At 38.7% G+C, this 115,343-nt stretch carries 87 protein-coding genes (2 of these 87 only partly in view); 38 read left to right on the forward strand and 49 right to left on the reverse strand.

Annotation, left to right across the window (positions count from 1 at the left end; translation table 11 throughout):
- Together BMY50_RS12530 and BMY50_RS12535 are read right to left on the reverse strand one after the other, a co-directional pair.
- A protein-coding gene (locus tag BMY50_RS12530) for a pectinesterase family protein (protein ID WP_093324746.1) crosses the window boundary here: on the reverse strand, window positions 1-807 show its 5' portion. 189 nt of this gene lie to the left of the window's left edge; the window shows 807 of its 996 coding nt (coding positions 1-807); it begins with the start codon at window positions 805-807; the stop codon falls past the left edge of the window.
- A gap of 5 nt (window positions 808-812) precedes the next feature.
- Window positions 813-1,550, reverse strand: a complete 738-nt coding sequence (locus BMY50_RS12535; RefSeq protein WP_093324749.1) for a rhamnogalacturonan acetylesterase — start codon at window positions 1,548-1,550, stop codon at window positions 813-815.
- 229 nt (window positions 1,551-1,779) lie between these two features.
- Between BMY50_RS12535 and BMY50_RS12540 the strand changes: the two genes are divergently transcribed.
- Window positions 1,780-2,808, forward strand: a complete 1,029-nt coding sequence (locus tag BMY50_RS12540; RefSeq protein WP_093324751.1) for a LacI family DNA-binding transcriptional regulator — start codon at window positions 1,780-1,782, stop codon at window positions 2,806-2,808.
- A 1-nt stretch (window position 2,809) separates the two neighbouring features.
- On the opposite strand, the gene BMY50_RS12545 is transcribed toward BMY50_RS12540, so the two are convergent.
- Window positions 2,810-3,781 (reverse strand): sugar phosphate isomerase/epimerase family protein, encoded by a 972-nt coding sequence (locus BMY50_RS12545; protein ID WP_093324754.1) that lies wholly within the window; start codon window positions 3,779-3,781, stop codon window positions 2,810-2,812.
- Between the two features lie 250 nt (window positions 3,782-4,031).
- Between BMY50_RS12545 and BMY50_RS12550 the strand changes: the two genes are divergently transcribed.
- The 3 genes from BMY50_RS12550 to BMY50_RS12560 are packed head-to-tail and all read left to right on the forward strand — an operon-like array spanning window position 4,032 to window position 6,719.
- Complete coding sequence (locus BMY50_RS12550) at window positions 4,032-4,502, forward strand: RidA family protein (RefSeq protein WP_093324757.1); 471 nt, start codon at window positions 4,032-4,034, stop codon at window positions 4,500-4,502.
- Between the two features lie 12 nt (window positions 4,503-4,514).
- Window positions 4,515-5,636: a D-TA family PLP-dependent enzyme gene (locus BMY50_RS12555; protein ID WP_093324760.1), complete on the forward strand. Its 1,122-nt coding sequence runs from the start codon at window positions 4,515-4,517 to the stop codon at window positions 5,634-5,636.
- Window positions 5,637-5,642: 6 nt separating this feature from the next.
- Window positions 5,643-6,719: a dipeptidase gene (locus BMY50_RS12560; protein ID WP_093324763.1), complete on the forward strand. Its 1,077-nt coding sequence runs from the start codon at window positions 5,643-5,645 to the stop codon at window positions 6,717-6,719.
- 9 nt (window positions 6,720-6,728) lie between these two features.
- On the opposite strand, the gene BMY50_RS12565 is transcribed toward BMY50_RS12560, so the two are convergent.
- Entirely contained in the window at window positions 6,729-7,373 is a 645-nt protein-coding gene (locus BMY50_RS12565; RefSeq protein WP_093324766.1) for a hypothetical protein, read from the reverse strand.
- 181 nt (window positions 7,374-7,554) lie between these two features.
- On the opposite strand from BMY50_RS12565, the gene BMY50_RS12570 reads away from it, so the two are divergent.
- Complete coding sequence (locus tag BMY50_RS12570; RefSeq protein WP_093324769.1) at window positions 7,555-7,797, forward strand: hypothetical protein; 243 nt, start codon at window positions 7,555-7,557, stop codon at window positions 7,795-7,797.
- A gap of 93 nt (window positions 7,798-7,890) precedes the next feature.
- On the opposite strand, the gene BMY50_RS12575 is transcribed toward BMY50_RS12570, so the two are convergent.
- Complete coding sequence (locus BMY50_RS12575) at window positions 7,891-8,757, reverse strand: lysophospholipid acyltransferase family protein (RefSeq protein WP_093324772.1); 867 nt, start codon at window positions 8,755-8,757, stop codon at window positions 7,891-7,893.
- A 158-nt stretch (window positions 8,758-8,915) separates the two neighbouring features.
- Between BMY50_RS12575 and BMY50_RS12580 the strand changes: the two genes are divergently transcribed.
- From BMY50_RS12580 to BMY50_RS12590, 3 genes are all read left to right on the forward strand, one after another.
- Complete coding sequence (locus BMY50_RS12580) at window positions 8,916-9,377, forward strand: DinB family protein (protein ID WP_093324775.1); 462 nt, start codon at window positions 8,916-8,918, stop codon at window positions 9,375-9,377.
- A 37-nt stretch (window positions 9,378-9,414) separates the two neighbouring features.
- Window positions 9,415-10,329 (forward strand): helix-turn-helix domain-containing protein, encoded by a 915-nt coding sequence (locus BMY50_RS12585; protein ID WP_093324778.1) that lies wholly within the window; start codon window positions 9,415-9,417, stop codon window positions 10,327-10,329.
- Between the two features lie 164 nt (window positions 10,330-10,493).
- Window positions 10,494-11,495, forward strand: coding sequence for an aldo/keto reductase (locus BMY50_RS12590; RefSeq protein WP_093325799.1), 1,002 nt, complete (start codon window positions 10,494-10,496; stop codon window positions 11,493-11,495).
- 272 nt (window positions 11,496-11,767) lie between these two features.
- Here BMY50_RS12590 and BMY50_RS12595 read toward each other — a convergent pair whose 3' ends face one another.
- From BMY50_RS12595 to BMY50_RS12690, 20 genes are all read right to left on the reverse strand, one after another.
- Complete coding sequence (locus tag BMY50_RS12595) at window positions 11,768-15,979, reverse strand: two-component regulator propeller domain-containing protein (protein ID WP_093324780.1); 4,212 nt, start codon at window positions 15,977-15,979, stop codon at window positions 11,768-11,770.
- A gap of 68 nt (window positions 15,980-16,047) precedes the next feature.
- Window positions 16,048-17,580, reverse strand: a complete 1,533-nt coding sequence (locus tag BMY50_RS12600; protein WP_093324782.1) for a DUF4955 domain-containing protein — start codon at window positions 17,578-17,580, stop codon at window positions 16,048-16,050.
- A 22-nt stretch (window positions 17,581-17,602) separates the two neighbouring features.
- Window positions 17,603-20,185, reverse strand: coding sequence for a glycoside hydrolase family 88 protein (locus tag BMY50_RS28670; protein ID WP_317040843.1), 2,583 nt, complete (start codon window positions 20,183-20,185; stop codon window positions 17,603-17,605).
- Window positions 20,186-20,313: 128 nt separating this feature from the next.
- Complete coding sequence (locus BMY50_RS12610; protein ID WP_093324787.1) at window positions 20,314-22,203, reverse strand: alpha-L-fucosidase; 1,890 nt, start codon at window positions 22,201-22,203, stop codon at window positions 20,314-20,316.
- 223 nt (window positions 22,204-22,426) lie between these two features.
- Entirely contained in the window at window positions 22,427-23,611 is a 1,185-nt protein-coding gene (locus BMY50_RS12615) for an alginate lyase family protein (RefSeq protein WP_093324790.1), read from the reverse strand.
- Window positions 23,608-25,761: a glycoside hydrolase family 31 protein gene (locus BMY50_RS12620; RefSeq protein ID WP_093324792.1), complete on the reverse strand. Its 2,154-nt coding sequence runs from the start codon at window positions 25,759-25,761 to the stop codon at window positions 23,608-23,610. The genes BMY50_RS12615 and BMY50_RS12620 overlap by 4 nt, the downstream gene beginning before the upstream one ends.
- Before the next feature lie 79 nt (window positions 25,762-25,840).
- Window positions 25,841-28,411: a glycoside hydrolase family 95 protein gene (locus tag BMY50_RS12625; RefSeq protein ID WP_093324795.1), complete on the reverse strand. Its 2,571-nt coding sequence runs from the start codon at window positions 28,409-28,411 to the stop codon at window positions 25,841-25,843.
- Between the two features lie 199 nt (window positions 28,412-28,610).
- Complete coding sequence (locus BMY50_RS12630) at window positions 28,611-31,079, reverse strand: glycoside hydrolase family 2 protein (RefSeq protein ID WP_093324798.1); 2,469 nt, start codon at window positions 31,077-31,079, stop codon at window positions 28,611-28,613.
- Window positions 31,080-31,234: 155 nt separating this feature from the next.
- Entirely contained in the window at window positions 31,235-32,689 is a 1,455-nt protein-coding gene (locus tag BMY50_RS12635) for an alpha-L-fucosidase (RefSeq protein ID WP_093324802.1), read from the reverse strand.
- 28 nt (window positions 32,690-32,717) lie between these two features.
- Window positions 32,718-33,263 (reverse strand): RagB/SusD family nutrient uptake outer membrane protein, encoded by a 546-nt coding sequence (locus tag BMY50_RS12640; RefSeq protein ID WP_093324804.1) that lies wholly within the window; start codon window positions 33,261-33,263, stop codon window positions 32,718-32,720.
- On the reverse strand, window positions 33,191-33,571 hold the full coding sequence (locus BMY50_RS12645; protein ID WP_093324806.1) for a carboxypeptidase-like regulatory domain-containing protein: 381 nt from the start codon (window positions 33,569-33,571) through the stop codon (window positions 33,191-33,193). Before BMY50_RS12645 ends, BMY50_RS12640 begins: the two co-directional genes overlap by 73 nt.
- 320 nt (window positions 33,572-33,891) lie before the next feature.
- Entirely contained in the window at window positions 33,892-36,273 is a 2,382-nt protein-coding gene (locus BMY50_RS12650; protein ID WP_093324809.1) for a mechanosensitive ion channel family protein, read from the reverse strand.
- Between the two features lie 398 nt (window positions 36,274-36,671).
- Complete coding sequence (locus BMY50_RS12655) at window positions 36,672-37,397, reverse strand: fasciclin domain-containing protein (protein WP_162276582.1); 726 nt, start codon at window positions 37,395-37,397, stop codon at window positions 36,672-36,674.
- 123 nt (window positions 37,398-37,520) lie between these two features.
- Complete coding sequence (locus BMY50_RS12660) at window positions 37,521-38,972, reverse strand: RagB/SusD family nutrient uptake outer membrane protein (RefSeq protein WP_162276583.1); 1,452 nt, start codon at window positions 38,970-38,972, stop codon at window positions 37,521-37,523.
- Between the two features lie 4 nt (window positions 38,973-38,976).
- Window positions 38,977-42,057 (reverse strand): SusC/RagA family TonB-linked outer membrane protein, encoded by a 3,081-nt coding sequence (locus tag BMY50_RS12665; protein WP_093324816.1) that lies wholly within the window; start codon window positions 42,055-42,057, stop codon window positions 38,977-38,979.
- Between the two features lie 365 nt (window positions 42,058-42,422).
- Window positions 42,423-44,420 (reverse strand): FAD-dependent oxidoreductase, encoded by a 1,998-nt coding sequence (locus tag BMY50_RS12670; RefSeq protein WP_093324818.1) that lies wholly within the window; start codon window positions 44,418-44,420, stop codon window positions 42,423-42,425.
- 20 nt (window positions 44,421-44,440) lie between these two features.
- Complete coding sequence (locus BMY50_RS12675; RefSeq protein WP_093324821.1) at window positions 44,441-45,901, reverse strand: RagB/SusD family nutrient uptake outer membrane protein; 1,461 nt, start codon at window positions 45,899-45,901, stop codon at window positions 44,441-44,443.
- A gap of 260 nt (window positions 45,902-46,161) precedes the next feature.
- Window positions 46,162-49,446: a TonB-dependent receptor gene (locus BMY50_RS12680; RefSeq protein ID WP_093324824.1), complete on the reverse strand. Its 3,285-nt coding sequence runs from the start codon at window positions 49,444-49,446 to the stop codon at window positions 46,162-46,164.
- A gap of 86 nt (window positions 49,447-49,532) precedes the next feature.
- Complete coding sequence (locus BMY50_RS12685) at window positions 49,533-50,684, reverse strand: FecR family protein (protein WP_093324826.1); 1,152 nt, start codon at window positions 50,682-50,684, stop codon at window positions 49,533-49,535.
- Window positions 50,685-50,723: 39 nt separating this feature from the next.
- Window positions 50,724-51,266 (reverse strand): RNA polymerase sigma factor, encoded by a 543-nt coding sequence (locus BMY50_RS12690; RefSeq protein ID WP_093324831.1) that lies wholly within the window; start codon window positions 51,264-51,266, stop codon window positions 50,724-50,726.
- A 366-nt stretch (window positions 51,267-51,632) separates the two neighbouring features.
- On the opposite strand from BMY50_RS12690, the gene BMY50_RS12695 reads away from it, so the two are divergent.
- The 11 genes from BMY50_RS12695 (at window position 51,633) to BMY50_RS12745 (ending at window position 67,809) form a co-directional block, all read left to right on the forward strand.
- A complete protein-coding gene (locus tag BMY50_RS12695) occupies window positions 51,633-54,701 on the forward strand; it encodes a SusC/RagA family TonB-linked outer membrane protein (protein WP_093324834.1) in 3,069 nt (1,022 codons plus the stop codon).
- Between the two features lie 5 nt (window positions 54,702-54,706).
- Complete coding sequence (locus BMY50_RS12700) at window positions 54,707-56,185, forward strand: RagB/SusD family nutrient uptake outer membrane protein (protein WP_093324837.1); 1,479 nt, start codon at window positions 54,707-54,709, stop codon at window positions 56,183-56,185.
- Window positions 56,186-56,208: 23 nt separating this feature from the next.
- The gene (locus BMY50_RS12705) at window positions 56,209-57,465 is read left to right on the forward strand and encodes an NRAMP family divalent metal transporter (RefSeq protein WP_093324840.1); all 1,257 of its coding nucleotides are present in this window, start codon (window positions 56,209-56,211) and stop codon (window positions 57,463-57,465) included.
- 16 nt (window positions 57,466-57,481) lie between these two features.
- Complete coding sequence (locus tag BMY50_RS12710; protein WP_093324841.1) at window positions 57,482-58,498, forward strand: NAD-dependent epimerase/dehydratase family protein; 1,017 nt, start codon at window positions 57,482-57,484, stop codon at window positions 58,496-58,498.
- A gap of 26 nt (window positions 58,499-58,524) precedes the next feature.
- Window positions 58,525-59,607: a dihydrodipicolinate synthase family protein gene (locus tag BMY50_RS12715; RefSeq protein WP_238383750.1), complete on the forward strand. Its 1,083-nt coding sequence runs from the start codon at window positions 58,525-58,527 to the stop codon at window positions 59,605-59,607.
- On the forward strand, window positions 59,594-60,889 hold the full coding sequence (locus BMY50_RS12720) for a mandelate racemase/muconate lactonizing enzyme family protein (RefSeq protein WP_093324844.1): 1,296 nt from the start codon (window positions 59,594-59,596) through the stop codon (window positions 60,887-60,889). Before BMY50_RS12715 ends, BMY50_RS12720 begins: the two co-directional genes overlap by 14 nt.
- Before the next feature lie 33 nt (window positions 60,890-60,922).
- Window positions 60,923-62,299, forward strand: coding sequence for a mandelate racemase/muconate lactonizing enzyme family protein (locus BMY50_RS12725; RefSeq protein WP_093324847.1), 1,377 nt, complete (start codon window positions 60,923-60,925; stop codon window positions 62,297-62,299).
- A 40-nt stretch (window positions 62,300-62,339) separates the two neighbouring features.
- Window positions 62,340-63,719 carry a Gfo/Idh/MocA family protein gene (locus BMY50_RS12730; protein ID WP_093324850.1) on the forward strand — a complete coding sequence of 460 codons (1,380 nt, stop codon included), beginning with the start codon at window positions 62,340-62,342 and terminating at the stop codon, window positions 63,717-63,719.
- A 74-nt stretch (window positions 63,720-63,793) separates the two neighbouring features.
- Window positions 63,794-64,564: an SGNH/GDSL hydrolase family protein gene (locus BMY50_RS12735; protein WP_093324852.1), complete on the forward strand. Its 771-nt coding sequence runs from the start codon at window positions 63,794-63,796 to the stop codon at window positions 64,562-64,564.
- Between the two features lie 3 nt (window positions 64,565-64,567).
- Window positions 64,568-66,094, forward strand: coding sequence for a PQQ-dependent sugar dehydrogenase (locus BMY50_RS12740; RefSeq protein ID WP_093324855.1), 1,527 nt, complete (start codon window positions 64,568-64,570; stop codon window positions 66,092-66,094).
- Between the two features lie 8 nt (window positions 66,095-66,102).
- Window positions 66,103-67,809 (forward strand): GMC oxidoreductase, encoded by a 1,707-nt coding sequence (locus BMY50_RS12745; RefSeq protein WP_093324858.1) that lies wholly within the window; start codon window positions 66,103-66,105, stop codon window positions 67,807-67,809.
- A 5-nt stretch (window positions 67,810-67,814) separates the two neighbouring features.
- Here the strand turns inward: BMY50_RS12745 and nagA are convergent, their stop codons facing one another.
- From nagA to BMY50_RS12785, 8 genes are all read right to left on the reverse strand, one after another.
- Window positions 67,815-69,017: an N-acetylglucosamine-6-phosphate deacetylase gene (gene nagA, locus BMY50_RS12750; RefSeq protein ID WP_093324861.1), complete on the reverse strand. Its 1,203-nt coding sequence runs from the start codon at window positions 69,015-69,017 to the stop codon at window positions 67,815-67,817.
- A 29-nt stretch (window positions 69,018-69,046) separates the two neighbouring features.
- Entirely contained in the window at window positions 69,047-70,360 is a 1,314-nt protein-coding gene (locus tag BMY50_RS12755) for a sugar MFS transporter (protein WP_093324864.1), read from the reverse strand.
- A 6-nt stretch (window positions 70,361-70,366) separates the two neighbouring features.
- Window positions 70,367-71,725 carry a Gfo/Idh/MocA family protein gene (locus BMY50_RS12760; protein ID WP_093324867.1) on the reverse strand — a complete coding sequence of 453 codons (1,359 nt, stop codon included), beginning with the start codon at window positions 71,723-71,725 and terminating at the stop codon, window positions 70,367-70,369.
- A gap of 28 nt (window positions 71,726-71,753) precedes the next feature.
- Entirely contained in the window at window positions 71,754-73,268 is a 1,515-nt protein-coding gene (locus BMY50_RS12765) for a RagB/SusD family nutrient uptake outer membrane protein (protein WP_162276584.1), read from the reverse strand.
- A gap of 33 nt (window positions 73,269-73,301) precedes the next feature.
- Window positions 73,302-76,418, reverse strand: a complete 3,117-nt coding sequence (locus tag BMY50_RS12770) for a SusC/RagA family TonB-linked outer membrane protein (RefSeq protein ID WP_093324872.1) — start codon at window positions 76,416-76,418, stop codon at window positions 73,302-73,304.
- 57 nt (window positions 76,419-76,475) lie between these two features.
- Complete coding sequence (locus tag BMY50_RS12775; protein ID WP_139202252.1) at window positions 76,476-77,678, reverse strand: dienelactone hydrolase family protein; 1,203 nt, start codon at window positions 77,676-77,678, stop codon at window positions 76,476-76,478.
- 38 nt (window positions 77,679-77,716) lie between these two features.
- Window positions 77,717-78,733, reverse strand: a complete 1,017-nt coding sequence (locus BMY50_RS12780) for a Gfo/Idh/MocA family protein (RefSeq protein ID WP_093325805.1) — start codon at window positions 78,731-78,733, stop codon at window positions 77,717-77,719.
- Between the two features lie 181 nt (window positions 78,734-78,914).
- Window positions 78,915-79,973, reverse strand: a complete 1,059-nt coding sequence (locus BMY50_RS12785; protein ID WP_093324875.1) for a LacI family DNA-binding transcriptional regulator — start codon at window positions 79,971-79,973, stop codon at window positions 78,915-78,917.
- A 201-nt stretch (window positions 79,974-80,174) separates the two neighbouring features.
- Between BMY50_RS12785 and BMY50_RS12790 the strand changes: the two genes are divergently transcribed.
- The 7 genes from BMY50_RS12790 (at window position 80,175) to BMY50_RS12820 (ending at window position 88,621) form a co-directional block, all read left to right on the forward strand.
- A complete protein-coding gene (locus BMY50_RS12790) occupies window positions 80,175-81,086 on the forward strand; it encodes a PfkB family carbohydrate kinase (protein WP_093324877.1) in 912 nt (303 codons plus the stop codon).
- Complete coding sequence (locus tag BMY50_RS12795; protein ID WP_093324880.1) at window positions 81,083-81,601, forward strand: C40 family peptidase; 519 nt, start codon at window positions 81,083-81,085, stop codon at window positions 81,599-81,601. Before BMY50_RS12790 ends, BMY50_RS12795 begins: the two co-directional genes overlap by 4 nt.
- A gap of 123 nt (window positions 81,602-81,724) precedes the next feature.
- A complete protein-coding gene (locus BMY50_RS12800) occupies window positions 81,725-82,324 on the forward strand; it encodes a TetR/AcrR family transcriptional regulator (RefSeq protein WP_093324882.1) in 600 nt (199 codons plus the stop codon).
- 123 nt (window positions 82,325-82,447) lie between these two features.
- Window positions 82,448-83,662: an efflux RND transporter periplasmic adaptor subunit gene (locus BMY50_RS12805; protein WP_093324884.1), complete on the forward strand. Its 1,215-nt coding sequence runs from the start codon at window positions 82,448-82,450 to the stop codon at window positions 83,660-83,662.
- Window positions 83,663-83,666: 4 nt separating this feature from the next.
- Window positions 83,667-86,873 carry an efflux RND transporter permease subunit gene (locus BMY50_RS12810; RefSeq protein WP_093324886.1) on the forward strand — a complete coding sequence of 1,069 codons (3,207 nt, stop codon included), beginning with the start codon at window positions 83,667-83,669 and terminating at the stop codon, window positions 86,871-86,873.
- A gap of 34 nt (window positions 86,874-86,907) precedes the next feature.
- The gene (locus BMY50_RS12815; protein ID WP_093324888.1) at window positions 86,908-88,326 is read left to right on the forward strand and encodes an efflux transporter outer membrane subunit; all 1,419 of its coding nucleotides are present in this window, start codon (window positions 86,908-86,910) and stop codon (window positions 88,324-88,326) included.
- Window positions 88,327-88,363: 37 nt separating this feature from the next.
- Window positions 88,364-88,621: a 4a-hydroxytetrahydrobiopterin dehydratase gene (locus BMY50_RS12820; protein ID WP_238383751.1), complete on the forward strand. Its 258-nt coding sequence runs from the start codon at window positions 88,364-88,366 to the stop codon at window positions 88,619-88,621.
- A gap of 73 nt (window positions 88,622-88,694) precedes the next feature.
- On the opposite strand, the gene BMY50_RS12825 is transcribed toward BMY50_RS12820, so the two are convergent.
- Window positions 88,695-90,350: an ArnT family glycosyltransferase gene (locus BMY50_RS12825; protein ID WP_093324890.1), complete on the reverse strand. Its 1,656-nt coding sequence runs from the start codon at window positions 90,348-90,350 to the stop codon at window positions 88,695-88,697.
- A 4-nt stretch (window positions 90,351-90,354) separates the two neighbouring features.
- The gene (locus BMY50_RS12830) at window positions 90,355-90,741 is read right to left on the reverse strand and encodes a GtrA family protein (RefSeq protein ID WP_093324892.1); all 387 of its coding nucleotides are present in this window, start codon (window positions 90,739-90,741) and stop codon (window positions 90,355-90,357) included.
- A gap of 181 nt (window positions 90,742-90,922) precedes the next feature.
- On the opposite strand from BMY50_RS12830, the gene BMY50_RS12835 reads away from it, so the two are divergent.
- A complete protein-coding gene (locus tag BMY50_RS12835; RefSeq protein WP_093325812.1) occupies window positions 90,923-91,426 on the forward strand; it encodes a GNAT family N-acetyltransferase in 504 nt (167 codons plus the stop codon).
- A gap of 202 nt (window positions 91,427-91,628) precedes the next feature.
- On the opposite strand, the gene BMY50_RS12840 is transcribed toward BMY50_RS12835, so the two are convergent.
- From BMY50_RS12840 to BMY50_RS12850, 3 genes are all read right to left on the reverse strand, one after another.
- A complete protein-coding gene (locus BMY50_RS12840; RefSeq protein WP_238383752.1) occupies window positions 91,629-91,982 on the reverse strand; it encodes a cupin domain-containing protein in 354 nt (117 codons plus the stop codon).
- A 106-nt stretch (window positions 91,983-92,088) separates the two neighbouring features.
- Window positions 92,089-93,507, reverse strand: a complete 1,419-nt coding sequence (locus BMY50_RS12845) for a glycoside hydrolase family 125 protein (RefSeq protein ID WP_093324895.1) — start codon at window positions 93,505-93,507, stop codon at window positions 92,089-92,091.
- 139 nt (window positions 93,508-93,646) lie between these two features.
- On the reverse strand, window positions 93,647-94,540 hold the full coding sequence (locus BMY50_RS12850) for a LysR family transcriptional regulator (protein WP_093324898.1): 894 nt from the start codon (window positions 94,538-94,540) through the stop codon (window positions 93,647-93,649).
- A 97-nt stretch (window positions 94,541-94,637) separates the two neighbouring features.
- Here BMY50_RS12850 and BMY50_RS12855 point away from each other — a divergent pair, with 97 nt between their 5' ends.
- On the forward strand, window positions 94,638-95,363 hold the full coding sequence (locus tag BMY50_RS12855) for a class I SAM-dependent methyltransferase (protein WP_238383753.1): 726 nt from the start codon (window positions 94,638-94,640) through the stop codon (window positions 95,361-95,363).
- Between the two features lie 3 nt (window positions 95,364-95,366).
- Here the strand turns inward: BMY50_RS12855 and BMY50_RS12860 are convergent, their stop codons facing one another.
- Window positions 95,367-95,627 carry a hypothetical protein gene (locus tag BMY50_RS12860; RefSeq protein WP_238383754.1) on the reverse strand — a complete coding sequence of 87 codons (261 nt, stop codon included), beginning with the start codon at window positions 95,625-95,627 and terminating at the stop codon, window positions 95,367-95,369.
- Window positions 95,628-95,912: 285 nt separating this feature from the next.
- On the opposite strand from BMY50_RS12860, the gene BMY50_RS12865 reads away from it, so the two are divergent.
- Window positions 95,913-96,425, forward strand: a complete 513-nt coding sequence (locus tag BMY50_RS12865; protein ID WP_093325824.1) for a YMGG-like glycine zipper-containing protein — start codon at window positions 95,913-95,915, stop codon at window positions 96,423-96,425.
- A gap of 138 nt (window positions 96,426-96,563) precedes the next feature.
- Here BMY50_RS12865 and BMY50_RS12870 read toward each other — a convergent pair whose 3' ends face one another.
- From BMY50_RS12870 to BMY50_RS12885, 4 genes are all read right to left on the reverse strand, one after another.
- Window positions 96,564-97,211, reverse strand: a complete 648-nt coding sequence (locus tag BMY50_RS12870; RefSeq protein ID WP_377533653.1) for an ATP-dependent Clp protease proteolytic subunit — start codon at window positions 97,209-97,211, stop codon at window positions 96,564-96,566.
- A 120-nt stretch (window positions 97,212-97,331) separates the two neighbouring features.
- On the reverse strand, window positions 97,332-97,601 hold the full coding sequence (locus BMY50_RS12875) for a hypothetical protein (protein ID WP_093324905.1): 270 nt from the start codon (window positions 97,599-97,601) through the stop codon (window positions 97,332-97,334).
- Window positions 97,582-98,127: an RNA polymerase sigma factor gene (locus BMY50_RS12880; protein ID WP_093324908.1), complete on the reverse strand. Its 546-nt coding sequence runs from the start codon at window positions 98,125-98,127 to the stop codon at window positions 97,582-97,584. Before BMY50_RS12880 ends, BMY50_RS12875 begins: the two co-directional genes overlap by 20 nt.
- A gap of 283 nt (window positions 98,128-98,410) precedes the next feature.
- Entirely contained in the window at window positions 98,411-100,285 is a 1,875-nt protein-coding gene (locus BMY50_RS12885; protein WP_093324912.1) for a CocE/NonD family hydrolase, read from the reverse strand.
- 468 nt (window positions 100,286-100,753) lie between these two features.
- On the opposite strand from BMY50_RS12885, the gene BMY50_RS12890 reads away from it, so the two are divergent.
- The 8 genes from BMY50_RS12890 (at window position 100,754) to BMY50_RS12925 (ending at window position 110,102) form a co-directional block, all read left to right on the forward strand.
- On the forward strand, window positions 100,754-101,158 hold the full coding sequence (locus tag BMY50_RS12890) for an HYC_CC_PP family protein (protein WP_202907828.1): 405 nt from the start codon (window positions 100,754-100,756) through the stop codon (window positions 101,156-101,158).
- A gap of 204 nt (window positions 101,159-101,362) precedes the next feature.
- Window positions 101,363-102,655, forward strand: a complete 1,293-nt coding sequence (locus BMY50_RS28605; RefSeq protein WP_093324916.1) for an efflux RND transporter permease subunit — start codon at window positions 101,363-101,365, stop codon at window positions 102,653-102,655.
- A 1-nt stretch (window position 102,656) separates the two neighbouring features.
- Window positions 102,657-104,591 carry an efflux RND transporter permease subunit gene (locus tag BMY50_RS28610; RefSeq protein WP_093324920.1) on the forward strand — a complete coding sequence of 645 codons (1,935 nt, stop codon included), beginning with the start codon at window positions 102,657-102,659 and terminating at the stop codon, window positions 104,589-104,591.
- Entirely contained in the window at window positions 104,575-105,855 is a 1,281-nt protein-coding gene (locus BMY50_RS12905; protein ID WP_238383755.1) for a TolC family protein, read from the forward strand. The genes BMY50_RS28610 and BMY50_RS12905 overlap by 17 nt, the downstream gene beginning before the upstream one ends.
- The gene (locus BMY50_RS12910; RefSeq protein ID WP_093324926.1) at window positions 105,833-107,047 is read left to right on the forward strand and encodes an efflux RND transporter periplasmic adaptor subunit; all 1,215 of its coding nucleotides are present in this window, start codon (window positions 105,833-105,835) and stop codon (window positions 107,045-107,047) included. The genes BMY50_RS12905 and BMY50_RS12910 overlap by 23 nt, the downstream gene beginning before the upstream one ends.
- Window positions 107,040-108,239 carry an efflux RND transporter periplasmic adaptor subunit gene (locus BMY50_RS12915; protein WP_093324928.1) on the forward strand — a complete coding sequence of 400 codons (1,200 nt, stop codon included), beginning with the start codon at window positions 107,040-107,042 and terminating at the stop codon, window positions 108,237-108,239. Before BMY50_RS12910 ends, BMY50_RS12915 begins: the two co-directional genes overlap by 8 nt.
- A gap of 114 nt (window positions 108,240-108,353) precedes the next feature.
- On the forward strand, window positions 108,354-108,914 hold the full coding sequence (locus BMY50_RS12920; RefSeq protein WP_093324930.1) for a DUF3347 domain-containing protein: 561 nt from the start codon (window positions 108,354-108,356) through the stop codon (window positions 108,912-108,914).
- 381 nt (window positions 108,915-109,295) lie between these two features.
- A complete protein-coding gene (locus tag BMY50_RS12925; RefSeq protein WP_093324933.1) occupies window positions 109,296-110,102 on the forward strand; it encodes a penicillin-binding transpeptidase domain-containing protein in 807 nt (268 codons plus the stop codon).
- A 644-nt stretch (window positions 110,103-110,746) separates the two neighbouring features.
- On the opposite strand, the gene BMY50_RS12930 is transcribed toward BMY50_RS12925, so the two are convergent.
- Window positions 110,747-111,568 (reverse strand): glutaminyl-peptide cyclotransferase, encoded by an 822-nt coding sequence (locus BMY50_RS12930; RefSeq protein ID WP_093324935.1) that lies wholly within the window; start codon window positions 111,566-111,568, stop codon window positions 110,747-110,749.
- Between the two features lie 244 nt (window positions 111,569-111,812).
- Between BMY50_RS12930 and thiD the strand changes: the two genes are divergently transcribed.
- Complete coding sequence (thiD, locus tag BMY50_RS12935; RefSeq protein WP_093324937.1) at window positions 111,813-112,646, forward strand: bifunctional hydroxymethylpyrimidine kinase/phosphomethylpyrimidine kinase; 834 nt, start codon at window positions 111,813-111,815, stop codon at window positions 112,644-112,646.
- A gap of 3 nt (window positions 112,647-112,649) precedes the next feature.
- Here the strand turns inward: thiD and BMY50_RS12940 are convergent, their stop codons facing one another.
- The 5 genes from BMY50_RS12940 to BMY50_RS12960 all read right to left on the reverse strand — a co-directional run.
- Entirely contained in the window at window positions 112,650-113,075 is a 426-nt protein-coding gene (locus BMY50_RS12940) for a hypothetical protein (RefSeq protein ID WP_093324939.1), read from the reverse strand.
- Window positions 113,076-113,077: 2 nt separating this feature from the next.
- Entirely contained in the window at window positions 113,078-113,476 is a 399-nt protein-coding gene (locus BMY50_RS12945) for a hypothetical protein (RefSeq protein WP_093324941.1), read from the reverse strand.
- 173 nt (window positions 113,477-113,649) lie between these two features.
- Complete coding sequence (locus tag BMY50_RS12950) at window positions 113,650-114,363, reverse strand: superoxide dismutase (RefSeq protein WP_093324944.1); 714 nt, start codon at window positions 114,361-114,363, stop codon at window positions 113,650-113,652.
- A 31-nt stretch (window positions 114,364-114,394) separates the two neighbouring features.
- Window positions 114,395-114,889: a c-type cytochrome gene (locus BMY50_RS12955; RefSeq protein ID WP_093324947.1), complete on the reverse strand. Its 495-nt coding sequence runs from the start codon at window positions 114,887-114,889 to the stop codon at window positions 114,395-114,397.
- A gap of 31 nt (window positions 114,890-114,920) precedes the next feature.
- Window positions 114,921-115,343, reverse strand: partial view of an SCO family protein gene (locus BMY50_RS12960; RefSeq protein ID WP_093324950.1) — the 3' portion only. 180 nt of this gene lie beyond the right edge of the window; the window shows 423 of its 603 coding nt (coding positions 181-603); its start codon lies off the right edge, out of view; its stop codon occupies window positions 114,921-114,923.

The following is a 115,343-nucleotide window of genomic DNA, read 5'->3' on the forward strand; positions in this document are numbered from 1 at the left end:
CCAGCCCTGCGGAATGATGTGATCACCCATATCACAATTTATGTAGACTACCTGGGCATAAGGCCGCCATGGCCTACCTAATGCTACCGATGCTTCGGAACTCTCCCCTGTTAGTTTACAATCAATAAACACATAACCATATTTTTTATGTTCGGGTGTTGAAGCGGCAGTCACGTACCCACCTTGCCCTTTACTATGTAATTCACAATTGACAAAAAGGGCTGTTGCCGCACCAAAAATAAAATCGACAGTCCCTTCGATATAACAGTTTTCGTAATATTGTAAGCTCTCCTTGCTTTTGTCGTCTTGGGGGCCTTTTGTGTATAAGGTGTCTTGAAAGCCTAAAAATCGACAGTTTTTGAAAGCCACTCGATTTCCCGTTATATTAACAGCAACAGCTTGTCCAACTGGTCCGGCCGAGTTAGCAAACGTTAGATTTTCAGCGGTAACATGATCAGCCTCTACAAAAAACGACGAAGAGCCCGTGGTGCCATAATTATTACCTGTTTCAGGATTGGTTTTGCTGGCGAAGTTATCATAGGTCAGAATCGTTTTATTTGCGTCCTCTCCTATCAGTTTGACATGTTTTTCTGAAGATTTTAACCTGAGCTGCTCTTTATACACGCCCGGCTTAATAAAGATGGTGAGGATTGAAGACTCACTATCCTTAACTGCCTCCAGGGCCTTTTGAACAGAAGTATATTTACCAGAGCCATCCTGCGCAACAATAATAGTGTCTCTATCGGCAGCTTTTAAACATGTCGCCCAAATTGTAAATAAACAAACATTTAAAAAGATACTTCTCATAAATTTCAGTTCAAATCTTCCGCTAGCGTTAACTTCAATTCTTTTAATCCTTGTACTGCAAGATCTGCTACGGCTCGCGCGCCTTCTACATTTAAATGTGTATTATCTTCAACGCCCTCTGGATAGTTCTTATCCCCTGGCGCTAAATGAAGAAAAAGGCCTATTGATTCCCGCTCACCCATCCTTTCCAGAAGCTCTTTTGTTTTTGATGTTAGATCAATTAAAGGCACCTGCAAGCTGTCGGCCACAACTCTCATTGCTTCGGGATAGCCCTTATGTGTGTCTACTAATGTGCCCTTCTCAAAATGTCGGCGAACAATCGGTGTCAATAATACAGGTGTAACATGATGCGCTCTTGCCTTCGTAATAAACATAGTCAAGTTAGCTTTATATGCAGACAATGACGTGCCGACGGCGGGTTTATCCACTTTTTCATCATTATGTCCAAATTGAATAAAAAGATAGTCGCCCGCATTCCAATGCTCGTAAATTTCCTTCCACCGCCCTTCATCAATAAAAGATCGTGTGCTTCGCCCATTTTTCGCCCTATTCTCTACGGTAATATTTTTCTTAAAAAGAGTAGCAAAAGGCACTCCCCAACCTGTTTCCGGAAATTTATTCTTTTCTTTTATGGCCATGGTGGAATCCCCCATCATCCATACAGTTTTTTGTTTAAATCGAGGAGCAAAAGCCATTAGCGATACTGCAGCTGTTAATGCAAGGAATGTTGGTTTCTTAAACATTGGATAGTTTTCTAGCAAGTTTACATATTTAGTTATTACGTCTATTAAGATCAAACGATAAAATTAACGCAATCGATACCGGTATCGATTGCGTCATCACTAATAATTAAACCCTTATCAAAAGTGCTTAGCTATAGCAGCTTAGCGGTAAAATATTGAAATGACAGTGATTGTAATTGGATATGAGGGCAATTTTACATAAGTTTGGTATTTAAAAAACTAGCTAACTGTGTTCAAACCCATAACGATAAAAGATATTGCGCTAGCCCTAGATCTTTCTGCCTCAACTGTTTCCAGAGCGCTCAGCGACAGCTACGAGATTAATCCTGAAACAAAGAAGAGAGTACTAGAATATGCGGAGAAAAACAACTATAAAAGAAACCCAATTGCGCTGAGCTTAAAACAACGGAAAAGCTATTCTATTGGTGTTATAGTCTGCGAAGTGGCCAATAGCTTTTTTTCGCAAGCAATTGATGGTATAGAATCTATCGCTTATAAAAATGGCTATAATATTGTTATTAGTCAAAGCCATGATTCTTCTGATCAGGAAATTATGAATATCCAGCATCTTGCTAACAGGTCAGTAGACGGTATACTTATTTCACTTTCGGCAGAAACCACGAATTTCGATCATATTCAAAAATTACATGGTGCAGGCTTACCAATTGTTTTCTTCGACAGGATATATGATGGCTTAGCCACACATAAAGTCTCTTCCGACAACAAAAAAGGCGCTAAAATGGCCACTCAACACCTTATCAATAAAGGTTATCGAAAAATTGCACATTTAGCAAATGCACCCCATCTTTCTATCACAAAAGAACGCCTTGCAGGGTATCAGGAAGCCTTAACGGAAAATGGATTTAAGGTAGATCCTTCAAACATCACCTATTGCCATCATGGTGGCAGCAGCCAAAAAGAAGTAGATACTGCCGTTCAATATTTTCTATCTATGAAAGATAAACCTGATGCCATTTTCGTTGCTAGTGACCGTTTGAGCATCGGCTGTTTAACTGCTCTTAAAAAATTTAGCGGGAACAATTATGATCCCGCAATCGCTGGTTTTTCAAACAGCGACGTGTTAGATTTATTTAAATCCGACTTCTCGAGCATTCGCCAGCCGGCCTTCGAGATGGGCAGGGTAGCCACAGATCTGCTTATCCAATTAATTGAAAGCAAATATCCTGTGCATGAATATCAATCAGTTGTTTTGGGTACCGAATTAATCGAGCGAATTAAATCGAAACCTAGAAATTAAACTATATCAGATTTCCTTTTATATAATTAAAACTACTTCTTATGCTTTCATAATGATTACTCATATATATACCATCCTGCTCAACAAAGAAATGTTTTAATCCAGCCTCATCCGCTTTTTTAAAGATTGCTTTGTAATCTACACTTCCTGTGCCCACTTCAGCAAATTTGATATCCTTTAATATATCCATTGAGGGTAATGAGTCTTTCCCTTGTCCTACAATAACTTCCGGCTTTGATTTGTCAATATCTTTTACATGCCACATTTCAAATCGCTTAGGATACTTACTAAATAATTCCAGTGGATGCGCTCCTGACTTTATTGCCCAGAACATATCTAATTCGAAGGCTACCAGTTCGGGATCCGTATTGGATAATAATACATCATAGCCTGTTTTTTTGTCCTCACCATAACCTCTAAATTCCCAGAAATGATTGTGATAGCCAATTTTCAAGCCGACACTTTTACAATATTCGCCCCCTTTATTTAATTGCTCGGCCATGAACTCAAAATCAGCTAGGGTGAGCTTATCAATTAACGTCATTGGGGGTACAGGAACGATCAAATAACGCTGACCAAGATTTACAGCAATCTCCGCTTGTTGCTTTAACTCATCATCTTGCCCCTTCCCCATGGTCAAGAAATTATTTAACTGATAGTGACCACTGTATGTCTTGAGATTATTCTCAGCTAAAAGATTTTTTAGTTCTGCAGTAGTTAATCCCCAATATTTACCCGAGTTTTTTTCCGTTCCGTAATCATAAAAAGTTTCGACATGCCCATAACCTATATTGGCAATTTTCATGATCGTTTGCTTTGCATTTGCCGCCAGTTCGTCGCGCATCGTATATAACTGTATGCCGATTTTCTCTTCTTGCGCACGTTTTGAACAAGCGGCTAATAAATTACTGCCAGCCACTATTGAAGCCAAGGCAATGCTCGACTGCTTGATGAATTTTCTTCTTGGTACCATATAGAATAAATAATGAAATATAATTAGCTCGTCTAATTTACACTTATTTGTTGTAACATCAAGTTTTATTGTTGTTAGTATCGACATGTGAGACAGGCAGTAAGACCTTAATCGTTATTGGTATCAGGATACAAGACACAAGAATCAAGACCGCTATTCATCACTCAAAACTCATCATTCATCACTTTCTGCATTTTGACATGTAGAAACAATATCCTACATTTATCTTCTGACTAAAAACAAAAAGAACATGATTACAATTGATGCTGATAAAAATTTTGAAGCGCTAGGCTTAAATTTACCCCCTGCTCCCGCTCCTTTAGGTGTATACAAACCATACCTGATTGATGGTAAATACTTATACTTATCCGGCCATGGTCCTGTTCAGGATGATAAGAGTTTAATTATAGGGAGAATTGGCGAAACGATTAATATGGATCAAGGCAAACTCGCTGCTCAGCAAGTAGGGTTAACCATGCTTTCTACCATTAAAACCAATCTGGGTAGTTTAAACAAGATAAAACGGGTAATTAAAGTTTTGGGAATGGTAAATTGCACAAGCAACTTCGAAAAGCATCCTTATATTATTAATGGCTGCAGCGAGCTTTTTGCTAAAGTATGGGGTGAAGAGAATGGCATTGGGGTGCGTAGTGCTGTTGGAATGGGTAGTTTGCCTGATAACATCCCGGTAGAAGTTGAAGCGCTGTTTGAATTAGTATAAAATTCCTCATAAATGCCATACTCTAATCAACAAGATTGGTTCGTTATAAAAGACATCGATCAAATTACCAGCCCTTCTCTGGTTATTTATCCAGATCGTGTGACAGAAAATATTCAACGGTTAATTAAGATGTCGGACGCTGTCGAACGGTTACAACCTCATATTAAAACCTGTAAATCACCAGCCGCCATAAGGTTACTGCAAGCAGCAGGCATCTCGAAATTTAAGTGTGCCACCATCGCGGAAGCGGAATTATTGGGTATTTGTGAAGCGGCTGATGTTTTACTCGCCTACCAGCCGGTTGGACCTAATATTTTACGTTTCGTAAAACTGATGCTAACATTCCCGAAGACTAGTTTTTCTTGTTTGGTAGACAATTTGGAAATTGCTCTTTTGTTAAGCAAAATAGCACAAGAAAACAAGCTGATAATCGCTGTTTATATTGACATTAATGTAGGAATGAATAGAACAGGTATTTTACCTGAACACGCCTATACGTTGATAAGCAATTGTCTTGCTCTGCCTAATTTAAAACTGACGGGTTTACATTGTTATGATGGCCATATCCACGACAGCTCACTGGATGAAAGAAGAAGAAAATGTGAATCCTATACCGCGAAAATTGATCAGCTAAAAGCCTGGGCAGATCAACGGTATTCAAAAAATCTTTCCGTTATTGCTGGCGGCACGCCTACATTCCCAATACACATCAACAACAAAGATGTTGTATGTAGCCCAGGAACCTTTATTTTTTGGGACAAGGGTTATCAGGAGTTATTTGCGGAGCAAGATTTTCTACCTGCTGCACTGGTGGTTACCCGTATCATCTCGATCATAGACGATAACAAACTTTGCCTAGATTTGGGTCATAAATCCATTGCCTCAGAAAACGAATTAACACGAAGGGCCTTTTTTCTAAATGCTCCTGATGCCAGCGTTATTTCCCATAGCGAAGAACACCTCGTAATAGAAATTGCAGATGGCCACTCTTTTGCTTTGGGAGACGTTATTTATGCCTTACCCTACCATATTTGCCCAACCGTAGCACTTTACGATAAGGCCTTTACAATCATTGATAATCACACAGATGGTGCCTGGAACATTACTGCCAGGCAACGAAAATTAACTATTTAATAAAATATGTTCTTAATAGATGCACACCTCGATTTAAGCATGAATGCGCTGGAATGGAACCGTGATTTAACGCGTCCGATCGCTGAGATAAATCGCCGGGAAGAAGGGTTAACGGACAAACCAGATCGCTCCAAGGGGGTCGTTTCTTTACCTGAACTGCGCAAAGGTAATATAGGTCTCGTGGTAGCTACGCAAATTGCACGTTACGTTGCTCCTAACAACCCATTGCCTGGATGGCATTCACCAGAGCAGGCCTGGGCACAGACACAAGGACAACTGGCTTGGTATAAAGCGATGGAAGAGAGAGGAGAGATGATTCAAATTACAGATCTTCCCTCCTTAGAAGCACATATTCAATTATGGATGGATGATACCATTTCCTCCGACGCTAAACCTATCGGTTATATTTTAAGTTTAGAAGGAGCTGACTCACTGGTTAATGTTGAACATCTAGATATAGCTTGGCAAAATGGTCTTCGTGCTGTTGGGCCAGCACACTATGGCCCTGGCCGTTATGCCCAAGGAACGGATGCAACTGGATTTATGGGAACGGAGGGCCGTCGCCTTTTAAAGGAAATGGAAAGATTAAACATCATTTTAGATACCACACACCTGTGCGACGATAGTTTTTGGGAAGCTCTTGACCATTTCAATGGCCCTTTATGGGCAAGCCATAACAACTGCAGAGCGTTGGTAAACCATAACAGGCAATTTAGTGATGAGCAGATCAAAGTGCTTATTGAGAGAGGTGCTGTGATCGGTGGCGCAATGGATGCCTGGATGATGGTTCCAAATTGGCAGAGAGGCATATCCACCCCGCTAGAGATGCAATGCAACCTCGATGTACTCATCGATCATATGGATCATATCTGTCAACTGGCTGGCAATTGCCTACATATTGGTATTGGCTCTGATTTAGATGGTGCATTTGGTAAAGAACAGTGTCCATATGACTTAAACACAATTAGTGATCTACAGTTGCTCAGTGGTAAGCTTATCGATAGAGGGTATTCTTCAACGGATGTTGCTAATATATTTCACGGAAATTGGCTCCGTTTTTTAAGAAAAGCTTGGAAAAACTAACAGCTATCATTACGTTTGGGTAGGTATGTCAACAGAATCATTGACAACCTGCTCTTTTCTTTGATCTGACAGGTTTTTCCCTAATCTTATTAAACCTAACACAAGCACTATCATTAGAAAGAAATGTAAATTCCCCCAAACATAAGCGAGCATGAGACTATAAAAAAATAATATGATAACATTTTTTCGGCCTTTTAATAAACTTTTACGATAAATGCTATAAAGAGCTAGGGGTATAGCAACAAGCATAAAAACAACTAAGGAGTGATTTAAATAAGCACTAAATAGGTCCCACCTTTTTGATTGAATAATCTTTCCATTCGTTACTTCTAATCCATAAAAGGTCTTCTCGTCGCCTCCTTTAGAAGCATAAGTAATTAAATAGGTGTATTCCTTTAGGTCATTTATGTGTGGACTTGGCAAATAATCTTTATTAACATATTGGTGGCTAACGATTGGCTGGTTTTTTAAGCTTAAGATCAATAGCTTTTCGTTTCCTTCATTGCTATATTTCTGTTTGATCTCTATTACTTTACCTTCTATTTTTTTAAGAAACAAGTTAGGTACTAACACCTTCACAAGGCCGATACATAATACAACGACTATAATCGCTATGCCTATTCTAAACCACCTATTCTCGTTAGAAGCTATCATAAGTAAATAATTGATTACCCCTTTTTACGTATAATTTCTCTTATACGTCTCACTGACTGATAACACTAATATACAAACAATATTAGTGTTTAACTGTTTTTTAATTAGCCTTAAACAAAAAAGGTTCATCAAAATTAATTGATACAAGGCATACAACAATTACGCAATAATACAGATAGATATGGTACACACAGATGAAACTTCCTTCGAGATCAATGTTAGTATCACAGGAAATTCAAGAAGGCTTATAGTAAGTCCTCGGGAAACAACAGATGGCGCGCCTTACTATGTGTGCCTTGAGAATCAGCACCAAATTGCTGAGGTTCGTAGAGAATCTAACGGTACTTGGGTTCAACTTTGGGGCAACTTGGACGACCAAAGTGTAAAAGTTATTGGGCAGGCTATTGAAGATAAGACCCCTTAGCCCTATTTTGCTATCACTTTCAAAAAAGCTTTAATTACTATAAATACTCCTATCAAAAGCATCAAGCATATTGCAGTTAAAATAGCTATTAGATTAGTTAACATATGATTCGGTATACCACCTACGATGTGACCAGAGCCATAACTCGGGCCTATTGTTGATTACTTTTTCCAATTCCTGAAAATATCTTTTCGAAATAAATAAATGTTCTTCTTTGCTTGCATCTACTGTAATAAGCTGAAAATCGTAAACATAATGATTTCTTCTTGTCCTTTCTATATCCAAAAACAGCACTGGACATGCTTTCATGCGAGCGATTCGTTCGCCACCAATCTGGATATATGTTTTCTGATTTAAAAACTCCAGGCTATGTTTTTCTAACGCTGGTCGTTGATCACCAATAATGATAAACAATGCAGGTTTTTCTCTCTTCTCTCTGATTACTTTATGCCATTCATCTTTACAAACCAATTTTAAACCAAATTTCTTCCTTAAACGAAGCATGTTATCGTGGAGAAATTTATTTTTTAAGGGAGCGTAAATAGCTATTATCTCATAATTGCAAACAGCAGGCAGTGTATTGACATATTCCCAATTACCGTAATGCGCCAACATAAGAATGACATCTTTTTTCTTCTCAAACAACTCGTTTAATAATTGTAAGTTTTTGTATTGTACGATACTTCCAATAGATGAATAGCCTAAGTTTGAAGCCATGAAAGGTTCAACGAGCAAATCACAAATATGTCGGTAGTAGCCTCTTATTAGCTGTTGCTCTCTTTTTAAGGAAATGCCTTGAAATGATTGCCTAAGATTAATCGAGATAACCTGTTTTCTATAAGCTTTAACATACGCAACATAAAGGTACAGCATGGTAGCCAGCAGCCTATAAAACGTTACGATAAGCGTAAACCTATAACGTAAAATTCGTAATGAAATTAAATTGATCACAGCAAACATAATAAATACATTTACTGATATGACAACTACTTTCGATGATCCCCCTATTAAATAATTTAATAGGCCCTCTCAATAATTGTTTATGAAAACCAAATTCACTAAGTTTAAATACAAAATTATTTAGTGGGAGAACAATTTAGACAATAAAGAATAAAGGAATGAAAGATCAACACAATACATACATATTCAGACACATCAGAACAGCTATTCTCGCCTTCACGGAAGCATTAACATTAAAGCAACTAAATGAAATACCAACTGGATTTAACAACAATATCATTTGGAATTTGGGACATTTAGTAGCGACCGATCAACGTATCTTATACATAAGATCTGGGCTTCAACCTCCTGTTTCGAGTGAATTTATAGGGAAGTATCAAAAAGGCACTAAACCGGAGTTTTTAATAGAAGAGAAAGAAGCCATAGAAATTAAAAGGCTTTTATTATGGAGCGTAGATCGGTTGGAAGAAGACTATAACAACAAAATATTCGTTAATTATGAGGAATGGACTACTCCATATGGCAACACCATTTCTACATTTGAAGAGGCATTGGCATTTTTACCTTTTCATGAAGGCCTTCATAGAGGCGCTATAATTGCTCTTAAAAGGCACTTATAACGTTACCTCCTTGGATTGAATTTTACAACTCGTAATCATGAACAAAGCAGAGAGCATACAAGATTTTTACAATAGAAATCCAAGGGCAAACCCTTTCGGCCTGTCGGCCAATAATGCCAATGGCTTAGGACATTTCAATGTTTTTACGCGCGAAAATTGCTTTAAGTCGACTCCCTACTCACGGCGCGACTTTTATAAAATATCCTTGATAATAGGAACGGGCAGGTTATACTACGCAGATAAATGGGTAGACATAGACCGGCCTGCTTTGCTATTTTCCAATCCCTCTACACCCTATTCCTGGGAGGCTATAAGTGATAAGCAGGAAGGTTATTTTTGCCTTTTCACAAGCTCTTTTCTACAGTCAGATAACCAGCATTTCTTGCTCCATCAACTCCCTCTCTTTAAAATCGGTGGAGATTTTCTCTTTTTTACAAACGATAGTCAATGCAAAATTATTAGCGACATATTTGAAAAAATGATGGTGGAGATAGCAACATCCTATGCTCACAAATATGAATTGCTTCGCAATTATTTACATTTGATCATCCATGAAGCAATGAAAATGCAACCCGCTGAAACCTATCAACCGCACTCTTCTGCTTCAAGAGTATGCGATTTGTTTCTTGACCTTTTAGAGCGGCAATTCCCAATAGATAACCAGGAAAGGACCCTACAACTCCGAACAGCACAAGATTATGCAAATATTCTAGCTGTTCACGCGAATCATTTGAATCGCTCTATTAAAGAAACTACAGGCAAAACTACCACACAACATATTGCAGAAAGACTTATCAAAGAAGCAAAGGCCCTTTTATTACACTCGGATTGGACAATATCCGAGATTGCCTACAGTTTAGGTTTTTCTTATCCACCTTACTTCAACAATTTTTTCAGAAAACAAACTAAGATGACACCTGGAATTTTTAGAGAGCAATATATACATGTGTGAATTTTATAATAACCCGTTTGATTATTGTAGATAAATCATGGGATCTACACCTTAATTTTGATAAAAATAGAAAGATATGAACCAACATGAAATAAGATCATCGTTAACCACATAGGGGTATGATGTGCTATTCATCAAAGGCTCTATCTGAAAAAAACAAGGAGATGAAATACAGAAATTTAAGCAACACAACAGAAAAGCTATCAGCTGTAGGGTTAGGATGTATGGGCATGAGTTTTGCCTATGGTCCAACGGATGATACAGAGAGCATTGCCACGCTTCATAAAGCACTTGACCTGGGTATTAACTTTTGGGATACAGCAGATATGTATGCCAATGGATTAAATGAAGAGCTTATATCAAAGGTTCTTGTGCCCAATAGAGATAAGATTTTTATCGCAACAAAATTTGGTTTCCGTTTTAAAGACAATATCGCTGGCCCGAGCAATGCTTCAGGAACTTATTTCGATGGATCGCCTGCATGGATAAAAATAGCGATCGAAAACAGTTTAAAAAGGCTAAAAATAGACACAATCGATTTATATTATGCCCATCGGGTTGACCCAAACGTTCCTATCGAGGAAACGGTTGGCGCAATGGCCGAGCTCGTAAAAGAAGGTAAAGTGCGTTATTTAGGATTAAGTGAGGCTTCTGCAAGTTCACTGAGAAAAGCTTACGCAGTGCATCCTATTGCAGCGTTACAGAGTGAATATTCTCTTTTAACGAGAGATGTTGAAGGCGAAATCTTGGAAACTGTAAGATCCTTAAATGTATCGTTAGTTCCCTACTCTCCGCTAGCACGCGGTCTTGTTACGAATACATTAGACGTAAATAGTCTAGCAGACACAGATTTCAGAAAAACATTACCTAGGTACAGCGGAGAGAATCTAGCAAATAATCAATCGTTGGCAGCAGCATTTGCTGCAATAGCCGCTGAAAAGAATGCGACACCTGCCCAACTGGCCTTGGCTTGGGTCTTAGCCCAAGGGGACGATATTATTCCAATCCCTGGTACCAAAAAGAGAAAGTACTTAGAAGAAAATGCCAAGGCAGTAGACGTCGAGCTTTCCCAAATAGATCTCGAAGAAATACAAAAATTAATTAAAAAATATCCAAATACGGGCGCGCGTTATACTGAAGGTGCTTTAAAGCTCGTGAATAACTAATCAATTTGTAGGAGGTGAAATTTCACCTCCTACAAATACGTTATATAAGATTAAATATCAGCTCGTTAAACCAGTCCAAACATCGCTTATACATTTGTTAGTGAACAAATTTAGTGGATGGAGCTAAAATGTTTGTTTCAACAGGTGTTCAGGAGTCCCCTCTGGTCGGTTTTGGGTATCTTTTTGCGAAAACCTCGAGCCAGCGGGCGAGAAGCTTAAATACCTTAACTGACAAGTGATGAAAAAAACACACCTCATTGGCAGTGTTAGTGCTAATTATTATAAATTTCCGGTAAGCTCGTATGTATATACTCCTTAGGTGATACTTTATAAAAGGCTTTGAATGATTTACTGAAGTATTTTGGATCGTTAAATCCAACTCTATAAGCAATTTCACTGATGCTCAGCTCATTACTGCTTTTAAGTAATTGTGAAGCTTTCCTCAATCTAATAAGTTTAATAAACTCAATCAGGTTCAACCCAGTGAGTTGTTTCAGTTTTCTATAAAGTACTGTGCGGCTAACACCAACCTCACGAGCCAAAATGTTTACATTAAATTCTTCATTTGCTAAATTTGTTTCCACAATTTTTATTACCTCATCCAAAAAAGAGTTTGTTTTCACTACTTCCTCGTCTTTCTGTGGCTCCAAAAGATATTCACGGATAAACTTTTCCATAAACCGCTTTCTAGCCTCCAAAATATTCGCTATCTTTAAACATAGCACATCAAAATTAAATGGTTTGGTAATGTAATCATCACTCCCTTTTTCAAGCGCATTTCTCACATAGGGGATAGCAGTACGTGCAGTAAGCAAAAGTACCGGAATGTGATTGGTTTCCCTATTTGATTTTATTTTTTCCAGCAACTCTATCCCATCGCACCGTGGCATCATGACGTCACTAAGTACAATGTCCGGTTGCACGCTTTCAATAATTTCCCACGCTTCTATTCCATCAACCGCCTCCAATACTATGTATTTACTTATTAAACCCTCCAACACAAACTTTCTTAGGTCTGCATTGTCCTCCACTATCAAAATGGTAGGTTTGTTGCCATCAATATGTGGCGTTTCCTGGTTGGCGTCATTCTGCTCATGCGATTTCACTTCGGATACTGTTTCCCGATTGTACGTATACCCTATTGTATCAATAGCTTCCGCTAAAAGATGAGGTTCCTTAACATGAGTATTTCCAAGCGGTAATTCTATGGTAAAACAGGTATTAAAACAATTGGACTCATCCGCTAAATTACTCTTTACAAATATTTTCCCCTGATGTGTTTTAACTAAACTTTCGGATAACGCTAAACCAATACCAGATCCTATATTGTGCTGATCTTCATAATGGTTATTCAATTGATAGAACTGATTAAAAATATTATGTAGATCGTGATCAGGAATACCACATCCGGTATCTTCTATGTTTATATAAAAACTTCCTGCCGGATAATCTAAGGAAGGATCGTTCACTTTAATACTTAGTTTAATTTTACCGCCATCGGGTGTAAACTTAAAGGCATTATATAGTAAATTGGACAATACTTTTTCCATCTGTTCTTCATCAATCCATACCTTTAAATGAACGTTATTTTGCACATCAACGATTAACTCTATATCCTTTTTCTGCGCATAATATTCAAAGTTATCGATAATGGTGGTTAAGTATTGAAGAATACGCACAGACGACACCTGAAGTGTTAAATTTCCACTTTCTTGTTTTCTAAAGTCCAATAACTGGTTAACCAGACTTAATAGCCTGTCTGCATTTTTTTTAGCATTACTTAACAAAGGTTTAAAGTGGTCTTGTACTTCACGCTCATTTAACAAACGCTCAATAGGGCCTAATATTAAGGTCAAAGGTGTTCTAAATTCATGTGAGATATTAGTAAAAAAGTTCAATTTGGCTTCATGTACTTCTTGCTGTTTTTCTAAAGCCAGATGTTCTATTAATAAATCTTGTTTTAGTTTATTTCTAGTTTTAAAAAAACGCACTAACAAATAAGCTATTATAGCACCAAAAATTAGGTATAAACTGTAGGCCCACCAAGTCTTCCACGGTGGAGGAAGGATATGGATTTTTAAAATTGCTGGTTTCCTGCTCCAAATACCATCGTTATTTGCACCTTTTACCATAAAGGTATATGTACCAGGATCTAAATTGGTATAGGTTGCGGAAGGCGTGTTCACATAGTTCCATTCTTCATCGAATCCTTTAAGCAAGTAAGCATATCTATTCTTTTCTGGAAGAATATAGTTTAATGCTGCAAATGCTATGGTAAAAACATGTTGCTTGTAATTAAGTGTAAGTTCTTTTGTTAGCGAAATATCTTTTTCTAATACTTCGCCTTTAGCTGGATATTTTTTTTTATTAAAAAGCTTAAAATCTGTAAAAATCACAGGTGGCTCGTAATTATTTATCCGCATACTATCAGGATTAAATAAGGTGAACCCTAAAGAGCTACCAAAGACGAAACTACCATTTGCCATCTTATGGTGCGCTCCAAAAATAAATTCATCACCCACCAAACCGTCTACACTTGTATAGTTTCGAATAAAACCGGTACGAGGATTAAACTTCGATATCCCAGCATTTGTACTTAACCAAAGGTTATTCGTTTTGTCTTCGATAATCCCAAAAATATTGTTTCCCGGCAAGCCATCGTTTTCGTTATAATGGGTAAAATTTCCCGTACGGTGATCATATTTATTCAAGCCATCTTTATAGGTACCTATCCAAATATTTTTGTTATTGTCTTCATAAATGCTGATAATTAAATTCCCACTAATTGATTGAAGATTTCCAGGTTCCTTTTTAAAGAATTCAAATTTATTGCTGCCCTTCCGTTTTAAATTGAGTCCATTCTGCGTACCAACCCATAAGTTGTTTTGCGAGTCTTCATATATAACACGAATTTGATTACCAGTTATTCCTCCATTTTCTTCGGCATACAAATCAAATGTTTGCGCATTACTGTTACGGCGTTTCACATTTAATCCGCCACCATAGGTTCCTATCCAAAGGTCGCCATTTTTGTCTTCCAATAGCGCGTAAACACTATTGTTCGCAAGCGATCTACTGTCTTTTGGATTGTTCGTTATATGTTCAAATCTGTTTGATCCTTTTCTCAATAGGTCTAATCCACCTTGGTAAGTGCCAACCCATAAATCTCCCTCTCTATCTAGGCAAAGGGATTTCACATTATTATGATTTAAACAGGAAGGGTCATTCTGACGATGTAAAAAGCTTTTAAAAGTCCCATTCCGTATATCAAAATAATTGAGCCCACCTCCCTCAGTTCCTATCCACAAATTACCTTTTTCATCTTCTTCGAAAGAACTAACAACATTATAACTCAAGGCATTGTGCTGAAATTTATGTGTAAAATTTTTAAAATTCGGAATATCAGTGTCAATTATACTTACTCCACCGAAATACGTCCCTATCCAAATAGAACCTCTTTTATCTTGGAAAATTGGTCGCACTGAATTATTGCTAAGACTATGTTCATTGTTATCACTAGCAAGAAAAGTCTGAAATTTACCCTTATCATATAAGCTCAGTCCATTAAAGGTACCTATCCATAAGCGTCCTTTCCTATCTTTTAAAAGGGAGCGAATGTCATTGCTGGGAAGTGCATGAGGAACATTTTCCGTATGTACCATATTTGAGTAAGTACCCGTCTGCTTATTAAGTATAAAGATTCCCTTATGTTTTGTTCCCACCCAAAATGTGTTCTTGCTTATTTCAGCGATGGTGGTAATTCCGTGATTATTAGGTGATACATCCTGAATATCGCTAAAGTAGTGGTTCAAAATCCGCAGCTTACTACTTTGCTTAGGTTGATAAATTGCCTGTATCAGGCCCTCGTCGGTACAAATCCAAAAGTTAAAGTCACTATCTTCATGCAAATACCTAATATTTTTGAAGTTTTGAGTACGCTCGCCGGTTTTAATTTGAAGTGTATTAAATATTAATTCCGCAGTAATCGTTTGCTCTTTTGATTCCTTTATTCGAAATAATCCCTGGTTGGTTGCAATCCATATTTTACCATAATGATCTTCCATGATGGCGTGAACGGCAGGCTCTACCTCAGAGGTTGATGTTTCAAAATTGGCGAGCTGTATACGTTGAAAATTATCAAAAGCTCTATTATATAGATTTAAGCCACTACCGGTTCCAACCCAAAGTCTGTCTTTACTATCTTGAACAATCGATTGGACAAAATTATCACTGAGAGATGTGCTATCGTCTGGTTTATTTCGATAGACTTTAAATTTTTGAGCGTCATATTTATTTAAGCCATCTCTTGTACCTATCCATATTAAACCTTTATAATCTTGATTAATGGCAAATACACTACCTTGCGACAAACCTTCTGTTACGTCCAGGTGAATAAACTTGACGTTATTAGATTGTGCAAAAGTTGAAAATACGATAGCGCTAAATAAAAGAAATAGACAAACCTTACAGCGGTACAACATCATAACGTTTATAATAATTAGGTACCTAAAGGTAAAATAAATATGTCATTAATAAAAGGTCAATTAGATAGCTAATTTAGCTTATCTGCTTGGTTCAGTCTCAATTTCAATTGTGCTTCAAATAATGATTGAGGACTGGCTTGTATTCCTTGGAGCTGATTTATTCCCTCATCTTCAAAAGTAATTTGACGATCAGCTTTAAAGCCCACAAAAACTGGCTTAGCAAAGGTATGGTTCCGCCTTCGATTAACATCCCAAAACTTATAATGAAAATCAAACGTAGATTGATGTTTGAAATTCCAGAAAACCAAATACTTTCCATGATGTGGTAAGCCGGGCAATGGTCCTCCAATGTTTTTAAAAATGCCCCCAGTGGTATTATCGAATAGTGTTGCATAGGGCTGTCCGGAATGACTATCAATATTTTGGTCGGGTTGCATGATACAATTAGTGATTACCGTTCCCACTCCCCCATAACCTGTTCCCGGGCCGTGATGATTCCCTGCTTCAAAACGGCAATTATTTATCAATACGCCGTAACCTCCACGTGCATGAACAGAGCTATGCCCTTTTTTACCTGTGAATACAACATTATCTACACTAACTTTATAACCTGCACGAATGAAAATACCCTCGTTCATATTGTTAAACACACAATTTTTGATCCAACTATCGGTTACATATTCCATAGAAACTCCGCACCAACCGCTGTCGTGAATTGCATTCTTATGATGTTCAAACTGCTCTGGGTATTGATTCCAATTCCCAGAAAACATAATATCTTCTATACCACATTCGCTAATTGCCGTAAATGAATGCAGTTCAAAATCCGCATCTTTTATTCGTATAATATCTAGATGAATTGGATTTTTGAATTTCACGCGTTTCCCTTCAATCTTTTCGATCGTATGTATTTCAGCAATTCTCATCCCTCCTTTTTCCCCAAACAATCTCGTCCATTCATCTGCTAAGGGAAGATCGCCGAAATAATGTCTCGTATATGTTTCACTTTGATGGCTTAATACGACCTGTTTCCCGATTTCTAAACGACTTAAATCATCTACTTCTACCCAAAAACTTTCCCTTAAAGCATCTGCTTTTATTGTAGCGATTTTTTTTTGCCCAGGGGAGATAGGACTGAAATGAAATTGTCTTTTACCTATGCGCATGCTGTCCATCAGGATCTCTGTCCCTCCTTTGCCAGCCCCACTTCCTTTTAATATGATATTGCTACTGGAGATCTCGATACTTTTGCTATTATCACTATCTGGACTAATATTATATCTTCCTTTGGGGAAGAATATCACTCCTCCACCAGCCATTTGAGCGGCGTCTATTGCTTTTTGTATAGCTAAGTCATCGTATTTACCATCGTCGGGCAAAGCGCCATAGTCAAGCACGTTAAAATAACGAATTTCCGAAACATCGGGTAATGGTTTTTCAGAAAAATGATAACCAGCAAAAGAGAAATCAGGTAAAAAAGGAGTTTCTCCTTTTGCCTTTGCCGCTACATAGTCGTTCCAAAGCGGCGCTAGCGTTTGAGCGTAAATATTGCAATTCAGTAGCGCTAATTTTAAACAAAAAAGGCAGATAAAAATCTTCATAAAACATCCTTATTTATAATTGCTATTTATTTGATCGCACTTGGGCTTCGTATAAAGAAGGTATCTCTAATTTTTCCGCGTTATGGCCTTCCCATACTCCGTCAGGCCTTTCTGAAAGTCTGCCCTCGTATTTCCCCCCTTTTAAACCAATGCTATAATTTTTGCCTGCGCCCCAAGGATTTTGTACAGCAGCTCTTTTAACAGTGCTCGCCCAGATTATTTGCGTTACACCAGCCCAACCATGACCGCTACCCCAATTCCCTCTATCTTGCACATTGATTTCTCCATCTGTAGTGATATTGTCGTAGAGTGTACCTACCGCCCAACGATGGTGTGGCCCGATATCAGCATGTGTTCGTTCCGCTTTACAGTTATAAAAAACGTTAGGTCCCAGCACCCGAGCACCTGTAACGTAATCATGCCGTCCCTCCGTAGCAAACAAATTCATAAATAGATTTAGCTGTCCGTTATTATTAAAAGAATATCTTCTACCTCCTGTAATGATGGATTTTGCGTCCAAACAGCTTGAATTTAATACGCTTATTTGTTTCGCCCCACTTTCTAAACTAACTGCAGCATATCCAAAATATTTAGCGGTTATATTGCGGATCCAAGCGTTTTCTATTTTATCGAAACTAACAGCTATCCATCCATGATCTTCATCTTCTTCACCTACATAATCTGATTCAAACAGTATATTTTCAATGCCCACCTCCTTGATTCTTCCATCAAAGCTATAATGATAGATTGCTCCCCCGCCAAATCGTTTATCCATTGCCATTAAAATAGGATTATCGAGAAAAACTTTATTACCTTCTATTTTAGTTATGGTTCTCTCGAATTTCAGGTCATATTCGGCCGCTTTCCATTGCTTCGTACCTTCTCTTGCTACAATTTTATCCATGTGTATAGCGCGGATCCAGGTTTCTGTACCGGGCCTAAGTAAGATAATTTTATCCCCCTCTTTAAACGCCTTCGTAGAAGCGATACTAAACGAATGAGCACCTACAGGTACGTAATCATCTGTAATTTCTTGCTTACTGTCTAATTCTTCTTGCATCACACCCTTTCCTGAAGCGATGATAAGTGATCTTTTTCCCTTACCAGATGCTATGAGCTTAGTGCCTCGATCACCATTCTCTTCTCCTTTCAAAACAATTCCACTGGCGTTGATTTTTATTGTTCCCGGAATGTTATATACCCCCTTTTTTAAAAGTATAGCTCCCCTAAAACCTTTATTATCGGGCCTCATAGCAGACACTTTATCAATAGCCTCCTGGATCTGCTGCGGATCTTTCCCCTCTTTGGAAGGGTATAGTGTAATTTTCACAGAAACATCAGGGATTTCATTTCTACCCTGATGATAACCCACTCGGCTAAAATCTGGTATTGTATTCCCTTTTTCATCGGCAAAATATAATAGCTCTCCTGCCGGACTAAGCTTTACATAACGTGAAGTAACAAACCCGTCATTTAACTTTTTTCTTCTCTGCAATGCCTCCAAAAAATAATAATCTGCATAGCTGAGCGGCTTATCCACTTCCGTTCCAGAAGGTTTGGAACCCGTGCTATGCAATAAGATAAAGCCTTTATTTTCACCTTTTCTGGCCAGATAATGCTGTGATAGACTATTTATTATTTTATCTGCCCGTTGAAGATACAGCTCCTTTTCTTTGCTAAAAGTGCTTAACTCATACAAAGCTGAAGCAATCACCGTTGCAGCAGAAACATCACGCGGTTCATTGGGAATCTCCGGTGCATTGAAATCCCAATAGGGTACTCCATCGGCAGGCATATTGGGATGGTTAAACAGCCACTTTGCTACCCGATCTGCTTGATTCAAATAACGCAGATCACCCGTTTCACGGTAGCACATCGTATAACCATATAGTGCCCATGCTTGTCCGCGCGACCAAGTCGATTCATCTTGATAACCTTGATGAGTGTTCCTCTTCCTTACCGCACCCGTATTAGGATTGTAATCGATTACATGATAGGTACTGTAATCAGCCCGAAAATGGTTCTTCATGGTGGTGTTGGCATGGCTAACAGCTATTTTATAAAAGGAAGAGTCGCCCGTTAGTTTTGTGGCCTCGAATAACAACTCTAGGTTAAGCATATTATCGATAATAACAGGAAAATCCCATTTGTCGCTATTGTGGTCCCATGACCTTATGCAACCAACGGTTGGATTAAACCGAGTAGACAATGTTTTTGCAGCTTGTATAAGAATCTTTCTGTAATTGGTATCACTGCTCAATCGATAACCATTCCCTACACTGCAATAGATCTTAAAGCCCATGTCATGGGTTTTACCATTGTATTGTTCGTCTTGTATCAAAGCCGTATATTTTCTTGCAGCCTGCTCCCAAGTTGAATCTTTTGTGTGCGCATATAAATACCACAGCACACCGGGAAAAAAGCCGCTTGTCCAATCACTTCTTTTTACGGCTATTAGTTTATCGTTCTCATTTAGTGATCTAGGTGATACGAATGATGAATCTATATTACGAACCGCATTTATTTCAGACAACATCAATTTTGACTGAGTCGCTGCAAGTTCCCAAACGTTATCTTCCTGAAAAGTTGACTGTGCGGCGCTCATTTGTATGCACGTAAACAAAATGATACAGATGATTGAAAATATTTTTTTATGGAAGTGAATCTTTTTGTCCTTTCCATTGCGACAGCTATCGCTTTTATTGATGAAAGCTGGGTTCATAAATAAAAAAATTAAGGAGTGATAGGGATTAATTGGATTTCAAATAATTTCATAAGCTCATCGCCTTTTATATCATCCGCTCTCAGGATGATTTCTGTTGATTCTTCGTCTAACGCAACTTCGCCGAGCTCTTCTAATACAAATGGCTTATTTGGTGGATTCTCTTTTGTGAGCGCCTTTATAACCTTATCATTTATTTTAAATGCATAGTTATTGCCTACACCTTCCGCCACGTATTTAATAGATATTTTAAACTTAGTAGGTTTTAGTACACGCACCCGCCATTGTATTTCTTGCTGTGTACTTTTCCAGCCTTCTACATAATATCTATTTGATTTCCCGTCACCATATTTAAATCCGTCCCCTATTAACGTTGCATCAAAAGATAAGAGCCGATTAATATTTGTAGACGACAACAGTCGAACGGAATCGGCCAATACAACGGTATCTTCCATTTCAATTACCACAACCGTATTAACGGGATCTTGCCCATCCAATGGTGTTTCAATACGTACATCTTCTTGCGTAATTCTTTCATTGCGTAAAGATTTTTGTTGTGAGTCATTTAATAAATAAACCTTACGTATGGCATTTTTCAAACCGCCAACGATCAGCCTTCCATCTCTTGGCCATTCGAAAACATGTAAGTAAAGCTTGTTGGCATGCTGTGTGCTCACGCCCCAAGATTGTAGAGACAACGGGGTAGGTTTCGTATCAAAAATACTCTCCTTATTCTTATCCATCCATAAACCAATGCTATCTAATATTTTCGTATCTTTTGGATCAAAGGCACCATCCCCCATGGGGCCAATATTCATAAGAAGATTTCCACCTTTCGAGGCTGCTTTTGCAAGCAATTGAATAAAGAAAGATGCAGGCTTGTGGCTATGATCATATTTTGAATATCCATAAGATTCGTTTGTGGTTGGTATAGCTTCCCAATCACCTTTAACAGGAAAAAATTCTGCAGGCCTGTCAGCCGTATTTTGATAATCGCCAAAATTACCTTGGGCGCTACGTGCCAACCTACCATTCACCACTACATTGGCATCTACTGCTCTGATCGCTTTTAATATGCGTAAATTCTCTGAAAAAGGCAATTTGTGGGGTGTATCGAACCAAAGTATATCGGGATGGTACTTTTTCAGTAGTTCCTGTATTTGCGGTATTGACTTTTCATTTACGTATTTTACCGCTTTAGGAAGCCATTCTGGATGGTCATCATACCAATTGGCTCCTCCTATTAGCTTGTCGCCTCCTGGATTATCATATTCCCAATCATTCCCTGGCGCATCCGGATGTTCCCAATCAAAAGCATGCGAATAATAAAAGCCGAATTTCATATCGTGTTTCCTGCATGCATCTGCAAGCTCCTTCATTGGGTCTCTCTTAAAGGGTGTTTGCTTGATGATATTGAAAGCTGAAAAATCGGTATCATACATTGCAAAACCATCGTGGTGTTTAGCAGTAATAATAAAATAATTCATCCCAGCTTTTTTAGCCGCTAACACCCATTCTTCTGCATCAAACTTGCTTGGATTAAATTGAGCCGCAAGCTTCAAATAGTCTTCGCGACTTATTTTTTCTTTTCGCATCAAATGTTCCGCATATCCACCCACTTCTTTTCCTTTCCACTCCCCACCCGCCAACGAGTATACTCCCCAATGGATAAACATCCCGAACTTGGCTTCCCTCCACCAAACGATACGCTGATCATGCGACTGCATAGAGGTCGTCCACCATCCGTCTTTCGCCTCCCGTATGGCTACCAAATCTCTTTCTTTTGGGTCATTGTACATCTTTGCTCCTTCATCACCGACATCCTGTGCGTACAATCCTGTATTTAGTATCCAAGAAAAACTAAGTAACAGAAGGAGTATGATGTATTTTCTTTTTTTCATCCGTTTAAATTTGTTTATTCACCACTTGTTCGTCTTCAACGGCGTTCATGCTGCCTTCGGCGGTTTTAGTGGCGATGAAGCTTATCAGATTTATGCATACCCCTGTGTGGTTTGCATAAATCATGATGGTTTCATTGTCTGATTTTATAAAATTGGCTAATTATTGAATCATCGACTTGACTGCTGTTCCTAATCAACTACTCAACGTTTTAACTACTCCTACTCAAAACCAAATAATAGGATTTCTAATAGGCAAGTTTCTGATAAGCTCTTCTATTTGCGGCTTGTGATCCAACTTAAGCCACACATCGAACCATTCTTTCTGTTTATATGCACTTGCAGAAAACAATAAGGAAGGTTGTGCAACAGGCCAATTATCCCAATACATCACATCTTTTGGGTAGGGCCAGTTCGCTTTGTTTTCAACATACGGAAACATAAATTCCATTCCTTTTTTAATAGAACGGCCATCAACGAGCTGAAAATTCCATAAATTATCTTCTGGCGTAGAAAGTATTTGACAGAGCATAACCATAGCATCTAAGTTAAACAACGAATAACCGTAGGGCTTTGTACGTTTTAGCTCTCTTGGAAAAGCACCGTCCTTATCCATCTGATTGGGCAACAACACTTCTTTATATCGCTCACGACAAAAATTAAGTAACTTCTCATCCCCTGTGAGTTTAGCAAACGACGCCACTTGCATGGTCCAGCACGTACCATGATTGTTTTCGGCATTCATTTCATCCAGACCATAGGGATGTGTTGTTAACCACTTAAGATAAGAAGAGAACCATCCCTTGATTTGTGTAAATAAGGTTACAGGAAAAGCAACTGAGCTCTTCATTACCAAAATACCTTGGGCAACCTCCATCAAGTGAATGGTATCAATAATGCCAATACCTCTGCCAGTAAATCTTCCCTTAATGGCTTGTGCATACAAGAGATTTGGGTGCATCAGTGTTTGGGGATTTACAAACCAAGCTTCTAAATGTGTTAACGCCTGTTTAATATATTTTTCATCGCTAGTGAGTTTATATGCTGCAGCCAAGGCCCCTATGATCTGACTGAAACGTATCATTGCCCGACGGTGTGCCACGAAATTAGCTGGATTGGTCATGCCATCTTTTTGCACATAAGGTCCATTGGGATTCACTGGATCAGGCCACCAATAATCGCCTTCGGAAAAAAAGTCATGTTTACCCCCGGCACTTCGTGGTGATGTTTCGGCTGTAACCGTAATAGGTTGCTGTTGCATTGCCCATTGAGCTTGTTGTAAAATTTGCTTGCCTAAAATTTGCGCTGCTTGTTTTTCATAGGATATATCCACGGCCAAATCTGTCCAAGAAATACAAAAGATAGCCAACAGTAGGCATACATATGTTATATAGTGATTAAATCTCCTCATGGCCTCGTCATAAATGTGAATGTTACCTTTTCGATCGTATTGGGCTTCCCTTTTTCAGGCGGGGAAATTGTTCCTTCCAGTTTACCATCTTTTCCTTTTGCTACTTTTATGTCCCTAAAACTGTATTGTCCATTCTCATAATTAAAGGTTTCTCCGTCATCATCATATAGTTTATATGATCCCGGTTTTTCTCCATAATATCGAATTTCTATTGGTACCTTCTCTCCCACCTTTGGTGCATGTAAGCGAGCGGGCATTAAGGGCACTATTCCACCATCTTTTACATAAACCGGAATTTTATCTAAACCGGGTGTGACCGTAAGAACCTCACCATCACCAACATATTTACCCGTATAGAAATCGTACCATTTACCTTTAGGTAGGATAACCTGACGAGTGGCCTGCCCGGTGAACAAAGGCGCTACCAATAGATTTTCTCCAGCCATATATTGATCCTTAACTTCTCTGTTCACTGCTTCCACATATGGATTTTTTTCTAAATCAATTGTTTCTACCGCTTTGGATGCATTGACAGAAAATCCATCTTCCAAATTCATTGCCCTGAATGGCGGTGTTCCTTCAAAATGATATTTTGCAAATTCACTGTACCAATAAGGCATCATCCGCATACGTAAAAGTGCTGTCTCTTTTACCTGCTTTTCTACCTCCGGAAACGACCAGGGCTTTGTGCCGCTTGCCCAAGCATTAATCATCGCCATCGGAGAGAATATGTTCGATTGAAAGCGCCTCAACCATTCCTCACCTGTTTTAGAGGCTCTTACTTCTGGTGTCCACAGTACGCCCGCAAAGCCGCTATTGATCAGTGCCGTAATAAAATCTTCGTGTTTATAGTAATCATTATAAATCACATAAGGAAAAGAAACACCACCCGCATTCGAACCACGCACTAAACCGTAGGTTCTGGTATTTGAGCGCCGATACATCTCAGTGCTATAACGCTGTACAAGCAAGCCATAGGTTTGGCGCATTTGCTCGCCCGTGATGCCCGACGGAAATGTAGCAACGTCAGGCCATAAGTATTGATCACCACCATCCACCTCATCAATTTTGTAACCACTTATTCCAATGTCCACTTGATCTTTTTTTAATTGAGAAAATAGAATATCCCGGGCCTGAGCTGTATTCAGATCTGGAACGAGACCAACCCATACCGTGTGTGAACCTGTGAAAGGCGCGATACGTTGGAATATGGATGCGGCTGGTGATACATAAGGATTGGTCCATAGATTCAGTCGTATTCCTTTTTTCAACAAACCTTGCACAAATTCTTCAGGTTTTGGAAAACGCTCTTTATCCCATTCAAAGGTACAAGGGTACGATTTACTTTGCCAACCGGGTTCAAGGCCAACAAAATCGAGGGGATATCCTTTTTCTTCAAAAAGATTTACCTCTTCTTCTACTTCTTGTGCATTGTATAAACGCTGAACCCTTTGTGTAAAACCAAGACCCCAGCGAGGAGGGAGTACCCCACCTCCGTTAAACAGATTAAATCTGCGTACGGCATCGATAGGTTTAGGGCCACCAAAAATATACAGCTCTACTCCTTCTGTCGGCACCAGTATTTCTACCGCATCTGAATAAGGTCTGGAAGTCCACGATTTATCGATATTTCGATCTTTCGCTTCAGGTGGGTTTTTACTATCCTTCCTTGCTGCAGATCCTGCATAAACATCCAAATACCTAGCCGAGTTAATAAAAACGCCATAACCATTTGAGGAAATATAAAAAGGGGTTGGTGCATGCGTTCTACCGTTATCGCTTCCACCGTAATGATCAACATGAAGCCTCATAATTCTCCCTCGCTGATGCACAGTCTGAAAATTTAGACCGAAACCATACAGCTGTTCTTTTTTGTCGAGCGGGAAACGTAGATAGGTTTTCCCGTCAACCAATTTCACCTCTATTTCATTTTCGGATAATGGAAATGTTGTCCTTCCCAATTGTTGAAGAGATTGCTCCCGTGGTTTAGCTCCAGCGGCTGATAGTAAATTATAAGCTTCCGGTGTGCCTACTATGGCTTTCCACACACCGGGTTGGATTTCTGTCCATTGGATTTTTTGGCAAAACCCAAACTGCACTGTTAATATCCCTATAGATAACATTAACAAACAGTATCGTAATTTCATCATTGTTTATGTTTTTTATTGGTTAAACAAGGTTACAAACACCCTTAAACTTTGTTTATATAAACAGCTGTCCGCTCCTCGTTTATAAAGGAACAATCGTATAGCGTTTTCCCTTTTCCGTTTGAAAATCTAACACATAGGTATCTTTAATATTTAATTTTTGTAGAGATGCCGTTCCATTCCGCTTATACAATAATTCCTCCGGCTCTTGTGTGAGGACATTCCCATTATTCCCTTGTGCTGTTTTTGTGGTAATTTCTACCACTTTTACAGGGATAGGTGTTCGAAGCCTACAATTTCCTCCTACATTCGCCTCTATAGTCGCGTTTCGTAGATTCCCCTGATTCCAATCTATATCGACTGTAAAATTCCCGCGTGCTTTAATACCCTTTATGGAGCCAGTTGGCCAGGCATCTGGCAATGCAGGAAGTAATTGAATTTCGCCGGCATGGCTTTGAAGGAGCATTTCGGTCATACCTGCTGTAGCGCCAAAATTGCCATCTATCTGAAAAGGTGGATGTGCATCAAACAGATTCGGATAGGCGCCTCCTCCACTCATTTGCTCCTTTTCAAGTTTAGGGTCTATATACCTTAATGCATCTTTTAGTATTTTGTAGGCATGGTTACCATCTTGCAAGCGCGCCCACCAGTTAGTTTTCCACGCCATAGACCAACCGGTACTCACATCACCTCTATGAATAAGCGATTGCTTTGCGGCCGCAGCTAGTTCAGGTGTGTGTTTAACTGATATTTGATTACCTGGATATAGGCCAAAGAGCTGCGAAATATGTCGATGTTGATCTTTTGGATCATCCCAGTCTTGATACCATTCCTGTAGCTGGCCATATTGACCAATTTGATAAGGATATAGGCGAGCCTTTGCTTTTTCTAACTTCGCCCTGAAGGCACCATCGATATTTAAAATAGTCGAGGTTTTTATACAAGCAGTAAACAATTCCCGGATGATAGCCATATCCATGGTTGTAGCCATACTTAATTGGTATTCCTTTCCTTTTATCTTTACGGTATTTTCAGGCGAGGTAGCCGGGTTTGTAATGAGGTAATTGCTATTTGGATCGTCAATAAGCCAAGACAACATGAACTCGGCGGCACCTTTCATCAAAGGATACGCTTCCTCTTTTAGAAAAACCTGATCACCCGTAAAAAGATAATGTTCCCATAAATGTGAACAGAACCATGCCCCTGCCATGGGCCAAGCCGACCAACGTGGCATTCCCTTCGGGTCCCATTCATAACCTCCTGGGGGTGATGTTTTCGCCCATAGATCCGAATTATGATGTGTAACCCACCCTTTTTGGATATTATAATTTACTTTAGCCGTTATTGCTCCATTAATAGCCAATTCATTCATGAAATCGAACAATGGCTGGTGGCATTCCGATAAATTGGTGTTTTCTGCCAACCAATAATTCATCTCTGTATTGATATTCGTTGTATAATTGCTTCCCCAAGGTGGTTGTACTTTGTCATTCCAAATACCTTGCAAGTTCGCAGGGCGGCTTCCTGGTCTAGAACTGGAAATAAGCAAATAACGGCCAAATTGATAGTACAAAGCTTGAAGTGCATTGTCAGTTTTACCAAAAGCTAACCGGAGCATGCGTTCATTTATAGGAAGTTTTAATGCTTCGACATCGGTACCAAGGTCAATGGAAACGCGTTGAAATAAGGATGTATAATCTTCCACATGCGTCCTTTTAAGATCTTCGTATTGTTGGCTCATCACTTTATTCATCAGTGATGTAGCCTCCATAGCAGGATCTTTGCCCGCTAGACCCGGCGATTTATCAAAGCCATTAAAGCTGGTAGCTTCTGTAAGGAATAAGGTAACTGTGCTTGCATCGGTAACGACCAATTTATCGGCTGAAGCATGTACCTTTCCGCCTGCTGCTTTTACCCTTAAGTGAACTTCAAAATTCATTCCTTCTCCTGTCAAATCTTTATCATATACAATTTGATTAGACTCATAATCGCGGTTAGCAACAAATTTCGGTGCTTTTCCACGGAGCACTAAGTAATTGTCTTCAACTGATTTTGTTTGATATTTTAATTTACTAGTAAGTGAGGCTTTAAAACGAATAGCATGTGGTTTATCAGCGGTAATCTTTATCGCCATTACCTTATCAGGCCAACTGGTAAATGTTTCGCGTGTATAAGTAACTCCTTTATAGGTGTATTTTACTGTGGATGTTGCATTTTGAAGATTTAAATCTCGCTTGTAGTAAGTCGTAGTAGTATCTTGTCGGCCGAAATCAAGCAGTAGGTCTCCTAAGGGCAGGTACCTGGCCGAATAGGGTCCTTGCATTTTTTTCCATAAAGCAGCAGCTTTTTCGTAGTCACCATTGAACATGGCTTTCCTTACTTCGGGAAGCACTTTAGGCCCATTATCGTTATTACCAGGATTTGGAAAGCCTGACCATAAGGTATTGTCATTAAGTTGATAGCGTTCTATATTTATTCCGCCAAATACCATAGCTCCAGTTTTAGCATTCCCTAGTGGTAGTGCTTCCTCCCATATGGAAGCTGGTTTTGTATACCAGAGTGTAAGACGATCGTCCTGCTTCTGACCTCTGACTGTTAAGGCCAGCAAAAGGCAGCATAGGAGCATAAAAAGAGATGTTTTAAATTTATTCATTTTAATTGCTTTTTCTTAGCATTCAATTTTTCTGTATCAATTATTCCTAAGCACGTCACCCCGAGCAACATCGAGGAGTATTATTTACCATCTTGGCCGAGTAATGCTTTGCGATATTTCGACTCCACTATTCAACTACTCATCAACTTAACTATTTAACTAATCAACAACTTAACTACCCAACCATTCAACAACTCAGCTACTCCAACATTACAAAAGCTGTCTTCAATTCGTCTGATTTTGCACTTACTACACATTTATTTCCTGTTAATTTAACCTTAATAATTGCTCTTCCATTGTAGGCTTGCACTTTGCGGGATCCGTCAGAAGTACCTTGATCTGCTATTAATATACCATCGCCTGCTGCCGAGAAATTTACCCAATTCTGCGCATCTAAGCACTTTACCCCTTTAGCATCTAAGAAAGAGACTTGAATAGTTGCCACATCATCTTGCTGATGAATTTTTTCGAAGATCATTTTCTGCGGCTTGCCCCATTTTGCAGTTTGATAAACCTGATTGATTTCATCTGTTAATACTTTCCCCCCAATTTTTGTCATTGCCTTTATTTGATTTGTTCCCTCTTTAAGTTTTACCATCCAACGTAATCCAGCAGCTGGAAAATCCTGACTATTTCTTTTCTTTGTACCATAATTTTCACCGTTGACAATGAGTGTTACTTCCTCTGCATTTGAGTATACTTTTATCATCTTTTCTTCTTCCTTTTCTCCCCATCTAATCGGCCAGGAATGTCCATAGATATGTACCATCGGTGTGTTTGTCCAATATGATTGAAACACATAGTATGCTTCCTTTTTGTTAAGGTTACGTTCTACTACTCCCTTTTGATTCACGTAGGGTACCGGATTATCTGGCCTAACGGGTGTAGAAAAATCTTTAAAAGGCCAATAGGCGGAACCGGTAAGCCAAGGCATTGTTTCTTGTTCCTTTAAATGCCAATCGATCAAATTACAGATGTAGCTCTCGCTCCAGTCACCATCTTTTGAAACCCTCGCGGCACCACCAAATAATGAAGCATCACCCGAGCGTTCATCCGTACCTTTGCCACCGGTCACCTCCGCTAATATCTTATCAGGATTTTCAGCATGCCTTCTTGCATGGCTATCCCCTCCCCATTCTACATGCAAAAAGTGGTTCACCTTTTTCATTTCGTCTTCTGACGATTGTTTATAATCGGTGTACAAGCCCCTGTACCAGCCAGCCCAAATAGAAGGCGAATAGACATCCACGATGTCTTTACAAAAATCACATCTTCTGATAGCCGTTTTTCTCGATGAATCCAGTTGATGAGAAAGATCATTTAATTCCATCATAAAATCCCTGATCTTCTCTTTATCAAAAACAGAGAAATCACCGGGCCAATCATTTTCATTACCTAATCCCCATATAATAATTGCTGGATGATTATAATGCTGCTCAATCATGTTGGTTAACATCCTTCTTGCCTGTTCTTTATAAACATCTCCTCCTATTCCGCCGCGGCACCAGGGGATTTCCTCCCAAACCAATATTCCAAGGCTATCACAGGCATTTAACACCACCCGCGACTGCTGATAATGTCCCAAACGAATGAAGTTAACACCCATTTGTTTCATCATATCCATCTCCTTAAGAATCATGGCATCTGACATCGCCGCTCCTACACCTGCATGATCTTCGTGCCGATGCGTGCCGCGTAACAGTAAGCGCTTGCCGTTTAGTAAAAACGGTCCTTTTTCTTTGAACTCAAAATGGCGAAAGCCAATTTTTGTAGTACTTACATACGGTTCATCGGCGTTATTTAAGGTCAGAACGAGTGTATACAAATCAGGTTTATCAGGACTCCATAATTGAGGTTTTTTAACTAGCAATGCCTCTATATTAATTTCACTGGCCGAAATAGAAGGTGTTTCCTCAAGATTTGCTACTTCCCTTCCCTTTGGATCCAAAAGCTTTACCGACAGCTTTCCTATCTTTTCTGATGTGTGATTTAAAAGTCGTGTTTTTATAGCGATTTTCCCTTCTTTTCCTTTTTCATCTACTTCAGTATGAGCAAAGACCTTGTCGATCGACAAAGCCGGAATATATTGTAAATTAAGGTGACGATAGATTCCACCATAAAGATTAAAATCAGCTAGATCTGAGGGGATCATTTCCAAATCCCTAGAATTGTCCGCACGAATAGAAATAGGCACTTCTCCCTTAAATTGTTCTTTGCAGATGGAAGTCTCCTTAAATGCTTTTACCGCATCCGTAATATCTATTGTCCATTCGTCATACCCGCCCACATGCTCGCCAACTTTTGTGGTATACACATAAACAGCTGTTTTCTGACCAGCTCCTTCAAAATGAAGCAAGGTACGACCCTTATTATAAGGATTCTCAATCGATAAATTTTTACGATACCAACCTGGTCCCTGATAATAGTTCACATCCGGGTCTACCGCATCCGTTGCGTTAAAACAATGAGGAAGATCAACGGTCTCCCATAACGGAACGGATTCTGGATCACCTTTTCCTACCGGCCTAACGGCTTCCCAAATACCACCTAAATCGCTTTTTAAAAATTCCCATTTTTTGTCGATACGGCTAGCCTGTTGCCCCTGCGAGGTGCAAAAAGTTCCTATTAAAAAGAATGTATATAGTAAATAATATTTAAATATAACCATAACGTAACTGTTATTGGCTGATTCACTTTGCAGCTCAACGACTTCAACTATTTAACAAATAACAAATTCAGTATAGATCACCACGTCGTTCCTCCTCGTGATGACGACGCTATGAACACCTCTACAACTATTTCCCTACTCAGCTATTTAACGACTCAATCCAGCGCCCCGCTTTTCATTTGCTTTTTCGGTACTGCATGATTTGCTTCCGCTATTTTTCCTTTCAGTTCGAGCTTAATCACGCTCGCAATCTTATCCGGTGCATTCGCAGGTAACTCAAGTGAAAATCCTTCCTTCGTATTGATCCCTTTCAATTTTTGATCAGTAGCTAAAAGTTTCGCTGAAGAAATTTTATTGGTAATACCGGGAATAGATAGCTTCCCATCGGCTGGCCAATCAAATACTGATAAATAAAGTATGGTATTGTCGCCCGCTGCTTTCATCGTGCATCTACCCCAAGTAAGAGGTGTTAAGGGACTAGCTTTTGTAGTATAAATAGCTTCACTGTTTACCTTCATCCAATCACCAATTTGCTTCAATCTTTCTATGCTTTGCTCGGGGAACGTGCCATCCGGTTTCGGACCTACGTTCAAGAGATAATTGCCTCCTTTAGAAGCGATGTCAATCAGATTTCTTATTAATGTCTCGGTAGATTTCCATTTATTGTCAGACGTACGATAACCCCATGTACCATTCATCGTCATACAAGTCTCCCAATATTTTCCATCTAATTCACTCAAATCCGGTATTTTCTGTTCAGGTGTTTTAGTATCGCCAGGGAAGTTGGGACGTTTTAGCCGATCATTGGTGATGATATCCGGTTGCAATTTCAATTGTGCTTGCAGCTTCATCGCTGCTTGATCCGTCATATTCGTTGGCGTATCCCACCAAAGTACGGCAATGTCGCCATAATTTGTCATAAGCTCCTTTACTTGTGGCACAGAAACGCGATCAATGTATTCATCAAAAGTACTCGTTTCCTGTGCGGGATCCCAGTGCCCCTTATGCGCTAGGGTATATGCATCTATTCGTGCGGAATCAGGATTCGGCCAACCCTCTCGCATCTCCTTTCGTGCTGCCGATCCTCCTGGATTATTCCAATCTTGCGCTTGGGAATAATAAAAACCGAGCTTGATTCCATATTTTCTACAGGCCTCTGCCAATGGTTTTAATAAATCTTTTCCATGAGGAGTAGCATCTACCACATTCCATTTGCTAGCGGCTGATTTAAAAAGCGCAAATCCATCATGATGTTTGGCGGTGATAATAAGATACTTCATACCCGCTTCTTTAGCCATTCGTACCCATTCATCGGGATCATAATTTATCGGATTGAATTCTTTTGCCATATCCTGATATTCAGAAACCGGTATTTTAGATCGGTTCATTATCCATTCTGCTCCCCCTCTTGCTTGCTCATGTCCCTTATAAACACCTGCAAACTGGGCGTAAACACCCCAGTGGATAAACATACCGAAGCGTGCTTCTGTCCACCACTTCATTCGTTCATTATCCTTCTCAGTCCGCTTTTGTGCATGGGCTAGTCCCGTAGAAAGTATGATGCAAATAAGCACCCAATATACCCGTCGTAGTTGCTGAAAGCTTTTCATATATATTGATTAAAATTATTCAACTAAATTAAAATCCTGGTGTTTGCTTATAGCCTTCATTTCCCAGACTTTTTGCAATGTCTACTTCCGACTGCGGCACTGGCCACAAAGTATCTCGCGCTTGAAATAAACGTGATGCACCGTCAGGATCCTGTGTATTATCCATTACTTCTTTAACAATACCCCATCGCTTTAAGTCAAAATACCGTTGGCCTTCTAATGCTAATTCTACTCTCCTTTCCTGCCGTATCAGTCGCTGCATCTCTTCCTGCCCATATCCATCATTTAAACTAAGAGCAGGCATATTTACATCTGCTCTTGATCTTACCTGATTAATCGCATCCACGACAGATTGATCAGGACCTGATACTTCATTTCTTGCTTCCGCATACATTAACAACACATCTGCATATCGTAAAAATACCCAATCCTGATCACTTTGCGTAGCGTAACTGGTAGGCCATTTCGTTTCATTGATATACTTTCTTGGTAAATATCCTCCTAATACATTTTCAAAAACAGGGTCAAAGGCAGAAGAAGCATCTGTTCCACGCCAAACGCCTTCGTAGATAATAGATGCTTTAAGCCTGGGATCCCTATTTGATCAACAGGTACTTCTTGACTAGCCATTCCAATCTGACTAAATATGAGTATGTCGCTCGATGTCGCCTGAACTTGGAACAAGCCATTAACATCGGTAGTAGTACCTTGTCGTTTTCCTTTTACCCGTACACTCACACCGGGTGCAGTTTCCCCATTAGTAGTCGTTACCTTTCCAGATATATGTATGACTTCTTGTGCTAAAACGACGGTAAAAAAACAACTACTGAAACTTAAAAAAAAAGCTATGATATATAGCCCAAAAACAAATTTCCCTTTCATCTTAAAAGTTTATGCGGTTAGCCATTATTAGGTTAATGGGACAAAAATCACAATCCACAGCAAATTTTAAGGGTATTTTTTGGTCTTTCTAGGGGTAGAAAATGGTTTATGGGTTATTCTGACTCTATTTTTAGGTCAATGGATAAATTCAGCCTTTACTTACTGTAATCCTTTATCGCTTTTGTTAATTAGGTATTATCCAACATAACAATAGATAGCACAATTTCTCTTTTAAAAGGTCTTACTTTTCGTATCATCCTACTCTTTGCTGAAAGAGAGGGTCAACATATCACTTATAATAACGTGTTAGTTTTACTGAATTATAAGGTTTCAATATTCATTTCTGCTAATTTTTCAAAAACAGCATCACTTATAGCACTTTTAGGCGTATCGGTGTTGTTCAGATTGCACCAGAAGAATATTTTCGCGCTAGACCATTTACCGTTTACGGGACTAATGATCACACTCGGTGTTTTACGTTTAAATACATGGTCGTTGGCAAGGATAATCTCTTTTATCATCGAGATCACCTCTTCCTTATCAAAAGGTTTTGCGATGGTAATGGTCAAATTAACCCTAATATTATTATTACTCAAGGTCCAATTGATGATATTATTAGAAAGAATATCGCCATTCGGTATAATAATTTCAGCACCATCATCACTTAATAATGTGCTTGATCGGATCCCAATCTCCTTCACTTTTCCTTTTCTATTCCCGAGCTCAACTACATCACCAATACGGATTGTTCTATCAAAAATTAAAATAATGCCTGATACAAAGTTGCTCACAATACCTTGTAGTCCAAGTCCAATTCCAACACCTAAGGCACCTAAAACTACCGTAATTTTATCTATGGGAAGACCAGACGCTGCCACAGCCAACAGAAAACCCGCTATAAGCAGCACCAATCGGGTGATTAATAAGCGAGAGTGTTCTGCATTCGCGTTCTCAATGGTATCATCCCCTGTTTCTCCAAAGAAATAAGCAATGTACTTTTGTAGAAAATTAGCCACCCAGATAATTCCTAAAAAGAGTAAAATCCCTCCAAATGTAAAGGTGAAGCTGCCTATTTTTCTCGCTGTACTAAGAAAAGATCCAACAGCATTACTTAGCAAATCATACACATCAAGATGCGCTGTTAGGAGAATAATCCAAATAAACACGGCTACATAGGTTATAATTTTTGAAAAATCTTTCGCAATAGTTTCCCATTCAAAATGATCAGGATAATTTTTTCGCATCCTGCTGCCCTTAATCTGTAAAAGAAAGGCTTCTATTATCAGCTGTAACAACACAATCAATGAAACAGTATGTAGTAAAGCATATACGCCTGTGGTATAAAATATTTGCATAAGTGTTGTTCGACCGAACAGATTGGCTAATATCGCCAGACCGTTGAATAACATATATAAGGTTCCTGCGATTAATAATATGCTATATTTACCAGCAATAGGTTTTAGTTTCCTTAAGGCAAATACAGCAAAAGCAGTTGAAATTAAATTAATGAACAGTATAAACCAACGCTGCGCATGCGGTGAAATACCAATAAGCCTCACGAACGATAAAGCAACAAATAAGAGAACGAAAACAGCCCATAGGATTAAGGGTTCTCTAGGGATACGTTTAAAGAACAAACCGGTGAGTACCAAGAGTAGTAAAAACTGGGTCAGTTCAATATAAAGTGCCGGCGCATGTAGATCGAAGACAGGCGCCATTGTAAAGATTAAAACAAGTGATGCCAGTATTGGAACAGGGCTAATTAATTTTAAATCCAAATCCTCCAAAATAGTCATTTTACCTTTATTCTTAAGGCTTCTGAAATTGTAAAAAATCCAGATAAAAAAAAGTGTTCCGAAAAAAAGCAGTAAAACTCTGTTACTCCGAGTATTATTAAAATAGTATTGATTGATTTGCTGTTCACTATCGAGCATTTGGTTGAACTCGGGATATTTTAAATCAGTAGCCGACGATCTCTTTTCCCAGAGATATCTTTTTTCCTTCAGAAAGGCTTTAGGGCCAATAGATTTTAGCTGCACATTTGTTTGATATAGCAACTCTTGTACAGACAATGCATTTTCTGCCACATGTGCCCTCAGCTCATTAAGAGTTACCGTTGTACTTTTAATAAGGCTATCAGAGCCCATCCTTTTAATGCGTAAATCTTTCAGTTGGGTGCTAAAAGAATCGCGTAACGCTTTCGTTGTGAAAATTTGCCGTATAATAGAATCTTTCCGCAGCGCTGCGATTTCTTTTTTCATGTCATCCAAGCTTTTATCATAAGATAAAATGACTTCATTATATATATCTTCATTGTCTGTCATTTCATCTAACAACGTGCGAAACATTTGCAAGTTCTGCAAATTAAAGGTACTTACGTTAAGAGATAATCGCTGTTTTAAAAGATTAATGGTTGAATCGTCCGACTTTAACTTGTTATTTATTTCGGGAATCCGTGTAAAGGAAGAAGTTACTGTTGGTACCTTATTTAAAGTCTGATAAACTCGTTCCAATCCTTCCAGATAATCACCCGTAGAAAGCATATTGGTATCGGCCAATAGCGATTGATCGTATCCAGAACGCCCATTTCTTAGTTTAGATTGTGCATTCACCGAAAATGTTAAGTGAATAAACAATAAAAATAAACAAATGCTATAAGCTCCCTGGAAGCCCCTATAAGCTATTTGATTGGCTATATTCATATTTTAAATAGAAGACAATATTACATAACACAAATTTATAATTTATATTATCAACCATTTAAAATATTCAACAGTATAGCGTAGCGTCTTTAATCGCTCAGTAAATGACTTACACTCGCTGATTAAAGATGCTTATCCCTGATTAAGACAGACATGCTTCTACAGCATAAGGTGACATCTTAATCAGGGATTTTATCTTTTGGATTCTATGTAATAAAATCAGTAGTTTTTTTGGTATCATAGTCTCTAACAGCGTTCTATTAGTACCAAAAAACTACTGAAACTTTAAAAAGTTAATGGAACAAAAATCACAATATACAACAATTTTAAGAGCATTTTTTGGTCTTTATAGGTGCAAAAATGATTCAAACAAAAATGCCCCAATAAGTAGAAAAATACTATTTAATAGTTCCATATTCAATAACACGGTCAACCACATGAATAGGACCGTTTGTACTGAGGATACCGGCCGTGCGTGCTTGACTAGCCCTTACTGAATTAAGAAAATCGTTAATTCTAAGTTTAGAGTCCCTGTCATTTCTGACTAAAAGTGTCATTATACTCTCCGGATTACTGGCCTCAGCACCCTTAGGCAGAAATGTATTAACAGTCGTATTAAAATCTGTAAGGTTTTCGAAGGAGTACTCTCCCTCAATGATAAGGTAAGTCAAAAAGTTCCGCACCTGGTCTACACTGTAATCTTCCCATTTCTCTGCCGATCGCAACACTGGTGATCCATCGACATTTAAAATCGGATTTCCCGCGGCATCCCTGCTAATCACTTTGTATCTACCAAAATAACAATCATTGGTAATATCATTATTAGTCTTCCGCAAGACGGCATCATTATGTAGAAACAAAAATGTTCTCCCTGCTTTTGTGTATTCTTCCTCAAGGCCTGCGTAAGCTATTCCTTTGAGCATCCAGAAAAACACGCTATCGGCATATACCGCATCTGAATTTCTCTTTTTCATCCACTCCAATGCATTTATATTAACATGCGGATCGAGTGTTGTGACTTTATGTTCGTGATCTTCTTGCAAGTCTAGTCCAACCAAACTACATGCACTAATTGACAACATACAGGTTGCAATACAAACGAATAAATATTTTCTCTTTTTCATTAGAATAATTATTGATATATTATTGTTTTTTAAAAGCATCAATGAGACCGCTTTGCTAAGTCATCTTAAAAGGCAATTGTGCCACATTTCAAATACTGTTCTCATTTAGCCATTTCACCAAGGTTATCCGGTATAAGGTGGGTTTTGCGTTATTTTCGGATTTCTATTCATCACTTCTCTGGAAATGGGAAATAACATCAACCGCTCGTCGGAAAATCCTGTTTCCTGCAATAGTAAATTTCGCTGCCGCTTTTTAATAATAGGATCCATGATTTTAATTACATTTTTTGTTCGAACTAAGTCAAACCATCTTTTCCCTTCGCCGAAAAGCTCTAATTGACGTTCATTAAGGATAGCGCGTTCTATATCTTCCTGTTCAGGATAATTTTCCATTCTTAGAGCGGTGGTTTTAGCTCTAGTTCTTACTTGATTGATCAGCAGGAAGGCCCCTTGTTTGTCGTTTAATTTATTCAATGCCTCTGCTCTCATTAGCAAAATATCGGCATATCTATATAAAGGCAATTTCGCTTCATTCGCATTATTATTTGGATAAATCGGTCTTCCATCTGCTCCCAATGCATAGAATTTACCTATTTTATCTAAACCTGTACTCGTTTGAAGCAATAGCGTATCGTAAGTATATTGTCTTCTAATATCTGCTTTGTTAGCTTCAAATAATTCGAAAGCGACGCTATCCATTCTATATTGAGATGTATTACTTCCTGAACCTATTTTAGAAATACCATTTGACCCATTCTGTGAAACATTCCAATGTAAGCTCCAAATGTTCTCTTTGATGCTTGTAGTGCCAGGATCAGTAAATAATTTCTTCCAATCCGAAGCGGGCGCAAGTCCATATGTATTTAATGTTATAATTTTATCAGTAGTAGCCACCGCTTCCTGATAATTGCCATTCCACAAATAAACGTCTGTCATTATTGCCAAAACACCGCCTATATTGATTTCCCAAACGGGCTCTATTATCGCTTTATCAATCAGCTCCTCTGCTTTTTTTAAATCCGGAATAATGACCTCATTCATAATTAGACTGGCAGACGTCCGCTCAATAGTTGGATCTTCACCTATATCCTCGTAGGGTTCTAATTTTAAAGGAACGTCTCCCCAGAGTCTAATGGCATAAAAATACATATACGCCCGAATAGCATAAGCTTGAGCCAAATAGTGATTTTTTTGATTTTCGCTTAAGTCGGTAATAGTGGGCAGGTATTTTATTGAACTATTAGCTCGTCCAATAGTCAGGTAAATGTTATCCCAATTCACTAATCCCATAGTCGGCTCTAAAGCATTTAGTGTCACCGTTAGCTGAAATTCTCCTGTCCCGCTATAGGTAAAATTATCTGAGCGTGCCTCGCCCCAATCAATATAGTTTCCATTAAGTGTACGTTGTACTCCATTATAAATGGCAGCATTTGCCAGTTTTGCGTCTTCTGCGCTTTTCCAGAACAGCTCCTTCGTTAAATCAGAAATTGGTTGTTGCTCAAGAAATTTGCTACAGCTTGAACAAAGAGTTAAGAAAAGAAATAAGCAGCTATATATTAAGTGTTTCGTGTTCATAATGTTAAAAGTTGATGTTAATACCAAAACCCATTTCCCTTTTGCGAGGGTAACGTCCATTATCCAATCCCATTTCTAACGCATTATTAAATGCTACTTCCGGATCGTACCAAGAATAGTCGGTCCATGTTAAAAGATTATTACCAAAAAAGTAAATACCGACCTGCTGAAGTTTTATCTTCCGTATCCATTCGGTGGATAAATTATACGTTAATCTCAAATTTCTTAAACGGATAAAAGAGGCGTCTTCCAGAAACATGCTGCTCAATTCACGGGCATTTCCCATGCTATTATTAGCAGGTCTATACCAAGTGGCCACATCTCCCTGTTTCGCCCATGCTCCGTGGATATAACCTGGGTCTGGAGTTGCGTTGGTAGTTGCAATGGTTGCTCCTTGTTGCCTTGCTCTGTTATAAATCATGCCACCGTAGCCTCCATAAAGATTGAAGGATAGCTGAATGTTCTTATATGAAATATTATGAGCAAAACCTGCCGTCCATTTGGGCTGCGCGTTTCCTAAAATCATCCGGTCCGCATCATCTATACTACCATCTCCGTTCAGATCTTTCCAGATTACATCTCCACCGTTCGATGTATTTCCACGAGTAGTTAGCTGTCTTACTTCTCCGGTGTAAGGTGTTCCGTTTAAAGCATATCCAGTAAAATCACCCGTGTTATCGAAGACAGGAGTAAGTTGATCTCCCTTTTCTGACCAAGCGTTAGATTCGTCATACTGATAAATACCTAGGGCCTGCCATCCATAAAAATTACCTAGGCGCCCTCCTTCCTCTACGAGCCAAACACCATCTCCTGGCCCTCTACTAATCGGCACACCATCACTCAATTTTCTTACAGTATTGTTATTAAACGTCATATTGTAGGAAACATCCCATTTCCAGTTCTTATTTTGAACAATTAAGCCATTAATAATAAATTCAAAACCTCTGTTCTGTATGGAGCCGACATTAACTCTAACGGTGTTAAATCCTGTTTCGACAGGTAAAGGTGCATTGTATAATAGGTCGTCGGTTATTTTATTATACCAGTCTGCTACGATAGACATTCGGCCGTCAAAAAAAGACAAATCTGCCCCTAGATTAAATTGTTTTGTAGATTCCCAGCTCAACGTGCTATTTCCAAATGCACTGGAAGGAGCAACTCCAGATATCCCATTATAGAAATTACCTCCTTCATACCTTTGCAAAGCCATGTATTCTGGAATACGATCATTACCTGTTAAACCATAACTAATTCGGATTTTCGCGTCATCTACCCATTTCTTCGTAAACTTCATAAATGACTCATCGGAAAATCTCCATCCCGCTGATATTGAAGGGAAAAAACCCCAACGATTATCAGCTCCGAAGCGAGAAGAGCCGTCATAACGCAGGTTGCTATTAATTAAATATCTTCCTTTATAAGAATAACCTAGTCGTCCAAAGACGGAAGCCGAAGAATTTCGCCATCCATCAGTATAAATTTGATTCTGTAACAACTCCTGTGCGGAATTCATGGTAGTTACTTCTTCCGAAAGAAACATCCTTCCTCCGATGCTTGCCCCTTCATAATATTGCTGATCTGCCATAAATCCTAAAACAGCATTTATTGTATGATCATTAAAGGATTGATCATAGTTAAAATAACTTTGCGTTTGCCAATATGTTCGGAAATTGTTCTGCGCACGCCCTTCATTTTGATCATTGGAATTACTAAGTAATTTTGGCACAAAAGAGTCTTGGCTATTGTAGGTACCACGTGCGTTTAAGTCGACGGTAAATTTTAGCGCATCGAAAATCTGATAAGAAAGATAATTATAAATGCTGGCATCGTAATTAGCATATTCATTTTTTCTTAATAGCGCCTCCGCTAGGGGATTTCTCCTTCCACCAATATTTGGAGCCAGCGTACCATCTGGCATATATACCCTAAATGTTGGTGGCCGTTGAATAGCTTGATTCAACGTGTTCCCTTCATTAATTCTATTTTCCTCACTATAAGAAAGCTGCACGCGGGTGCCCATTGAAAAACGATCATTAGCCCTATAATCCATATTGAATCGTCCTCTAATAATATTTGCCCAGCTATTGATAATGATACCTTGATCACGTAAATAACCTGCACTACCATAATAACTCAGCGCTTTATTTGCTCCACTAACACTTAAGTCGATCTGGTTACGTACAGCTGTTCGAGTAAGCAGGTCTTGCATATCATTGTCGGCATTATAAGAGGGATTTAGCGAGTCGGCTTGAGAACTCCAATTTCCCGTTCGCTTAAAATCAAACAGACGCCTTTCCGCTGCATTTGCTTGTGGAATTTTATTAGCCAACTCACTAAAGCTCTGCAAATACCTGGCGCTGATCTGTGGTTGCCCCTCTTTTCCTTTTTTTGTTGTTATAATAATAACTCCGTTGGCCGATCGTGCACCATATATAGCCGCGGAAGCGGCGTCTCTCAGCACTTCGATAGATGCTATGTCGGCAGGATTAATCCCATCTATATTAACTCCTTGTGCCCCATCAACGATATAAAGAGGTTCTGCTCCGCCTTCAAAAGTAGCGATGCCTCTTATTCTCACAGAACTACCTGCTCCTGGGCGACCAGATTCCTGTGCTATTTGTAATCCAGGAACCTGCCCCTGCATGGCATCGTATACATCCAATGGTTGACGTTCAATAATTGCTTTTTCTGTTACAGAAGAAATTGCTCCAGTTACATCTCTCTTCTTTTGCGTACCATAACCTATAACCACTACCTCATCCATCTGCGATACATCAAATGCTAGTATCACGTCAATTTGTTGACGGTTATTAACAGCTATTTCCTGCGAAGACGTACCAACTTGACTAAATACTAATACAGCATTATCGGCAGCTTCAATCTGATAGTGACCTTGATTATCGGATAGCGCGACTTGCGTGCTACCTTTTACCGAAATAGTTACACCGGGAGCTATATTTCGATCCGACAGGGTTATTTTGCCTGTAATCTTTCTTTTTGTTTGCGCGTGAGTAGGTAGCGATCCCCAGCATAAAAACAATAAAAAAGCCATCAATGGCCATTTTAATGGATAAATAAGTTTCATGTAAATGAGTTTATATGGTTAGCAATAACAGAGGTATCGATATTGTGATATGGATACTTCTATAGGTTTATTGCCTCAAATGTCTCAACTAAATTTGGTAATGGAGGGGAAATATTTGACCAAATGCAGGGTAAAAAATGGTTTTTCTTAGTAAAGACTATTTTTATTTATAAAAAGAGAAAGTTGAATAGATGGCAGTGCCTGAGAACAAACAGAAAAAAGTTCTTACAAATTCACTCTGTCGGGCCAATAATAATTGGTCATATCTAGAACGAAAACTTACCCTGATTAAGACAGACATGCTTCTACAGCATAAGGTGATATCTTAATCAGGGATTTTATCTTTTGGATTCCATGCAATGAAATCAGTTGTTTTTGGGCACAAATAGAACGCTGTTAGCGGCTATAATGCCATTTGCATCTTCATTACTAAGTTCTACATAGCACTTTTTTTCATCGACAATTACAAAATTGCCCAGTTTAAGCCAATCTCCTGAAGTTTGGCCCTCTATTTTAACGGCTGTTAAGTCAATTGCCTTTTTTATTTCTTGTTTCCCATCGTGAATCTTATAAGTAACATGCGTGCTTGATCCGTCCAATTTTGGAAAATAGGTATAGATATCATAATTCCCCCGCTCTATACTGCCTGGTCTAAACTGGGCTGTGCTCAGTTTTTTATTATCCGGTGCGATCAAATAGGCAGATCCATAACCTCCTCTTTGTTCTTCTTGCCAACTACCGGATAGAATGACCTGTTGTTTATTTCTACTATCAATCCATACATCTACTTTTCTACCATCTCCTTTTGGATTATTTTCCCAAAGTGTTTTTATTCCCGCTAAAGGAACGTCTTGTACAGCTGATTTGGAATCAATGGCCAGGCAAGCCGCGAAAGCAGCTGATTGTCCCAATACCATAAAAACAGGTTCCATACGAATAGAACCATAAGCGATATGACTAGCCGATAAACAAACCGGAACTAGCAGATTAGAGACCTCATTTCTTTTAGGAATAATGGAACGATAGGAAATTGGAAATGGAGGAAACCCTCCCACCTCCACATTTCCTTCGTTTTTCACCATACCATTCACCACGAGTCGATCACAATTATGAGAATCCATGGTATATGCCGCATAGCCTACGTCATCTTTTATGACTTCTTTACCTTGACAATGATTTTGTGTCATCACCAGTTCACCGATCATCCGCCGGGCCTCTCTGATATACAGTTGTGGGCTCCAATTTTCATTATCGGTATATTCATCCCTTGGATAACCCCATTTCAACATCTCCTTTCTGACCTTTTCAGGTACGGAAGGATCATGACCCACAAAGTATAATAGTCCTTTTGTATAATCTTCATGCGCTTGAATGATTTCCTTTCGTCGTTTGTAATCGGCTTCTGGATAGTCCCAATTCATGCCAATCATATCTGTTGAGAAGCCATTTCTGTTATTGATATCCGTTTTTCCATTAGGCATCCGACTCCAGATAAACACATCATTCAACCCTTTCCAGGGATATTTTTCCTTCCATCTCTTCAGCAGTTCGTAGCGAGTAGGATCATAATTAGCTGGCTTGTTAATAGGAATACTATTTTCGGGTACATTGCTTAAACAAATTCGGAAATTGTAAGCCTGGACCTTTCGATCACCTGTGCCGTTTGACTGCAACTCTTTAGGACTTATACCCCACAATAATCCACTGTTTTTATTTCCCTTCTCAATATAGGGATCAATATTATCAGGGAATTGATGCCCATCCATTAACTGGATACCATTAATGGTTTCTCCGTAAGTGGCATTATCTTCTCTGCCTACGTGATAAGAAACTCCGGCTTTTGCCATTAAATCGCCCTCATAGGAACAATCGATAAACATTTTAGCATTAATGGAAACCACGTTCTCTAAAGATTTACCAAGGGGAAGCACTTCAATTGCCTTAATAATAGCGTCTTTTTTATTTACCTTACTAAGCGTATGCTCATAAAGAACTTTTACTTGAGCGGCCTGTATATAACTTTGAAAAATACTGTCTGCCACTTTTGGTTCAAAGATCCACTGTTCAAACTTATCATAGTGCTGCCCAATCTTTCTGTAAAAGTCCAACGCTAAACCTTTCACCACATATTTATTCCCAATATCCGTATATCCCAGGCCTCCTGAACTCATTCCACCCAAGCGCTTTCCAGGTTCTACCAGTAGTACGGATTTGCCAGCCTTGGCAGCTGTATAAGCTGCTATTACGCCGGCTGAGGTACCGCCATAGATGCAGATGTCATAATTATTCTTATCCTGTGCCCGCAATTCAACCTTAATTAAAACCAAGACTACTAGACAGAAAAATTTTATATTTTTTATCATTTTTACACAAATTTATTTTATTAATAACCAGGATTTTGGTCGCTCGGGCTCAAGGCATTGTTATTGTCCATCTCCACTTTAGGAATAGGCCATAAAAAATGACTGTCACTTACTGTTTTCCCTTTCGCCGATTGGATAATCGATCGCACGCCATCGCTACCCAAACGTTTTAGATCGTTCCACCGTTTGCCTTCTACCATAAACTCATAAGCCCGTTCTTGCATAACAGCATCACGAAAAGATTGCTGGTTTAATCCTGCCCAATCGACTTGCGGATTAGACGTATTAACGTCAACCCCATAAGCACGCCGCCTAATTTTATTCAAGGCATCGTAAGCTTCTGGAGAGGGCCCTCCTTCTAATTGGTTGGCCGCCTCTGCGTAAATCAACAATACATCGGCATAACGAAGCACCGGCATATCATTAGCACTGGCATCAACAGCTACCGACGCTAAATCTTTAAATTTTCTAAATTGATAAGGTTCATTGGCTGGAAGCTGAACAAGTGCGCCTGTTGATCGATGGATATAGGAATCGTAAAGATTAAATTCTTTTCGTAAATCGTTATCCGACCAATTGGCAATTAAAGGAAAAGTTTCCCGCGCATAAATGGTACGGAAGCCAAAGGGGGCATAGAGTGTGTTTTCTCCGTGTATATATACCAAATATTGAAAACCAAGACCACCCAAAGATGAATATTTAAAGGAAAAAACATCTTCCGTGCTTGTTACCACACCTGCTCCAAAAACTTGCTCGAAATCATTGACAGTAGAAACAGGCACCAATTGATAAACTCCTGCATCCATTACCTCCTTTGCTGTATCTCGTGCCTGCTCCCAATTCTCCATTGTTAGATACACATAAGCTAACAACGTCTTTGCTGTCCATAAACTAGGTCGTCCGGGAATTGATACCGTAGGTGGTAAATCGGTACTTGCAATGGTTAAATCAGAAATAATTAAATTATATACCTCCGCGTCAGTACCTCTAGGCAAATCTGCAGGGTCATTTAGCGACTGTCTTATAGGTACACCACCCCAATTTCTAACTAAATCAAAATAGGCCAAAGCCCTAAGAAACCGAGCTTCCGCCAATAACTGGCTTTTCTTATTATCATCCATACTGATGGGTGGTACTCGTTCCAACACCGTATTCGCCCTTAAAATAGCTTGATAAGCAAACCTCCAAATAGTTTCGGCACGACCGATATTGGCACCATCAAGCCCGTTATACTCACTTACTGGGCCAAACGAACCTCTGCCATTAGCGTAGTCCGAACAGGATTCCGTTAATAACATATAAAAACCTCCGTAATAACCTAATTCCCTAAACGGTGCATAGATAGCATTTACGGCTGTTTCGGCATCTTGGGCTGTTTGATAAAAATTTTCCTCCGATAGCCGATCTTTTGGAACTTCCTCCAAGGTTTTACTGCAAGCAGTAAATAAAATGATCGAAAATATATATATAAGCTTTTTCATCTGTATATAATTTGCTTTGTTAAGGCGATGAAGCTATCATGATTTATTTTTCACTTTTTGTATGTTTTTCAGCAACGTTCAAGAGGACGCTACGCTTAGTTCATTTCACTGTGTGATTGGCAAATCATGATGGTTTCATCTGTATAAATTGTTTTTTAATGGCCATGAAGCTTGCGTGAGCTTTTTATATCTTTTTTAGCGTAATACCTCATGCAGATCATTTTTTAAGTTTAAATAATTTAGGCTAAAGCATTTACAATTCAAAATGTAGCACTTACTCCAATTGTAAAAGTTTTGGCTACAGGATAACTGGTTTGATCAATCCCCAATGTAGTGGCCGAACCACTGGTGCGTGTACTTACTTCGGGATCGTACCAAGAATAATCAGTAATGGTTAGGAGATTTTGGCCGCTCACGTACAATTGCAAGGTTTTAATCTTCGTACTTTTGGCCATAGGAATGCTGTAACCAAGTCGGATATTTTTTAAACGGATAAACGAACCATCTTCTACAAAACGGTCAGATTCTCGAAAACTGGACCCAACACTAATAGCTGGGTAAGGTGCATTGGAATTAGCATTCTCAGGTGTCCATCTATTTAATATGTCCGCAATCTGGTTCTCCCCGAAATTAAAGGAATTTGCTTGATTCGATAAATTAAAATTAAATAGATCTGCACCCTGCACACCTTGGATAAATATATTCAGTGAAAAATTCTTATAGCTCAGATTATTATTAAATCCGAAAATAAAATCCGGGTTAGGGTTACCTAAAATGGTCCGATCCTCATTATTAATTACACCATTTCCATCGAGATCTCGATATTGTATACGTCCCTGTTCATTCAAACCATCTTCCAAAAATCCGTAGAATACACCCACCGGTTGTCCTTCACGAACTAAATTCGGACTGATGCTCAGTGGAATAAGTAATGATGCACCAAAGACATCAGAATGGTTGGCCAACTCAATTACCTTGTTTCGATTGGCTGAAAAATTCACGGAAGCGTCCCATTTAAATACGCCGCGTGAAATATCGGCGCCTAAGTCAAATTCAAAACCGCTGTTTCGAATTCGACCGATATTTTGCATCTGATTTTGGTAACCCGTTGAAGTTGCCTGCGGAACGCTCGCTAATAAATCTCTTGTATTCTTGATATAGTAGTCTGCCGTCAAACGCAAGCGTTCATTAAATAACCCCAAATCAAAACCAATATTGGTCTGCGTAGTGGTTTCCCATTTCAAATCAGGATTGGGACGTGTATTACCTGGTGCAAAACCGGTATTCAAGGCATCACCAAGGATAATATTAAAGCCAGAGAGAACATTTAAGGATCCATATGGCGATATGGCTGTATTCCCCGATTGCCCCCAACTGGCCCTGAGTTTTAAATTAGAGATACTCGCAATATCCTTCAAAAATTCTTCTTCTTTTAGCCGCCAGCCAAAGGCCGCTGAAGGAAAATAACCCCATTGGCTACTCGTTCCAAAACGAGAGGAGCCGTCGGCCCGTATACTCGCTGTTAACAGATATCTGTTTTTATAACTATAGTTTGCTCTAAATAACCCTGAAATCAGCTTCCATTCATTGATAGTTGATTCAGGCGTGCCAATTACCGTTCCGGAAGAAAGATTATTGTTCTGCAATACATCGGAGATAAAGCCACTGGCACCTGATATGTTTGTAGAGGTATTTTCTGACTGATAGGTTACCCCGGCAGTTAAATCAAGCTGATGGACGTCGAAGGACTTCGTATAAGTTAGAATATTTTCATTAAGAAAGTTGGTTCGTGTATCGTATCGTGTTTCTGCATTTCCCGCTGGTGTAGAACGAATAAGCCGCGAAGAATAATAATCTCTTTTTGAATTAGCATAATCAATACCAGCAGATACTTTCAATGTTAAACCTTCGAAAAAAGTATACTGTAAACCAAGGTTTGCTAATACACCGCTACCAGTGGTTTTGTTTAACCGTTCCTTTGCTAAGGCTACGGGATTCTCCGCAGCATTGGAACTAAAGGAATAAGGTACTACATTAGAATAATTTCCGTTTTCATCGTAAACAGGTATTGTTGGAGGAGCAGCTAAAGCAGCAGATACCACGCCCGAACCTCTTGATTGATTATCATTTGTAATAGCATTATTGATGGTGCGACTCAATATTGTGCTCAGATTCACTTTAAACTTGTCTGATACCTGTTGCTCCAGGTTAGAACGTAAAGAACCTCTTTTGTAACCCGAGTTTATTACGATACCATCTTGTCCAAAATAACTTCCTGAAACAGAATAACGCGTTTTATCATTTCCACCGGCAATATTTAAACTATGGTTCTGAATGGGAGCTGTACGAAAAATCGCATCTTGCCAATCAGTTCCTTCACCGAAATCATTGATCTGTTCTTGGGTAAAATAGGCTGGCGCATTGTCATTGCGAGCCCGTTCGTTCGCTATTTCGGCAAACTGTTGGGCATTTAAGAGGTCTATTGTTTTTACCACATTCTGGAATCCCACATAACTGTTGATGGAAACCTGATTCACATCTTTCTTTCCACTTTTGGTAGTGATGATCACTACACCATTCGCTCCGCGCGAACCATATATAGCCGTTGCGGAAGCGTCCTTCAATACTTCCATTGATTCGATATCCGAAGGATCAAGAATAGTGGGACTACCCGATAGCGCAAAACCATCTACAACATAAAGCGGCTCATTACTTCCCAGCAAAGAATTCCCTCCTCTTATACGTACGTTCATGCTTGTACCCGGTGCACCTGACCCTTGTATCACTTGGACGCCAGCACTCCTGCCTGTTAAACTTTGCATGGCATTAGTAGAAGGTAAAGCGGTTATATCTTCCGATTTTACCGAAGAAACAGAACCAGTTAGGTCCCCTTTACGAACCGTTCCATACCCCACCACAACGACTTCATCCAAAGCGGCTTCTTGGGGCATCATACTAACGTTAATCGCTGCCTGCCCCGAAACATTTATTTTCTGACTAGCGTATCCCGTATAAGAAAAAACGATTACTGCATCATGTAGCACCTTTAATTCATAATTCCCTTGATTGTTGGTAGATGTTCCCCTTAATGGAGATCCTTTTACAGTTACTGAAACACCTATTAAGGGCTGCTGCTTTTCATCTACAACTTTTCCCCGCAATGTTTGTTGCACCTGTTGATTTGATAAATTAATGGTTTTCTGTCGCTCTAGCACAATCACCTTATTTCTCCTAATCTCATAGGCAATATTTTTATTCCTTAGCAGATATTCCAAGGCCTCCTCTAGTGAAGCGTCTTTAAAATTTACTGCTACTCGCTCTTTATCATTCAACAGCTCATTACTATAAAATACCGTAAGGCCCGTTTGCTTTTTTATAATACCAAAGAGCTCGCTAAGTGTAATACTTTCACCTTTTACTGTTAGCTTATATTGCGCTAATAGAGGATTGGCATAAAGTTCAAACTGAAAAAGTAGAAAAAAGGCAATAAATACCTTAGAAAAATGCAGATAATAGATTCTGCGATTGGTTCGTTTTCTTTGCATAATTGAGTGTTTACTCGGTTATTAGATTAGATTCACTATAACCACACTGAAGAATGCAAAACGGGTGAAGAAAAAATATTTTTTATTTACCAAAGGTGTAAACCGTCTTGGCGAAGTTGGTAATGGATGCCAGTCGTTGTTTGCAGATCTTTTAAGAAGCCATCTAAATCTTTCTTGTCAAGCAATCCGGTAATTGGTTTCTTTTTCAAGTTATTGTTATCAAAAATGACTGCAACATCAAACCAACGGTGCATGATCTTACCTATTTCCTGTAGCGAAGTATGACGAAAATAATATAGTCCATCTTTCCATGCGATTATTTCGTTTATATCGAAAGATTCTTTCAAAAAGCCATTTAATGGATTATATATACCCTTATTTCCAGGGGAAAGCAACATAACTTCACCCGTTGGCGCTTCCATTTTTACCTTTCCCTCTAAAAGAGCGGTGCTTACATCTTCATTTCCATAAGCATTTAGGTTAAACTTTGTACCCAGCACATGCACCTTGGCCTTTGCCGTGTGTACCACAAATGGCGCTTGCACATTTTGAGCTATTTCAAAATAAGCCTCTCCCTCCAAATATACTTTTCTTGATGGGCCAGAAAAAGTCATCGGAAATTTCAGTTGAGAGGAAGAATTGAGCCAAACTTTCGTTCCGTCTGCTAGCACAAGTTTATAATCTTTAGTGGCCGGAACAATAAGTGTATTTGTTTTCTCTGATCTATCGGAATTACTATAAATCAGGGCATCGCCTTCTTTCTTAATGGTATTACCGGCTATTTCTATAGCATCATTTTTCTGATCTAAATGCAGTACCTTTTCATTATCGCCTACGATTAATTGTATCGCTATGTCTCCCTTCTTCCCCGTTGTTGATAGCATGTCATCTACTTTCGATAGGTTGTTATCGACTGAATCTTGAACTAAATAGCCATAAAAGAAACCTCCTCCAACCAATATTAGAAAAACAGCTGCAGCATAAGGAAACCATTGCCTTCGTTGGCTATCATGATCGGATTCCTTTAATTGTTGCTTTACCCTGGAAAGATCGTCCCCCACTTCCAGCTTATCTGTAAAAGCGATGAGATTGCTTTCTTCCTTTTCCAATTCTTCCCAAAGTTTACGACCTTCAGGATATTGTAATAGCTGCTCTTGCAACCACTTATTTTCTTCTTTAGTGATTACACCCATTGTTTTCTCTAGGTAGAGCCTGCGTATGTCTTCCTCTGTTATCATTTTTACTATTACACGGATAACCTGAATTCAGGTTAATACTTATTCCCTCTTTTTTATTTTGTCACGAAGATTTTTCAATCCGATTTTTAAATGTGTCTTTAAGGAGTTAATACTTATTCCCATCGCATTTGCAACATCCTGATATTTTTTATCTTCCAGATAAACAAGACTGATAGCTTCTCTTCTTTGTTTGGGTAATCTATCCAAATTGGTTTCCAATCTTTTATAGACTTGTTCCCTCAGTTCGTGATCTGCTACGTAATCTGTTTCTCGTATATGTTCCTCATAGTCAACTTCACGGCGTAATTTCGTTTCATTATTTCTGAGATAATTTAGGCACCTATTATGTACAGACTTGTATAGATAGCTTTTTACATTTCCTTCTAAATATTCAAAACGTCTTTTCTCCCAAATTTCTATGAATAGATTTTGGACAATATCCTTGGCATTCTCTTCGTCCTTAAGAAATAGGAAGGCGTAACCGCAAAGCAGTTTATAGTATTTATGAAACAGTGCATCAAATGCTATTATGTTCCGGCTATTTATTCCGGCAAGCAGTTGCGCGTCAGTTTTTGCTTCCATAAATCGGCTTTTTAGGCAATGATGAATATAGATTATCGGAAAGACGGTTTACACTTCGGTTTACGCCACTAAACTAATTCTTTTTTGGAAATTAACAATGCATCGTGAAAAAAAAACGCATATGATTCACTTTTTTTAAAAAATATTTTGATAAGTCTTTTTTTATTATCTATCTTCGGGTACGTAACCGAAATTATAAACTCACACTGCGGAAATCACTTTATTGGAATGGGCTTAATGGCTGTAAATTGATCTATATGGATTTAGATATGCGAATACACGCTATTCTTCAGACATTTTTTAACATTTTAACGGTAACGTAACCGTTAAACAAATGCAACCCTAAACTAACTTAAATTATTGAATATGAGCACTAAATGGTTAAAAACAAAAATTCTTATTTCTTTGCTTGCGACTTACCCCTGTCTAGGACAACTCTCCGCTCAAATACTGCGCATACAAGGTAAAGTTATAGATGAGAAGCAGCAACCCTTAATAGGTGTTTCAATAAAAGATACACTTAATAAAACAGGCACTACAACCGACTCAAATGGAAACTTTATGCTATCAACTAGCAAAACGGCCCATTTAATTTTCTCTTTAGTAGGTTACCTTAATCAAACACGGGAAATAGGCAACCAACCAAGTCTAACTGTGACACTAAAAGAAGATATCTCTACATTAGATGAAGTGGTTGTTATCGGTTATGGAACGATGAAAAAATCATCGGTTACTGCGGCGGTAACTAAATTAGAGAATAAAAATCTGGATCAAATACCTTTAGCCAGACCGGAAGCCGCCCTACAGGGACGATTAGCAGGGGTAAATGTCTCCCAAACCAGAAGCGCTCCTGGGTCCGCTCCGCTGATCCGTATCCGCGGCGGTTCGGGTTCGATTGATGCAGGTAACAGTCCTTTGGTTGTGGTAGATGGTTTTCCGGGAGGTTCTTTTTCAAATGTAAATATGAACGACGTAGCATCTATAGAAGTGCTCAAAGACGCTTCCTCCGCTGCTATTTACGGTTCAAGGGGCGCCGGTGGTGTCATTATTATCACTACTAAAAGAGGAAAAACGGGTAAACCATTGTTAAATATTAATATCAACGGGGGTTTTGCCAATGCAATAGGCCATAATGACTGGTTAGGTAAGGATGAGTATTATGAATATGCGGTTAAATACCAAAATAGAGAATACAATTATGTTGGAGGAGACACGAGCATTCCGGTATGGGGGGATAACCGTAGACCACCACAATATCAGGTGAGCGATGCACTGCGCAATAATGCAAATACAAATTGGCAAAATGCTTTATTGTCGGCCGCACCTTTTCAAAATTATGATTTATCAGTAAGTGGTGGAACTGAAAATGTAAAATACTACGCCTCGGCAATTGTAAAGGACGTACAGGGCACTTTAAAAAATACCTGGTTTAAGAGTTATGGGGCTAGAGCAAATGTGGATGTGAAGGTGAATAAGTCGATTAATTTGGGACTGATGCTCAACCCGAATTATACGCGTAACCGTGTATCTCCACATGCCATGATCGATCTAGTGAAATATCCGCCATTTGTACCTGTACAAAATGCAGATGGTACTTATCCAAAAGCAAGAGATTTTTGGGGTTTAGTGGTCTCCGGCCAAACCAACCCAATGGCATTTTTGGATGGCTCTTTTTACTTTGATGATGCAATGACGACGATAGGTGAAATGTTTGCCAGTATTGATCTCGCAAAAGGACTGAAAATAAGATCCTCCGTGGGTACTACCATAGCCTATTCTACTTCCGACAGATTTAGAACTACTTGGGGCTCCACAAATGGTATTTCTACGGGAACAGCTTCGGATGCCAGAACAATCAACTTACTGAATGAAAATGTGTTAAGTTATACAACGGATTTTAATGACAACCACTTTGACGCCATTTTAGGAGCCTCTTACCAAAAGGCAACTTCTCGATCCTCTGCGATGGGTGCCGTTCCAGGTTCTTTCAATAATGATATTATACACACACTGAACAATGCTATTATTGATCCGGCCCAAACACGTACCTCTAAAACAGAATGGGGTCTAGTTTCTTATTTTTCGCGGATTCACTATGCTTATAAAGATAAATACATATTATCCGCTTCTATGCGGACGGATGCTTCTTCCAGATTTGGCCCTGACAATAAATGGGGTTGGTTTCCCTCTGCATCGGTGGCTTGGAGGGTTTCTCAAGAAGAATTCATGAAAAGCCTGTCGTCTATTAGTGATCTAAAACTTCGCGCTAGTTATGGGTCGACCGGAAATTTCAATATCGGAAATTTTGATTTCCTTGGCCAAATTGGTAATACTTATTATTCGCCTAATAATGAGTTGGCAAATGCACAGGTACAAACAACCCTTGGCAATCCCTCCTTAAGTTGGGAAAAAACACATGAATATGATCTGGGTTTAGATCTTGGATTATTCCAAAACAGATTGACTTTTACGGCTGATTATTATCGAAAAAACACCTCCAGCCTTCTTTATAATGTATCCATTCCGGCAATTACCGGTTTCACAAGTTGGCTAACAAACATAGGTGAAATACGTAATGAGGGTATTGAGCTGGAATTAACATCACAAAATCTTAAGGGGCCATTAACGTGGACAACATCTTTCAATTTAGCTCGAAATCGGAATAAGGTAGTCGATCTAGGCGGTTTAACCGAACGCTTATATACGGATCGTTTCGGGATGAGCTGGCTGTTGCGGTTGGGAGAGCCTATGTTTTCCTATTATGGATACAATGCTATAGGGGTACTGCAAAATCAAGAAGAGGTAAACAATACGCCTATCCTGTCGGGATCAAAGCCTGGAAATCCAAAATATGAGGATGTAAACGGAGATAAGCGCATCACGCCGGAAGATAGAGTAATACTCGGAAATTATATGCCTAAAATGATTCTAGGTATGGTCAATGATTTTTCATGGAAGAATTTTGATTTGAGTATTGCGATACAAGCCTCACTGGGAGCAAAAATGTATAATTTCGAAAACCAATATTACCAAGGTAATGTGCTGGGCGCCATGCGGAGATCGCTTGTTGAAGGACAATGGTGGTCGGAGAATGATCCTGGCGACGGGAAAATGCCGGCATCTGCGCTCAGTCAACTGGAATTTCAGGGAAACTCCAGTGTTTACATCGAGAACGCTTCTTTCTTAGCAGTCCGCAATCTCAACTTCGGCTATACACTTCCGGAACATTTAGCCAATAAACTTAAGATGAAAAGGTGTAGATTCTATACCTCTATCAACAATCTCTTTATGATTACTGATAAAAATTTTCATGGTTATAACCCTGAAGGGTACACTGCTGGGGAGGTGGATGGCATAAATAGTACGCCTGGTTATAATAGTGGCTCTGAGCCCATGAATAGGATCTTTACCTTAGGCTTAAACGTTAATTTTTAGCAATTATGAAAACGACCTTATATACCATACTGTTAAGCAGCGTCATTATTCTAAGCGGATGTCACGACAGCTTATTAAATCCAACACCGGAGTCTGTTTTAACAGAATCTAACTATTACAACACTTCTAATGATATTAATCTAGCTGTATTGGGGATATACAATAGATTACAAAGCAGAAAACCATCCGATTATCAAATACTGGAAGTACCTACCGATAATTTGTATTTATCTGCAAATACACTGATTGAAGGAACGCCTGAAATGGACATGCTCTCGGTCAATGCAACGAATCCGTTGATTGCTTCGTTCTGGGAAGCCTCCTATAATGGTATTTTCCGTGCAAATGCAGTAGTGACTAATATTGACAAACCTACCGACTATAAAGAGGGGGAGCGAGCCCAATTCGATGGCGAAGCGAAATTTATGCGTGCCTTATTCTATTTTGATCTGGTTCGTTTGTTTGGTGCAGTACCAAAAGTGACCAGCATCTTATCTGTGCAAGAGGCCGTAAATATTGGCCGGTCTCCTGAAAACGAAATTTTCGCGCTCATTATAGCTGACCTCGAAGCTGCTGTTAACCAGCTACCATCAAAAGCCGCGATAGATAATGGAAGAGCTAACAAAGCAGCGGCCATGGGGTTACTGATCAAAGTATATGTCTATTTACAACAATGGGATAAGGCTAAAATTGAGTTAGACCGCTTTTTTGGTGAATTCGGTTCCTCTTTCAGTCTTTTAAATGATTTTGGTGCATTATGGAAAATTGCGTCTGAAAACAATCAGGAGGTCTTATTTTCTCTCAATTACATAGATGGATCTAATGGCCACAATCTGTCTACCGCCTTTCTACCAAATTCAGGGGTCATAGGCATTGCTTCTCGCGGCAATGAAATAGCGTTGCCGTCCTGGAGCCTTCATAAAAAGTATCTGGAAGATGATACACGTAAAAAAGCGACGATTACCGAATGGTGGATTCCACCAAATACACCTAATGTTCCTGCGATCTGGTATCCCTATGTAAACAAATATGCGGTACCACATACACAGGGGCAGTCAGGTCTTGATCTTCCCATACTTCGCTATGCCGACATTGTGCTTATGAATGCAGAAGTTCTTTCTCATTTAGGGCAATATCAAGAAGGACTGAATGAGATCAATAAAATACGTGAGCGAGCTTTCGGAAATAGTGATCATAATTATTCCATTGCTGACATCAATGGAGAAGATAGCTTTCTTGAGCTGCTTTTTCTCGAAAGACAGTTAGAATTTGCTTATGAAAACGAACGGTGGTTTGACTTAAAACGGTCTGGAAACTTTGAGAAAATTATGGTGGAAGAGGAAAGGTTATTTAATTATGCGAGTCAACAACCGGTAAAAATAGCACTCAAACCACAGGCCTATATGATGCTCTTCCCTATTCCGCAACGACAAATAGATCAGTCGACCACCGGGGTCTTGACACAAAATGAGGGTTATAACTAATTAAGACATACATAAATTGAAATATGCAAGTACAAAAAACAGAAACGATCGACCTTAATGGCAATAAAAAGAGCGCTTTTGGTCACATTAAAAATTGGTTTCTTTCTTTAGGTCCTGGTATCATTACAGCAGCATTGGTTTTTGGTCCCAGTAAAATGACCATTACTTCAAAGCTCGGTGCAGATTATGGCTTTCAGTTAATTTGGATTATCGTCATCGCCATTTTTTTTATGGTACTATTCACCAATATGGGTGCCCGAATTGGTCAAGTAGCGGATCAGTCGCTATTGAGCTTAATTCGTAACAAATGGGGTAAAGGATCTGCTATTATCATTGGTTTAGGAATATTTTTTGTCGCCACCTCCTTCCAAGCAGGAAATGCAATAGGGGTTGGTATCTCAATTGCCGAAATAAGGGGTAGTTCTCCTACTGGGTGGATTATTCTTTTTAATGTTATTGGGGTTTTATTATTATTCTTTCATGGTTTTTATAAAATATTGGAAAAACTTATGATTGCCTTAGTCGCCTTAATGCTTTTTGCATTTACTACTACCTTAATTTTTATTAGTCCTTCAGCTACCGACATTATCGAGGGCTTTATCCCCGCGGTTCCAACCGGCTCTTTAGGACTTGTGATAGCGTTTTTTGCTTCCTGTTTCTCTATCGTGGGTGCGTTTTATCAATCGTATCTGGTACAGGAAAGAAAGAAAAGCAATCCATTAAAAGCAGCGGATAAAAGTGGGAGTATTACTGGGATCATCATGCTGGGTATCATGAGCGCCATGGTGATGATATGTGCTGCAGCTGTTTTAAACAAACAAGGACTACAGGTAACCAATGCATCTGACATGGCAAAAGCACTAGAACCCTTATTTGGTAAATATTCTTCTACCCTATTCCTACTGGGTCTTTTTGGAGCATCTTTCTCATCGCTGATAGGAAATGCTACTGTAGGGGGAACATTACTGGGAGACGCTTTTGGGTTTAGTTATCAGCTCGATTCTAAGCCTGTTCGCTGTTTTATTGCCTTAGTTATGGTATTTGGAAGCATCATCGCGATAACTTTCGGTAAGCTTCCCCTAGAACTTATTGTGCTCGCACAAAGTGTCACCATATTTCTGGTTCCGTTTATTGGTATAGCAATGTACGCTATTTCCAATGACCCAAAAATAATGGGTGGGCGAGTAAACAGTAAAAGTATGAAAGTATTTGGAGCAATAGGTTTACTTATACTTGGCCTATTAGCTGTTAGCAATGCGAATGAATTATTTTTTCAATAAATTAACTTAATCAATAATGACTGATTTAGAATCGTTGGAACGGGACTTATTAAAACCATCTGAAGCCCTCATCGCAGATATCTCTCAAATTCAGGGTGATATCATGCTCTTGGGTGTAGGTGGAAAGATGGGTCCTAGCATGGCAAAACTCGCCAAGCAAGCAGCAGAGCTTGCTGGTGAAAAAAAACGTATAATTGGGGTTTCCAGGTTTTCGGATGAAAGTTCCAAACACTGGTTGGAGGCTGCTGGTGTAGAAACTATTACTGCCGATTTATTAAACGAGAAACATCTTCAAGCACTGCCAAAAGTGCAAAACATTATTTACTTGGCGGGCAACAAATTTGGTACAACAGGTAAAGAGCCTTTTACTTGGGCGATGAATACTTATTTACCAGGTAGAGTGGCGGAACACTACAAAGGGTCCCGTATTATAGCATTTTCTACCGGTAATGTTTATCCGTTTTCCGAAGTAACATCTGGAGGCTTAACAGAAGATCATCCTACAGAACCTGTGGGAGAATATGGTCAATCGTGCTTGGGTAGGGAGCGGATATTTCAATTTTTTGCTGAAAAATATCAAATTCCTACATTAATATACCGCCTTAATTATGCCATTGACTTACGGTACGGGGTTCTCTTGGAAATTGCAAAGGCTGTGTTCGAAAATAAACCTGTTGATTTAACTACGGGAAATGTTAATGTAATATGGCAAGGCGATGCAAATGAAATAGCCATCAGATCACTTCTGCACTGCGATGTACCGGCTAAAATATTAAATGTAACTGGACCCGAAACGGTATCTGTTCAATGGCTTGCTACTCAATTTGGTATTTTACTCAACAAGTCTCCGATTTTTATCAATGAAGCCCAACGAACTGCTTTATTAAGCAATGCATCCTTAGCGCATCAATTATTTGGTTATCCGCATGTCACGCTGCGACAGATGATAAATATAACGGCGGAATGGGTGCGAGCAGGTGGTAAAACGATCGACAAACCAACCCATTTTCAAGAAAGAAAAGGCAAATTTTAAAGGTTCATGTAAAAAACGATGTATTTATGCGTATTCAGAAATTATCAAAAGACAAAAAACACATTTTACAAACGGGCACCGTTATTCCGGCTCATCCCTTAGCATTGAACCCAGATAGATCATTGAATGAGCGTTACCAGCGTGTCCTAACTAGATACTATATGGCATCCGGGGCAGGTGGTATTGCGATAGGCGTACATAGTACGCAATTTGCTATTCGTTCTCCTCAAATAAACCTTTTTGAAAAGGTATTGGATTTGGCTGCCGATGAAATCACCAAGGAAAAATTAGACAGACCTTTTTTAAAAATTGCCGGTATTTGTGGTGAAACTAAACAAGCAGTGATGGAGGCCGAACTGGCCAGCAAATATGGATACGATTTGGGCTTGTTAAGTTTAGGCGGATTAAATAACTGGACGGAAGAACAAGTGCTTGAACATGTGAGCATCCTTGCCGAACGCATACCAATAGTCGGGTTTTACCTACAGCCTAGCGTTGGTGGCAGAATATTTAGTTATGACTTCTGGTTAAAGTTTGCCGAAATCAAGAACATAGAGGCGATAAAAGTTGCTTCATTTAACCGGTATCAAACCTTGGATGTTGTGCGAGCCGTTTGTCATTCAAGTCGTAGCAATGAGATTGCCTTATACACGGGTAACGATGATAATATTGTAGCAGATTTACTTACCCCCTATTCTTTTGATATAAATGGAAAAAAGATAAAGAAAGAATTTGTTGGTGGTCTGTTGGGGCATTGGGCGGTATGGACGCATAGTGCTGTTAAACTATTGCAAGAGATCAAGGATTGTAAGGCGAACGATTACAGAGGAAGCGAAGATCTACTATTAAAAGGAATACAGATCACCGATATGAATGCCGCCATCTTCGACCCTGCTCACAATTTCCATGGGTGTATTCCCGGCATTCATGAAATATTAAGAAGACAAGGCTTGATGCTTGGTCGCTGGTGCCTGGATCCGGAAGAGAAGTTATCGGCCGGACAAATGGAAGAAATTGATCGTATTTGCAACGATTATACTCACCTTATTGATGATGACTTTGTTAAAGAATTCTTGCGCAAAAATAGTAAAGTCGATGAAAAAATATAAGACCATTCAGATTGCTAAAACGGATTCAAATTTTGAACGTGAACCACTCATACGTCCTTTTGGCTTTAAAGGAGCCTATTTAACCGAATTATGGCAAATAATAACAAGGCTAACATCCACATCGGGAATAACATGTATTGGTCTTTCTACACAAAGTGTTTTGTACGGGGATGCAGATCTGTTCGTAAAAAATACGGAGGCTGCTGGTAATACCCTGATGTATGCGTTAACAAATAAGGCATTGGAACTCGTAAAAGAAAGACCTTTCAACAATCCCATTGAATTAGTAGAGGCAATGCTTCCAAAACTTCTTCTGGCAGGTAAGCAGTTAACCAATAAAAGCGACCTGCATATTAATTTCAGTCTTAATTCACTCGTCAGTGTAGATCATGCTGCATGGCTCTTATACGCTGCCGAAAATAACATCAGCACTTTTCGTGAATTAATTCCTGAAGATTATAAAACGGCATTATCAGCTCAAAACGACAAATTAGCCGTCATGTTTCAAATTCCTTATGGAATGCCTCTGGAAGACATTAAAAGCGCCGCACAGCAGGGTTATTTCGTCTTTAAAATCAAAACTGGTTTCCCAGGCAATCAGGAGACTATGCTGAAAAATGATGTAGACCGACTAACCCAGATTCATGACGCGCTTAAAGATGTTCGTACACCCTACACCTCGAATGGTAAAATTCTGTATACAATGGACGCCAATGGTAGATATGAGCGAAAAGAAACACTTTTACGCTATCTGCAACATGCAGAAAAAATTGGGGCGTTGACACAAATACTATTTTATGAAGAGCCTTTCCCCGAAAGGAATGACGAGCTTGTTTCTGATATCGAAATAAGAATTGCAGGAGATGAGAGTATTTACGATGAAAAAAGTGCTCTTAAACGCTTAGAGCAAGGATATCAGGCAATTGTTTTAAAAGGAATTGCTAAAACACTAAGCTTATCGATGAAGATAGCAAAACTTGCGAGAGAAAGAAATATTCCCTGTTCGTGTTCGGATCTCACCGTGAATCCTATTCTAATCGACTGGCATAAAAACCTCGCCTGTAGCGTAGCTCCATTCCCGGGTATTAATATGGGTTTAATAGAGACGAATGGAGACATGAATTATTTAAACTGGGATCAACTGTGTTCCTATCACCCTGCGAATAAGGCCGTTTGGACAAACATTAACGAAGGCACCTTCCATTTGAATCAAGACTTTCATATGCGTAGTGGCGGTATTTTCGAAATGTCCAAACATTATGAGGAGGTACTATCCAATTAACATTTTTCTGATACGTGTTCAAAAACCACTCCGATGAATAGAAGGTATTTTCTTAAAACAACGCTAGCTACTGGCCCATTTTATTTATACGCATCGTCCCTGCTGGCAACACGACACAGGTCTCGGGCAATTCATATTACGAAAGTGGCATTAACCGTAGAAAAAGAACCGCTATTAAAGCCTTTTGGATTTAAAGGTGGTAGCCTTACAGAATTGTGGCAGGTAATTGTGCAGTTAACGAGCAGCACCCATCATAAAGTTGTCGGTTTAGGTACACAAAGTGTACTTTGGTCGGATGAACATGTTTTTTCAACGTACTCGGAACAAAAGGGGAATGAACTCATGTATAACATCACCGCTTTCGCGCTTGGACTATTGGAAAATAGAACGTTTACAGATCCCATTACTGTGTTGGATGAAATTTTTGAAGATGTTTACCACTATGGAAAAGAAATAACAAACAACGCAGCACTTAGAAAAACTTTTATATTGAATGCCTTAGTCGCAGTAGATAATGCACTATGGTTGCTTTATAGTAAGGAAAATCAAATTACCAATTTCGACGAGATGATTCCATCTTCGTACCGAAACACCCTTTCTTTTCAACAGAAAACACTCTCCAAGGTTCCTCTAATTTCCTATAACACCTCTCTGGCCGAAGTGGAACGCTACGTTCAGCAGGGGGCCTTTTTTATCAAAATAAAAATTGGGCAATCAGGCACTCAACAGGAAATGTTAGAGAAAGATAAAAATCGGTTAACCCAAATTCACAAAGCCATTGGTAAAGCAAAAACCTTGCACTCGAACAATGGCCGCCTATGTTATTATTTAGATGCCAATGGCCGTTATGAGCACAAGGAAACGCTGCAACTTTTATTGAAGCATGCAAAAGACATTGGAGCATTTGAACAAATTGCCATTATCGAGGAGCCTTTTCCCGAAACAAGCCACATTCACGTGGGTGATTTAGGCATCCCCATAGCTGCCGATGAGAGTGCCCACACTGATGTAGATGTAGTTGAACGAATCAATATGGGGTACCGGGCCATTGCCTTGAAACCGATAGCCAAAACATTAAGCATGACCCTTAAAATTCTGAAGGAAGCACATAAACACCATGTTCCCTGTCTTTGTGCAGATCTTACCGTAAATCCAATATTGGTGGAATGGAACAAAAGTATAGCCGCCCGCCTTCCGCCATTCCCAGGAACTAATACCGGGCTTATCGAAACAAATGGGCAACAAAACTATAAGAATTGGGCTCTTATGAGCCGATACAGCCCTATGAACAATGAAAGTTGGACTAAAACTGATAAAGAGACCTTCCTACTAACTAAAAAATACTATGAAAAAAGTGGTGGCATTTTCGAAAATGCAGCACATTACAGTACATTATTTGAAACGAAATAATCATTAAAAACCACAAAACCATCGATAAAACTAAATTGAAATGAAAACACAAACAACAAGAAGGTCTTTTTTAAAAGATTCAGCCACCTTGGCAGCAACAGTTGGTTTATCCAATTTGGCCACCTATTCGTTTGGAAATCCTACTAAGATAAGAATGGGTTTTATAGGCGTAGGTAATCGGGGTACGCAGCTACTATCGGCCTTCATGAAACAAGCAACTTGCGAGGTAGTTGCTTTATGTGATATATATGAACCCTACCTTTCGAGAGATGATCACCAAGTAAATAGTCGCTTTAGAGAAGAAAACGGTGCACGAATTCCTAAGATGGGAGAACAATTTACAAATACTGTTAAGCGCTATAAAGATTATAAAGAGTTATTAGCAGATAAAAATATTGACGCTGTTTGTATTGCCACACCGGATCATTGGCACGCCCTTCAAACAATTGATGCTATAAAGGCGGGTAAAGATGTCTACATCGAAAAACCGCTTGGCATGACTGTATACGAGGGGCAGAAGATGCTGGAGGCCCAAAAACAAAGCAATCGGTTAGTGACCGTTGGTTTGCACCGCAGAGCGTCTATTGTGCATCAAAAGGCCGCAGAAGTCATTAGATCAGGCCGCTTGGGGAAAATTACGGTAACGCGCGCATATACCTTCAATAATTTATATCCGAATGGAATCGGAAAGCGAACACAGGAGGCACCGCCGGCCGACTTTGATTGGAATTTGTGGTTGGGTCCGAGAGCGTTTAGACCTTATCAGTATAATATTGCTCCTTATAAATTTCGATGGTGGAAGGAATATTCGAGCCAAATGGCCAACTGGGGTGTTCACTATACAGATTTAATGCGATGGATGCTGGGCGAAACGACTCCTGTTTCTGTTTCAGCAATGGGCGGTAATTATGTCATAGATGATGATAGGACTATTCCGGATACGATGCAAATATGTTTCGAATTCTCAAAAGGCACACTGGCAACTTTAGGTATATATGAAGGTTCAAGTGGTAGGCCTTTTCCTTTTGGAGAACTGGAGTTTAGAGGGACAAAAGGTACTATGTACGTGAGCGATAGGGGGTATCGTATTTATCATACAACGGAGGGACAGTTTCAAAAATGGGAAGAACATATGGAAGATGAAGCATATGACTTGACGAAAGATAACCTGCCCGAAGGATACTCGCTCGACATTACAGAAAATATGGTTCGAGATTTTCTAAACTGTGTTCAAACCAGAAAACAACCCTGCTGCCCTCTACAGGAAGGACATTATTCGACCGTTTTTGCGCATCTTGCTAATATCGCGATGGAGCTAAAACAACAGCTCTACTGGAATCCACAACAGGAAATATTTACAAATAGCGAGGAGGCTAACAAGCGATTACATTATGCTTACAGAAAACCTTATCATTTGTAGTGAATTCACTTAAGAATAATTTACACGCACAATTTAGAACATGAACCGTCCAATTGACGAATAATTATTTACAGATGAAAGAACTAGTTAACCCTCGGCGCTCTTTTTTAAAAAAAACTTCTATTGGCTTTTTAGGCGCACTACCAATAGCTGAAATACTGTTATCTGCAAGCAAAATGATCGATAACGAAACGACTATTAAACTAACCTCTGCTGATGTTGTCCTTTTTCAGGGCGATTCCATTACCGATGCAGGTAGAAAAAGAACGGATAAATCCACCAATAATCCGCTTGCTCTTGGTTCAGGTTATGCTTTTTTGATTACTTCGCACATACTTTTTAATCATCCACAGAAAAATGTAACATTTTATAATCGTGGAATAAGCGGAGAAAAAGTTCCACAGTTATCGGCAAGATGGAAAGAAGATTGTACTGACCTAAAACCTTCTGTTCTCAGTATTTTAGTAGGTGTTAATGATTTTTGGCATACAAAAACTAAAGGTTACAAGGGAACCGTTAGCACGTATGAAAATGATTATCGCCTATTGCTTGAAAAAACGATGGACAACTACCCAGATCTAAGATTAATCATCGGTGAACCTTGGTACCAACCCGGCATGGCTGATAGCATGTACAAAGTAGCATATCCAGAATTTAAAGCTTATCAATCAGTTGCAAAACAGCTGGCGCATCAATTTAACGCTCCATTCATACCCTATCAGTCTATATTCGATAAAGCGCAGGAAATAGCTCCAGATATCCATTGGAGCTGGGACGGGGTACATCCTACGGCCGCAGGAGCCCACCTAATGGCAAACTCATGGTTAAAGGCAATTAACATTTAGACTATGAATAAGCTTAGTACTTTAAAAAAAGTATCCCTCTTATTTTTTTTATTATGCTGCTTCATTTTGTGTGTTTTTCTCTACCGGAAAACGGCTAATAAGCAGGAAGTAGACCTACCTTATTATTTACTTGATTCGACTTATATAGGGGTAAGTACAGTTGCTCAAAATTTGGATGTGCCATGGGAAATTGCGTGGGGGCCGGATAATCAGCTATGGTTTACGGAACAATCTGGAAGAATCAGCAAGGTTGATCCGGGATCAGGAAACAAAAAAACCATATTAGTTCTAAGGGATGTATACAGAGAAAGGACAGCAGGTCTATTAGGTATGGTCTTACATCCTGATATGGCCAAAAATCCTTACGTATTTATCGCCTATTCAGCATATAAAAATGACACTACCCATGTGTCGAAAATTGTACGTTATACCTACAAACAAGATACGCTCATTCAACCAGTAACCATTTTGGAATATCCCGCTTGGAAGGGACATTTTGGTGCCCGGGTCAGTATATCTCCTGATGAGAAAGTAATAATAGCTACCGGTGATGGGGCACAAAATGGAAATGCACAGAATATCAGTTCGCCAAATGGTAAAATACTACGTTATAATATAGATGGTAGCATTCCAGCTGATAATCCTTTCCCCAATAATGCTGTATGGGCTTGGGGCTTCCGTAATCCCCAAGGTTTAGTATACAGCTCAAAAGGGTCACTATTTAATTCGGAGCATGGAGATGCTACCGATGACGAAGTAAATTTAATAAACGAAAAAGGAAATTATGGATGGCCCAATGTTGAAGGTTATATTGATAAAAACAAAGAAAAGACCTTTTCAAACAATTCTACTATTGTTGAACCGCTAATTTCTTGGACACCAACCATTGCTCCTGCGGGTTTGGCTTATTATGCGTTTTCAAAAATTCCAGAATGGCAAAACAGCTTGTTACTTGCTACACTAAAAGGGAACAGTTTACGATCACTTAGCCTCAACAGCGCCGAAACTAAAATTACGCAAGACAATCATTTCTTTGAACGTGAATTTGGACGTATACGTGCGGTATGTGTATCTCCTACGGGCGACGTGTACTTGTCGACCAGTAATAGAGATTGGAATCCAAATGGCTTTGCGGAAGAAAATGATGATCGAATACTTAGAATATTTAAATTGGATAAAAAACCAACGCATATCGCATCAGTCAAAAAAGCGAAAGCTAAACTGAGTAATCAAGAGACTGTGAGCAAAGGAGAAGCACTTTACACCAGCTATTGTTCCTCCTGCCATAAACCAAATGGACGAGGAGTGCCACAGATATACCCGTCATTGGTCAGTAACAACATTGTTAAGGGTGAAAAAACAAAATTCATAACGTTAATTTTGGAAGGAAAGAACGAAATGCCTAACTTCTCCTTTCTTGAAGATAAGGAATTAGCGATCTTATTGACCTATGTCCGAAAGAAGTTTGCGCCAAAAACAACTAACATAACAGGAAAAGAGGTGATGGAGAACAGAAAAAATAAACCTTAGCGACGAATATGAATGATATAAAAGACAATATCTATGATGCAATTGTAATTGGTTCCGGTATAAGTGGTGGTTGGGCAGCAAAGGAACTTTGCGAAAAAGGTCTCAAGACATTGGTAATAGAACGAGGCCGTATGGTTAAGCATGTTAAAGATTATCCAACTGCCATGATGGATCCATGGGAATTTAATCATCACAATACCAAAACAAAAAAAATGATTAATGATAATCCGGTTATCAGTAAACATTACGCTTTTGATGAGTCGACACAAAACTTTTATATCAATGATGCCTTACATCCTTATATCCAGGAGAAACCTTTCGATTGGATCAGAGGTTACCAAGTGGGGGGGAAATCTCTTTTATGGGCCAGACAAACGCAGCGATGGAGTGATTATGAATTTGAAGGACCTAAGCGTGATGGTTTTGCCGTTGATTGGCCCATACGACATGCCGATTTAGCTCCTTGGTATAGCCATGTAGAAAAATTTGTTGGGATTTCCGGAAACCGCGATGGGTTGCCAAATCTACCTGACAGCGAAGTTCTACCGGCTTTTGAAATGAATATGGTTGAAAAACAGCTAAAAAAAAATATTAATGAAGCTTTTCCGGATAGACCGGTCATCATGGGTAGATGTGCACACATTACACAACCAAACGATATTCATCTTCAACAAGGACGAGCGAAATGCATGGCTAGATCTTTGTGTCAAAGAGGCTGTCCTTTTGGTGCTTACTTTAGTTCAAATGCCTCTACCTTGCCCTGGGCAGAAAAAACAGGAAATCTTACTATAAAACCCAACACGGTTGTTCATTCCATTATTTATGACGAAAAACTAGGTAAAGCTACAGGCGTAAAAACCATCGATGCGCATAGCAAAAAAGAAGTAATTTACCATGCACGCATTATTTTCGTAAACGGCTCCACGTTGAACACCAATCTTATTCTTTTAAATTCCCGATCGGACAAATTCCCCAAGGGTTTGGGAAATTTAAATGGATTATTAGGCCACTATATTGCCTTTCATAATTATAGAGGAAGGATTACTGCTACGGTAGATGGTTTTGAGAATAGTTATTATTTTGGGCGAAGACCCACTCAATTATTTATGCCCTCCTTTAGAAATGTGTATAAACAAGAAACTGATTTTCTAAGAGGGTATATGATTGCTTTTAGCGCCAACAGAGAGGGTTGGAATAAAAGCGCAGATGGTATAGGCGCACAATTTAAAGATCATCTTACGGAAGTAGGGCCTTGGTCTGTTTCCATGATGATGCAAGGTGAGACAGTACCGATCTATGAAAATCATGTTCGTTTAAGTGAGGATCAAAAAGACCAGTGGGGTGTACCTTTACTCATTACTTCTGTTGAATATACGGCAAACGATGATAAGGTTTTGAACGACTTCTTACAGGAAGGCTCGGCTATGCTTGAAAAAGCTGGCTGCAAAAACATCAAAACAACTGATCAGAAAGCGATAGGGTACCGAAATCCTGGTCTGGAGGTGCATGAAATGGGCGGTGTACGTATGGGACATGACCCCGAAACGTCTCTCTTGAATAAGTGGAATCAGCTGCACCATTGTAAAAATGTTTTTATTACAGATGGTGCATGCATGACATCAACGGGCAATCAAAATCCTTCGTTAACCTACATGGCCCTAACAGCCAGAGCTGCAAATTACGCAGCAGATGAATGGAAAAAAGGCAAGCTCTAAATAACTTAGGAGCCAATGGTTGTTTGTTCATATAAGATCTCTCCGCCAACGATAGTATAGTGAATTTTGAACGCTTCGTCAAATATGACTATATCGGCATCTTTTCCTACGCTGATTGAGCCCTTACGGTCTAAAACACCCGTAATACGGGCAGGCGTATGGGAAAGCATTTTAACAGCCTCAACAAGCGGAACATCTGCTAAATTGACCATCATTTTTATAAGCCGATCTGCAGTAGCAACACTTCCGGCGAAAGAGGTTCTATCAGGCAACTTTGCTACGTCATCTTCAATGATAACAGGCAATCCGTCGGCTAAACTTCCTAAAATGCTGGGTCCTGGCGGCATGGCCGCCCCACGCATCGCATCTGTAATTAATGCGATCTTATCAGGCCCCTTAATTTTGTATACCAGTTTTAACAAAGGTGCTGGCAGATGCACACCATCCGCAATAATCTCCACATCCATTTCATCGATAATGAAAGCACTTTCGATAACGCCAGCAAAACGAAAAGCATTTTTTCGCGTTACTCCTGACATGGCTGAATATAAATGGGTCGCTAAGGTGTAGCCATTTTCAAATGCTTCTACCACCTCTTCATAAACAGCGTCGGTATGTGCCACCGACGGAATAACGCCATACTTACGAAGACAGCGACCAAATTCTATGGCGCCTTTTTTTTCTGGTGCAGCGCTCCAACGCACAATCGATTTCGAAGCATTTAAAATTTCCAAATATTCTTCGGGATCCGGATCTCTAATATACCTCGGGTCTTGCGCTCCTCGCTGATTCATGGAGAAATAAGGTCCTTCTATATGCAAGCCAAGAAAGGATGCTCCTTTTTTATTTTTCAACGTTGCTTCTTCATAGATGTTAAGCGTATTTAATAGATTTTCCTTGTCGCTTGTCAACGTAGTAGCCACCATAGCTGTTGTACCAAATTGTACATGTGTTTCAGCTACTTTTAGAAAGGCGTCCACATTGCCATCCATAAAATCTGCCCCACCTCCGCCATGGATATGAATATCAATAAAGCCAGGCGAAACATATCTTCCCTTAGCATCTATGGATATCGCATCAGGAATTTCTATATCGTATTGATAAATACCATCTATCTTTCCATTTTTTATAATGACGGTTGCCTGCTCTATCACACGTAACGGACTTATCACTTTCCCATTATAAATTTTTATTATCTTATCTATCATATGTTATTTTTATTATCAGAATGTTGGCTTTAAATTAATTTCCATTTTTTTACCTGATGACCATGTATCGCATAAAAAATGAGGTACAAATAGCAAGGAAATAATACCCAATATGCGGTCCTTAAACTGTAAGCATCAGCAAAATATCCGTATGCCAACGGTAAAATGGCATTTCCACAGAGCCCCATTATGAGCAGTGATCCCCCTAGTTTAGTAAAGCGTCCCAGACCATCGAGTGCTAACGGCCATATGCCAGCCCAAATAAGTGAGTTTCCAAAACCTAACAACACTACAAACCAAATAGATATATCCGTTTGATGCCCAAAAATAACGACATCACTTTTACAAAAAACAATTAAAAGTGTTAGCAAGGCTCCAAGAATCGTGCAGATTCTTAATGCATTTACTTGACTAATAAACCGGGGAATACAGATGATACCTAACAGATAACCGCAGATAGTAACGAATAATGTATAGGATGGGAATACTTTTGCTTCCAATAGGGGGATATCCATCGAACCGGCGTAATTAATAATTGTGTCAATAGCAATTACTTGTGTGCCGACGTGAATAAATATCGCTACTGCACCAAGAATAAGATAAGGAAATTGAAAAATATTGGTTTTATCACTATTGGCCATGGCCAATTCTTCATTTTCTTCTTCTGTATTGATTTCTGGTAAGGGTGAATATTTAATGCCCAATCCGATTACGATAAGGGCAATTCCTAAGATACTATAAGGAACAATAACCCTTCGTATCAATTCATCTAATTCATGTGCTCGTTCTATTGGCGACATATGTGTTAGCTGATCAAACAACGCCTGATCAGTCGGGCGTAATATGACGGCAGCAAATAAAATTGGCGCTAAAATACCTGCCCCCTTATTACAGATTCCCATGATGCTGATGCGCTGTGCCGCACGTTCTTTCGGCCCTAGAATGGTAATATAGGGATTTGTCGCAGTCTGTAAAATTGCTAGTCCAATCCCGATTGTAAACAAGCCCAATAAAAACACCTCATAGGTGCGCGTAAGAGCGGCAGGCACAAAAATAAAAGCACCTAAGGCCATCGCAAAGAAACCGATCATCATTCCTTTTTTAAATCCCATTCTTTTTAACAGATAGGACGATGGTACGGACATCACAAAATAGGCAATATAAAAAGCAAAAGCTACGAGGTAAGACTGGAAATGAGTCAGTTCGCAGGCAATTTTGAAATAAGGAATTAAAATGGAATTTACCCATGAAACAAAGCCAAAAATAAAAAACATCAATCCGATGATTAAGATTGAAATGGTTGTATCTTTTCTTGTTAATGTACTTACAGTTACTGTTTTCATATAGATTTAGTCAATAGTGGGTTCCCAGCCCGGTTCATACGTTCGTCTCCAATAATCAAGTGCGGCTTCATTCTCTAGTATATGACCATTTGATGGATCGATTTTCAGTAATCCGCCAGAACGCTGTGCAATATTGCCTAATTGTACCAAAAGTGTACTTTGATGACCACTTATTATATCTGAATTCAAGTTCGTTCCTTTTTTTATACTGTCAAAAAAATTCTGGATATGCAAGGCATCAAGTGCTTGGGAAGGATTAGTTAGATTTCTTGTATCAATAGTGGCAGCATTCTTAACTTCTTTCACTAACTTATTCTGTAAATCATAGATTTTATACCCATTATCTCCATTTATTTGCAAAGAACCTTTTTCACCGTAAAAAATCACGCCAACACTTGCTCCTTCAATGGTACGCCCATTACAACTTCTTCCTTCCCAAGTAATGGTTCCTTTATCGCCAAACTCAAGTGATATTACCTGTGTATCAGGTGTCTCCCAATCATCTTGAAAACGATACCTGCCACCAGAAGAGGTCACTTTTGTTGGATAATCAACCTGCAAACCCCAACGCGCTAAATCTACCATATGTGTTCCATTATTCAATGCTTCTCCGGTACCCCAATGCCAAAACCAGTGCCAATTGTAATGTAATATATTATCCTTATACGATTTCCGAGGGGCGGGTCCCTGCCATAGGTCAAAATTTAACCAATCAGGTATCGCAGCCTCTTTTCCTATACCTATTGATGCGCGATTATTTGTATACCAGGTCTTTGCAAAGTACGCTCTACCAATCACACCTGCGTGCAACTCCGCTATGCCAGCGGCCACATTTGGCCAAGAACGTCGCTGATTTCCCATCTGTATGACATTCTTATACTTTTTCACTACTTCAACCAGCAATTCTCCTTCATGAGGATTATGGCTACAAGGCTTTTCTAAATATACATGTTTATTTGCTTTGGATGCTAAGATCGCTGCCGGCGCATGCCAATGATCTGGTGTTGCAATTATCATTGCGTCTACATCCTTCTTTTCTAATACTTTTCTAAAATCTCCGTCGGCCTTTGGTTTACGTGATTGATTTTTCTCAATTTGACTTATACATTTATCAGCGGCTCTACTATCTACATCGCTGACATATGCCACTTCACAATTAGGCTGACTCGAAAAGTTATTAGCTAACGCGAGGCCTCTCGCGTTTACGCCCACCATCCCTACTCGCACCTTTTCATTCGCCCCTATAATATTTGCGTAACTTTTTGCAGAAAAGCCTGGCAAGATACCGCCAAACGTAATAGCTGATGCGCCAATGGCGGTTGACTTGATAAATGCCCGCCTTGAAGTATTGGTTCTATTCGTCATGATTCTTGTATTTAATATAATTATGAACTTAAAACGTATAATTTGGATTTTGTACCAAAGCCTTATTGCGATCCCATGCCTCACGAGGTATTGGGAACAAGATAGGATGTGTATGGAGCCATGGTTTTTGATCGATGTTCAAATCATTAATATTTGGTCGTTCTTTCTTAATGAAATCGATGAAGCGACCGCGCCTATTAAGATCAGAAAAACCTCCGGTTGGCTCCCAGATAAACTCCATTCTTCTTTCTTTAAAGATAGCATCTAATATTTCTTCTTTTCCTAAATTTGATGAAAGCACATTTAAACCGGCTCTCTGTCGTACCACGTTAATCTGAGATATGGCTTCAGAGCCTCTACCAACTTCATTTAACGCTTCCGCATAATTTAAAAGTGCTTCGGAAAAACGCATGATCGGAGCATTAACTCCCGAATTATTAATAGTTGGTTTTTCCCAGTACTTCGTTACGATGTAGCCTGTTTTTGACCAGCCGGCAGGAACAGCCTGAGGCATTACAAAGGCGGGCATGTTTTGATGAGGCTCTCCTGGCCCAATAATGACCTGCCAATAACGTTGATCAATTATTTTCCCCTGCGCATCCCTTTCAAAAGCATTTACCCAATGTTGCTGTGGCACGAAGTTGCTCCAGGCAGCCCCTCCTGTAAATTCAGAGGGCGCCCCACGCGGCGCTGTTCTTTTAACTAGGTTGTTCCCCTCCCCGTCCTGTGAAGGCCTAAATTGTGTTGAGAAAAGTATTTCTTCATTATTCTCATGCTCTTCGCTAAACACATCTCTAAATTTAGGAACCAATCCATAAACTCCTTGTCCTATGAGTGCTTCTGCATAGCTTATGGCATCCTCATATTTTTCCTGCCATAAAGCGGCCTTAATCAATAAGCCCAAAGCCGACCCAGCGGTTGCCTTCCCAAGATCATTTCCCGTCCACGTTTTAGGCAAAGATGTTGTTGCTTCTATCAAATCTGTTTCCACTAAATTCCAAACCTCTGCGGCACTAGCGCGCGAAATCTCTAAATTTGAAGAAGCATCCAATGTTTCGGTTATCAATGGGACACCGCCCCAATACGTAACAAGGCGGTAATAGAATAAAGCGCGCAGAAATTTAGCCTGCCCCACAATAAGCTTTTTAGCTTCATCAGAAATATTTTCCATTCCGTTCACTTTATTAATAACCATATTCGCTCTGCTCACTCCCAGATAGGCACCTACGTACATATCCCTTAAAATCGTATTCGTTGCCGGAAAAGCTAATGTATGTAATTCGATACGATTGGCACTTCCATCCATTTCGTACATGTCGCCAGCGATAGCCCATTCAACGTCCGCGGCGTCTCTTACGTTACTAAAAGTTTCCTCTCGTTGTAATATGCTATATGCGCCAATTAAGCCCGCTTGGGCATCCGACTCGTTTAAGTAAAAATTCTCTTCAGTTAGTGTATCTTTTGGCGATAAGGATAGAAATTTATCACCGCAGGAAACCAAGATAAGAAAAGTTAATAAACCTATTATTTGGATTGTTTTCATTTTTCTTAGTTTAAATACTAGATTGTTCATCAGTTAAAATCCTACTCTTACTCCTAGCATGTAGGTTCGTGGAATTGGATACACACCATCGTCAATGCCCGAGGCTAAAGGACTTGTGCTACCTATTTCCGGATCAAACCCGGAATATTGGGTAAAAGTGAGCAAGTTTTGAGCATTTAGATAGATCCTGATTTTTTTAACCGGTCCGCTTTTTTCAAACAATTTTTCTGGTAGGCTATATCCTAACGTTAAATTTCGAAGCCTTAAAAAATCACCTTTTTCTATGTAAAAGGATGATACATTGGCATAATTACCATTTGCATCGGTATAAGTAAGCCGTGGGATAGTATTTCCACCATTTTCAGGTGTCCATCTATCTAACACATCCGCTGAGGCATTAATGACACCACTTCCACCAAAATATTTTATAGGATAAGTGGAAAACTTGTTTACATTGAAAATTTCATTTCCTGCTACACCTTGAAACAACATATTAAGGTCAAAGCCCTTATACGAGAGATCTATACTCGCACCGTAGGTCATGGATGGCCAGGGACTACCGAGTTTTACGCGGTCCGCATCGGATAATACTTGATCACCATTCACATCTCTAAATTTGAAATCGCCAGCCATTGCATTGGGCTGTAAAGATTTGTTAACCTCCTCATTACTTTGATAAATTCCATCTACTATATAACCTCTAAAATAGCCGATAGGCTCACCAACTTCTGTATAAGAAGAGCTCATACTGGTAAAACCTACCGTTGGTCCGGTAATTGGCCTCCCTGCACCTAAAGATAATACCTCATTTTTCAGGGTAGCTAGATTTACACTCACATCATATTTAAAGTCCCCTGAATTTCCGTTATATCCAACCAAAAGTTCTAGTCCTTTATTCCTTACTTTTCCCCCATTAACAGATGGAGCACTTTCAAAGCCTGCCTCCATTGATACTGGAAGGCTTACCAGCATATCTTTCGTATCTTTAATGTAGTATTCGGCCGTCAGGTAGGCATGATCGTTTAAAAAAGATGCATCAATTCCTATATTAAGCTGTTCACTCGTTTCCCATTTTAAATTTTGATTTCCTGGACGAATCATACTCGCTCCAATAGCTAATCCTTGGTTTAGACCAAGCACGTAATTGTCAGCTACTCTACCCAATCCAATGGTACTAGCATAACTAAATGCACCAATCGCGTCATTACCTAATTGCCCCCAACTTGCTCGTAGCTTTAATGAATTAATAGCACTAATTCCTTTAAAAAATTGCTCCTCTGAAATATTCCACCCACCGGAAAAAGAGGGGAAATTTCCCCATTTATGTGTCGGACCAAAATTGGAAGAACCATCTCTTCTGATACTGGCTGAAAACAAATATTTATTTTGATAGGAATAATTTATACGCCCGAGATAAGATGCTAAAGAATAAAGCGTTCCAGTACCATTCGCCCTACGTTCTAGCTCTGCACTACCATCAATAATCTGGAGATTTTCATTCTGAAAGTCGCGGGCAGTTACCCCTATCCAATCATTCGTATTCTTTTGAGCGGTTTGTCCAATTACTGCTGATATATTATGTTGATTGATGGTTTTACTGTAGGACAAGGTATTTTCTATTAACCAGTTTAATCCTTGCGTATACGTTTCTCCCAAAATAGCTTGCAGGTTGCGGTAATGTCCTCTTTCGACTTTGGGTTCCCAAGTAGTGCTTCGATTGTTATTAGCATCTACGCCGATACTCGTTCGCCATTTTAAGCCATTTGTAATTTCGTACTCGCCATAGGCATTTCCATACATACGTAGATTTTTTAGGTAATTTTCTATCGACTCGGCCCGTAACAGGGGATTATCTCCTTGTGTAGAATAATAGGCTGACGAGCCATTTACTACATCTCGCAGACCTAGCGTTGGATAAAACTGCTGGGCAAGATTAAAAATTCCTAAGCGAAAATCTTCATTACGTTGTCCTTTAGAATGGGTATATGCAAAAGCCAGGGTTCCTCCGAACTTCAGTTTATTGCTGACCCGCACATCCACATTTGCCCGTCCTGTATATCTTTTGTTCCAGGTTTCAATTAGCGTCCCCTGCTGATCGCGATAGCCTAAAGAAAGAGCCGCCTGTATTTTCTGGGATCCCCCAGATACATTGACATCATAATTTTGCAAAGGCGCTGTTCTAAATACCTCATTAATCCAGTCAGTACCCTGTCCTAAAGCCGCTGGGTCTTCCCATTCTGGATTAGGTGTCATATTAGAGTTTGTGTAGAGCTCATTTGCCAGCGTAGCAAATTCTTCGGCGTTTAAAAATCTAGGTTTTTTCCATAATTGCTGTAGGCCGGCATAGCCATTAAATTCAGCTGTTGTGACGCCCTCTTTACCTCTTTTTGTCGTAATTAGGACAACGCCATTAGCGGCCCTCGCTCCGTATATAGACGCTGCGGCTGCATCTTTTAAAATTTCTACAGATTCTATGTCATTAGGATTGACAATAGACATACCGTCTATTCTATCCGAACTTCCTCCTACTGCCATACTTCCACCGCCCACTGGAAAGCCATCAATTACGTATAAAGGTTCATTGCTTCCAGTAGTACCAACACCTCTAATTCTTACCGAGGCAGCCCCACCCGGTGCACCGGTTGTTTGGCTAATTGTAACTCCTGGAACTTTTCCCTGAATTGCACCTGTAAAAGAGCTAGAAACGACCTTTTGCAATTCCGTAGATTTAATTGACGACACCGAGCCCGTCAATTCCTTTCTCGACTGTGTACCATAGCCAATTACCACAATTTCTTCCAGACTGGTAAAGTCTTCTTGTAAACTAACCTTTAGTGAAGTTTTACCCTCCAAGGCAATTTCTTGTGGTTTATACCCGATAAAGGTAAAAACCAGCGTCTCCCGACCTGACAGCCGTTTTAGTTGAAAATTTCCATCCGTATTGGTAGAGGTTCCTGCTACGCCTCCTTTCACCTTCACACTCACACCAGGAAGAGGTGATCCGTCAGCAGCGGTTACGTTACCGACAACATCGATAAAATTTTGTTTCTCTTTTAATTTAGTTGATACGGTTCTTGCATTTACCCCATTTGTTACAAGACACATCCCTACTAAACTAAGAAAAATAAACACAGTAATTTTTCTGCTCATAAATTTGATCTATTAAGTTAAGGTTAGAATGTTATTACATTTTTTCTGTTTAGCACGTTATTTCAAAAAATATTCGAAAAACAAATAAGCCAATTCATTGGATTCATCGTTCGGTTCATGTTTAAGTCTGTTTGTCATGGCCACCCTATTTTTATATCCTAAAAATTCATTAACCTCCATTGTCTTACTCAATGGAATCCACCGTGTGGGTGGATCTTCCGCACCACCTGAAACTAAAAAGGGCCTGGGAGCCATTAAAGCATGTAACTCGTGTAAATTATACCCTTCCTTTATTAATTTGGGATACAAACCTCTCGCCGGATTTCCCGCTGTTATCAGTCCCCTTTTTCGCCAGGGTTTTGGATGGTATCCTAAATACCAAGGTTCCCAATAATTAATGGATTCTCTGTCTTGTTGAAAAAGAATACCGGGATCAGACCATACCGCGCAGGCAAATTTGTCAAACAGACAGGAGGCAAACATTGCCCATTTCCCACCAAAGGAATGGCCCATAATTCCTATTTTTTCTGGTATAACCTCCGGGAATTTGGCGAGTGCGTACCATGCATTTGCTGCCGCATAAGCAAGCATGGATAAGGGTTGAACGGCAGCATCATGAATACTTGGATAATACAATGAAAATTCCTGTTTACGAGAAGCTTCTTTTGTTCCGATTGATAAGGTGATAAAACCGCGCTCCGCCAACTGCAATGCAAAGTCACGATGTGGTTTCCCTTCGCCGATAGCCGTTTCTGGCTCATAAAAAACAGTAATAACAGCAGGTTTCTTTCCTTTATTTTTTGGAACCAGCAAATAACCTATTGTTTCTTCATCGGGAGTCCAATAAAAGCGCACCTTATATTGTACATAACGCTCTTTTTCGGTAGTATCGATAAAAATGAGCTGCTGATCCTTCAGTAAAGGTGGCCACTCCCCCATCATAGCATTCCATTGGCTTTTAATTTCCCTTTTTCTTGCATCCCAATCATGTATAGATTTTACTTTTTTCCCACCGTAAAAGTTGGTCAATGGCCTAAGGTCATTGCCTTTATTTTTAAAGCTATCGGGAAGAACAAAATAGGGAGCGATCTTTTTCCATATAATTTCCTTTTCATTTGCTACTATGCTTCCATTTTTATCTTGGCCTAATACACAGGATATATTTGTCACAACAAGGCAAAACACTATTATTAAAATGGATCGCGTATCTACGTCGATGGCTACACGCTTACACAAATGGTTTAAATTTCTTTTATACATGGAAAGAACCTTTATAAAGAATTCATTTTATCAATATCTTAGCCCTGCCTTAACACTTTTTCCAATAAAATAGAAGCTCCTCCTTTGTCTTTACTCAAATCAGCAGCTTCCATAAAGGCTAATATTTCCAAGGTGTCAGCTTCTTGAACTGGGGGAATTTTTGTATCAAAAAATTCAACAATTTTTTCCAGTAGTGGCTGATACCCGTTGTAAGGCCCCACTCGTTGTATACCTGTTGTTCCAAAGGCCGTTCCTCCAAAATCTTTTTTCCCTTTTCGAATTCCCCTGAAAGTTCCAACCCGTCCATCCTGCCAAACGCCAACCACAATATCTGTATCGGGAGTAGACACGCTGCTAACGGACCTACACCCCGTCCCCATAATAGCATAAAGCGTTTCCACGCCATGAATGCCATACCAAAATAAGTCAGGGTGCGTACGTTCTAAAGTAGCCGGACTATAGGTATCTGCGCCTGTTATTTCTCCTATAAGATGATCTTCTACAATTTCTTTAATATGATCCGCATAACGCAGAGATGATGCCGAAAATATAGGAACCCTTTTTTCTCGTGCAAGATCAAATATTTTCTTTGCATCTTTAAAAGATGCGGCCATAGGCTTATCTATGAAGAGTGGTTTACCCGCTTCAATGACAATAGTTGCCTGTTCCAAGTGCAATCGTCCGTCATTCGTTTCTAGTAAAATATAGTCAACTTTATTCAGCAAGGCTTGAATAGAATCAACTATCTCTACCCCCAATTGCTTCACTTCTTCGATGTATCCCGGTATCCGTTTTGCGCTACTTTCAATATCCTTACTGCCGTAAGGATAAGCAGCTGTAATTTTATATCCCTTTAAAGATGGATCAGCAGGATTGCTATTCAACGCCTTTGTAAAAGCCACACTGTGCGAGGTATCGAGGCCTATAATACCAATTCTTTTGTCAGTCTCACTTATTGAGTTTCCGAAAAGAATGGCAGGTTTATTCATCAAACCGACAGATAGACTAGTCAGCGCTGCTTTGTGGATAAAATTTCTACGGTTAATTTCCTTCATAATTTTCATTCTTCATAAGAATAACGGTTACGTACACGTAACTTAGTCTAAAAACTAAATTTACCACCTCTATTTGAGATCCTTACAATAGCTTATTCTGTTTAGTTTATAATTACGGTTACGTTACCGCAATTTACAAAAAGAAAAATAACTTCCAAGCAAATTCTCAAAAATAATTGTTTCAGTTATGATAGAATCGATAATTCTCTTTTGTTACGATATCAATTGGCATAAATTGATCCTCGATGTTACGCTCATTCAGATCTGCATAACGATGCAAAGTCATAATACCTCTGTACCCCTGCTCTTCAGGCTTTTGGCATATTAAAAATTGAATAAGTCCTAATTCAAGGTATTTAATATTCTCCTTCAAGAAGTCATAGCCAATTAATACCTTGTCCATTCCTTTTTGTTCAAAATAATGTGCAACTGAAGATACCCTCGAATTAGTAACAAATACGCCCTCAACCCCTTTTTCTTTTGTCAAAACTTCATCTAAAGCGAATGCTATGGAAGAAGCGTCGGTCTTTTTTATATCTATTTTAAGAATTTCCAGCTTCCTATTATTTTTTTCGAAATAAGCTCTGAAACCTTCTTCTTTCCTTAAAAGGTGATGATACTGATCTAGTTCTTTCGAAACATTTATGACTAATATTTTTCCTGATTTTACAGCGAAATCCATCAACTGTGCTGCTTGGTACCCACTACAAAAAAGGTGAGGACCGATATAGCACACGCTATTTTGTCCCGGCACATCGGAGTTTATAAAAACATAGGGTATCTTTCTTTCGCCGCAAATAGACGCCAGTTGAGTAGCCTCCTCTATAAAGGAAGGAGCAACTAATATACCATCAATCTGTAATTGCATAATTTCTGCAACTTGTTTCAAGAAAGAATTTTTATCGTTTAGATCGAAAAAAAATTTCCGAACCGTTATGCCATATTGTTTTAGATTTTTGGATGCTCGATCAATTCCGGAGAGCGGTGCCTCCCAAAACCCTGTCTCTGTAGAACTTGGAATTAATACTGCAAAGGTGGAAGTTCTTTTGGAAGCTAATCTACTGGCGATGATATTAGGTTTATAATCAAACTCCTTTATAATATCATTAATCCGCTTTTTAGTTGCTTCAGAAACGCCCTTTCGATTGTGAAGAACTCGATCGACCGTAGCGATGGAAACATTTGCCAATCGTGCTATTTCCTTCACACCAAATTCTTTGTTTTCTAAAGATTTACTCATAATTAACGAAAGTATCTTTTTATTAAATTTAAAACAAATAATCAATTCATGTCATGGCATAATAGTGCATTCTTAATAAGTTAAAAGAATTCACATACACTTATTTTACCAAAAAATTATTTATTTAGTTGAACGAATAGCTACATTTGCGACACTCGGAACTTATTTTTATCTGCTTCCGTAGCATTAAACGAATTGAATATGTTTGATATTTGTTGTGTAGGACACATCACGCTAGATAAAGTTGTTACGGCTAATGCCGTAAAACACATGCCTGGCGGTACTTCCTTTTATTTTTCTAATGCCATTAAAAATATGGATGTTTCTTTTTCCTTAGTAACCGCTGTTGGTGAGCAGGAAAATTATATTGTAGAAAATCTAAAACACAAAGGATTAACCATAAAATCGCTTCCGAGCAGGCATACCGTCTATTTTGAAAACATTTATAATGACAACCAAGATCATCGAACACAAAGGGTGTTACAAGAAGCGGATCCCTTTACTATCACACATTTATCAGATGTTGAAGCCAAAATCTTTCACTTAGGTCCGCTGTTGACACAAGATATCCCGGTTGAAGTAATCCAACATCTCTCTGGAAAAGGAATAGTTTCGCTTGATGTGCAAGGATATTTACGCATCGTAAGAGAAAATAATGTTTATTACACAGATTGGTTGGCTAAAGAAAAAGGACTTCAGTACATTGATATCTTAAAAGCTAATGAGTTTGAAATGGAAGCGTTAACCGGCACCAAAGACATTTATAAGGGTGTAAAAATATTAGCAGATTATGGTGTAAAAGAAGTGGTCATTACACTGGGAAGTATGGGGTCTATCCTATTTAAGGATGATGTTCTTTATCAAATTCCTGCTTACATTCCGCTGGAAGTAACCGATGCTACCGGTTGCGGCGACACCTATATGGCCGGTTATTTATATAAAAAAATTAAAGGGGCAGGATTAGAAGAGGCAGGAAAATTTGCCGCAGCCATGTCTACATTAAAAATTCAAACTTCTGGACCTTTCACAGGTTATGTTGAAGATATAGCGCAAGTACTCAAGACAAATAAACAGGTTATCTATAGTGATTTCCACATGTTGAGTAATACATGATTAAAATAGTTTCCATAGCGTTTTTATGTTTGGCATTAATGGTCTGTGAAACAACTTACGCTAAAACACTAGAAAAAGATTTTATTGAGAAACAGGTACTGCTCGCGGCTTTTAAGCAAGAAGTAAACCCAACAGCCCTTGTATCATTTGCGCAAACGCTTTTAGGGATACCTTATAAATATGGTGGAAGCAACCCTAAATTGGGCTTTGATTGTTCGGGTTTTGTAAATTATGTATTTAAGAACTTTCATTTTCCTGTACCAAGAAGCTCATCTGCATTTAGTAAACACGGAGAAAGAATCGTACTGGAAAAAGCTTCTCCAGGCGATTTAATTTTATTTAGGGGCACTAATCCCAAAGTTAAATCGGTTGGGCATATTGGAATAATTATATCAAACGCGGGTGAGCCAATACGGTTCATCCATGCCTCTTCAGGAAAAGCACAATGCGTAACTGAAACGCCATTAGATGCTCGTTATCAAAAACGCTTTATAAAAGTCATTCGCTTACTTTAAAAATATATATTTAAAACACTTTGTATCAACATATTAAAATTCCTGACAATTTTATGTCATTGTTTTTAAAAAATAATTTCGAAGTTTGCCTAACACTGTTAAATTATTTAAGGGGGATGAAGAATGGGAAGTAAAGAGCGTATACAGCGACTAAAGGATGAAAATAGAGTTAACATCCTTGATGCATCTCTTCAAATCGTAAAAGAAGAAGGATGGCAGGCATTGAGCATGCGGAAAATCGCTGACATTATTGAGTATACTGCTCCTATGATCTATGAGTATTTTGCAAACAAAGAAGCAATTCTTTCTGAATTAGCGGGGAAAGGGTTTATGATATTAGCAAAAAGAGTGAAGGAAGCAAAGGAGAAGGAGGAGACACCTGAAAAGCAAATAGAGGCCATGTGGCTGACCTATTGGGAATTTGCTTTTGAAGAAAAAGAACTTTATCAATTAATGTTCGGTATAGGAACCCAGTGTTGCGAATTGGAAAAATCATTTAAATGTTTTGATTCGCATGGTGTGCAGATTAGTGAGGTTATAAGGAGGATAATGCAGGATCAAAATCCATCTGAGGAAATGATATGTAGGAAATACTTTACCTACTGGTCTATTATCCATGGATTAATTTCTATCAATCTCGTAAATAAAGGTAATGGCGACGAGACTAACCAACAAGTCTTAAAAGACGCCATTTATGGAATAACCCGATCACTGGTTGATTAATTTTTTTGCAAAAAAAATAACAACTATAAATTATTTAACGCTGTTAAAAATCTGCAAAAAGGATGTATTGGATTAAAAGAATTCCTTTTTCGAAATCATTAAAATTCTTATAATAACAACAAAATGAAACATTTATTATCAACAATGGCACTCGAAACTTATCACCCGATATTTAACGTTGTTAAGTTATTTAATAACGTAAATAGGCTCGCTTTTTTAGCCTCTTCCATCTTTTTGCTAAGCTGCTCTGATCAACAGCAACAGGGAGCTCCGCCTCCTCCATCGCTCCCCGTGGTAGCTATTAGCTCCGGACAGCAAACAGTATATCAAGAATATCCTGCATCTATCGAAGGAACAGCCAATGTAGAAATCCGCCCACAGGTAGAAGGTACCTTAGATATTATTTATGTAGACGAGGGCGCTAAAGTCAGAAAAGGCCAAGCACTTTTTAAAATAAACGATCGCCCTTATCAGGAACAATTAAATCAAGCTTTAGCCAATCTCCATGCGGCAGAAGCGGCACTGGTAAATGCCGAAATAGAAGTAGAGAAAAAAACCAAATTGGTTAACAACAAAGTGTTAGCTGATTTTCAATTGAAAACGGCAGTTGCCGCAAGAAATGTTGCGAAAGCCAATTTAGAACAGGCAAAAGCAGGAGTAGGAAGCGCTCGGATCAATTTAGGTTATACAGTGATAAAGGCACCGACAGATGGTTATATTGGCCGATTGCTAAAAAAACAAGGGAGCTTGGTTACCCCAGCTGACGCACAAGCACTTACTGATTTATCTGACATTCATGAGCTCCATGTTTACTTTGCATTGGGAGAAAATGATTTTGTAAGTTTTAAAAACAATTTTGAAGGGGCTACCCTTGAAGAAAAACTTAAAAAACTTCCCCCTATCACCCTGGTTTTATCTGATCAAACGGAATATGCTCAACAAGGAAAAATCGATATGGTTGATGGTCAATTCGATAAGAACACTGGAGCCATTACGTTACGTGCAACTTTCCCTAATAAAGAAGGATTACTTCGTTCGGGAAACACGGGTAAAGTCAGACTTGGCAAACAACATGCAAAAGTATTATTGGTACCGCAAATGGCAACATTAGAGATGCAAGACAAAATATTTGTGTATACCGTAAACGATAGTAACAAAGTAAATAAACAACCTATTGAGGTTATTGGAAAAAGCGGTGCAAGCTACTTAGTTAAAAGTGGAGTCAAAGATGGCGACCATATTGTCTATAAAGGAATGGATCTTTTACAGGAAGACCAAGTTATTGCTCCACAACAAATAAGCGCAGACAGTCTCAAACTAACTGCATACAACAAATAGCGTTATGTTAAAGAAATTTATTGAAAGACCGGTTTTAGCAACGGTAATATCCATATTGCTAGTTATACTTGGTGTCATCGGAATAGTAAAGTTACCTTTGCAACAATTTCCAGATATTGCACCACCGGCTGTTTTAGTAACAGCCCTTTATCCAGGTGCAAACGCAGAAACGGTACTGCGTGCGGTAGCACCGTCTTTAGAAGAGTCTATTAACGGTGTTGAAAACATGAGCTACATGAGCTCTACCGCTAGTAATGATGGTTCGTTAATGATAACCGTTTATTTTAAACTGGGTACTGACCCGGACCAAGCCGCCGTAAACGTACAAAACAGGGTTGCGCAGGCAACCAGTCAGCTACCCGCCGAAGTTGTACAAGCAGGTATAACCACGGCTAAGCAACAAAATAGTTTGATTATGGTGCTAGATCTTTATACAGAAGATGAAAATGCCTACGATCAGACTTTTATGGCCAACTATGCACAGATCAACATCATACCGGAACTTAAACGTATTCCCGGTGTTGGACAGGCACTTGTTTTTGGTGGTAGTAAAGATTATTCTATGCGGGTTTGGTTAAACCCCAATCAAATGGCTAGCTATAAGCTTACACCAAGTGAGGTGATGGCTGCTATACAGGATAAAAATGTGGAAGCGGCACCTGGAAAATTTGGTGAAAGCAGTACCGAAGCCTTCGAATTTGTAATTAAATACAAAGGAAAGCTTAATCAGCCTTCCGACTATGAGAATATTATTATTCGTTCTAATGCGGATGGTTCTGTATTGCGACTAAAGGATGTTGCTAGAGTAGAATTAGGGTCTTATACATACGCCAGTAATACGCGTATTGATGGAAAAGCAGGTCTTAACATAGGCGTAATGCAATTGGCAGGGTCAAATGCTAATGAAATCCAGATTGCTATCCAGGATTTTATGAAAAAAGCCGAAAAAAACTTTCCAAAAGGCGTAAAACAACTGGTTCTTTATAATACAAAAGATTCACTAGATCAATCTATTGACCAGGTGAAACATACCTTGTTTGAAGCTTTTGTTTTAGTATTTTTAGTTGTATTTATTTTCTTGCAAGATTTTAGATCTACACTCATTCCGGCTATTGCAGTGCCTGTTGCAATTATAGGTACCTTCTTTTTTATGCAATTGTTTGGCTTTTCTATTAATCTGCTTACGCTGTTCGCATTGATACTGGCCATAGGTATTGTGGTAGATGATGCGATTGTGGTGGTAGAAGCAGTACATGCCAAAATGGAACATCAGCATCTTCCACCTAAAATAGCCACAACTTCTGCCATGAGTGAGATTACAGGAGCGATCATCTCTATCACATTAGTGATGTCGGCAGTTTTCTTACCTATAGGTTTTATGGAAGGCTCTACGGGGGTATTTTATCGGCAATTTGCCTTTACATTAGCAATAGCAATTGTTTTATCTGCTATTAATGCGCTTACACTCAGCCCCGCACTTTGTGCTTTATTTCTCAAGGATAATCATAGTCAAGGAGAGAAAAAAGAAAAACTAAGTTTCAAGGATAAATTCTTTACTGGTTTCAATACTAGTTTTAATAGATTAACTAAAAACTATGTTGGTAGCTTACGTTTTCTAGTTCGCTTTAAATGGCTTAGTCTTGGCGCTTTAGCAGTTCTTATTGCGATAACTGTTTTAATGATCAGAAAAACGCCAACAGGGTTTATTCCTTCAGAAGATCAAGGATTTATTGCGATCTCCTTATCAATGCCCGTTGGTGCATCATTAGATCGTACCAATAGCGCCTTAAAAGAAGCTGAAGGACAGTTACAGCATTCACCATTTACGAAGACACTTAATATAATTTCTGGTTTCAATATATTAACACAAGCGACAAGTCCGTCTTCAGGGGTTGCCTTTATATTGCTCAAACCACATGAAGAACGTGGTGAAGTGAAAGACATCAACGATATAATGGGTGTAGTGAGTCAGAAATTAGCGTCTATCAAGGGAGCAAACTTTTTTGTCTTCACCTTCCCTACTGTTCCTGGTTTCAGTAATGTGGACGGTTTAGATATGGTATTGCAAGATCGTACAGGAGGCAAGCTTGATAAATTTGGCCAAGTTGGACAGACTTTCATAGGTGAGTTAATGAAACGTCCGGAAATCATGATGGCCTTTACCACTTTTAGGGCTGACTACCCTCAATATGAGTTACAGGTGGACGATGTTAAGGCAGAACAATTAAGTGTAAGCACAAGAGATATCTTACAAACGATGCAAGCCTATTTTGGTAGTGCACAGGCCTCCGATTTTAATAGGTTTGGGAAATACTATAGAGTAATGGTTCAAGCCGATAAAACGGAACGTGCCGAACCTAACTCCATGGATGGGGTGTTTGTGAAAAATAAGCTGGGAGAAATGGTTCCAATGAACACTTTGGTAAAATTAAACCGCGTTTACGGACCTGAAACAGCTTCTAGGTATAATCTATTCAATTCCATCGGGATAAATGCGATGCCAAACCCTGGATACAGTTCAGGCGATGCCATTCATGCTGTTGAAGAGGTTGCCAAGCAATACCTGCCATCAGGCTTTTCCTATGAATTTTCAGGAATGACCAAGGAAGAGATCACTTCAGGTGGCCAGTCAACAGTAATCTTTATATTATGTTTGGTATTCGTCTATTTCTTACTTGCTGCGCAATATGAAAGTTACATATTACCACTTGCGGTAATTCTTTCCATTCCGACAGGTGTATTTGGCGTATTTGCCGCCATTGGTTTAACAGGTATTGAAAATAACATTTATGTTCAAGTTGCGCTCGTAATGCTTATAGGGCTATTAGCCAAAAATGCTATTCTTATTGTGGAGTTCGCTTCGCAAGGAAGGAAACACGGCAAGCCCATTGCTGTTGCCGCCCTAGAAGCTGCTCAGCTAAGATTACGTCCTATTATCATGACCTCATTGGCCTTTGTGGTTGGCATGATTCCGATGATGAGTGCTAACGGACCTTCAGCACAAGGTAATCACTCTATCAGTATAGGTGCTGCTGGAGGTATGCTATCCGGTGTTGTTTTGGGACTTTTCATTATCCCCGTACTTTACATTGTGTTTCAACATTTACAGGAGAAAGTATCCGGCAAGCCTAAGCCGCATACACATCAATCACATGGTGATGGAGCGACGGCACAAGAATTAACGGTAACAGATACAATCTCTTTAAGTTAATTTTTTCAGAAAAAGGTTATTTAAAATTTAAAAAATGAACACCAAATTTAGTCTACTAATAATTTTGTTTTTGCAGGTCCTTTTTTTGGCCTGCAAAACAACTGATAAAGCGCTGAACACAGAAGCGATAGCACCGAGTAGCTTTCGCAATGCCGACGAAAACAGCCAGGCAGATTCAGCTGGTATCGCTTTAATAGCGTGGCGAGAGTTTTTCAACGATGCTATTTTACAGCGCCTAATTGATACTGCTATTGTGCACAATATGGACATGCAGTTAGCGATAAAAAATATAGAAGCAGCTCAACAAACATTGAAACAGGCAAAAGCGGGCTATCTACCAGATGTCAATCTACAGGTAAGCGCTAATACGACCAGACCTTCGGATAATAGTTTGAACGGACTGAGTCTGAATCAATTTCTTGGCAGTAAACATATAGAGGATTATACCGCAGCGCTCGCATTATCATGGGAAGCAGACATCTGGGGTAAGATAAAAAATCAAAAAGCTGCTGCGCTTGCAGGTTATTTACAAACGGAAGAAGCTAAAAAGGCTGTACAAACGCAATTGGTATCTTATGTAGCCCAAGGTTATTACAATTTGTTGATGCTTCAAGCACAATTAAAAATTGCCCAACAAAATCTGGCCTTGAACGATAGTACGCTAAATATTATCAAACAACAGTACGATGTTGGTGAAATTACTTTACTAGGATTGGAGCAAGCTGAGGCACAACGCTTGGCGGCAGCCTCCTTAATTCCTGACTTTGAGCAGCAGATAAATATTCAGGAGAATGCCCTTAGTATATTAAGCGGGAAATTACCTGAAGCCGTTGCCACCGAAACAACTTTAGATAAAATTGAAATTCCTCAGAACCTGACAACGGGTGTGCCTTCTTTATTATTGAGCAGAAGGCCTGACGTTAAACGTGCTGAACTAGCGGTGGTTGCTGCTCGAGCAAATAAACAATATGCGAAGGCAAGTATGTATCCTTCTTTAACTATTAGTGCGCAAGCAGGTGTTAATTCGTTTAAGGCCAGCAATTGGTTTAATATTCCTGCATCTCTCTTTGGCACCGTTGCTGGGGGAATAGCGCAACCTATTTTGCAACGTAGACAATTGAAGACCAACTATAAGCTGGCTGAGATTGATCAGGAGAAAACAGTTATCCAGTTTAGACAATCTGTTATTACTGCTGTAGGAGAAGTTTCGGATGCACTTATTGCCTTAGACAAACTGGAGGAGAAGCAATCAATTGCCCTTAATCGCACAAGCAAATTACAAAGTGCCATTCATAATGCCGATTTATTATTTAATACCGGCATGGCTAACTATTTGGAAGTTATTACAGCTCAGAGCAATGTATTGCAAAGCGAACTCGAACTAGCTCAGATTAAGAAAGCGCAATTAGTAGCAATGGTTGATTTGTATCGGTCATTAGGTGGCGGGTGGTAATTATTTAAAGCATCTGCTAAACAAACTGATTGTTTGATTGTTAAAAAAAGAAATCAATATTATTGCTATGTGGGAGGAGATTAACAACAGTTTATACAAACGCTTTGAGTTTAAAGATTTCTCGGAAGCCTTCGGCTTTATGTCAAGAGTAGCTTTACTCGCTGAGACACATAACCATCATCCAAAATGGACGAATGTGTGGAATACGGTAGAAGTTTGGCTTTCTACTCATGATCAGGGAAATGTTGTAACTGAAAAAGATAGAAAGTTGGCAGCAGCCATTGATGAAATATAAAAAAATCAAAAGAGCAGCTTAAAGCTGCTTTTTTGATTAATACCTGAATCGTCTACCTTATTAGACCATCTAATCACTGAATTTCAACCAGGTAGAAAGTTGATAAGGATGAAGGCCTTGTTTTATGATTTAGGAAATTCAATGTTAGCTTCGTAATATGATAATGATCAAAACGCCGGAGTACTTTTACTTTGAAATTTTCTTTTAAAGCGGTCAATTCCTCTTCTTGTATAAAAAACAAGGTTGAATAAAGCTTACCTTGACTAAGTGTGGATAGATTATCAGCATATTTTACCTCTCCCGGGGCATAGAAATCTAAGGCGAAGCTAGAAGCCTTATAGGCTATCACTTGTCTATGCGGCTCATATTTCTTTAACCAAACACCTGCCGACATCCCTGCTTGGTATCGGAGTAAAGCCGGATAAAAAAATCCATAAGCGAACACCATAAATGTAATCGACAAAAAGGCACTTCGAAAAATTAAATTTTTGAGGCTCGTATTAAAAAATAGCATATAAGCAAGTATCGCTATTCCCACACTTAGGGCAATTGACAGTACTTTATGAGGGAAATTAAATACAAGGGCTATCAATATGAGTAAAATAGTTACAATAGAAAAGATCACATGTTGCACAATAGATAGTGTTTTCAACATTCCTTTATCAATATCCTTCAAGTAAGAAGCGGTAATAATAGCAAAATGGGGGAAAATAATAATGATATAATGGGGTAGCTGAAACTTTGATAATGAAAACAGTAAAAATGCTATCAATGCGCTCATACTTATTATTAGCACCGAAGATTTTTCTTTGTTTTTCTTCCAGTTCGTCAAATTGTTAACTATGGCTATATAAAACACAATACACCAGGGCAAAAATGCCCAAAGAATGGTATGCAAAAAGAAAGAGATATCACCTTTCCCTTTAATAGGCCCTGTATTAAAAAATCTCCCGAACTGGCTGTCCCAAAAGAAAAATTGAATTCCTGACACCTGCTGTCTATCAAATACAAACTTTTCAGGGTGCATATCAAATTGAATATACAAAGTATATAATTCAGGCACAATGAATACCCCTATTAACGCAAATGCTGACCACCATTTAATCTTGAAGAATTCTTTGTATTGCTTACTGAACAACCAATAACATATGAAACTGCCCAAAACTGGTATGACGACAAAAATACCTTTTACCATTACGGCACAAGCTAGAAAAAACGATCCGGCAATAATATGAGCCGCAGAAGATTCGTATGCGCGATAATAATGGTAAGTTGATGCAATGGTAAATGTGCTCAAATAGATTTCTGCTCTAACATCGAAGTTTGAAATAGCAACATGAAATGCTGTCATATAAATCAGCGTCGCAATAAGACCAGTTTTTCTATCGTAGAACGTTGAAGTTAACAGATACAAGTAATAGCAACCAATCCACCCAATTAAGAGGGAAGGCAGTTTATAAGCTAATCCATTTATACCTAGTAGTTCAAATGAAAAAGAAGCCAGCCAAAAAGTTAGATGAGGCTTATCTAACCAGTCCTGCCCTCGAACATACAGATTGGCCCAATCAGCATTCAACACCATATTCTTTGCTATGGAAGCATACAATGCTCCATCTGGTTCCATAATGCCCCCAAAAATAGAAAAGGCACTAACAAACATTATCAAAAGTATCAACAAGAAATATTGCTTTTCCTCCTGTTTCCCAATATTATTTGCACTGATTTTCATAGGCCTAAGCAGGGTCTACCAATTTTTTAAACGTGATATAATTGTTAATACTAAAATTCCAGACAAATACGAGTGCTATTGCCATTGCTTTGCTTAGATAAAAATGAAGACTAGCGTATTGGGTAAAAAGAAATAGAAAAAGAGAATTAAGTGCTAAACCGATAATACTAAATAGTAGAAAATAGCCAAACTGAACACCTATTTTCGTTCCTTTGTTGGCAAATGTCCAAGATTTATTCAGGTAGAAGTTATTCACGACAGCTACTGAGAAACCTATACCATTTGCTAAATATTGGTTAGCACCTATCTTCTCTTTAAAAAGATAAGTAAAGGCAAAGTCGAGTATAAAGCCTATTCCCCCAATTATTCCAAATTTTATAAACTTCTGCATCTTTTCTTAAGATAAAGAAACAAATTATAGATTAAAATGCTCTAAGAAACAATGCTTTAACAAAAAGCTTAACGAAATAATAACGCAATTTTAATACGAGCACAACTGCCGATAAGTTATTACATTCAAAAAGCAGGATAATATTGTATTTTATCTAATTTTGAAGGAAATGGTCGTAGATATGATAAAAATTATTCCAGCAAACGTAGGTCAAATAAAAATTATTCAAAAAATAGCCCAAAAAACCTGGCCTGCTACTTTCAGCAGTATACTTTCATCGAAGCAAATTGACTATATGTTAGATATGATGTATAGCGATGAAGCCTTGCAAGCACAAATAACGAATCTTAATCACTGCTTTTTATTGGCTGCTCAAGACGATGTATACCTCGGATTTCTTTCATACGAAACACCCTACAAAGGTGAAGCTAAAACTAAAATACATAAGATTTACATAATGCCTGAAGCCCAGGGATTAGGTATTGGCAAAAAACTGATGGGGGCTGTCGAAGCTATTGCCACAAATAAAGGCGATAAGCAGCTACTCCTTAACGTAAACAAACACAATGAAGCCGAGAAATTTTATAAATATTTAGGTTTTGAGATAATCGCGACTGAGAATATTGATATTGGATCTGGATTTCTAATGGAAGATAAAGTAATGGCGAAGGAAGTAAACAAGTAAGATCTTTGATATATCTAACATAAATGAGTAAACGTTTATGTTAGATATCGAATTATAAATTAGCTTTAAGTACGGGATTAAATGTGCCACCCCAATTATCGTTTTGTTCAATTTTGGGATTTTAATCTATCACGCTTTCTTGAAACCACAAAGGTATTATAAGGAGCTCCAACGTTGAGCGAAGGACAGCTAGTGAAATTGTTTAGAGAAAGTCTTCCCTCATGGGAGTAAAAACATCAAGCAACTCTCCTTTCTCCAAACAAACACAGCCGTGTAATACGTTAGAAGGCATTAAACATGTGTCGCCGGCAGCAATAATTCGTTTCTCTTCTCCGATAGAAAATTCAAATTTACCCTGTACAACGAAAGTTGATTGGGTATGGACATGCTGATGAATAGCACCAATAGCACCCTGCTCAAACCGTACCCTCACCACCATCATCTCATCGTTATAAGACATGATTTCTCTAGAAACACCCGCTCCCAGATCAGTCCAATTTTCTTCTTTAGCAAAATTAAACATAAGTGTTAACCTTTCATCTTTAGAAATTAGCATGAGCTATTTTCGAATATGATGCTTGATGTTATTATTTTTAAAATGCTTTAGCTCGAAGATCGAACTAAAACATTTTAGTAAACCATTTAAAAGAAAAATTAAAATATTAGCTCAACAGGCTTTTTTTCCGTTGATAGGTCTCCCAAAGCAATTCACCAAATAAGGTATTTGTCCATGCAAACCAAGAACGGGTAAATTTAGTAGGATCATCTTTATGGAAAGACTCATGCATAAAACCTGTTCCTCCATGACACTTTTGAAGTGTTTGTATGCATATTTTAATTTCATCATCGTCTGAACTGGTCAGCGCACGCATGACAATACTCATCGGCCAGATCATGTCTTTACCGATATGCGGTCCGCCTACCCCTTCCCCTGCTGTTCCCTTATAGAAGAATGGATTATCTTCTGAAAGTATAAATTTGCGTGTATTAATATACCGGGGGTCGTCTGCTTTCACTGCTCCGAGATAAGGTAAAGACAATAGACTCGGAATGTTAGAGTCATCCATTAACAAATGTCCACCATAACCATCTGTTTCGAACACAAAAATTTCACCATATTTAGGATGGTTGGTGGTTGCATATTTAGTGAGCGCATCATCAACCTCTTGAGCCAAGGTTGTTAGTTCTTTTGCAAGGACATTATCGTTATGGATCGTCTTCAGCATTTCTGCAGCCTGTCTTAGCGAAACCACAGCAAAAAAATTAGATGGAATTAAAAAGGATAAAACGGTCGCATCATCACTCGGACGGAAAGAGGAACAAATCAGTCCCACCGGATTTACGGGATAACCATAACCGTCCATAGGCAAGGTGTCAGTGGCTCTTCCAGTGACGCGCTCAAAATGGTAAGGGCTTGTTCCATCCTTTCTTTGTTGTTCCTTAAATGTTTGCAAAATATTTTGAATTGCCTCTTTCCAAACAGCATTGAAAGGTGTCGTATCTTTTGTAGTCTTCCAATAATGATAAGCCAAACGGATTGGGTAACACAAAGAATCGATTTCCCACTTCCGCTCATGTACACCTGGACGCATATTCGTTTTATCTTTTGCCCATTCCCCTACTTTCTCAGGATCATCGTAAAAGGCATTCGCATAAGGGTCCTTTAAAATATAATCTACTTGTCTATTGATCACACCAGCTATAAGGTCCGCCAAGTGCTTGTCATCTTTTACCAAAGCCAAGTACGGCCATACCTGTGCACTACTATCCCTTAACCACATAGCATCAATATCGCCTGTAATCACGTAGGTATCAGGCACGCCATCTGTGGATTGAAAAAACACAGTAGTATCCAGTGTATTAGGGAAGCAATTACCAAAAAGCCAAGCAAGTTCCTTGTTCTTTACTTTGCTTTGAAAAGTTTTAATTACTTTTTCTACTGCCGTACTTGTAAAATTCCGCATATTTTCTGCCACTCTTACTTCTGGAAGATTTTCAGACTGTGCAAATGCCAGATTATTACTTAAATAGTAGCCAGCACCAAGGGCCATTGTACTTTTGATAAAATTTCTTCTTTCCATTTCAATTATATATTAGCTACTGGGAATTAGGATTTAACAATTTTCCCTATTCCCTTTCCCCAAACAAAGGTTCATATCTGCCGTAAACATATATAATTTCCGCTATAAAACAAATTTAAAAGAGCTCAGGAGAAGTCGGCTAGACAAGCCGGTCAATATTTTTATTGTAAAAACTATTATACATCTGTTTAAAATAATTTAATGCAGGATGTATAGTATGTTGGTGATGCGCTAGCACAATTTCAGTACTCACATGAATATTAGAAAATTCCGTAAAAACTAATTTCAGATAAGGATATTGATCCTTTACTGATACCGGAACTAAAGCAATACCTAATTCATTTTCGACCATACATAAAATAGAATGCATATTATTACATTCATGCATTATTTCAGGATAAAACCCCAAACGATTGCAGCAATCGAGCAATTTATTATGATAATCAGGTGCGTAATTACTATTATAGGAAATAAACGTTTGCTCTTTTAACCAAGCTGCATTAAGCTCATAGGGCATATTAACCGGACAGACTAAAGCAAACTTATCTAAATCTAGTGATTCGATATGTAATTGAACGGAATGTATGGGCGCTCGGATAATGCCAACATCCAATTTACCTTCTTCCAACGCTTTTATTTGTTTGGAAGTTGACGCTTCATAAAGTCGTGTTTTTAGCAAGGGGTATCGTTGTCTAAGTGCCTTTAAAACATTCGCTAATGCTGTCTTCGGCGTGGAGCTAATATAACCGATTTTGAATTCCCCACTGGTCGATTCATGAATCTGCTTTACTAATTGTTTACTTCTTTCCAGCTGCCTAATTAATGTATCACATTCCTTTAAGAAATAAGTTCCGGCTTCTGTTAATTCAACCCGTTTGTTGTTTCTACGAAACAGTAACACTCCCAGCTCTTTTTCAAGTTCCTTTATCTGTCTTGTTAGTGGAGGTTGTGAAATATGTAATTGGACCGCAGCTTTACTAAAATGCAAAAGTTCTGCAACAGCTTTAAAATAGAGAAGATGTCTTAATTCCATAATACCTTAAAGGTATCAATAATTACATAAAATAGTATTTTTAAGATATAAATTATACAGGTAATTTTGTCATAACAGCATTAAATATAAAATCAATATGATGAATCAATTCTCAAGCAAGTCTACGGTACAAGAAATCAAAGAAAGATTTGACCAAGATGTGGAACGCTTTTCAAATTTAAATACTGGGCAGCAAACAACTATCGATGCCACTTTGAACATGGATCTTATTATTGATAGTATTGTGGCTTTATCACCAAACCTTAAAAACATTTTAGATGTAGGGTGCGGAGCGGGAAATTACACCTTAAAATTGTTATCAAAAAAAGCCCCGCTATCATGTACTTTATTAGACTTAAGCCTACCAATGCTTGAACGAGCAAAGGAACGAATTGAAAAAGTAAATAAAGGTGATGTCAATCTGATTCATGAAGATATCCGCACGGCTCCATTGAAAGAAAACCATTACTGCGCCATAATGGCATCGGCTGTTTTACATCATTTAAGAGATGACCAAGATTGGGAAGAGGTTTTCAGTAAATTATACCGCCTACTGAAACCAGGAGGTAGTTTGTGGGTTTCAGATCTAATTGTCCAAGAAAATGCAGCGCTTCAACAAGTAATTTATAATGAACGTTACGGGAATTACTTAACAGCGTTAAAGGGCGCGCAGTATAGAAACGACGTTTTTGACTATATAGCAAAGGAAGATTCACCCCGATCTCTTAATTATCAATTAAAATTATTGGAAAAAGTTGGATTTAAAAGTGTAGAATTACTACATAAAAACCTATGTTTCGCTTCCTTCGGCGCAATTAAATAAAGTTTATTTGCTCAGTAGCTCGAGTAAATCTTCCCACTCTTCTTCAAGTGGTTTTGTGGGCATCACTTGTTTAGCGCGATTATACCAATAATTTGCATTCCATAAATCTCCTTCTTTACGATGCAGATAGGCATGTACATGGGCGGAAGTTTTATCTTCCAGATGATCAATAAGACTATGGGCATGATGCCAATTACCCTTTGCATCATACCATAGCGCTTGTAAGTGAACCGATATACCTTCTAGCGGTGTATCTTGTTTCAAAGATCTTTTAAATGTTTCTAATGTCAAAATTGCGTTCGTTAGTAAAGAACCATAAAATTCAAAAAATATCATCAAAAAACCAAGAATATTTATCTTTAATGCCCAATAAATACAACACCTAGGGGTGTAATCTTCTCCAAAAAGATTGGCCACAATACGAAGTACCCCACTGATTTATTGGCGATTATTAATTATCAATGGTACTTATAAAAATTTTGGCACAGTTTTTTCTTAATGGCAATCAATATGTTGTTTTTTGAAAACATATATAAAAGAATAAAAGTTATGAATAAGATATTAGCCATATGCTTGATAGCTGGAATCAGCTTTACAGCATGTAATAATAATAATGCAAAAGAAGAAGCGTTAGCGAAAGAAGCAGCGCTAAAGCAAGTAAAAGACAGTTTAGCTTTAGATAGTTTCAAAAAAGCTGAAGTTGCAGAAAAAGAAAGGTTAGAAAACGAAAGATTAGAGCAAGAAAGATTAGCAACACAAGCACGTCAGCAATCGAGCTCTAATGCTTCAAGTGCTAGTTATCAAGATGCCAATCAGGGCGACCAGTATTATGAAGCGAACGAGTCTGATGCACAACCGGTAGCTACTGCGCCTGAGAAAAAAGGTTGGAGTGATGCCGCCAAAGGTACTGCGATTGGTGCTGGAGCAGGTGCTGTAGTGGGGGCTTTGATTGATAAAGATAAACGATTAAGAGGAGCGGCTATCGGCGCTGCTATCGGCGGTGGTGGTGGATATGCCATCGGACGAAAAAAAGATCGTCAAAGCGGCAGAGTTCAAAAATAATACCACAATTATATTAAACTGAGATGCCCAATGGTTGAAAAGCCATTGGGCTTTTTATTGACATTCTAGTCTATTAACCTTATTCCCGGTCAAGCAAATTTCTTACGACATAGATATAGCTGGCTATAGCCCATCTTTTTATTTACGTCCTTCATCTCTTGTAAGTATTTCATCGATCATGCCAAAGCCTTTTGCTTCTTCAGCGGTCATCCAGTAATCACGGTTTGATGCTGTGTGTACCCAATCGTATGTTTGACCACTGTGATCGGCAATGACCTGATAAAGCTCTTTCTGTAACTTCAATATTTCCCTTGCATTGATCTCTAAGTCTGCTGCTGTACCTTGCATGCCACCGGATGGTTGATGAATCATAACTCTGGCGTGCTTTAAAGCAGCCCTTTTATTAGAAGCACCTGCACATAGAAGGACTGCTCCAAAAGACAACGCAATGCCTGTACAAATTGTCGCGACATCAGGATTAATATATTGCATGGTATCATAGATGCCTAATCCAGCATATACCGATCCCCCCGGACAGTTGATATACAATTGAATGTCTTTTTGATTATCTACCGACTGTAAGAATAATAGTTGTGCCTGAATAATATTGGCTATACGATCGTCCACGGCTTCACCTAAAAAAATAATTCGATCGATCATTAGCCTTGAAAAAACATCCATTTGTGCCACATTTAGTTGGCGCTCTTCGGTAATATACGGTGTCATTGACATAGCTATCCTTTCGTCCATTTTCCTTGTATATACGTCAAAAGTGTTCCCACTCATCCCGTAATGGGATACAGCAAATTTTCTAAATTCATTCATTTCTTTGATTTTATTTATACGAGGAACAGATTCTTTATTGTTTATTAAGTAACCTGCTCATTACATATTGGTATTTCTTAGCTATTTTTTAAAAAAGTCTTTTATCTTATCTATAAATTTTTTGTGGACCGGATTAACGAACAGTTCATGTTCAACTCTTGTCAGCTGAGCTCTTAAATTCTCCCGACCATAAGCCCTGATAATTTGGTAAGTCTTCTCTTGACAGTATAGCTCATCTTTGAGTTCTTCATCTATTATTATACGTGCATCCAAAAGCAATTTTTCTTCTGGTAACAGTTGGTTCTCGATGTAGTTTTCCAAAAATTTCAACTTATTCAATGAAGTCCTCATAATGCAGTGTTTTCTTTTTAATGAAATCCCGTACCTTTTCTAAGCATTTGAATTTTTGAACGGTTGCTGAACGCTCACTCGCAAAACCAAATCGTTCCGCCACTTCGGTCATCGAAAGTTTATCATAATAAAATGTTTTCAATAATGCTACACATCGCTCACCGGCCTTCAATAAGAGCCGCGTTAGGTGTTTATCGGAAATTTGCTCGTCATTTACCTTTTCAACCAATTCTATTTTATCGCTTAGGGGTTCGCAATTCACGCCCAATTTAAATTGATGGTTCCATAAATGCCTTGCTATGCCGAATATATAAGCTTTCTCCGTCTGTTCGATTTGTTTTTCAGTTCTTAAGACCTGTTCATAGTATATAATCAAGGCATCCTGGAAGATGTCTTTCGCCTGTTCAAGCGTACCTTGTCTTCTACTAATATATTTAACCACCACAGGGAACACTTCTTTATAAAGTCGCATAAACAATCCATCAGAAATATTTGACTCCATAGCTACCTGACTTAAAGAATTCATGTTACATACTTTTTATACTATGTGCATTTTTTTGGCAAAATATCACTAAAAAATTTCATCGATATATTTTCTACTTTACCAAGCATCCAGTATCGCTTATTTATTCCTAGATTGCAAATTTATGCTTAATGAGAATTCCTTGGTAATTTAGATTTTAAGTTTACCCCTGAAAACAAGGATTTGCCCGTCGAACATCCTTTATACCACGAGCATAAAGAAGGCACTTAAATCAGCCGTCAGCTATTTTATCAGGTAGAACTGGCGATTGAGAATCACATCTATCTTAAAGTACACCTACTTCAATATAAGAGGTATTTGTTTGATCATGATAAATACGATGTGTTGCCTTCTGGAAATCGCTATCGTTGGCTTCCTTATAGATATCTATAAATTTCTGTGGATTTCTGTCAACTAATGGAAACCACGAATTTTGAATTTGAATCATGATACGATGCCCTTTCTTGAAAGTATGGGCAATATCCGGTAAACTGTAATTAACAGCCGTAATTTCGCTTGGCACAAAAGGTGCTGGCTTTTCGAAACTATTACGGAATTTGCCGCGTAGGACTTCTCCCCTTACAAGCATTTGATATCCACCCATTACAATGTTTTTTGGGTTAGGCATCGGATTAAGTGCGTTATCAGGGTAAACATCCACCACCTTTACCACATAATCAGCATCAGTACCTGTCGTAGATACTTTAAGCTTCGCCAATAAAGGACCTGTTAACGTAATATCTTCCGTTAGTATGTCACTTTGATAAACCATTACGTCTGGCCTTTTCGAAGCGAAACGCTGATCGTCAATCATATACTCCCTACTTCTCGATTGATTTACCCCCTGTTGGTAAGGTACAGGAGCATTCGGATCACTTACATACTCATCAAAGCTATTGCTTTCCGTAGGCTTTTCAAAGCTTAGTTTCCCATTTGCCTGCAGATACAATTGTTTAATGCTTGCTTCTTTTGGCGGCCAAGTGTCAAAGTTCTTCCATTCATTACTTCCCGTAATAAAAATAGTCGCTTCTGCAGAATTAAATTTACCTTTTCCTTTCAAGTAATAATTAAAGAAGGGCAGCTCCATATTTTTTTGGTACCAAGTACTGGTTTCCTGTCCGAACGAAATGTCGCCGAAGAAGCTGCCATTACTTCTAACCCATCCTCCATGAAACCAGGGTCCCATTACTAAATGGTTGTTCGCTTTTTGATCTTGTTGTTCAATTGCTTTATAAGTATGTAAGGCGCCATAGGTATCTTCCGCGTCAAAGAATCCGCCAACCACCATTACCGCTGGTTTTATAGCTGTTAGATGAGGGGCAATTTCACGCGCCTTCCAAAAAGTATCCAATGTGCCGTGATTTGTTACATCATTCCAGAATTTAATGCTATCGCCGAAATAACGTTCTTTTACATGCTTCAATGCGCCTATTTTCATAAAGAATTCATAATTGTCATTCATGGTGAATGCCACCTTGTTTGTAGCCTTATCTGGTGTTATTGGTCTTGGTCTGGGAACACCAAAGCTACTATAAAAACTGAATGCGTCTGCTAGGAAGAAAGCCCCATTATGATGAAAGTCATCTCCCCTGAACCAATCCGTTACAGGAGCTTGCGGAGAAGCAGCCTTTAAAGCAGGATGAGCTCCCGGTAAAGCAGCAGTAGAATAAAAACCAGGATAGGATATCCCATAAATCCCTGCTTTACCATTATTATTGTCTATATTTTTCAGTAGCCAATCTATAGTGTCATAGGTATCACTACTTTCGTCAATTTGTTGTTTATTTTTTTTCTTGTTTATATGTGGTCTTATATCCTCATAAGTTCCCTCGCTCATCCACTTCCCTCTTACATCTTGATAAACAAACACATAGCCCTCCTTTATAAATAGTGGATCGGGACCCAATGTTGCTTTATAGTTATTTTCTCCGTAAGGAGCTACTGTATAAGGCGTACGATTAATTAAAAACGGATATTTTTGAGAATGATCCTTAGGAATATAAATAGAAGTAAAAAGTTTCACGCCATCTCGCATGGGAATATAGCGCTCAATCTTCGTGTAATGTTCCCGAATATACAGTGAATCTTCATTTTGTTGAGCAAAAGCATCAAAAGCAATCGAAAAAAAGAAAAAGACAAGTAAAAATCTAAATATTTTCATCCGTATATAATTATTTATGAGTGAAGGCTCTCATTGGCATAAATGAGCTCGTTACACTCGGTTTGTTTTTTAAGGCGATGAAGCTATCATGATTTATTTTTCACTTTTTGTATGTTTTTCAGCGGCGTTCAAGAGAGCGCTACGCTTAGTTCATTTCACTGTGTGATCGGCAAATCATGATGGTTTCATGTAATAAGATTTATGATGGTATAAATATAAGAATAGTTTACTTGTTTTATCAAGCGGAAGGCATAATGGAGTAATGAATTATGAATGATAAGTGATGAATAATGAATTTTAGCGAAAAGCGGAAAGCTCGCAACTCATAACTGACAACTCGTAACTAATAACGAATAACCAATAACGAACAACCAACAACGAATAACTAATAACTAATAACCAAAATTATATAAACCCTTCTTGTTATAATATAAAACATCCACATTTTTTTTTCTTAGCTTTGTACCAGTGAAGAAATTATTTGCTTTCATATTAACCTTTTTGTACCTCGGTATAGCAACGGGGTTTAGCACATACAGCCATTATTGCATGGATAAATATGTGGAAACCACCCTTTGGCAAAAAGAGATGAGCAAATGCAACGTATGCGGCATGTCTAAAACCAAACATGCTTCAAAAAAGAATTGTTGTAAAGAAGAACAGAAACAGGTCAAATTAGAAAAGAGTCATCAGGCTTCTGAATTTGCATTCAAGCAGCTACAAGAATTTTCTTCCATTATATTACCAACATCATACGCGGGCCAAAACATTTCTGCAATAATAAATATAACAGCAGAATTTCCTAATAGCAATGCACCACCCAGCAAAGAATATAACTCCATTTATATTCTAAATTGCACCTACCTTATTTAATTCCTTCCTTTTAGCGCTACTCAATATGATAGAGTAGAAATGCGTATCGAAATACCTACGCTTTGCCCTTTTTATAGTTTAAGTTTTTGATAAGCGAACAGATTAAATCTATAAATAGCTTTTACAACGTGAACTGATAATTTAAAACGGCAGTCATAACAAATAAGGTTCAACAATAATTTAATTAATAAAACAAATACATCCATGGTTCACCGTATCATTGATTGGTCGTTACGTAACCGATTTATTGTCTTAGCACTAAGTCTAGGATTATTTATTTGGGGTGTTTTCTCCGTAAAAAGAAACCCCATTGATGCCATTCCAGACCTTTCTGAAAATCAGGTAATTGTTTTCACAGAATGGATGGGTAGGTCTCCACAACTTATCGAAGATCAGATCACCTATCCTATGGTCACCAATTTACAAGGTATGCCCAATATAAAATATGTCCGCGGTAGTTCCATGTTTGGTATGAGTTTTATTTATGTCATTTTCGAAGATGATGTAGATATTTATTGGGCCCGAGAGCGGGTATTAGAGCGTCTAAGTACGGTGGGCAGCACTCTTCCGCAAGGCGTCACCCCTACCTTAGGCCCCGACGGAACGGGAGTTGGCCATGTATTATGGTATACATTGGATGCTCCTAATATAGATCTAGGTGAACAAAGGGCTATTCAAGACTGGTATGTCAAATTCGCACTGCAAAATGTTTCCGGTGTAAGCGAAATTGCTTCCTTTGGTGGTTTCCAGAAACAATACCAAGTTACCATAAACCCTAATAAGTTATTATACTATAAACTTTCAGCAGCTAATGTAATTAATGCAATACGAGCAAATAATAATGAAAGTGGTGGGCGTAAATTTGAGATGAGCGATGTAGGGTACATCATTAAAACAAGTGGTTATTTACAATCAATAGCAGATATAGAAAGTATCCCCGTAAGTAATCAGCAAGGAAATCCTATTCATGTATCAGATATTGGCACTGTTCAAATGACAGGCGAATCGCGATTAGGAATATTCGATCAAGACGGCGAAGGGGAACGTGTTGGTGGTATCGTTGTCATGCGTTACGGAGAAAATGCGGCGGAAGTCACAGAAAAGGTAAAAGAGAAAATGAAAGAAGTGGCTAAAGGACTCCCCGAAGGTGTAAAATTTGATATTGTATACGACAGAGGTGAACTAATTAAAGAATCTATTGCATCAATTAAACATACCTTAGTGGAAGAAATGATAGTTGTTTCACTAGTGGTTATACTCTTCTTATTCCATTGGAGAAGTGCACTCAGCATCATTATTCAAATTCCTATTACCATCGCTATAAGCTTTATTCTCTTAAATGCTTTTGATATATCTTCCAATATAATGTCATTAACAGGTATTGCCTTAGCAATTGGAGTCATCGTAGATAACGGTATCATTATGAGTGAAAATGCCTATAAGCATCTTGCTGAGCGATACAGTGAGAAACAGCTAAAAAATATAAAAGGAGTATAAAATGAATTGGCTAAAAAAAATATTTAAACGTACTCCAAGTTGGATTTCAGAAGAAGAACGACTTGAAATTATTGGTAAGAGTAGTAAGCAGGTGAGCCGGGGGGTATTCTTTGCCACCGTTATTATTATCGCGTCTTTCCTACCTGTATTTATGCTTACAGGACAAGAGGGAAAACTTTTCCATCCACTTGCTTTTACCAAAACATTTATCATGCTCGTAGATGCCCTTTTAGTAATCACGCTAGCTCCTGTATTAATCTCGTTCTTCATGAAAGGTAAATTTAAGCCTGATCACGCCAATCCGGTAAATCGATTTCTTGAACGAATTTATGAGCCTATCATTAAAAGCGTATTAAAGTGGCGGAAAACAACCATTGCGATTAATATTATTGCTTTGTTGATTACGATACCACTTTTAAAAAAGCTGGGTACTGAATTTATGCCCCCACTCGATGAGCAAAGCATATTATTTATGCCTGTAACACTTCCCGATGTTAGCAACAGCGAAGCTAAACGTATTTTGCAGGTACAAGATAAAATCATTAAAAGTGTACCAGAGGTCGAAAAGGTATTAGGTAAAGCAGGTAGGGCAAGCACAGCTACTGATAATGCCCCCATCAGCATGATCGAAACGATCATTATGCTGAAACCAAAGAATCAATGGAGAGAGGGGCTTAGCAAAGAAAAACTTATTCAGGAGTTAGACACCAAATTACAGATTCCTGGCGTGGTGAATGGTTGGACACAACCTATCATCAACCGCATTAACATGTTGGCAACAGGAATTCGTACGGATGTAGGTGTTAAGGTTTTCGGGCAAAACCTAGATACACTCGCTGTCGTTTCTGAGCGCGTAAGAGAAGCCCTTGAAGGAACTCCGGGTATTCAAGACCTATACGTTGAACCCGTAACAGGCGGAAAATACCTTACAATAGATGTGAAGCGAGAAGCATTAGCTCGTTATGGTTTAACTGTTGACGATGTCAACCAAACAGTAGAATCGGTGATTGGAGGAGCAGCGGTTGGCCAAACGATTGAAGGACGCAGGCGCTTCAGCATTAACGTACGCCTCGCTCAAGATTACAGAAACAGCTTAGCCCAGCTGGGGAGAGTGCCACTACAAAGTACTGCTTTTGGTGAGGTTCCATTAAACGCAGTGGCCAATTTACGTTTTGAAGATGGCCCTCCGATGATAACATCTGATAATGCCATTCTTCGCGGAGCAGTCATGTTCAATGTACGCAACCGGGATCTCGGAAGTACCGTACAAGAGGCTATGCAAAAGCTCAATGGCGCGAAAGATGTGTTACCTTCAGGCTATTTCTTAGAGTGGAGTGGGCAATATGAAAATCTTATTCGCGGACAACAGACACTGTTGTGGATTGCCCCTATTGTATTCATTATTATATTTTTTGCTTTATATTTTGCTTTCCACTCGTTAAGAGAAGCTTTTTTAAGCTTGGTAACGATTCCTTTTGCTCTTATTGGAGGGGCTTATATGATTTATTTCTGGGGAGTTCATCTTTCGGTGGCGGTAGCCGTTGGTTTTATCGCGCTGTTTGGTATAGCAGTAGAGACAGGTATTGTAATGGTTATTTACCTAAATGACGCTATGCAACAGTTGGTGAAAGAAAAAGGGAATAGCAGCGAGACCATTACCAAAGAAGATCTAAGAAAATATGTTATTAACGGTGCAGCTAAACGATTGAGACCTAAGATCATGACAGTCTGTGTATCATTATTTGGCCTATTACCTGTTCTGTGGGCCACAGGAGTTGGAACAGATGTTATGCGCCCTATTGTGCTACCTATGATTGGGGGAGTATTAACCTCTTCAACGCATATTCTCTTGGTTACGCCCCTTATATTTTTGATGACTAAAGAGTACGAATTACGCAAATATGGAAAATTGGAAATTTATGATGCAAAACATTAAACTAAGCGGATATATACAGCAATGTATCTTGTGTTTTGCTTTACTCTTTTCAGGGAGCGTCAAAGCGCAAGTGCAAACGACGAAAACACTGTCGCTGGATACGATCCTCCAACGCATCGACCAACAAAATATAAAACTAAAGGCCTATGCATTACGAGGGAAGGGTTTTGAATATCGAGCGAAAGCAGCCACTGCCTGGATGGCACCCATGGTGGGAGCCGGAACGTTTATGACTCCTTATCCTGGTCAGAAACTTATGGATGATAACGATAAAGGTTCACTCATGTTTAATCTGGAACAAGAAATACCAAATCCTAGCAAACAGCGGGCAAACAAGCAATTTATTCAATCACAAAGCGCAACGGAAGAAGCGAAGCGCGCTGTAGATCTTAACGAACTGAGAGCGCAGGCTAAAAGTCTTTATTACACCTGGATCGTTGCCGCGAATCGGATAAAGCTCCTAGAGGAGAATGATAAAGTAATCAGCAGTATGAAGCAGCTAGAAGCGATACGATATGAATATAACCAATCGCAACTTAGTAATGTATTCAAGGCGGAAGCACAATTAGAAGAAAACAGGAACATGCAACGCATGCAGGAAGCAGAAATTGCCCGCTCGAGGGCTTGGCTCAATAGCCTAATGAACGTGCCCGGTAATACGATGTTCGACATAGACACAACGTATCAGCCCCAGTTTCGACTAGAAGCCTCTCTTGACACTTCATTATTGGCTGATCGAAGAAAGGATATACAAAAAATGAATGCCGACTTACAAACGATGCGTTTTGGTATTGAGACAATGAAACAAGAACGAAAACCCGATTTCAAAATCCGTTTTGATCACATGACACCCTTAGGTAAAATGATGCCGAATGCTTATAGTGTTATGGGAATGGTAAGTATTCCTGTTGCACCATGGAGCAGTAAAATGTATAAAAATGAAACCAAAGCCATGCAATTAGAGCTAGCCGCTATGCAGCAGGAAAGACAAGGCATGTTACTGGAAAGTCAGGGTATGCTATATGGTATGCAACAAGAGATTATAAACATGGAAGAAAGGATAAAAAAGATAAGCGACAAGGTTATTCCAGCCTTGCAACGATCAATGGATGCCAATTTCCAAGCCTACCGAGAAAACAAACAGCAATTACCTGCTGTACTGGCCGATTGGGAAGCTCTTAATATGATGCAGAACACGTTGTTGGATGAAAAGTTAAAGCTTTATCTAATGTTTGTGAATTATGAAAAAGAACTTTATAAGTAAAATATTTATAGGAATCTTATTGCTTTTCTCTTGGGGATGCTCCTCAAGTGATGACACAACAGATCAACATGGGCATCATCAAGCAATCCAAATTGATACTGACATCCAGCAATTAGCAAAGCCTACCAATCAACAAGTGATTGCCCGAACGCCTACAATACGGGCAGAACATGGTTTAAAGGTATTTCCCGTTAATGTTACCGGACGTATCAGATATGATAGTAAAAATAACACCTCGGTAAGTACGCGCGTTAGCGGGCGCATCGAGCATGTAGGGATCAAATATAATTTCCAGGCTGTTAGAAAAGGGCAGCTTTTGGTAATGCTTTACTCCCCTGAACTCGTTGCTGCGCAACGTGAATTATTGATACTTAAAAACACCCACGACGAGAAATTAATTCAATCAGCCATTCAAAAACTTCAATATTTAGGAATGAGTCACCGACAGGTGCAAAAAGTGCTGCGATCGAAAAATGTTTTGTATAGGGTACCCGTATATAGCCCTGCTAATGGATATATTCTTGAGCAGACGAACAGCAACGCTGCTGCACCGAGCAGCCCTGCAACCATGTCGGCAAATACTGATAATGGGATGGGCATGAATGGTTCATCTACTTCGCCCTCCACTGTAAGTCCGCCTCCCTCGGAGGCTACTCAATCGGTATTATTAAGGGAAGGGCAATATGTAGCCGCAGGCCAAACGCTTTTCAACATCTATACCAATTCCGATTTAATTGCCGAATTCGCCCTTCCTCCCAGCTTAAACACTAAAATACAAAAAGGTAAGAAGATACTCTTTCAAAGTATAGATCAGGAAAGTAAATTATATCAAGGAGAAATTGGATTAATCCAACCAACTTTTAACACCAGTGAAAATTTTAGCCTCGCCAGGGTTTATCTTAAGAGCATCAAACTACCAGTAGGTCAACTTTTGCGTGGTACTTTTGCGATAACAGAAAAACAAGGCTATTGGTTACCCAAAGAGTCCGTTGTTTCCTTGGGCAATAAAAGCGTCGTGTTTAAAAAAGAGGGGAATGTGTTCCAGCCGATTGGTATACAAACGGGTATTTACACCATCGATCAAATACAGATATTAAGTAATATTCAGGATTGGGAAATTGCAAAAAATGCCTCTTATTTAATAGATAGTGAGGATTTCATTGCTGCAGAAAAAATAAAAAACCATGAATAGAAACCGTTTTATTAAGGCACTACTGTTCTCAATTACTACGCCATCGCTATTATGGACGTCTTGTAATAATGGGAAATCGACGGATAAGAAAGCAGCGGCAAAAACTTTTACTTGCCCTATGCATCCACAGATTGTGCAAGATCATGCAGGTACATGTCCGATATGTGGTATGGACCTTGTCCCATTTGATAAAAGCAATAAAGATCGCTTTTTAACCTTGAGTCAAAACCAACAAATACTTGCTAACATTACTACCATGATAGTGGGTGCTGGCAATATGGAGGATTATACGGCCATCAATGGTAGGTTTGCCGTAAATCCGGAAGAAACCAATTTTGTGAGTAGCCGTAATGCAGGTAGAATAGAACAGCTTTATATTAAAGAGACGGGTATCCCTATACATAAAGGGCAAGCTATTTATAAATTATACTCAGAGGAATTGCTTACGTTGCAGAAAGAATACCTGATGACACACAAACAGGCTAAGCAGTTTAAGAATGATAAAAGATTCCAGGAAATTTTTGAAGGAGCAAGACAAAAGTTGTTACTTTATGGACAGACGCCACAACAACTTTCTTCCTTAATCAATAATGAAAAGACCTCCCCTTACATTACCATTTTTGCGCCAAGTAATGGTACAGTGGCTGAGGTGTTAGCAAGCGAGGGGCAATATGTAAATGAGGGTACCTCAGTATTACGGTTAGAGGGATATCAAAGCATGTGGGTAGAAGCAGATATTTATCCCAAAGAAGCCTCTTTGGTAAAGGAAGGACAAATTTTAAGTGTGTTGACCAATGGTAATGCGAGTTCACCCCTTCCAATGAAAGTGCAGTTTATCGCACCGTCATATCAAAGTAGCTCACAGATTATGCAATTAAGAGGAACAGTAGCTAATACAGATCAATCCATTAAAGCAGGTATGCCCGCCACTATTCTCTTGCCCCGTACCGCTAAAACGGAAGCTTTAACCCTCCCAAGTAATGCTATTATTCGAAATGGGAAGACTAGTCACGTTTGGGTAGCGCTAAGCCAGGAAAAATTTCAAGCACGTGCCATTAAAACGGGTATAGAATCTTTTGATCAAACAGAGATTGTAGCAGGCTTAACGGCAGGAGATAAAGTAGTAGTGAGCGGTGCTTACCTCCTATATAGTGAATACGTGTTAAAAAAAGGAGGACAACCTTTGGATTAGTTATTAGTTGTTAGTTGCCGGTTACGAGTTGTGTGTTTAGCCGCAGCTATTGCAAATTCATCATTCATCGTTCATCACTAAACATTACGTCTTATATCTTAATTTTTAAATAAAATGAAAACAGCAAATTTTAAAATCGGTTTAACTGCTTTGGCAGCGGTATTCTTATTAGCTTCTTGTAATGCTACTAATCAGCAAGCACAAGAAACGTCGGATCATGCGGAACATCAAGAGGAAAAAGTGGAAGTATCAACAAGCGGTATTCCGAAAACAAAAAGTGACGTGTTAAATGCGCTATATCCGCATTACCTAGCTTTACAAGACGCATTGGTTAAGGAAGATATTGTTAAAGCTAAAGAAGCCGCACTTTTGATAGAAGAAGGAAGTAAAAACTTAAAAGAAGGGCAAACCCTGCAAACTACAGCCAGTGAAATCCTCTCCGTGGAAACGATACAGGAGCAACGTGAAATTTTTTCACCTTTAAGTGAGGCTCTTATTACACTCATTAAATCAAATGGTGTTAGCGAAGGAGAATTTTATGTAGCGCATTGTCCTATGGCTTCAGACAATAAAGGAGCTAATTGGATAAGTCCCGACAAAACCATCAAAAATCCTTATTTCGGTGATAAGATGCTTACCTGTGGAAGTGTGGAAGAAACATTAAAAAAATTATAGCACACTATGTGTTGAAGGTTAATGGTAACCTTCAACACATCTGCAAGGATGTTAGTGCCCTAATAGATTTATGATCTAAAACAGAAAGCTGTCATCATCTATTGGAGCAAGACAATTTATCTAATAGTAATTTTAAAGATTAAAGCTTAGCTTTGCATAAAACCAATGTTTATGAAAAAGATATTATTAACCTACTTATTATTTTTAGGTGTTTCAACTATATATTACAGTGAAATAAAGAAAGACGTTCCACCCATACTTATAGGAGGTATTCTTATTGGTGCTTAAATTGGTTGTACACATAAGTCTATAATTATCGTCAGTATCTAACCTGCTAAATCGATTATTGTATTTAAGCAGTATCAGTTCTATAAAAAACTCGTGACAAACAAAAGTGCACTATTATTAATTTTTATTAGTATTTATATATCTGTTAGCGTTTACGCTCAAAAAACGCTACAGCAACCCTTTGATGATTGTCAAACGGACGGAAGCATAACCATTTATAATTATAATACCGGAAAATGGATAGTGAGCGACAGTACTGACAGCCACGTTGCCAGCCTCCCTGCCTCTACCTTTAAAATACTTAACACACTCATTATTTTAGAGACAGAAATAATTAAAGATGAAAATGAAATAATTAAGTGGCCAGGATCAACCGATACAACAAAATATGGATACCGCCCCGATATCTATCATGACATGAGTTTGAAAGAAGCTTTCCATCTTTCTGCCGGTTGGGTATACCGCGAGTTAGCGAAAGAAGTTGGGAAAGAGCGGTACAGAGACTATTTGAAAAGGTGTAACTACGGAAATGGGGATGTCTCCACACCAGATCCCGATTTCTGGAATTATGGAAACTTCGAGATTTCACCTGTTAATCAAATAGAAATATTAAAAGGTGTATACGAAGAAACACTTCCATTTTCGAAAAGATCAATACAGATTCTGAAACAGATGATGATTGAAGAGAAAACTCCGATATATACACTGAGAGCAAAAACCGGGTGGACAAAAGATGGAGGAAAAGATACTGGCTGGTGGGTCGGTTATATTGAAAAGAAAGACAATGTTTATTTTTTTGCAACACGCTTAGTTAAAGAAAGGACAATAACCAACCCTAATTTCAATAAGTGTAGAAAGAGTATTACAAAAGAGATTTTACGTAGTCTTAAGATACTTTAATAAAAAAAATCCACCTGCTAACGAATCAGCAGGTGGCTTCCTACACTTAAAAGTATCCAACCGTAACTGTAGAAGTTCTTATAATCTATTTTCTATAAAGAAAATTATTACCCAATTTGTTTTCGCCTTTAAAAATCAAAGACAGCTTTTGAGAAGTATTGTTACAAAAATATATAATTGTTTGCAATTTCCTATACCAACTATAATTAAATGATAATTCAATGTTTATTTATCGTGTAAGTAATGTGCAAAAACGTGTACAGCCACGGTTTATAATTCTATACTGCATATAAAAAGAGAAGCGCCCACTGAAAAATCAGCAGGCGCATACATCTCCAAATAGATAGCATCTATCTATTTTGGGCTACGGTTGGATTAAAATCTTCCGGTAGATAATAAAAAAAAAGCTAATAAACAGTAAAGCAACCATTTACACGAAAATCCCCATATATGTTACAAATATAAAAATATAGTGTCAACCAAATTCCGCAGAATTCCAATTGTATACCCCTTCATTTAAAATGTGAAATACTGTGAATATATATCACATTTTTATACATCTCTTTAAATTAATGGGTCACTTATTGAATTAATAGTAATTAAGTTTAACTAAAACAACTATACGATAAGCGTTATTAAAATGGCTAATCTAATTGAATTGTAAAAATTACAGGCCAGTTTTTCCCTGTAACATACATTAATTTAGCTTTTTCATTCCAAGCAATACCATTTAATACATCTTCTTCATTTTTTTGAAATCTTGGACTGAAATGCTCTAAAAGTCCCTCAAAATGCATTTCTCCGATAATATTCCCAGTCTTTGGGTCTATTTTATAAATTTTATCGTCATACCAGCGATTTGCATAAATAAATCCGTCAATAAATTCTAATTCGTTTAACTTATCCATTTCTTCGCCATTACGATTTACTTCCAGTGTTTTTATGACAGAAAAAGTTTCAGGTTTTACGTAGTATAATCTTGTACTACCGTCGCTTACTATTAGGCTTGTATCATCATGTGTTAAACCCCACCCCTCTTTTGGCCAATGCAATTTAGAAATTGGGTGTTGTAAATCGTCTTGATTATAGATCAGGACCTCATGGCTTTGATAGGTTAATTGATATAGCTTTTTATTAAAATGAGTAATTCCTTCGCCAAAAAGTTCCTTATTTTTGTTCTCAACTTTACTGATTATTTTACCATCTTTTGGATCTATCTGGCGTATGGATGTTTCTCCATATTTCCCGGTGCTCTCATATAACTTTCCATCATAATATTCTAAACCCTCTGTAAATGCTATCGTGTCATGCGGAATTGTATCCAATACTTTGTAAAGTATGGTATTCGCATTTACTCTTGTAGCTACAGGTGTTTCTGCGGTCTCCCGACTATCGTTATTGGGATGACTACAATTCGTCAAGATAAAGGCTATTAACAAATAGGTCAAATAACGTCTATTATTCATTCAAGATTAATTTTTCATTTAACAGTTCACAAATCTCTAAATTTATTTGTAATTACCCATTTTTAAATAGTTAGCTAAATGACGATCGGCCGCTGTACTTAAAAATGTCATTCGCCTGTGCCCGGAATTTGTTTTTATTTATTACAACAACTATGTTTGCAATGACTCGACTCCTTCTTTGGCTGCCGTAAGTTTAAAACGGAGAGTTAACATAAAATCCTGTCAATATTAAAATTTCACGATCTTGAAAAAGTATACGTATCCATCTGTTCTTACTATTGCCGGCTACGATGGTAGTGGTGGGGCAGGAATCCAAGCTGATATAAAAACCATCTCCGCTTTAGGTTGCTTTGCTACTTCGGTGCTGACAGCCCTACCTATACAAAATACATGTGGTGTAAAATCGATCTATAACATTTCTGCTGATGCAGTACGCGAGCAGATGAAGGCTATTCTTACTGATATTTTACCTGATGCCATTAAGATCGGTATGGTTCATACTAATGAATTGATCTATCTTATTTCAGAAGAACTTTCTCAATACCCTGCTATTCCCCTTATTTTTGACCCCGTTATGCTTGCGAGTAGTGGTCAAAAGCTCATAGAAGACCATACGCTGAACCCTTTAATTCAAAGGCTGATATCCCTTGCTGATGTTGTAACACCTAATATAGACGAGGCCGCAATTTTAGCGGGAATGAATATTGAAACGGTTGAGCATATGTATAAAGCTGGAGAAAAGATTATGCTTTTAGGCTGTAAATCAGTTCTATTGAAAGGAGGCCACTTGCTTGGTGAGAAGCTGACCTCTCTTTATTTTGATCAGCATGGTAGTGTACATACATTCACCGTCAAAAAAATTGACACCCATAATACACACGGCACTGGCTGCACACTTTCATCTGCCATTACCTCTTATATTGCACGTGGCTCTTCTCTTTTAGAAGCCATTGAAGCCGGTCAGGAGTATGTATATCAGGCGATATTGCAAGCAAAAGACGTATTAATCGGAAAAGGGAAAGGTCCTTTGAATCATTTTTTTAACCCGGAGAAGCTTATTAAAAATGAGCTTAATTGATCATTAATCTGCTGATTCGTATATCATATTTGGTCCATCACAAGCGCTCCAGGTAGAGCGCCACCGTCTATCATTTTTATACATTAGCGACTCTATTCCTTTCGTACAGCTTCCTATAATAGCGCTTTCTGTCGTGTGACTAAATTCAAGATAAATCTCAGAAGCGTTCTGAACAAGTCGGTAGGTACCTGAACTCGCTTCTTTTTTTCCGTCCAAACTAATTCTCAATTTGGTAAAATCGCCGTCATTTGTTAGCGTATATGTTTCTTGCCATTGAAGCGAATGCTCCATAGGAGATGCATCTGCAGCAAAACTTCCACTCATTTCTTTCAGCACCAATATCTTAGGTATTGAAACATCTTTCAATTTTTCGTCCTTCGAGCAGGCGATAAACAGGCTAAAAAGAATAATCGGCAATAACGGTTTCATATTTAATTATTTAATAGGTCTTTATTAGTTCTAACAAAACGCAAACCACATGCTTCAATGCAAGGCGGATTAAGTAATAAGCTGTTTTGATCAATTTGATAACGATATAATATAGGATTTTTCTGACTAGTTATTCCTATCTCCAGGTAAATACTATCCTTTACCCTATAATGCTCCATTTTAGGGTAAAGATTGGTTTGCAGTGAACCATCTTGGTTGAATATAATATAGGCAACACTATCTTCTGAAACGGTTTTCCATTCGCCGCTGCCATCGCCTGGATCGGCTAAAGTTTCAGTTAATATCCATTTACCTTGCAATGGTGTTGATAACGTATCATCCTTTTCGCAGGCAGAAAATAAAAATATACAAAGCAGGTATAGCGTGGTTGATTTTTTCATAAAAGGCCTTTTCCTAAAAAGAACGATGAACAACAAAATAATGCTACACATACAACTGGATAAACAGCAAGGATGCTTTCATATCGTGCAATCGTGAATAGCAGCATCCATTAAAACAAAGCAAAGAGGGGTTTTAGACACCCCCTTTTTTTATTCTGTATAATTAGCTCGGCTTATCCTAAACGTTCATCTACCTTAGGCCAATTTATGAGATTCCACCAATGATGAATATATTCTGATCTTCTGTTTTGATATTTTAGATAATAAGCGTGCTCCCATACATCTAAACCAAGTAAAGGATTTCCCTTAATTTCTACCACATCCATCAGTGGATTATCCTGATTTGGTGTAGCGCTTATTTTAACTTTGCCTTTATCCTCAACAAGCCATACCCACCCAGAACCAAATCGATCAGTTGCCGCCCTTATAAACAACTTTTTAAAGTTGTCAAATGTATCAAAGCTTCCGTTCAATACACTTAATAACCTGATCGGCAAGTCTTCTTTTTTTGGCGTCATACTCTCCCAAAAAAAGTTATGGTTCCACGCACCGCCTGCATTATTACGTGCCTTTATGGAGAATTTTGAAATATTTGCTAAGACTTCCCTCTCCGTTGCATATGCGATATCTTCCGCAATCATTGCTTCATGTATTGCTTTTACATAAGCGGCATGATGCTTTTCATAATGAATTTGCATCGTTAATGCATCAATATAAGGCTCCAGTGCACGATAATCATAGGGCAATTTAACTTGATTAAATATTGTATCTGCGGTTGACCAGTCTTTTTCTTTAGCAAGAGCCAAATGATTCAAACCCATTTCTACCATGGAGGCAGTGGTAAGAGCAGCAGTATTGTAAATGAATTTTCTGCGTGTTATTTTCATCTTATTATTTTGCTTTAATTGCTGATTTAATTTACTCGCTTCTCAAATAGTCGTAGATAGCTTTCGCTTCTTTTTCGCTCAACTGTTGATTGATCATTGGTGTGTTATAGATGGCGTACAGTTTTTTAGCAGCCGGATCTTTTTCTATCATTTTTTCTGGAGCTAGCAGCATATTGAGCACCCACTCCGGCGTATGACGACCTGTTATTCCCCTTAGTGGTGGGCCTAATGTTTTCTGATCCATTTTATGGCACATGGCACATTTCGCCATGAAAAGATCTTTACCTTGCTTTACCAATACTTTGCTAATTGCTTCGGGTTTATATTCTGTGATTGGCCCAACACCTTTAGCGCTTAGATCTTTCGGAGAAACTTCTACTTTTTCGCGCTGGACGCTTGTATTTTTCCGACCAGCATTTGCTGATGTTTGTATTTCACCATCTGATGAAGAATTTCCTCCACAGGCATATGTGATCGTTAAAACTGCTGCAAGCACAGCTATTTGTATACGCATTATAATGTTCATATAGCTATTTCTTTATGTTAAACCTTATATGTTATTTATGTTTTTCAAGCAAAAAGTCCATGTCCTGAATGAGCTTCTTTACGGAATCGACAACCGTTCCATCATAAATACCCCTTATTTGTCTATTTTGATCTACCAGTACGAAACCACCACTGTGAATGTAGCCGCCCGGAGCCTCCTCCTCCGCTGCCGCGGCAGAGAAATAAGACTTTTCAGCTAACGCATAAACATCTTTAGCAGTCCCATTTACAAAATGCCACAGGCTGGTATCAGCTCCAAGCTTTTCGGCATATTTCTTAAGAACAGGGATGCTATCATGCTTCGGATCTATACTATGTGAAATAATCCCAACGGCAGGATTACCCTTAAAATGTTCTGTCACCAGTAACATGTTTTTGGACATTATCGGACAAATAGTTGGACAAGTAGTAAAGAAGAAATCGGCTACATATAT

The sequence above is a fragment of the Olivibacter domesticus genome, from assembly GCF_900109575.1.
Lineage (GTDB): Bacteria > Bacteroidota > Bacteroidia > Sphingobacteriales > Sphingobacteriaceae > Olivibacter > Olivibacter domesticus.

Coding starts and splice junctions, on each gene's coding strand:
- BMY50_RS12730 (WP_093324850.1), top strand. CDS start 62,340: ATGAAAACACAAACAACAAGAAGGTCTTTTTTAAAAGATTCAGCCACC.
- BMY50_RS12555 (WP_093324760.1), top strand. CDS start 4,515: ATGCCATACTCTAATCAACAAGATTGGTTCGTTATAAAAGACATCGAT.
- BMY50_RS12635 (WP_093324802.1), bottom strand. CDS start 32,689: ATGAAAAGCTTTCAGCAACTACGACGGGTATATTGGGTGCTTATTTGC.
- BMY50_RS28610 (WP_093324920.1), top strand. CDS start 102,657: ATGAATTGGCTAAAAAAAATATTTAAACGTACTCCAAGTTGGATTTCA.
- BMY50_RS12905 (WP_238383755.1), top strand. CDS start 104,575: ATGATGCAAAACATTAAACTAAGCGGATATATACAGCAATGTATCTTG.
- BMY50_RS12865 (WP_093325824.1), top strand. CDS start 95,913: ATGAATAAGATATTAGCCATATGCTTGATAGCTGGAATCAGCTTTACA.
- BMY50_RS12825 (WP_093324890.1), bottom strand. CDS start 90,350: ATGAAAATCAGTGCAAATAATATTGGGAAACAGGAGGAAAAGCAATAT.
- BMY50_RS12805 (WP_093324884.1), top strand. CDS start 82,448: ATGAAACATTTATTATCAACAATGGCACTCGAAACTTATCACCCGATA.
- BMY50_RS12875 (WP_093324905.1), bottom strand. CDS start 97,601: ATGAGGACTTCATTGAATAAGTTGAAATTTTTGGAAAACTACATCGAG.
- BMY50_RS12700 (WP_093324837.1), top strand. CDS start 54,707: ATGAAAACGACCTTATATACCATACTGTTAAGCAGCGTCATTATTCTA.
- BMY50_RS12760 (WP_093324867.1), bottom strand. CDS start 71,725: ATGACGAATAGAACCAATACTTCAAGGCGGGCATTTATCAAGTCAACC.
- BMY50_RS12590 (WP_093325799.1), top strand. CDS start 10,494: ATGAAATACAGAAATTTAAGCAACACAACAGAAAAGCTATCAGCTGTA.
- BMY50_RS12715 (WP_238383750.1), top strand. CDS start 58,525: ATGCGTATTCAGAAATTATCAAAAGACAAAAAACACATTTTACAAACG.
- BMY50_RS12830 (WP_093324892.1), bottom strand. CDS start 90,741: ATGCAGAAGTTTATAAAATTTGGAATAATTGGGGGAATAGGCTTTATA.
- BMY50_RS12675 (WP_093324821.1), bottom strand. CDS start 45,901: ATGAAAAAGCTTATATATATATTTTCGATCATTTTATTTACTGCTTGC.
- BMY50_RS12800 (WP_093324882.1), top strand. CDS start 81,725: ATGGGAAGTAAAGAGCGTATACAGCGACTAAAGGATGAAAATAGAGTT.
- BMY50_RS12920 (WP_093324930.1), top strand. CDS start 108,354: ATGAAAACAGCAAATTTTAAAATCGGTTTAACTGCTTTGGCAGCGGTA.
- BMY50_RS12705 (WP_093324840.1), top strand. CDS start 56,209: ATGCAAGTACAAAAAACAGAAACGATCGACCTTAATGGCAATAAAAAG.
- BMY50_RS12840 (WP_238383752.1), bottom strand. CDS start 91,982: ATGCTAATTTCTAAAGATGAAAGGTTAACACTTATGTTTAATTTTGCT.
- BMY50_RS12740 (WP_093324855.1), top strand. CDS start 64,568: ATGAATAAGCTTAGTACTTTAAAAAAAGTATCCCTCTTATTTTTTTTA.
- BMY50_RS28670 (WP_317040843.1), bottom strand. CDS start 20,185: ATGAGCGCCGCACAGTCAACTTTTCAGGAAGATAACGTTTGGGAACTT.
- BMY50_RS12600 (WP_093324782.1), bottom strand. CDS start 17,580: ATGAAGATTTTTATCTGCCTTTTTTGTTTAAAATTAGCGCTACTGAAT.
- BMY50_RS12835 (WP_093325812.1), top strand. CDS start 90,923: ATGATAAAAATTATTCCAGCAAACGTAGGTCAAATAAAAATTATTCAA.
- BMY50_RS12755 (WP_093324864.1), bottom strand. CDS start 70,360: ATGAAAACAGTAACTGTAAGTACATTAACAAGAAAAGATACAACCATT.
- BMY50_RS12645 (WP_093324806.1), bottom strand. CDS start 33,571: ATGAAAGGGAAATTTGTTTTTGGGCTATATATCATAGCTTTTTTTTTA.
- BMY50_RS12785 (WP_093324875.1), bottom strand. CDS start 79,973: ATGAGTAAATCTTTAGAAAACAAAGAATTTGGTGTGAAGGAAATAGCA.
- BMY50_RS12625 (WP_093324795.1), bottom strand. CDS start 28,411: ATGAATAAATTTAAAACATCTCTTTTTATGCTCCTATGCTGCCTTTTG.
- BMY50_RS12615 (WP_093324790.1), bottom strand. CDS start 23,611: ATGAGGAGATTTAATCACTATATAACATATGTATGCCTACTGTTGGCT.
- BMY50_RS12655 (WP_162276582.1), bottom strand. CDS start 37,397: ATGAAAAAGAGAAAATATTTATTCGTTTGTATTGCAACCTGTATGTTG.
- BMY50_RS12880 (WP_093324908.1), bottom strand. CDS start 98,127: ATGAATTCTTTAAGTCAGGTAGCTATGGAGTCAAATATTTCTGATGGA.
- BMY50_RS12665 (WP_093324816.1), bottom strand. CDS start 42,057: ATGAAACTTATTTATCCATTAAAATGGCCATTGATGGCTTTTTTATTG.
- BMY50_RS12565 (WP_093324766.1), bottom strand. CDS start 7,373: ATGATAGCTTCTAACGAGAATAGGTGGTTTAGAATAGGCATAGCGATT.
- BMY50_RS12945 (WP_093324941.1), bottom strand. CDS start 113,476: ATGAAAAAATCAACCACGCTATACCTGCTTTGTATATTTTTATTTTCT.
- BMY50_RS12720 (WP_093324844.1), top strand. CDS start 59,594: ATGAAAAAATATAAGACCATTCAGATTGCTAAAACGGATTCAAATTTT.
- BMY50_RS12710 (WP_093324841.1), top strand. CDS start 57,482: ATGACTGATTTAGAATCGTTGGAACGGGACTTATTAAAACCATCTGAA.
- BMY50_RS12955 (WP_093324947.1), bottom strand. CDS start 114,889: ATGAACATTATAATGCGTATACAAATAGCTGTGCTTGCAGCAGTTTTA.
- BMY50_RS28605 (WP_093324916.1), top strand. CDS start 101,363: ATGGTTCACCGTATCATTGATTGGTCGTTACGTAACCGATTTATTGTC.
- nagA (WP_093324861.1), bottom strand. CDS start 69,017: ATGATAGATAAGATAATAAAAATTTATAATGGGAAAGTGATAAGTCCG.
- BMY50_RS12870 (WP_377533653.1), bottom strand. CDS start 97,211: ATGAGTGGGAACACTTTTGACGTATATACAAGGAAAATGGACGAAAGG.
- BMY50_RS12585 (WP_093324778.1), top strand. CDS start 9,415: ATGAACAAAGCAGAGAGCATACAAGATTTTTACAATAGAAATCCAAGG.
- BMY50_RS12775 (WP_139202252.1), bottom strand. CDS start 77,678: ATGTATAAAAGAAATTTAAACCATTTGTGTAAGCGTGTAGCCATCGAC.
- BMY50_RS12790 (WP_093324877.1), top strand. CDS start 80,175: ATGTTTGATATTTGTTGTGTAGGACACATCACGCTAGATAAAGTTGTT.
- BMY50_RS12780 (WP_093325805.1), bottom strand. CDS start 78,733: ATGAAGGAAATTAACCGTAGAAATTTTATCCACAAAGCAGCGCTGACT.
- BMY50_RS12575 (WP_093324772.1), bottom strand. CDS start 8,757: ATGTTTGCTGTGATCAATTTAATTTCATTACGAATTTTACGTTATAGG.
- BMY50_RS12725 (WP_093324847.1), top strand. CDS start 60,923: ATGAATAGAAGGTATTTTCTTAAAACAACGCTAGCTACTGGCCCATTT.
- BMY50_RS12535 (WP_093324749.1), bottom strand. CDS start 1,550: ATGTTTAAGAAACCAACATTCCTTGCATTAACAGCTGCAGTATCGCTA.
- BMY50_RS12660 (WP_162276583.1), bottom strand. CDS start 38,972: ATGAACACGAAACACTTAATATATAGCTGCTTATTTCTTTTCTTAACT.
- BMY50_RS12690 (WP_093324831.1), bottom strand. CDS start 51,266: ATGGAAGCAAAAACTGACGCGCAACTGCTTGCCGGAATAAATAGCCGG.
- BMY50_RS12765 (WP_162276584.1), bottom strand. CDS start 73,268: ATGAAAACAATCCAAATAATAGGTTTATTAACTTTTCTTATCTTGGTT.
- BMY50_RS12950 (WP_093324944.1), bottom strand. CDS start 114,363: ATGAAAATAACACGCAGAAAATTCATTTACAATACTGCTGCTCTTACC.
- BMY50_RS12795 (WP_093324880.1), top strand. CDS start 81,083: ATGATTAAAATAGTTTCCATAGCGTTTTTATGTTTGGCATTAATGGTC.
- BMY50_RS12620 (WP_093324792.1), bottom strand. CDS start 25,761: ATGATGAAATTACGATACTGTTTGTTAATGTTATCTATAGGGATATTA.
- BMY50_RS12630 (WP_093324798.1), bottom strand. CDS start 31,079: ATGGTTATATTTAAATATTATTTACTATATACATTCTTTTTAATAGGA.
- BMY50_RS12550 (WP_093324757.1), top strand. CDS start 4,032: ATGATTACAATTGATGCTGATAAAAATTTTGAAGCGCTAGGCTTAAAT.
- BMY50_RS12940 (WP_093324939.1), bottom strand. CDS start 113,075: ATGAAACCGTTATTGCCGATTATTCTTTTTAGCCTGTTTATCGCCTGC.
- BMY50_RS12570 (WP_093324769.1), top strand. CDS start 7,555: ATGGTACACACAGATGAAACTTCCTTCGAGATCAATGTTAGTATCACA.
- BMY50_RS12770 (WP_093324872.1), bottom strand. CDS start 76,418: ATGAGCAGAAAAATTACTGTGTTTATTTTTCTTAGTTTAGTAGGGATG.
- BMY50_RS12930 (WP_093324935.1), bottom strand. CDS start 111,568: ATGAATAATAGACGTTATTTGACCTATTTGTTAATAGCCTTTATCTTG.
- BMY50_RS12560 (WP_093324763.1), top strand. CDS start 5,643: ATGTTCTTAATAGATGCACACCTCGATTTAAGCATGAATGCGCTGGAA.
- BMY50_RS12610 (WP_093324787.1), bottom strand. CDS start 22,203: ATGAAAAAAAGAAAATACATCATACTCCTTCTGTTACTTAGTTTTTCT.
- BMY50_RS12670 (WP_093324818.1), bottom strand. CDS start 44,420: ATGATAAAAAATATAAAATTTTTCTGTCTAGTAGTCTTGGTTTTAATT.
- BMY50_RS12580 (WP_093324775.1), top strand. CDS start 8,916: ATGAAAGATCAACACAATACATACATATTCAGACACATCAGAACAGCT.
- BMY50_RS12685 (WP_093324826.1), bottom strand. CDS start 50,684: ATGATAACAGAGGAAGACATACGCAGGCTCTACCTAGAGAAAACAATG.
- BMY50_RS12815 (WP_093324888.1), top strand. CDS start 86,908: ATGAACACCAAATTTAGTCTACTAATAATTTTGTTTTTGCAGGTCCTT.
- BMY50_RS12650 (WP_093324809.1), bottom strand. CDS start 36,273: ATGAATATAGCCAATCAAATAGCTTATAGGGGCTTCCAGGGAGCTTAT.
- BMY50_RS12845 (WP_093324895.1), bottom strand. CDS start 93,507: ATGGAAAGAAGAAATTTTATCAAAAGTACAATGGCCCTTGGTGCTGGC.
- BMY50_RS12695 (WP_093324834.1), top strand. CDS start 51,633: ATGAGCACTAAATGGTTAAAAACAAAAATTCTTATTTCTTTGCTTGCG.
- BMY50_RS12850 (WP_093324898.1), bottom strand. CDS start 94,540: ATGGAATTAAGACATCTTCTCTATTTTAAAGCTGTTGCAGAACTTTTG.
- BMY50_RS12735 (WP_093324852.1), top strand. CDS start 63,794: ATGAAAGAACTAGTTAACCCTCGGCGCTCTTTTTTAAAAAAAACTTCT.
- BMY50_RS12745 (WP_093324858.1), top strand. CDS start 66,103: ATGAATGATATAAAAGACAATATCTATGATGCAATTGTAATTGGTTCC.
- BMY50_RS12885 (WP_093324912.1), bottom strand. CDS start 100,285: ATGAAAATATTTAGATTTTTACTTGTCTTTTTCTTTTTTTCGATTGCT.
- BMY50_RS12915 (WP_093324928.1), top strand. CDS start 107,040: ATGAATAGAAACCGTTTTATTAAGGCACTACTGTTCTCAATTACTACG.
- BMY50_RS12680 (WP_093324824.1), bottom strand. CDS start 49,446: ATGCAAAGAAAACGAACCAATCGCAGAATCTATTATCTGCATTTTTCT.
- BMY50_RS12545 (WP_093324754.1), bottom strand. CDS start 3,781: ATGGTACCAAGAAGAAAATTCATCAAGCAGTCGAGCATTGCCTTGGCT.
- BMY50_RS12910 (WP_093324926.1), top strand. CDS start 105,833: ATGAAAAAGAACTTTATAAGTAAAATATTTATAGGAATCTTATTGCTT.
- BMY50_RS12810 (WP_093324886.1), top strand. CDS start 83,667: ATGTTAAAGAAATTTATTGAAAGACCGGTTTTAGCAACGGTAATATCC.
- BMY50_RS12595 (WP_093324780.1), bottom strand. CDS start 15,979: ATGATGTTGTACCGCTGTAAGGTTTGTCTATTTCTTTTATTTAGCGCT.
- BMY50_RS12855 (WP_238383753.1), top strand. CDS start 94,638: ATGATGAATCAATTCTCAAGCAAGTCTACGGTACAAGAAATCAAAGAA.